This window comes from Pantoea sp. C1E2, assembly GCF_056491465.1.
In genome coordinates this window covers 1,837,226-1,946,103 of record NZ_JBSZHT010000002.1, presented here as the reverse complement: position 1 = coordinate 1,946,103, position 108,878 = coordinate 1,837,226, and the positions used below count along the sequence as shown (strand labels likewise).

Here is a 108,878-nt window from a genome sequence, read left to right as displayed (position 1 = left end):
GCATGCAGGAACAATCGTCCCAGGCCGGTTGACGCCAGCTGACGATCAAAGTCCCGATCGCCATAGCGATCGTCAAAGGCGATCGGATGCCCACCATGCAGCGTGTGCACGCGAATCTGGTGCGTGCGCCCGGTCACCGGACTGGCTTTTACCAGGGTGGCGAAACCAAAACGCTCTTCCACTTTGAATCGGGTTTCAGATGGCTTGCCTTCCGCATTGACGCGAACGACACGCTCACCGCTTTGCAAAATGTTTTTCAGCAGCGGCGCCTGCACCACTTTCAAATGTGAAGGCCAGTCACCGCGCACCAGCGCCAGATAATCCTTCTGCATGCCTTTTTCACGTAACTGCTCGTGCAGCGAACGCAGCGCAGAACGTTTTTTTGCCACCAGCAGAATACCGGAGGTGTCACGGTCAAGACGATGCACCAGCTCGAGGAAACGGGCTTCCGGACGCAGCGCGCGCAAGCCTTCAATCACACCAAAGCTGAGGCCGCTACCACCATGCACCGCCGTGCCCGATGGCTTGTTCAGCACCAGCAGATGATCGTCCTCATAAAGGATGGCATTCGCCAGCGCGGCAACCTTATCGAGTTTCGGTGATACCGTCTGCTCTTCACGCTCGGCCACACGCACCGGTGGAATACGCACTTCATCCCCCGCCTGCAGTTTATATTCCGGCTTCACGCGTCCTTTATTCACGCGCACCTCGCCTTTACGCAAGATGCGATAAATCATACTTTTCGGCACGCCTTTGAGCTGAGTGCGCAAAAAGTTATCAATACGTTGTTCGGCATTTTCAGCCGTAATGGCGACATAAAGTACGCCGGGATTCTCAGTTTTCATGGCGGCGATTCTAAATAGTGTCCCTGGATAGCGCCACCCCTTTTTCTGTGCTTAACTCTCTCTTTGTCGCGCTGGCAAAAGGTCATAATGATGACTTTTTCACCGATGCGATGTTAAGCCCTGCAAATGAACAGGTTAAGGATGCACAAACTTCACAGCTCGGCAAAAGTCGCCTTGCTATATGTGAGTGAGCAATGGAATAATGCAGGTGTTTCTGCCCTGGAAAAATCCAGGCAGGATAAAGAGCGAAATAAGTCATTTTGCCGGATTGAACGGACACGCAGCAATGGCGTAAGACGTAATGTTAAATCAGGCACTTAGCGGGCTGCGGGTTGCAGCCTGGACGACAGACTGGGATGTGTGGATTTCTGAATTTACTATAGCTATTCCACCTTCAGGCGCTGTTTTTCCTTATGAAAAACAGGCCACCGACAAGATTTGCGCCCCTTTAGCCGCCGACAACCGTGAGGTTGACGTCAGTGCATTAAGACACGGGGCCATCGGTTGATTCTCGTCCAGGGTAACGATGCCCGCAGCTACATCACTCATGTGAGAATAACGAGTAAGTCACGATGAAAAGAATGTTAATTAACGCATCTCAGCAGGAAGAGTTGCGCGTTGCCCTTGTTGACGGCCAACGTCTGTACGATCTGGATATCGAAAGCCCAGGACACGAGCAGAAAAAAGCCAATATCTACAAAGGTAAAATCACCCGTGTTGAACCCAGCCTCGAAGCGGCATTTGTCGATTATGGTGCTGAACGTCACGGTTTCCTCCCTCTGAAAGAAATTTCCCGCGAATACTTCCCTGCTAATTACAACGCACACGGCCGTCCAAACATCAAAGAGGTGTTGCGTGAAGGTCAGGAAGTTATCGTTCAAATCGATAAAGAGGAACGCGGAAATAAAGGTGCTGCATTAACCACCTTCATTTCTCTGGCCGGTAGCTACTTAGTCCTGATGCCGAACAACCCGCGTGCGGGTGGCATCTCTCGCCGTATTGAAGGTGACGATCGTACCGAGCTGAAAGAAGCGCTGTCCGCGCTGGAACTGCCAGACGGTATGGGTTTGATCGTGCGTACTGCGGGCGTTGGCAAATCTGCCGAATCCCTGCAGTGGGACCTGAGCTTCCGTTTGAAGCACTGGGAAGCGATCAAAAAAGCCGCTGAAAACCGCCCAGCCCCGTTTCTGATCCATCAGGAAAGTAACGTGATTGTGCGTGCCTTCCGCGACTACCTGCGTCAGGATATCGGTGAGATTCTTATCGATAACCCAAAAGTTCTGGAACTGGCGCGTCAGCATATCGCTGCACTCGGTCGTCCGGACTTCAGCAGCAAAATCAAACTGTACACCGGTGAAATTCCGCTGTTCAGCCACTACCAAATCGAATCGCAAATTGAATCCGCTTTCCAGCGTGAAGTGCGCTTGCCTTCTGGTGGTTCGATTGTTATCGACAGCACAGAAGCACTGACCGCCATCGATATCAACTCCGCCCGTGCAACACGCGGTGGTGACATCGAAGAAACGGCATTTAATACCAACCTCGAAGCGGCTGATGAAATCGCCCGTCAGTTACGCCTGCGTGACCTCGGCGGCCTGATCGTTATCGACTTCATCGACATGACCCCTGTTCGTCACCAGCGCGCGGTAGAAAACCGTCTGCGTGAAGCGGTACGTCAGGATCGTGCACGCATTCAAATCAGCCACATTTCGCGCTTCGGCCTGCTGGAAATGTCGCGTCAGCGTCTTAGCCCGTCATTGGGTGAATCCAGCCATCACGTGTGCCCGCGCTGTAGCGGTACCGGCACCATCCGTGATAACGAATCGCTGTCACTGTCTATCTTGCGTCTGATTGAAGAAGAAGCGCTGAAAGACAACACTAAAGAAGTGCATGCCATTGTGCCTGTGCCCGTCGCCTCTTACCTGCTGAATGAAAAACGTGATGCAGTCAGTGCGATCGAGAAACGCCAGGGTGGCGTGCGTGCCATCATCGTGCCAAACGATCAGATGGAAACGCCGCACTACTCTGTACTGCGCGTGCGCAAAGGCGAAGAAACGCAGACGTTGTCTTACCATCTGCCGAAGCTGCACGAAGCTGAGATGGCGCTGCCTTCTGAAGAAGAGCACGCTGAACGTCGTCGCCCTGAGCAGCCAGCGCTGGCCGCCTTTGTGATGCCAGATGCGCCGCCGGCACCGGTTGAAGTGGAAAAAGAAATCCCTTCTGTGGTTAAAGCTGATGTCAAACCGGCTGCTTCTGCCGCGCCTGCTGTTGCCAGCACCGGCTTCGTCGCTCGTCTGTTAGGTGGTTTGAAGAAACTGTTTGCTGGCGACGCGCCTGCTGCTGCACCGGTTGAAGCGAAGCCAGAAGAGAAAGCCGCTGAAAGTGAGAACAATCAGCAACGTGGTGACCGCCGTAACAACCGCCGTAGCAATAATCGCCGTGATCGCACCCCGCGCAACGGTGAAAATTCTCAGGGACGCGAAGCCCGTGAACCACGTGAATCTCGTGAAGCGCGTGAACCACGCGAATCGCGCGAACCACGTGAAGCCCGCGAGCCACGTGATAATCAGGACAATCGTCGTAACAAGCGTCAGAACGAGCCTCGTGGTGAACGTCCAGCGCTGACCGATGAGCAACTGCAGCAGCGTGATGAGCAGCAACAGCAACGTCGCGAACAGCGTGCAGAACGCCAGCGTCGTCGTCAGGATGAGAAACGTAATCAGCAGCAGGATCAAAAAGTCGCTGAGACCGTAGTTCAGACCGATATCGTTGATGAGAACGTTGCGCAGGAAGAAGAACGTGTGCAGGTTATGCCGCGTCGCAAACCGCGTCAGCTTAACCAGCGTGTCCGCGTAGGGGATACAACTGAATTCGCAGCGGCTATCCCAACGCCAGCAGCGACTGAAGCCGTTGTAGAAAATGCGCAACGCACGGCGTTCAATGAGCAATCTGACGTCGCGCAGGACGAACAGGAAGACAACGAGAACCGTGATAACGCCAATATGCCGCGCCGTTCACGTCGTTCACCACGTCACCTGCGCGTTAGCGGCCAACGTCGTCGTCGCTATCGTGATGAGCGTTACCCAACGCAATCTGCAATGCCACTGGAATCTGCTGCGGCTTCTCCAGAGATGGCTTCAGGCAAAGTCTGGATTACCTACCCGGTTGCCCAGACCCACGATCAGTTCTCCTCACAGGAAGCGCTGAACGAAATGCCTGATTACAGCTATCAACATACCGATGAAGTGACTGCACTGCCGGTTGCGGCAGCAGCAGAGCACGTTGCCCAGCCAGCTGCGCAAGAAGCGGTTCATCAGTCTGAGCCGCAGGCACACACTGAAGTGCCAGTGGTGAATACCGATGATCTGACACCTGTCGCTGCACCGGTTAACGAAGAGCCTGCTGTGATTTCTGCTGCTGTTGAACAGACTGCGCAAGAAACCGCTGCTGAAGCCGTACCGGCTGATGAAGTGACAGCTGCGCCGGCTGAAACCGTAACCTCTACTGCAGTTGCAGATGTTCCGGCTGAATCAGTTCCTGCCGCTACAGATGCACCGGCTCAAGTCGTTCCTGCGGTTGAAGAGGCGTCGGCTAAGGCAGTCCCAGCGGTTGAAGAGGCATCTGCTCCAGCTGTTGCAGAGGCATCGGCTGAAGCGGCACCTGCTGCTGAAGTGACCGAAGCTGCCGCTGAACCTGTCGCGCCACGCGTCAGTGAAGCTATCGAAGCGGCTGAACAGGCACCGGCTGATGTTGCTCCTGTAGTTGAAGCGCAAGTGGAAAACGTTCTGGCTGCACCTGTCGCTGCTGAAGCGCCTGTTGCACCGGTGACCGAACCGCATGCCCCTGTTGCCGCGCGTGATACCGTGGTGAGCAATGCTGAAACTCGCTGGAAGCATCATGCGACTGCGCCGATGACCAAAGCACCGGCCCCGGCATGGGAACCAGAAACCGTTCGTCACAGCGATTGGGTTCGCCCACCGTTTGATTTTGAAGGTCGTGGTTCTGCGGGTGGTCATAGTGCGACCCATCAGGCGACCGCACCGGCAACGCGTCCGGAAAGCGTTTAAGCCTTAGTAGCTATTTAGCGTTAACAAAACCCCGACTGGTTCGGGGTTTTTTATTGCCTGCCATTTGCCCGCTCACCTCTCAGCAAAGTCGCGTAAAGGCTGATGGGCTGATGGGCTGATGGGCTGATGGGCTGATGGGCTGACCTGGCATAGCCATCGAGGATGGCGCGATCAAGAACTTACACCGCTATCGGGCAGGCAAAAAAAATCCCACGGCCCCGAAAGGCGGTGGGAGAAACTAAGCGCGCCCGGTTTAAGCACGCTCAAATTTTCATGTCAGATCTTATGAGTTAAGCTGGAACAGCGACATCTTCGACATGTCAGTGAAGGTCTTATAAGACGCTTGCAGCGCAGTCTGTTGCATGGTGTAGCTGGAGATGGCTTGGGTGTAATCCACTTCGACCAGGTTACTCATCTGCGTAGCCATAATAGTGTCGTTGGTGTCACCTTGTGCATCCAGCGTATCAACTTCATCCATCTTAATACCGACTTCAGAACGCACTGATAACACGTTATTCAGGGAGTTGCTCAGACCACGGTTGGTCTTATCCATCGCATCCTGAAACGTCTGCTTAGTGGCATCATCAGCATCATCTTGCGGCACCTTCAGTGCTGCGATGGCGCTATCCAGCATATCAAACAGGTTAGTTTCACTGGTGCTGCCGTCCGGCTCAGCTTTCGCATTGCTGGTGATCGACATAAACACCGAATCACCGGTATTCCCTACTGTCATCGTACGGCTGTCACTGACTTTCTGGCTGATGGCATCGGTGCCACCCACATAGGTGACGCCCGTTCCCGTATCGCTGAAAGGCTCAGCTTCGGTTTTATAGCCCGCAAAAATGTAGCGACCATTGGCATCCTGGCTGTTCGCCAGTCCCAACAGTTGGTCACGCAGCCCCTGCAATTGTGTCGCCAGAGAGCCACGGTCATCATCACTGAGCGTGCCGGTTGAAGCATTGACGATAGTAGTCTGTGCATCCTGAATGGCTGACGTCACGCCCTTCAGGGTATTTTCTTCTAACGACAAGCTCTGGTTAGCAAAGGTGCGGGCGGTAGCATACTGGCTACTCTTTGCCTGCGACTGCGCCAGGACGACCGAACTTGCCGCAGCAATAGGGTCATCGGAAGGATTATTCACACGCAGGCCGCTCGACAGCTGCTGGCCCACTTTTAACCAGGAAGATTGCGAGCCGGTAATGCCGCGCACCTGCTGGTCGAAAATCATATTGGTACTTAAACGCATGGCTATTTATCCTCTGATGACTTAGCCGCGGATATCCATCAGCGCGTTAAAAATGGTACTTGCCGTCTGCAGTACCTGCGCGTTGGCCATATAAAACTGCTGATATTTGGTCAGGTTGGCATACTCTTCATCGAGGTTGACGCCGGAAACCGATTGCTGACGGTCCGTGAGCTGCGTCACCACATTTTCCTGAGTGGTGCTGGCCGTCTCTAATGAGCTGGTTTTGTTGCCCACGGTGCTGACGATGGTGGCGTAGGCTTGTGCCAGGGTAGCATTGCCGTTAACCAGATTCGCATCCTGCAGCGCCAGCATTTTTTGAGCGTTGGTGTTATCACTCTCGCCGCTGGTCGCAGATGATGCAGCCGCAATCTGCGACTCATCGGTAATCGCGACGGACATCCCGCTGATGACGTTCTGCACGGGTTTCACCAGGAAACTGTCTTTATTATCAGGTGTACCAGTGACGGTTAATTTCAAACCATCAAAGCTTAATGTGCCGTCAGTAGCATCTGGCGTAACGCTAAACTTCACGTTGTCTGACATACGAGTCACAGACCATGTGCTGCTTGCACTGTCATAACTCATCGAGTAATTCGACGCCTTCAGCGCACTGCTGTCCGACCATGCCGCAGTCACTTCCGCGGTACCGGTGTTCTTGGTATTGCTCAATACGGTTGGGCTGCCGATATTGAAGAATTTCGAGCCCAAATCGCCATTACTGTCATAGCCGGTGGTTTGCACGGCGTTGAAGCTGGTGGTGAATGCAGCCGCCAGCTGACCCAGTTGGTTCTGTGCGGTGTCCAGGTCCTGCGTACGGAAAGCCAGTAAGCCACCTAATGAACCCGTGGTCAGCGTCTTCTCCGGAATTTCCACGTTGCCCGCAGTCTTATCGACATAACCCACCGTGGTGCGCGAAGGATCGCTGCTGGATGGCATCGCCACCAGTTGCGTGGTGTTTTTACCGTTCACGAGAGTGGTGCTACCCATGGAAACGATATAGTTGCCATCCTGCTGCGACACGCTAACGCCCACAACGTTGTTCAGGTTATTGACCAGCTGATCACGTTGATCCAGAAGATCATTTGGGGCGCTGCCAGCCGTGGTGAGCTTGGCAATTTGCGTGTTAAGGTCGGCAATCTGACTGGTGTAGGTATTAATCTGATCAACGCTGGATGAGACATCCGTGTTGACGCTGTTTTGCATGTTAGTCAGGTATTGCGCGGTGGTCTGGAACTGATTGACCAGCCCTTGCGCATAACTCAGCATCGACTGACGTGCTGACGGATCGTCTGCATTGCTCACCACGTTCGATACGTTGGTGAAGAAGCTCTGAATCGAGGTCGACAGGCTGGTGGTCGACGTTGACAGCAGGTCATCGATATTAGAAATCTGGTTATATTGCGTGTTTACCGCGCTGTAGTTGGCACTGGAGCCGCGCAACTGTGCAGTGATGAACTCATCATATTCGCGCTGCACGCCCGTAACATTCACGCCGTTACCGTAATAGCTATTGCCCGATAAGGTACTGTTCGCCTGGTTCAGCAAAATGGTCTGACGCGAGTAACCCGCTACCGTGTAGTTGCTGATGTTGTTACTGGTGGTGCTTAATGCGGCCTGTGCGGCGCTCAGCCCACTCATCGCTGAGTTAATTATGCTGGACATCTCGGTTCCTTTATTTCCCGTTAACCGGGCTGGCAGTCATCAGTGCGATTGCGCGGGCTAAAGCGCCCGCAGCTTATGATGGTTATCGGCGTGCTTAAGTGAAACTTGAGGCAAAAAATCAGAACAAATCAGTGATATCCTGGCTGTACGCCTTCACCACTTTTTCGCCCATGTTTTTGAATTGCTGGATCATTCCTACTAACTTCTGCGCATATTTCGGATCGGTCGCATAACCCGCCGCCTGCAAAGCACGTGCGCCCTGCTCCGGTGTCGCGGCATTGGCTACCGCGGCATAGCGCGGGTTATTGGACAGCAGTTTGACGTAGTCGCTGAGGGCTTCCATATAGGAGCCATAAACGCGGAAGGTGGCGCGCACTTTTTTCGCCACACCACCTTCATACTCGGTGGTCATGATGTCGGTGGTTGCCCCTTTCCAGTCTCCACCTGCCTTGATGCCAAACACGTTGAAGCTCGGTTTGCCATCGCGCGTCAGGATCTGGCGCTGACCCCAGCCCGATTCCAGCGCCGCCTGAGCAAGAATCAGGTGATGAGGAATACCACTCTGCTGACTGGCGGCCTGCGCGGGTTGAGACAACTGGGCAATAAAGTCATTGCTATCCGTTGGGAAACTGGACGGCGACACCGGCAGGCGCGGTACGGCCTTGCGCACCATCTGTTCCAACTGGTTGGAGGGCAGATTGCTATAAATGAAGCTGTTATCCAGCTTCATCGGCACGGTGCCAGCGGTTTCATCCGGCTCCTGAGCGGGCTGCATCTGTTTGACGATCAGATCCGCCATCCCCAGCCCGCGTTTACCGATTTCCTGCGCAATTTGCTGATCGTACATCGAGGTGTACATCTTCGTTGAATCGCTGCTGAAGATGCCATCCTGCGGCAGGGCTTCACGCATGCTTTTCAACATCATCTGTACGAACATCCCCTCAACCTGTTTTGCTACCTGCATCGCCTTCCCTTTCGGGTCGGCGGCCGCTTCACGCTTCAGGTTGTTCAACGAGCGGCTGTCATAGGCCGCATTCATCAGCGATTGCGTATCGGTCATCAGATGATTTCCAGTTTGGCGCGCAGGCAGCCTGCAGTTTGCATCGATTGTAAAATCGACATCAGCTCGATTGGCGTGGCGCCCAGAGCATTTAATGCACGCACTACGTTGTTGAGATTGGCGCTGGAGTTAACATGCTGCAAGGCTCCACCGCTCTGGCGTAAATCGATTGACGTCTGCGTGGTAGCGACCGTTTGTCCACCGGCAAAAGGTGTGTTCGGCTGGCTGACGTTCTGCTGCTGATTCACCGTCACCGACAGGTTGCCCTGCGCCACAGCACAAGTGTTCAGTGTGACTTCGCGGTTCATGACCACAGAACCGGTACGTGAGTTGATGATGACCTTGGCATCTTCAATCGGCACGGAAACGTCAATGTTCTGGATTTCGGCCAGCAAGCGCACCTGCGAGCTGTTGTTGGGTGAAACACGAATCTGCACCGTGCGAGCATCCAGCGGTTGCGCGGATCCCACGCCACGGCTGTTAATTGCATCAGCGATACGCTGTGCCATGGTGAAATCTTCATTATTCAGCTGCAGGTTGATGGTGTTCTGGCTGCCAAAGTTACTTTGCAGCTCACGCTCCACCGTCGCACCGTCGGTAATACGACCACCGTTAAGCTGGTTTACCTGCACACTGCTGCCACCGGCTGATGCGCCCGCACCACCGACGAGGATGTTACCCTGCGCCAGCGCGTAAACCTGATTATCGACCCCTTTCATCGGCGTCATCAGCAGCGTACCGCCGCGCAGGCTTTTGGCGTTACCCAGCGAAGAAACCACCACGTCGATGTTTTGACCCTGACGGGCAAAAGTCGGCAATTTGGCGGTGACCATGACCGCAGCCACGTTCTTTAACTGCATATTGGTGCCGGTCGGCACAGTGATGCCAAGCTGTGACAGCATGTTGCTGACGGTCTGCGTGGTAAAAGGCGTTTGCGTGGTCTGGTCACCGGTGCCATCCAGACCGACTACTAAGCCGTAACCGATCAGCTGGTTGTCGCGCACGCCCTGCACGGATGTCAGATCGCGGATGCGATCCGCATGGGCCATCAGACTGACACCGAGTAGCAGGCTCAGGCTCAGACGCAGCAGAGTGTTCATTTTCATCATTACCTCGATTACATCGGCGACACGTTCAGGAAGAAACGCTGGAACCAGCCCATGGTTTGCGCCTCATTGATATACCCGTTTCCGACATACTCAATACGTGCATCGGCCACCTGCGTTGACAACACGGCGTTGCTGGCGCTGATGGTGCGTGGGTTAACCACACCAGAGAAGCGAATAAACTCAGTTCCCTGGTTAATTTCGATCTGTTTCTCACCGACCACGCGCAGGTTGCCGTTTGACAACACCTGATTCACGGTGACGGTGATGGTGCCGGTAAAGGTGTTATTGGCGGTCGCGCCACCTTTGCCAGCGAAGTCATTTTTGCCATTGGCATCCAGACCGGCTTTCTCACCGGCGGCGCCGACCAGACCGCTCAGGCCGGTTGGCACAGTGCTCACGCCAAAGCTGTTGCTGCCATCGCGGCTGGCGTTGGCGGACGAGCTTTTGCTGGCGCTGACGTTTTCTTGCAGCGTAATGGTCAGGGTGTCACCAATGTTACGTGGACGGCGATCCTCAAACAGCGGCTGATAGCCGTAGTTCAAAGGTGCCACACCCTGAAAAATGGAACCGTTCACCACTGGCGGTGCGGATGGCGTTGGCTCTGCCGTTGTTGCGCCCTGCACCAGTGGCGTGCGCGGTACCAGCGCACAACCGTTAAGTGTCAGTAGCAGCGTGGCTACTAACCAATGCCCAGGCTTGAGAATCACTTGCTTCGCCACGGAGTTCTGACCTTTTTTCATGTTCTTAATCAGGCCAGCCCCAAGCTGGCCCAACGATCCCAGATTAAATCTGGGTTAATTTCTGCAGCATCTGATCAGAGGTGGTGATCGCTTTGCTGTTGATCTCGTAAGCACGCTGCGTCTGGATCATCGTCACCAGTTCTTCCGCCACGTTGACGTTCGAGGTTTCGACATAACCCTGATACAGCAAGCCGGCACCGTTCTGGCCAGGCGTACTCTGCGTGGCCGCACCGGATGCCTGCGTTTCCTGATAGAGGTTTTCACCCAGGCTATCGAGACCCGCATCGTTCATAAAGGTACTGATTGTCAGCTGTCCAACCTGTGCCGGGTTGGTCTGACCTTGCTGGGTCACACTGACTACACCGTCACGTGAGATGGTGATGCTGGTGGCGTTTGCCGGGATAGTGATCCCAGGCTGTACCGGATAACCGGCATTGGTCACCAGCTGACCGTTCTGATCCACCTGGAATGAACCGTCGCGGGTATAGGAAGAGGTGCCGTCTGGCATCTGCACTTCGAAATAACCCTGACCGTTGATCGCCACATCTTTTGAGTTGCTGGTCTGCGACAGGTTGCCCTGAGTATGCAGACGTTCAGTGGTCACAGGACGTACACCGGTACCAATCTGCAAACCCGAAGGCAGCGTGGTCTGTTCCGATGACTGAGTACCCGGCTGACGCAGTGTCTGATACATCAGGTCTTCAAACACCGCACGCGAACGTTTAAACCCGTTAGTCGAGACGTTGGCGAGGTTGTTCGAAATGACGTCCATATTGGTTTGCTGGGCGTCAAGGCCGGTTTTAGCGATCCATAAAGAACGAATCATGTTTTTTTCCTTACGCCTTAGCTGCTCATGTTGAGCAGTTGATTAGCTTTTTGTTCGTTTTCATCGACGTTGGTGATGACTTTCATCTGCATCTCAAAACGTCGGGCGTTGGCGATCATATCGACCATGGTTTCCACAGGCTTGACGTTACTGCCTTCCAGCACGCCAGGCATCACGGCAACCGTTGCGTCGGGGGCTAATGCGGCGCCGCGTGTGGCCTGTGTCGCCTGGGTCGGACGGAACATGCCGTCGTCACCACGCTGCAACTCTTTGCCCGTGGCTTTCACCAGCTTCAGCTTGCCAATCTGCACCGTAGCGTTGGGCGCATCACCCGCATTACGCGAGGTGATGGTGCCGTCAGCCGCGATGGTCAGTTCAGAGCCTTGCGGAATGGCGATTGGACCGCCATCGCCCATTACGGGATTGCCTTGAACGGTCAAAATACCGGTCGAGCTGATCTGCATGTTGCCGTTGCGGGTATAAGCCTCAGAACCGTCAGCGGTACGCACCGCCAGCCAGCCATCTTGCTGCACGGCCACATCCAGCGGACGACCGGTGTTGTCCATCGCGCCGGGCGTCATGTCCGCGCCCGGTGTTGAAGCAGCAACCAGGGTGCGCGTTGGCAGCGACCAGCCGTTGACCGGCACCGCGCGCAACGCGTTGAGCTGAGCGCGGAAGCCCGGCGTTGAGGCGTTGGCGAGGTTGCTGGCAGTCACCGATTGTTGTTCCATCGTCTGACTGGCGGCGCTCATTGCGGTATATATTGCGTGATCCATAGTGCAATCCCGTTAGCGAATTAACGTAATTGAATCAGTGTGTTAAGAATCTGATCCTGCGTTTTGATGGTCTGACTGTTGGCCTGATAGTTACGCTGCGCAACGATCATGTTGACCAGCTCTTTACTCAGATCAACGTTAGACGCTTCCAGTGCACCTGAGGTCAATGAACCGTAAGTGCCGGTATTAGCCAGACCGATGGCTGCCTGACCTGAAGAGTTGGTCGCTGACCAGACGTTATCGCCTTCGGACTTCAAACCTTCCGGGTTAGAGAAACTCGCCAGTACAACCTGACCCAGCAACTGAGTTTTCTGGTTAGAGTAAGTACCAGTGATGGTGCCGTCATCGTTGATGGCGTAGCTGGTCAGGTCGCCCGGTGCATAACCATCCTGCGTTGGGTTACCGAATGAAGTGGTGCCGGTGTTCTGCTGAGCACTGCCCAACAAGCTGAGGGTAATCACCTGGTTAGCCGCAGCACCGTTATCAGCAACGGTTCCACCGGCAACAGTTGGCGGGTTAATGGTCAACGCAACGGTGCCATTGGTGTTCACGGTGGCACCACTAGTCACTGAGGTCAATTGACCGTTAGTACTAAACTGCATGGTGAAGGTGCCGACATTGTCACCGGTAGTCGAATCCACCGCATTCACTGTCCAGTTGTTACTTGTGTCTTTAACGTAATAAAGATCCAGTGCGTGGTCATTACCCTGCGAGTCATAAACGGTCACTGTGCTTTTAGCGTTGTAGCTATCCACATTTGAAGAATTAAACGGGGTAACCGTAGGAGTCGCGTCCGTAGAGTTCAGGTTAGAAACCAAGCCTGCGGTAGTCGTCGCACGCGCTGCCATCTGGGTAGTTGGTACGCTCAGAGCCACTGGGTTGGCACCGGTCTGAATGGTTGGTGGTGTACCCGTTGCCGGATAGCCTGTCACGCTCATCCCCTGGGTGTTCACCAGGTTACGGTTTTCATCCAGCGTGAACTGACCGTTACGTGAGTAATACACGCTGCCCGCGGCGTCGGTCATACGGAAGAAGCCGTTACCGCTCAGTGCCACGTCCAAACCACGGCTGGTTGAGGTCGTGGTACCGTCGTTGAAGTTCTGAATAACCGCAGCGACCTTGGTACCCATACCGATATTTGAACCGGCAAACATATCGGCGAATGAGATGGTGCTGGATTTGAAGCCCGCAGTTGCGGAGTTGGCGATGTTGTTACCAATGACATCCAGGTTACTGGAGGCCGCATTCATACCACTTACAGCTTGAGAAAAAGACATAGCGTGTCTCCTGCTAAAAATGAATTAGAGAATCTGACGAACTTCATCAAGAGTGGCGGAGCCCATGGTGCCGAGATCCAGTTTTGAGGTGCTATCCACCGTACTCACGCCATTCACGTAAGCGTAATTAAGCGGTTGTGCCACCAGTTGTGTGCTGCCGTTGCTGGCGGCAATCGATACAGAATATTTTCCGTCTGCGACTGTCGTACCATTCGCATCTTTGCCGTCCCAGGAGAAGGCATGGACACCAGACGTCAATGCGCCCAAATCGACAGTACGCACCACAGTGCCGTTCGAATCTTTGATGGTGGCGGTGGTGGCGGTAGAAGCCGTACTCAACTCCACCCCAAATGGCGTCGTAGTTCCACTGCCAACCAGGATCTGGCTGCCATCGATCATCACACCATGGCCGATCAGCGTGGTGCTCTGCAGCGACTGGCTGGTGGTGAGCTGACCGGAGATGGAGCCCAGTGTGGTGTTCAGCTTCTCAATGCCGCTCAGGGTATTAATCTGCGCCAACTGTGTGGTCAGCTGGCTGTTGTCCATCGGATTGGTAGGATCCTGGTTCTGTAACTGCGTCACCAGCATGGTCAGGAACTGGTTCTGCAAATCCTGTGCACTGTTTCCGGTGCCGGTTGAACTGGAGGAACTCAGTACCGTTGGGTCAAGATTGGCATTAACGCCGACTGCTACGCTCATGTTCGTGCTCCGTTATTGACCCATCGTCAGGGTTTTCATCATCATTGACTTCACCGTGTTCAACACTTCGACGTTGGCCTGATAGCTGCGAGACGCTGACATGGTGTTAACGGTTTCTGATACGACATCGACGTTTGGCATCTTGACGTAACCCTTGTCATCCGCCATCGGATTACCCGGGTCATACACCAATTTGGCCGGGGTAGGATCGTTCACCACGCCCGCGACTTTAACGCCACCGGTGGCCGCACCAGGGGCGGCATCGGTCTGGAAAATCACCTGCTTGGCGACGTACGGCTGACCATCCGGCCCGGTAACGCTGTCGGCGTTGGCCAGGTTACTGGCGCTGACGTTAAGGCGCTGTGACTGCGCGGTCATCGCAGAACCGGCGATATCAAATATATTCAGCAATGCCATGGTTATTGCCCCTGCAGAACGCTCATCATGCCTTTGATCTGGCTACTGATGAGGGTGAGATCGGTTTGGTATTTCAGGCTGTTGTCAGCAAACTGCGTACGTTCGCGATCCATATCCACGGTGTTGCCATCCGCGGCAGGTTGATCGGGAATGCGGTACATCAGGTCCATGGATGGCTGAGAATTGGTTTCAGCGGCGATGTGGCGCGAAGAGGTGACTTTCAGCGACATGCTGCTGCCCTCTGCGCGACCGTTTTCCATCACCTTGCTCAGTTGGCTGGCAAAGTCGATATCCCGCGCCTGGTAGCCCGGGGTATCGGCGTTGGCAATATTTGACGCCAGGATTTCCTGACGCTGAGCTCGTAGGTTTATCGCTTCTGTACCAAATCGCAGCGCGGCATCGAGTTTGTCGAGCATGCTTCCTCCGCGAATGAGAATTTTGAGCTGACAGCTTAAGTGGACAAATGCAAGGGTGATCGTCTGAATAGCAGCAAAAATCACGGCTATTTTTGACATTGAATTTTTCGCGCGAAGAGTAGACTCAGGCCATCTTCTCGACAGGAGGCGTTTATGCGCAGTTCTTCACCTTTGCTGGCCACGCTGTTGTTGGCCTTCGCGCTGCCCGGCCATGCGGCGGATCTGACCGCCCAGTTAACGCAGTTTTTTAAAGCGCGTGATCCGCAACATGCTGCGGGTATGACCGTGGTGGTGCGCACGCCAAAGGAGCAGTGGCCGACTTGCGAGGCACCGGAACTTCAACTGCCAGGCAACAGCCGCCAGTGGGGCAATCTCAGCATTTCCGCTAACTGTGCGCAGAACCGTCGCTTTTTACAGGTACAGGTTCAGGTAACGGGCCAGTATCTGGTTGCCAGTCGTCAGGTGGCGCGAGGTACGGCACTTGATCCCAATGACTTCCGTATGGAAACCGGCCGCCTGGATGAATTACCGCCGCGCGCGCTGTTTGATAACAACAGCGTGACCGATGCGATTGCCCTGCGCGATATCCCGCCAGGACAGCCGGTGACCGCATCAATGCTGCGCCAGCCATGGCGCGTCAAAGCCGGCCAAAATGTGATGGTAGTGGCGAGTGGAAACGGGTTTAATGCCAGCAGCGAAGGACGTGCGCTGAACAACGCCAGCGCGGCACAAATGGTGCGCGTACGCATGGGAAATGGTCAGGTTGTCAGTGGTCGCGTCGACGCGGATGGGAATATTCTGATATCGCTATAAAGCGTTAAAGAACCCTGTTGTTCTGCCGATAGAGATATCAACAAAGACATTACCCTATGCTGACTCAGTTGACTGACCCTCAGCTGACCTTACAGGAGCACGACCATGAGCATCGACAGAACGCAGCCTTTAATCCCGGTGAGCACTGTACAATCCCGCGACACCAACGATAACAACGGCAAGGTGCGCCAAAATGTTACCGCTGCAACCAACGCCAGCACCAGCGAAAGCGGTGCCGAAGTGAAGTTAAGCACGGCTCAGGCGCAGTTGATGCAGCCGGGCAGCAAAGACATCAACACCGCGCGTGTTGAACAATTGAAAACCGCTATTCGTAATGGCGAACTGAAAATGGATACCGGTAAGATCGCCGACGCGCTGATCGCCGATACCAAGGCGTATTTAGAGGGTAACTAATCCCAATGGACAATCTGCTGACCACCTTAGATAAAATGCAGGACGTGCTGGCTTCACTCACCGTGGTGATGGATGAAGAGCAACAGCAGCTTTCTGCCGGCCAGGTTAATGGCAACCTGTTGCAGCGCATATCAGAAGACAAAAGCGCGCTGCTAACGACGTTGAATTATCTGGACGAAATGCGCCGAAATACCGAAAAGTCACTCGGTACGCAGGCGCCCTATGGTGGTCACAGCGACCGTGAACGCCGCTGGCAGAGCATTCAGCAGCATACCCGCCATTTGCGCGATACGAATACTCATAATGGTATTCTGCTGCAGCATCAGATTAACTTCACGAATGATGCGCTCTCGGTACTAAAACCGCACCAGACTCAGGCGTTTTACGGTCCCGATGGATTAGGCAAAGGTCAGTCGACCCTCAGCCGCAAAGGTTAATAAATAAAAATCCCGCCGAGGCGGGATTTTTTTATGCCATCGTGCGGCGGGCAAAATCTCGGGGACGGAAGCCCAACAGACCCAGCATCACAAAGTAGGCACCGCCGCCAATCGCACAGACTGCGGCCAGACGCAGTAATCGCCACCACATCTGCCCTTCTTCCCAGGCAGGCATCACATGCAAAATACCCAGCAGCGCTGCCGCCATCACCACAACCGCAATCAACAGACGCATCAGGAAACTAAACCAACCCGGTTGCGGCTGGAAGATATCCTGTTTGCGCAATTGCCAGTACAGCAGCGCGGCGTTTAAACAAGCCGCTAATCCAATCGACAATGACAATCCGGCGTGTTTGAGTGGGCCGATAAATGCCAGGTTCATCACCTGCGTCATGATCAACGTCACAATGGCAATCTTCACCGGGGTTTTAATGTCCTGACGCGAATAGAAGCCTGGCGCCAGCACTTTCACCACAATCAATCCCATCAAACCGACGGAATAGGCCACCAGCGCACGCTGCGTCATGGCGGCATCAAACGCGGTAAATTTACCGTACTGGAACAGCGCCACGGTCAGCGGACCGGAGAGGATCCCGAGGGCAACGGCACTGGGCAGAGCCAGCAGGAAACAGAGGCGCAGGCCCCAGTCCATTAGACGGGAATACTCATCATGATTACCGCTGGAGAAGCTTTTTGCTAATGACGGCAGGAGAATCGTGCCCAGAGCCACACCCAGCACGCCCGACGGGAACTCCATCAAACGGTCGGCATAATACATCCACGACACCGATCCCGAGACAAGGAACGAGGCAAAAATGGTATTGATAATAAGGGAAATCTGGCTCACCGAGACGCCAAGAATTGCCGGCCCCATTTGACGCATGACGCGCCACACGCCTGCGTCACGCAGGTTGAGACGCGGCAACACCAGCATGCCGATTTTCTTTAGATGCGGTAGCTGATAGAACAACTGCAACACCCCACCGACCACCACCGCCCAGGCCAGCGCCATTACCGGCGGATTGAAGTGAGGGGCAGCAAACACCGCAAAACCAATCATGCTGATGTTTAACAGCGTGGGCGCAAACGCCGGAACGGAGAAGCGATTCCAGGTATTGAGTATTGCACCGGCCAGCGACGCCAAAGAGATCAGCAGAATATAAGGGAAGGTGACGCGCAGCAGTGAACTGGTGAGCGCGAACTTATCGGCGGTATCGGCAAATCCGGGCGCGGTCACCACTATCACCCAAGGCGCGGCAATCATGCCAAGCACCGTCACCACCGCCAGCACCAGCGTCAGTAAACCGGAGACGTAAGCAACAAATACGCGCGTGGCATCTTCGCCCTGCTTACTTTTGTACTCCGCAAGAATAGGCACGAACGCCTGCGAGAAAGCGCCTTCCGCAAAGATACGGCGCAGCAAATTGGGCAGTTTAAAGGCCACGAAGAAGGCATCGGTGGCCATGCCGGCACCGAAAACGCGTGCCACAATGGCATCACGGGCAAAGCCCAGCACGCGGGAAAAAAGGGTCATCGAACTGACCGCAGCCAGCGATTTCAACAAATTCATTTTGAGTGGCGCATCCTGAAAAGTGTCGGATAAATGAGCAACTTAGCGCGGACATCTGCTGATGTCCGGCGATAGTCTACTGCCACGGCGGGAAATGACCAGCATTGAGTGTTACAAGGGGTTATTCCCGTTCGGCATCGCGCCACAGTTTTTCCACCAGACGCTGCGCCGCCAGCGCCTGTTCACCGCTGGTTTCAGGCATCGTCTGATTTTGAACGCACTGAATAAAATGCTGTGCCGCACCGCTGAAACCGCGCTGAGTAAGGTGACTCTGCCAGGAGGGTGATGGATCGGTACGTAATCCGCTGAGGTTCTCCTGCTGCCAGTCACGCATCTCATTAATTTCAATATAATCACCGTCGCAGATAGCGCTGACCACTTCACGCTGCGTACCTGCGCGACGATGCATACTGGTGGTAATTTGCAGCGCGCCCGCTGAGAAGTGATGTTCGGCATACAGCATCGCGCCCTCTTCATTGGTTTCAATAAAGCCCTGCTCACGCGTCAGCTTGCCGCCCGCCAGCCACAGCGCCGTATCCACCACGTGCAGGTAGTCATCCAGTAGGGTAAAACGCAGATCGTGCGGACCCACGCTATCCGCACGATGCTTCTCAATGCGCAGTGAGGCCGCACGCGGCATCTCCGCTTTCAACTGTTGATAGCGTGGCGCAAAGCGACGATTAAACGCCACCATCAGTTTACGTTTGCGCTTCTCCGCCAGTGCCACCAGCGCTTCCGCCTGCTGCAAGGTTTCGGCTAAAGGTTTATCCACGCAAACATCTTTTCCCGCCAGCAGCAGTGCCTGTACCACTTCAAAATGACTGGCGGTGCTGCTATGCACAAATACTGCATCACTGGCTGCCGCCAGCGCGTCCAACTGGTTGAAATAAGGCATGCGATAGCTGTCGCAGATTGGCTGGGCTTTTGCCTGATTCGGCGAAAACGCGCCCGCCAGCTGCCAGTCAGTCGCGTGAGACAATACGGGCAACCAGGCTTTTTGCGCGATGCCACCTAATCCAACAATGCCGATGCGTAGCGTCATGTTATTGCTCCTTCTGCAGCAGTTGTTCCAGTTGGGATTGCAGTTGAGCCACCTGCTGCTCCAGCTGCGCGACCCGGCTCACCAAATCCTCGCTGTCCATCTCATCTGCACTTGCGGCGGGCGCTTCAACAACATCGCCGCCGAACAGATGCATGTAACGACTTTCGCGTTTACCCGGCTCACGTGCCAGACGCACCACCATCGGGCCGTCATCACGGGTGATTAAGCCGCTCAGCGTCTGCTCAACCTCATGCATATCAGTGAACTCATGCAAGCGTCCGCTGCGGGTGCGCAATTCACCCGGCGTCTGTGCGCCGCGTAAGAACAGTAACGTCAGCACCGCCACTTCTGCGCTGTTAAGCTGCAGATTCCCGAATGCGGAGTTACAGAAGCGCTGTTCATACTTACTGACACGTTGACCGAACCCGTTATTGGAGGTGGCCAGATGCTTTTTAACCAGCTCATCTAGCTGAGATTGCACCTCCATTTCACTCAGATTCATCACCGGTTCGCGGTTGGATTTTTGATTACAGGCGGTGACCACGCCGTTGAGGGAAAGCGGATATTGATCCGGAGTGGTGACCTGCTTTTCTAACAGGCAACCAATCACACGCAGCGCCTGCGCGGATAAAGCCATCTTCATGCGTATTTCCTTTTATTGTCCACGACGATCCGCGGTCCACTCCTGCCACGTCAGCGCGGTCAGCACGTGATCCTGCCAGCGTCCATCAATCAGCAGGTAATCTTTGGCATAACCCTCTTTCTCGAATCCGAGACGCGCCAGCAAATCACCGCTGCGCTGATTATGCGGCATATAGTTAGCCATGATGCGGTGAATGCGTTGCTGTCGTTGCATATAGCGAATCGCTGACTGCAGTGCTTCAAACATCATTCCTTGCCCCTGCCACTTTTCTCCCAGCGAGTAACCGAGGTAACAGGCGTGAAATGAACCGCGCAGCACGTTGCTAAAATTGGCGACACCGCGCACTTCATGCTCTTCCGGGTCCATCAGCACGAAATAGTAGGCTGAGCCCTGTTTATGCATATCCGCGATCAGTCCTAGGCGCGCCTGCCAGCCCGAGGGATAGCAGTGGCTCTCGTCGCGCACCGGCTCCCAGGGTTTAAGGAAGACGCGGTTCTCCGCATAATAATCTGCCAATCGCCAGGCATCGCGCTCGTGAACTAAACGGACCACCAAACGATCGGTAGTCAGGCGCACGCGGGGTCCAGCAGAACGATAGCCAAACATCATGACTCCTGAAATCCATAACTTTAAGAAAGATGTACGCCTGAGGCGATACTTCTCACTATAACCGTGACCTGAGCTACGGTAAAACCCTCGACAGCATGCCAAGCCATTCATCCTTATCCAGGATTAATTTTTCTGCGGATTCGATGAAAAAATATCATCCTGGATACGCTGTCTTTCCCGTTAGCGCAGGCGGAAAATAGACCAACTGGTCCCTTTTCATCTCTCTTGCTCAGGATTAAGCATGTCTCGGGTTGCGCGGGCACGACGCCTCGGTAAAACATTCCTTTTAGTCGATAACATGTTGGTAGTGTTAGGCTTTTTCGTGGTATTCCCGCTGATTTCCATCCATTTCGTTGAACAGCTTGACTGGGCGGCGTTAATGGTGGGCATTGCGCTGGGTTTGCGTCAGTTCGTGCAGCAGGGGCTGGGGATTTTTGGCGGTGCGGTGGCCGACCGTTTTGGTGCCCGCCCGCTGATCATGACGGGCATGCTGATGCGCGCCGCCGGATTTGCCTGCATGGCGCTGGCTCACCAACCGTGGATGCTGTGGCTGGCTTGCTTACTCTCCGGACTTGGCGGCACTTTATTTGATCCTCCCCGCAGCGCCATGGTAGTGAAATTGGTGCGTGCACGCGAGCGCGGTCGCTTCTTCTCGCTGCTGATGATGCAGGACAGCGCGGGGGCGGTGCTGGGTGCGTTGATTGGCAGTTGGCTGCTGGCGTGGGATTTCCGCCTGGTATGCTGGGTGGGTGCGGCGGTGTTTGTCGTCGCGGCGATATTTAACGCCGTGTGGCTACCGGCGTGGCGCATTTCAACCGAACGTATTGCCATGCGCGAAGGTATGCAGCGCGTCTGGCAGGATAAACGCTTCCGCCTCTATGTGCTGACGTTGACCGGCTACTACATTCTGGCCGTGCAGGTGATGCTAATGTTGCCGGTGATGGTTAATCAGGTGGCTGGCGCGCCCGCCGCTGTGAAATGGATGTACGCCATCGAAGCCATGCTGTCACTCAGCCTGCTCTATCCGCTTGCACGCTGGAGCGAAAAGCGCTTCCGGCTGGAAACCCGCCTGATGGCCGGTTTATTCCTGATGACCTTTAGCCTGTTGCCCGTCGGGATGACCCAATCTCTGCCTTCGCTGTTCCTGTTAATCGGCGTGTTTTACCTCGGTTCCATCATCGCCGAACCGGCGCGTGAAACCCTCAGCGCGTCGCTGGCCAGTTCACGCGCGCGTGGCAGCTATATGGGTTTCAGCCGACTGGGGCTCGCCATCGGCGGTTTAATTGGCTACTCCGGCGGCGGCTGGATGTTCGACGTCGGGCAGCAGATGGCGCTACCGGAACTGCCGTGGATGCTGCTAAGCAGCGTGGGCATGGTTACGCTCATGGCATTATGGTGGCAGTTCCAGCCACGTTCCGTGGCACCGGCTATCTTCAGCAGCTAGTTTGCCCCTTCGGGTGATATCTTCCATACTTCCCGCACGTCCGAAAAAAGGGTGACCTTCGTCACCCTTAGATTTACACAGGAGAAACGGGATGAAACTCTACATCTACGATCACTGCCCTTTCTGCGTGAAAGCACGCATGATTTTTGGCTTAAAGAACCTGCCGGTTGAACTGATCGTTATGCTGAATGACGATGAGCAGGTGCCTAAAAAACTCATAGGGCAGAAGATGGCGCCGATTCTGCAAAAAGCCGATGGCAGTGCGATGCCGGAAAGTATGGACATTGTCCGCCTGGTGGATAAGCAGGATCGCGAGCCACTGCTGAACGGCAAAAACAACCCCGCCATCAGCGAATGGCTGCGTCGCGTTAACGGCTACATTAACAAACTGCTGATTCCGCGTATCGCTGATGCCTCGTTTGCGGAATTTGCCACGCCGGAAGCGCGTAGCTACTTCCGTGAGAAAAAACAGGCCAGCATTGGCGATTTCACGGAACTGCGCAAACATGCACCGGGATTGATCAAAAACATCAGTGATGACCTGCGTCAGCTCGATAAGCTCATCGTCAAACCCAATGCTGTGAACGGTGAACTGTCAGAAGACGATATTAATCTGTTCCCGCTGCTACGTTCTTTGACCCTCGTAGCGGGCATTGATTGGCCAAGCCGCGTTGCGGATTACCGCGACAATATGGCGAAGCAAACCCAGATTAATCTGCTCTCTTCCATCGCGGCTTAGCCCCGTCTGATGAGAAACGCTGCGGCGTTTCTCATCCCTCACCTGGTGACACCTGGCCCGGTTTCAGGCAGGCTATGGCTGTTTTGCCGTATCGTTCAGGATGAGGAACTATGAAAAAGGCGATGTCTGGGCTGCTGGCCCTGTTTTTAGCCGTGCTATTGAGCGGCTGTAACCAATTGACGCAATACACCATCAGCGAACAGGAAGTGAATCAGGCGCTGCAGAAGCGTAATAACTTCGAAAAAGACATCGGCGTGTCCGGGTTGGTCAATGCACATATTGTGCTGAGCGATCTCAACAGCCAGATTGGTCGTGAGGAACCCGGCAAGATTACTCTGTCCGGCAAAGCGAACATTAATGTCAGTTCGCTGTTTGGCCCGCAGCAGGCGGAAATGCAGCTGAAGATGAAAGCGCAGCCGATTTTCAATGCTCAGGAAGGCGCGATTTATCTGCATGATATTGAAATTGTCGATGCGCAGGTTCAGCCAGAAAAGATGGCGTCCATCATGAAAACGCTGACGCCTTATCTGAATGAATCACTCAAACGCTACTTCAATGAGAAGCCCGCCTATGTGCTGAGCGAAGATCGCAGCAAAGGCGAAGCGCTGGCGAAGAAATTTGCTAAAGGCATTGAAGTGAAGCCGGGTCAATTGGTGATTCCGTTTACGGATTAACCGCCATCACCGCACCTTCGGGTGCGGTTTTTGTTTGCCGCAATAAAATCCCGTGCAAACGGTTGCTCGCACCCTTATGATTACTCCCCGGCCTAAACGTGCCCATTCGTTTTTTCACAGCCGGAGCCTTTTTGAATGACAGCCCAACCCCAGCAAATCACGATTCGCCGCCCTGACGATTGGCATATCCATCTGCGCGATGGCGCAATGCTCAATGCAGTTCTGCCTTATACCAGTGCGGTCAATGGTCGTGCGATTGTCATGCCAAACCTGGTTCCACCGGTGACCAGCGTCGAGGCCGCCATTGCCTATCGCGAGCGCATTATGGCTGCGCTGCCCGCTGAACACGCTTTTACGCCACTGATGACCTGCTACCTCACCGATTCATTAGCTGCGGATGAAATTGAGCGTGGATTCCGCGACGGGACCTTCACGGCAGCAAAACTCTATCCCGCGCATGCCACCACCAACTCCAGCCACGGCGTCACCAATATTGACTCCATTGCCAGCGTGCTGGATCGTATGCAGCAGATCGGCATGCCGATGCTGGTACACGGTGAAGTCACGGATTCGCACATCGATATCTTTGACCGTGAAGCACGCTTTATCGAAACCGTGCTGGAACCGCTGCGTCAGCGCTTCCCTGCCCTAAAAGTGGTAATGGAACACATCACCACTAAAGAAGCGGCAGAATATCTGGCTGCGGGCAACGACCTGTTGGGTGCCACCATTACACCACAGCATTTGATGTTTAACCGTAACCACATGCTGGTGGGCGGCGTTCGTCCTCATCTCTATTGCCTGCCCATCCTGAAACGCAATATTCATCAGGAAGCGCTGCGCGCCCTGGTGGCGAGCGGCAATCGTCGCGTGTTCCTCGGCACGGACACGGCACCGCATCTGCGTCATCTCAAAGAAGCAAGCTGCGGGTGTGCTGGCGTGTTTAACGCACCGACCTCGCTGCCCGCCTATGCCACGGTATTCGAAGAGTTGAATGCGCTGGAACATTTTGAAGCGTTCTGTTCAGAAAACGGCCCTACCTTCTACGGCCTGCCACTGAATGAAGGCACGCTGACGCTGATTCGCGAGTCATGGACAGTACAGGACACCATTAATGTGGCCGATGACACGCTGGTTCCGTTCCTTGCCGGCGAGACTCTGAACTGGCGTATTCAAGAATAATATTACCCGGCTTGCCTTTGGGATAATTATACTGTACAAATAACCAGTATATTATCCCGGAGGCTTTTATGCGTGTTGAAATTACCGTAGCGAAAACTCAGCCCCTTCCCGCAGGTGCACTGGATGCACTGAGTGCCGAACTCACCCGTCGTATTTCCCGTGATTTTCCCGAAGATAATCACCATGTCAAAGTCCGTTATGCGGGCGGTAATCAATTGAGCGTATTTGGTGGCTGCAAAGAGTCACGCGAACGCATTAGCGATATTTTACAAGAAACGTGGGAAAGCGCAGACGACTGGTTTATTACTGATTAACTGCCACTGTGCCGTTTTTGCCGGGTTTCGCCACCCGGTTTTTTTGTTTTTATTTCTCTCTCGCCAGATAAAGTCGCTGCATCTAGACTCATGTTTAACGATCCCCTATTCTTGCCTCGTCATGCTGACAGGAGGTGTTTTACATGACTACTGAAAAACCAGAAGAGGCGATGACCTTCGGTGAATTGCTGGCATTGATTGCTGAACAGCAGCGACGTTTAACGGTAATTGAGAATGCCTTTGCCAGTTTGACGTTCTGTCTTGACGATCGCGCCAGTCAGTTACTGGTGCATAATCTGTTCCTCGAAGCGCAAAACCAGAACCATGACATACAGTTACAGCAGCATTTTACCCGGCTGGCGGAAGAGATTCAGCGGCGTAATGGTCAGGTTCCTCCGGAAGCACAGGCCTGAAGCTTGCCCTTTTTTATCGATCGCGGCGGCGTAAAGTTTTCTCTTAACGCCGCCGATAACTAAGGTGTATCCGCTGTCACGATTATCGAATAAATGCCCGAAGCTGCGGGCACTTTATTATTCGACATAAGTCGCATTCTGAAGGCATTTATTACCGTTCTCTTTTTAATCGCCACACGTTTTAACTATTGTACCGCCTGTTTCATGTTATAATTGTTCCGCTAGTGCAAGAAAAGCCGCATTGAACCTCAAGAAGCACTTCGTTTAACGGGTAATATGGAGGTTATAATGGACAGAAATAAAGACGTCATTCAGACTCATCCGCTGGTTGGATGGGATATCAGTACTGTAGACAGTTATGACGCCATGATGATCCGCCTGCACTCGCTCTCATCGCAGGATCAGAAAGAAGAAGAAGCTGACGTGGGTCCCACCTACTGGCTGACTACCGATGTAGCCAGACAGTTCATCTCCATACTCGAAGCTGGCATTGCAAAGATTGAATCCACAGAGCAATACCTACGCGATAATCAAAAGCACTAATTTCTTATCTTCGCGTGAAAGGGCACCCAATAGGGTGCCTTTTTCATGAGCGCGCTCTTTTGGTATGCTGTTGAAAAATTTCGTCGTTTGGCAGGAGTGATGTGGTTATGGTTTATGATCTGATTGTGGTGGGCAGCGGTTCGGTCGGTGCCGCCGCCGGGTTTTACGCAACCCAGGCTGGCTTATCAGTATTGATGATTGATAGTGCGCATCCTCCGCACAGCCATGGTACTCATCACGGTGAAACCCGCCTGATCCGCCATGCCTACGGCGAGGGTGAACGCTATGTCCCGCTGGTGCTGCGCGCACAAACCTTGTGGGATGAACTGGAACGTCAGGGCGGTGAACGCATCATGCATCGAAGCGGCATACTCAACCTCGCCCCACTCACCTCCTCATTCATCCAGAATGTTATCGATAGCGCCAAAGCTTACCAGCTGGACGTCAAAATCCTGCAGGCAGATGAAGTGCGTAAGCGCTGGCCGCAGATCTCCGTGCCCGACGGCTACATTGGCGTATTCGAGCCACACTCCGGCTTCCTCAAATGTGAGCAAGCGGTACGCAGTTGGATACAGCTGGCTGAACAGGCGGGCTGCGCGCAATTGTTTAATTGCCCGGTTACTGAGATTGCGCGCGATGGCGACTTGCAGCAGGTTACCACGCATGATGGCGTGTTCCGCGCGCGCAAATTATTGGTCAGCGCCGGCACCTGGGTGAGTGAACTGGTCAAAGATTTGCCGGTACAACCGGTGCGTAAAGTCTTCGCCTGGTATCAGGCGGACGGACGTTACAGCGAGAACAACCAATTTCCGGGTTTCACGGTGGAGATGCCTGATGGCAGCCACTTTTATGGTTTTCCCGCGGACAACAATGCTTTGAAAGTCGGACGTCATGATGGCGGGCAACTGATGCACAAACCCGAAGATCGTAAACCTTTCGGCAGTATCGCTGCGGATGGTAGTGAAGCCTTCAGTTTCCTGCGTCAGTTCTTACCGGGTGTGGGCGTTTGCTTACACGGTGAGGCCTGCAGCTATGACAACACACCTGACGAAGACTTCATTATTGATACCCTGCCTGGCGAACCCAATCGCTTGATCATTACGGGTTTGAGTGGCCACGGATTTAAGTTTGCCAGCGTATTAGGCGAACTCGCCAGTGAATTTGCCCAGGATAAACCCTTCTCCTTCGACCTTAAGCCATTTTCACTTTCGCGATTTGCTTAATGTGATCACGCTGGCGCACTCAGTGTGCCAGCGATATTGACTCAAGCTGACAATAATCGTTATTTCCTGACGTTGAATGCTGAAGATTGCCGCATTAGGTGTAGCAATATTCAATCTAATTTTATTTCCCTCCATTCAGCTCCTTCATGGTCAATATTATTGACTTAATTGCCGATATAAACGCACGATTTCCGAATATCTTTTTTAACTTTATAGAAAGGTAAGCTCGATTGCTTTTATATTTCAAAATATGGATGATTATTGCCACCTATTTCAAGATATTGGCTCATTCTTATGTGGCGTAATTCCAAACAACATTTCGGGCTACTGACCATTATGTTGCACTGGCTGATGGCGCTGGCTATTTACGGCATGTTCGCACTGGGTTTGTGGATGGTCGGGTTGGGATATTACGATGGCTGGTATCACAGCGCGCCTGAAATCCATAAAGGCATTGGCATCCTGCTATTTGCCACCTTACTGCTGCGTCTGGGCTGGCGTGTCATCTCTCCCCCACCGGCTCCTTTGTCTAATTACTCACCTTTGATCCGCCGTTCCGCCACCGTTGCACATGGGCTGTTGTATGGCGTGTTACTCCTGCTCCTGATTAGCGGCTACCTGATTTCCACCGCCGATGGCAAAGCTATCTCTGTTTTTGGTTGGTTCGAAGTACCAGCCCTGGTGAGTGGAGCCGGTGAACAGGCCGATTTGGCCGGCGATCTGCATTTGTGGCTCGCCTGGGGATTGGTGTTGTTTTCCGCTCTGCACGGACTGGCAGCACTGAAACACCATTTTGTTGATCGAGACGTGACACTAAAAAGGATGTTGGGTTACCGCATCCCGTTAACCTCTGAAAAGGAAAAATAATATGCTAAAGAAGACGTTACTGACACTGAGCGCCGCCAGCCTGTTAGGCACCAGTTTGCTGGCCAGCGCTGCAGACTACAAATTTGATAAAGAAGGCCAGCACGCCTTTGTACAGTTTCGCATTCAGCACCTCGGTTATAGCTGGCTGTACGGGACGTTCAAAGACTTTGACGGCACTTTTACTTTTGACGAAGCGAACCCAGCAGCTGATAAGGTTAACGTGACCCTGAACACTGCCAGCCTCGATACCAATCATGCCGAACGTGACAAGCATATTCGCAGTGCGGATTTCCTTAACACCGCCAAGTTCCCACAAGCCACTTTTGCCTCAACCGCAGTCAAAAAAGAGGGCAAAGAGTACAAGATTACGGGTGACCTGACGCTCAATGGCGTGACTAAACCCATCACGCTGGATGCACGACTGCTGGGCGAAGGCAAGGATCCCTGGGGCGGTTATCGTGCCGGATTTGAAGCTAACGGTGAGATCGTGTTGAAGGAGTTCAATATCACTAAAGATCTTGGACCGGCATCGCAGAAAGCTGAGCTGATTATTTCAGTGGAAGGCGTGCGGCAGTAAGGCAAAACCAGCCTGAGGTCATGCGGCCTCAGGCTGGATGCGGTTTACTTCTTCTCTGGCGCGGGGATCGCCATGGTCATATTGAGTAAACCGCGCGACTTGTTGAACACCTTATTACCGTTTTCACGGCCTGCGCGGCGTGAACGCTGCTCTTCCGGTGTTAACGTCGCCTCTTCCATACACAGCGGGCTGCAGCAGTTTTGATATTTCTCCGCACAGCTTGGGCACTGAATGAACAGCAGATGGCAACCGTCATTGACGCAGTTGGTGTGACTGTCGCACGGCACGCCGCACTGATGGCAGCTGGAGAGAATATCGTCAGAGATACGCTCGCCCATACGTTCATCAAAGACAAAGTTTTTGCCTTTAAAACGCACCGGTAAACCCTGCTCACGCGCACGTCGGGTGTACTCAATGATGCCGCCTTCAATGTGATAAACATCATTGAAGCCTTTGTGTTTCATCCAGGCGCTGGCTTTTTCACAGCGAATCCCACCGGTGCAGTACATGACAATCTTTTTGTCTTTATGCTCCTGCAGCATATCCACCGCCATCGGCAGCTGATCGCGGAAGGTATCGGCGGGGACTTCCATCGCCTGATCGAAATGGCCCACTTCGAATTCGTAATGGTTACGCATGTCGACAAACACCGCATCGGGATCGTCGAGCATCGCATTGACGTCTGCAGCTTTCAAATACGCACCGACATCGCTGGCATCAAAGCTTTCATCTTCAATGCCATCCGCCACGATACGCTCGCGGACTTTCAAACGCAGTACCCAGAATGATTTGCCATCATCATCCAGCGCAATGTTCATACGCAGATGATTTAACGCCGGATCAAACGCATACAGCGCGGTTTTCATGGCTTCGTATTGACTGGCAGGGACGCTGATTTGCGCATTGATCCCCTCTTTAGCCACGTAAACGCGTCCAAATACCTTGAGCTTTGTTAGCGCAACGTAGAGGGCATCACGGAAGGCTTTCGGGTCGGCAATCTGGAAGTACTTATAAAAAGAGACTGTGGTACGCGGCTCGCTTTCAGCCAGCATGCGATCTTTCAGCTCTTTATTGGAAACAAGGTTATGTAACACTGGCATGGTGTTCGATCCTGTTAGCAATCAGAGAAATTTAGCGCGCACATGATACCTGAATTCAGCTCGATGCAAAGCCCCTGGTCGGATAATCCTGAACGTCGTGATTACAGGCGCAATTCTCCGCCACAATTGTAGATAAATGCGCAAACCCACTGCCCGAGACGCAGCGGCAGGCTATGCTTGATTTCAGTCAGCTCGAAAAAATGGCATAATCACGGCAAATAACAGAAACCGGACTCTCTGGCATAAGACGCAGGATACTGACATTTCAATGACTCAACTTCCCCAATTTTCCCGTGAACTTCTTCATCCTCGCTACTGGCTAACCTGGATGGGTATTGGATTTCTTTATCTGCTGGTGCTGCTTCCTTACCCGGTGTTGCATGCAGTTGGCTGTGGATTGGGCCGCATAGCGATGCGTTTCCTGAAACGTCGTGTGGAAGTGGCACAGCGTAACCTGGAACTCTGTTTTCCAGATATGCCCACCAGCGAACGTGAAGCCATGGTGAAGCACAACTTTGAATCGGTTGGCATGGGGTTGATTGAAACCGGTATGGCGTGGTTTTGGCCTGACTGGCGCATTCAGAAATGGGTTGCGACTTCCGGGCTCGAGCATGTCAGCCATGCGCTGGCGGAAAAACGCGGTATTCTTCTGATTGGCATGCATTTTCTAACGCTAGAGTTGGGCGCTCGCGTATTTGGCATGCATAATCCCGGCATTGGTGTTTACCGCCCGAATGACAATAAACTCATCGACTGGCTGCAAACCTGGGGGCGGATGCGCTCAAATAAGAGCATGCTGGATCGTAAAGATCTTAAGGGCATGATTCGCGCCATGAAGAACAACGATATCATCTGGTACGCGCCCGATCATGACTACGGCCCACGCAGCAGTGTGTTTGCCCCCTTCTTTGCCGTACAGGATGCCGCGACCACCACGGGCACGCATATGCTGATTCGTTTGGGCAATCCCAGCGTGATCCCCTTTCTCGCACGCCGCCTGCCCAACGGACGTGGCTATGAGCTCAAAATGATGCCTGACATTCGCCATAAGTTCTCGCTCGAGAATGAAATGGATACCGCTATCGTGATGAATAAAGTGGTAGAAGAGACCGTCCTGCTGGCACCAGAGCAGTACATGTGGTTGCACCGCCGATTTAAAACCCGCCCTGAAGGTCAACCATCACTGTATTAATGTGATGTGGAGCACAGTACGTGCTCCACCCTTTCCTGAGTTAATTTGTGTTATTTCACGATGTTACTCTGTCAATTTTAGTAAATTCGGACCAGTCTGAATTCATGCTGATATCATTAACCGGTCCAGGTTAAGCTTTATCCGCAAGGTAGAATAACCTGTAGAAATGCAGAATCTTAATCTTTGTTAACGAAATGTGAACACTAAACTGCGCATCTTATTGAATTTACGTTCAACCGTATAAAAAAGCTTTATCCATGGAAACATCCCCTCACGGATCTAATTCCCACGCATTCCAGGCCTTTTCCTATTTAATTTTGCTGAATGCTTTGGCTTCGCTTATCAATCCAGTAAAATTAACTTACTTAACAAGGTTTTGTCTGAGTCCGCCCCCCGCATATTCTGTTTCTATAGAAGAAGTACTATCCTTATTCCTTTCTGGAATTTGTTAGCGAAATCGATTCCAGTTAATTTCAACCGTGACAGTTAGCCAATTAACTGCCCTTCTAAAAATATAAAAAGATTACACACAGCAAATATATCGCAGGAACCTATAATATGAATAAAGGCATCTATTACTACGTGACAATCAGTACCGATCAAGAGGGATATCACCTCTTGCATCGGAAAGAGTGTAAACGCCTACCCGTTAAGGAGGATATGGTTTTTATCGGTACGCTCTATAATTTAAATCAGGCTTTATCTACTGCTCGTATTAATTTCAAAAAGGTGAAACCCTGTATTAAATGCTGCATTCGTTACTCTGCTCCTATTATTCGCGAGTCAGTACGTCCTGTACTACATTTCCCGCAAAAGATGATTTAAACGGTTTGGGCGGTTGAATTTTATTCATCCGCCCGCCGTTATTCCCTTCCCGTCCTGCACACTCTCATTTTTCGTCTATTCTTCTGAGAAATCCATTTTCAACAGACAAGGAGTTCATCATGAGCTTGTACAGCACCCTTGAAGAAGCCATCGACGCCGCTCGCGAAGAGTTTCTGGCCAGTCAGCCCGATCTGCATGAAGACGATGCCAGTGTCAGCCAGTTTTCGCTGCAAAAGTACGTGATGCAGGATGGCGATATTATGTGGCAGGCAGAGTTCTTTGCCGGTGAAGATGAGCAAGGTGAATGCCTGCCGATCTGCAGTGGTGAAGCTGCTCAGGCGGTATTTGACGGTGATTTTGATGAGGTCGAGCTGCGTCAGGAGTGGCAGTCAGAGAACACGCTGCACGAATGGGATGAAGGTGAATTCCAGCTGGAGCCACCGCGCGACCTCGAAGAGGGTGAAGCTGCTGCAGAGGAATGGGAAGATGACGATAGCCCATCGGACAAATGGGCGTAAGCGTTATTCGTAAGGGCCGTGACTGGCATCGACGGGCAGCAACAGCGTATCCATTACCAGCGAGAGTGGCAGATCAAGGATGGTCAGCACACGCCAGGGGCCGTCACGAACATCCCATTGCACGCCAGGGTAATACTGGCTGCCATGTCCCTGCCCAGGAATGGTGCGACTGATAATGCTGCCGCAGCCACTCAGCGCTAGCGTGGCGGCGCAAAGCACGGTTAATTTTAGAAAATAATTCACAACATTTACTCACAATGAACTGGTGTTAGTTTAACCGGGCAACGGGTGGAATAACTACTCCTGCGCGCGTAAAGATTGTGTTAGTCAGAATGTTGGCAAAAAAAAAAGCGGCATCGCTGCCGCTTTTAGATTTTCAATGTTAGCGCTGTGGAAGCGCTTCAGGATTGAGTTTCAATTTCTGATAACTCTCCACCCATTGATGATATTTCTCTGCACTTTCCCACAGGCGTGAGTGCACGCGCGCCAGCACCACGGGATCGCTAATCAACTGCAAACGCTGTTCGCGGTTCAGTTTCTCAGGCGCATCGCTCAGTGCCTGGTCGACCCGGCGATCGCGAGCATGATCAAGCAACGCACTCTGCTTATGGCGCGAGGTTGCCATAGCAGTCGCCAGCGCGTTAAACGCAGGGTTGAACAAGGCATGCATAAAGCCATTCTTCAACGCACGCTCGCGGTTCAACTGCAGGTAGTGATCGGTATCAACCAGCTCTTTCGGCGGTTCATACTCTTCCGGGATCAGGAACAGCTTCGCATTCTTACTCTTCTGCCCCACCGTTGCACGGCTCGACATCACCGACACAAATGGCGACAGGATCAGTGAGAACACAATCGGTGACAGCCACCACAGGAAGTTCAGATCGAGCAGACCCATACCGCCCGCCCAAACGATACCTAACAGCATCTGAGAACCATGACGACGGAAGGCTTCACTCCACGGTGTCGCATCATCATCACGCTGCGGTGAATTCCACACCACTTCCCAGCCCAGGAAGGCACTGACCACGAACACGGTGTGGAAAAGCATACGCACCGGTGCGAGCAGCACCGAGAACAGCATTTCCAGAATTAGTGAGCAGAACAGGCGAATAGCACCGCCGTATGGCTTCGCACCTTTAAACCAGATCAACACCACACTGAGCAGCTTAGGCAGGAACAGCAGCACCAACGTGGTAGAGAACAGCGCAATCGCCAGGTCCGGACGCCACTGCGGCCACACCGGGAAGAGCTGGCGTGGTTGCAGGAAGTAGGTCGGTTCCATCAGCGTATGCACCACCTGCAACGCCGTGGACAAGGCAAGGAACATAAACCACAACGGCGCTGACAGATAAGACATCACGCCGGTCAGGAACACCGCACGGTGAACCGGGTGCATGCCTTTCACCAGGAACAGGCGGAAGTTCATCAGGTTCCCGTGGCACCAGCGACGGTCACGCTTCAGTTCATCCAGCAGGTTCGGCGGCAGTTCTTCATAGGAGCCCGGCAGATCATAGGCGATCCACACACCCCAACCGGCGCGGCGCATCAATGCGGCTTCAACGAAGTCATGCGACAGAATCGAACCAGCAAAAGAGCCCTCGCCTGGCAGCGGAGCTAACGCACAGTGCTCGATGAAGGGCTGAACACGAATGATGGCGTTATGGCCCCAGTAGTGCGATTCACCCAACTGCCAGAAGTGCAGACCGGCGGTAAACAACGGGCCGTAGACGCGGGTAGCGAACTGCTGGCAACGTGCATACAGCGTGTCCATGCCTGATGCTTTTGGCGAAGACTGGATGATACCGGCGTTCGGATTGGCTTCCATCATGCGCACCAGACCGGTAAGACACTCACCGCTCATCACGCTATCGGCATCCAGCACTACCATGTAGCTGTAATTACTACCCCAGCGACGGCAGAAGTCATCGATGTTACCGCTTTTACGCTTCACACGACGGCGACGGCGACGATAGAAGATCTTGCCTGCTCCTCCGACATCACGTACCAGCTCCATCCAGGCTTTCTGCTCGGCGATGGCGATATCGGCATCGTAGCTGTCGCTCAGGATATAGACATCGAAATGCTCCGCGTTACCAGTGCGCTGCACCGATTCCCAGGTCGCACGCAGACCGGCGAATACGCGTTCAACGTCTTCGTTACAGATCGGCATGATCAACGCGGTACGGTGTTCCGGGTTAAGCGGTTCATCGCCGGTGGTCGAATACGAAATGCTGTATTTGTCGCGACCAATCAGCAACTGCAGGAAGCCCATCAACGCGGTCCAGAAGCCTGCGGACACCCAACAGAACAGAATCGCAAACAGGAATAGAATTCCGGTTTGCAAAATGTACGGCAGGACCAGCTCCACCGACTGCAGCCAGTTCTGGTTAAACAACTCGATTGGATCGAGCAGTGTCCATCCCTGATACGGCAGAATGGTTTTCATGTACCAGGTCGCCACCACCGTCTGCAAAATCGTCAGAATCAGCAGCACATAACGACGCATGGAACCGACATGACGCCACTTGTCTTCGGTCTTTTGCTCTTCCGCTGTGGCATAGCGCGGCGTGGATTTTTTTCCACGCACGGAATCCCATGCACGCGCGATAGGGTTGGTGCGCCAGATCTCAGGGAACATCAACGATCGCTTCACTTTAGGCATCGCCTTCAGCGTGGTGCGATCGAGGTAGTCTTTACTGAGTTGTTGACCATCAGCCAGTGAATCCGGCCAGGCCATCTGCACACGTGATGACACCGATTTTAACGGTGCATCATCCGGGCGATCGCTGGCGGCAACATCTTGCCCCAGCGCCGTATGAATAGCGTGGAACGCCTGTGCATTCTGTAACGAATCACTCAGACGAGCGCGCCCCGCCGCATCAAGCGGCAGGGCCTCCACGTAAGATTGAGGTAAATAAGTCGAATTATTCATTGGCAGGTAGCTGATAGCTCCAGGTTTCCGTCAATGTCTTGTCGCCGCTTACCAGCGCCGCACGCATTTCGGTCGGCTGCTTGTTATCTTTCACGCGCAGACGCAGTACCAGACGCCAGCCTTTGGTCACCGGGTTGTAGCGTACACTCTGCTCAACCACGTCGGCATTGTTGCCCACACTGACCTGTGGCGCGACCTGAGTATTGTCCGGCAATTTGCTCATCGCTTTACCGACGAAGTCGATGGTAAAGGCAATGGAGCCATCCGGCTGACGTACCAGGTTAGACTGCTTCACATCACCCGCAGAACGCAGCGTGTTTTTCACCCATGCCACATCGTCCTGATGCAGTTGGTTTTCATCACGCGTGAAGTGCAGACGATACTGGAAGTTCATCTCTTTGCCCGGCTCAGGCAATGACTCTGGCGTCCAGAAGGCGACGATGTTGTCGTTGGTTTCATCCGCTGTCGGGATTTCGACCAGTTCGACACGACCTTTACCCCAGTCGCCCTGTGGCTCAACCCAACCGCTTGGACGTAGGTCGTAGCGATCGTCGAGATCCTGATAATGGCTGAAATCACGGCCACGCTGCAGCAAACCGAACCCTTTAGGGTTTTCCACGGTGAACGTGCTCACCGCCAGATGTTTCGGGTTGTTCAGCGGACGCCAGATCCATTCACCGTTGCCAGCATGAATCGACAATCCGTTTGAGTCGTGCAGCTCATTACGGAAATTAGTCACCGGTGAAGGCTGGTTAGCCCCAAACAGGAACATGCTGGTCAGTGGCGCCACACCCAGTTTGCCGACGTTATCACGCAGGTAAACCTTGGACTGCACATCCACCGTCGACTCTTTGCCCGGCTTGATAATGAAGCGATAAGCACCGGACGCACGTGGTGAATCCAGCAGTGCGTAGATCACCAGCTGCTTGTCCTGAGGTTTTGGACGTTCAATCCAGAACTCTTTAAAGCGCGGGAACTCTTCACCTGATGGCAGTGCGGTATCAATCGCTAACCCACGAGCTGACAGACCATAAACCTGGCCTTCGCCAATTACGCGGAAATAGCTGGCACCCAGGAAGCTGGAGATTTCGTCGTCTTTACCCTTTTTATTTAAAGGATACAGTACTTTGAATCCGGCAAACCCGAGGTTTTTGACGGAATCAGCATCGTGTTTCACGTTGCCGAAGTTGAAATAGTCAGGGTTATATTTGATTTCACGTACCGACGAGGCGGTGACTTCATTAATTTTCACCGGCGTATCGAAATACATGCCCTGATGATAGAACTCGAGCTTAAACGGCGTACGCAGTTTGCCCCAGTAAGCTTTATCGTGGTTAAACTGGATCTGCTGATAATCCGCAAATTTCATATCACGAAACTGAGAGGGTAAATTGCTCTTCGGCGCTTCGTAACCTTTCCCTGCCAGCGCCTTGGCTTGTTTTGCAACATCATCAATGTTGAACGCCCAGCTATTGTTGGCGTACAACGCCAGCAGAACTGCCGCGCCTACCCAGCGCATTTTTACCAGTCCTACTTTTTTATTCACTTTATTTAGCACATCCCCCCCTTTCGTGTGCACAGATCAAACCCGTTTATCTTAAAGGATTATTCGGTATTCCGACAGCTTATGCACAAGATTGTTGCGCTGATTTGTAAGCTGAAAGTGTGCTTTTCAGATAATTAAACCCTTCAGGTTAAGATACAGAATCACCTGATAGTATACGCTGTTTACAGGCGGTAGAATTTTAAACCAGCATAATCCGGTTTCAGGGCGAAACCGGCAAGTAAACTGACAAATTGGAAGCTTATGAGTTCAGCAAAACCCGAACGCGAATATTTTCTCGACTCCATTCGAGCGTATTTAATGTTATTAGGCGTGCCTTTTCACGTCTCGTTGATCTACTCCACGCAGCGTTGGGCCGTGAATAGCCACGATGCCTCGATGTGGTTAACCGTTTTGAATGACTTCATCCACGCCTTCCGCATGCAGGTGTTCTTTGTCATTTCCGGTTATTTTTCCTACATGCTTTACCTGCGCTATCAACCACAGCGCTGGCTGAAGGTCCGCATGGAGCGCGTGGGAATCCCGCTGTTGACGGCGATTCCGCTCATTACCCTGCCGCAGTTTTTTATGCTAAAAAATCTGACCGACAAAGTGGGTAATTGGGACAGCTTTTCTCTGTATGAAAAGTACAATACGCTGGCGTGGGAACTGATTTCTCACCTGTGGTTTTTACTGGTTTTAGTGATTCTGACCGCACTCGGCATGCTGACTTTCCGCTGGCTGCGCACCCAGAAGCGGAAAATTGATTATCAGCAAGTTGGCTGGGGAAAACTGACGCTGGCGTTTCTGGCTTATGCATTGGTCTGGTGCCTGTTCCGCCGCGCGCTGTTTTATGCCGTGCCGAATGTGTTCGCCGATGGTCTGTTTAGCGTGGCCGTGATGCAAACCCTGACGTTCCTGCCGTTCTTTATGCTCGGTGCGCTGGCATGGAAACATCAGGCGCTGAAAGCCTTGTTTGTGCGCTTCAACCCGGTGATGTGCTTTGGTGCCATTGCGGTGTTTATCGCTTACAGCCTGAATCAGCGTTACAGCAGCGGCGATGGCTGGTTGTATGAAATTGATGAGGTGATTTCAACCTTAATGGGGCTGTGTATGCTGAATGTCTGCTTTAGCTTTGGCCACAAGCTGCTGAACAGCCATTCACCGCGCATCATGTACTTAGTGAATGCCTCACTGTTTATCTACCTGGTGCACCATCCGCTGACCATTCTGTATGGCATTTACGTCACCCCGCACATTAGCAGCAACACGCTGGGCTTCTTTGTGGGTCTGCTAATGGTGTTTGGTATCGCCTTTGCTCTGTACGAAATCCATCTGCGCATTCCGCTACTGCGTTTCCTGTTCTCAGGTAAGCCACAACGTCAAACGCCGCAAAAGGCGTAAAGTGTGCACTGTCGCGGCGTGAGTTTGTGCGTCGCGACAGTGAATCAGGATAAATTGCGGCTACAGTAACCACTCCACCGGTAAGCGCCACACCAATCGCACCAGCAGTCTTTGTATCCAGGTACACTGCGGCTCATGCTTGTGTACCACTTCACCTGACTCCCCGGCATATTCGACCCAGTTTACACGCCCCCAATTGTCCAGTCGCAGTGTCCAGGCGTGATCGCGCATCCCGGCAATAAAACGCTGATGAGTTTGCTGCGCCAGGGTTTCACTCTCAATCACCAGTCCCATTTCGGTGTTAAGCACCGCAGAGCGTGGATCAAAATTGAAGGAGCCGATAAACACTTTCCGGTTGTCCACGGTAAAGGTTTTGGCATGTAAACTTGAACCTGAATTACCGGTTAAGCCTCGGTCGTGTGGCGCATCTTTAGCATTGTCCTGTGGTTTCATCTCATACAGCGCAATACCATGACGCAGCAGCTTTTTGCGCCAGCGTGCGTAGCCTGCGTGCACCACTGATACATCGTTGGCCGCCAGTGAATTGGTGAGTATCGCGATTTTTACCCCCCGCCGCTTGAGCGCCACCAGCTGGGCCACCCCGGCGCGCGTGGGCACGAAATACGCCGAGATGATATCGAACTGCTGTTGGGGCGTGCCGATCACCTCCAGCATACGCTGCGGCAGCAGGCTGGAACGTTTTGCTTTACCCAATCCCTTACGCGGATCGTCACTCAACAGACGCGATTCGGCCCACGTCATCTGCATCGATCCCTGCTCCATTTGACTGACAAAGGATGAGTGTTCCAGCCGTGCCAGATAGCGCTGAACGGCTTCACTCTGCTGCCACTCAGCCGGTAAACGCACCGCCTGATGGGCATCGCCTGAGCGATCCACCACCGCGCGTAGAGGCGATACTGCCTTGCTGTGCCAGTAGCGCTCAAAATCGTGCGCCACTTGTTGCACCACGGGTCCAATGGCTAGCACATCCAAATCGGTGAACAGCGGCTCATCACCCGTTCCGAAATATTCGTCGCCGATATTGCGCCCGCCAACCAGCGTCACCGCCTCATCCACCGTCAGGCTCTTGTTGTGCATACGTCGATTAAGGCGAGCGAAATCAGTCAGGTATCCGAGTGCGCGCAGGGTGCGAAAGGAAAAAGGATTGAATAAACGCACCGCAATATTGGGATGGCGATCGAGTTCGGCCAGCGTGTCATCCAGGCCCGGCGTATTGTTGTCATCCAGCAGCAAGCGAACTTTGACGCCCCGTTCGGCGGCATCCAGCAGTGCGCTGAACAACAAACGGCCAGACATGTCGTTGTGCCAGATGTAGTACTGCACATCAATGGTGTGTTGCGCCATGCCCATCAGCAGATAGCGCGCGGCAAAGGCGTCCAAACCATCGTTGAGGGGATGGATACCACTCATCTCGGGATGCTGCGCACAACGTGCATCAACAATCTCTCGTAACCCTTCGCCCGTTGGCGGCTGCTGAACGGATGCTGCTTCACTCATACCGAATCCCTGAATTCACTGGATCTATTATTGTTGGTCTTACCGCATCGAATGGCAATCAGAGACATCTGCTACCGCTCGCTAACGCGTCTTTAGTTTACAGTCTAGACTTAGGCGTGCGTTCTGCACCCGACGTTTACCGTGAGGAGAGGATGATGACTCAGCAATCCCCGCGCCATCACCCGCAGCTTTTCCGCAGTTTCTTCCAGGGTAGCTTCCCCTGCTCTACCGCCTGTCGCAGCGGCGGTCGTCGTATGGATATGGTGATCAGTAGCGGTCACGACATGTTACTGGAGAAAGATTACGCCGCACTGGCGCGGGAAGGGTTACACACTGCCCGGGACGGCGCACGCTGGCATCTTATCGAAGCCAGGCCAGACGAATATGACTGGCGCAGCTTTTTACCGATGATTCATGCCGCCGCGCGCCACGATATGCAGATCATCTGGGAATTAGCGCATTTTGGCTATCCGGAACATCTCGATATCTGGCGCAGCGCCTTTGTCGATCATTTTGAGCGTTTCGCACGTGCCATGGCGCAACTGATGCGTGATGAAGGCGTCGAACACCCTTTTTTCACTCCGATAAACCAAATCTCGTTCTGGTCATGGGCGGGAGCGGATGTTTCCTGGCTCGATCCCTATGCCAGCGAGCGCGGTCGCGAGCTAAAACGTCAGTTAGTGCGCGCTTCCCTGGCGGCGATGCATGCGATTCGTGAGGTGTATCCTGATGCGCGCTTTGTGCTCACCGATCCGCTGGTGCAAATCGCCACCGATCCTGACAATCCCGACAGCAAGCCCTATGCTGATGCGCAGCATCAGGCACAGTTTGAAGCCTGGGACTGGATTGCCGGGCGTGATGCGCCAGAACTGGGCGGACGTGAAGATTTCCTCGATATCCTCGGCTTAAATTACTATCCCGATAACCACTGGTTCTTTTCCGGCGACACCATCCCTGCTGAACACGCGACTTATCAACCGCTGCATCGCCTGATGCTGCAATGCTGGCAGCGCTATCAACGTCCATTACTGCTGGCAGAGACCGGTGCGGAGGGTGACGCTCGCGCATCCTGGTTACGGCATGTCACGGAAGAAGCCATATTGGCATTAGACGAAGGGGTGGCGCTGGAAGGGATTTCGCTCTATCCGGTGGTGGAATATCCGGCCTGGGCAGACGATCGGCGTTCACCCGGCGCGCTTTTTGGCCTGGGCGATCCCAATGGCAATCGTACGCTGCATGAAGCGCTGGCGTTAGAGCTGCGCAGTCAGCAAATTAAATGGCATAACCGGGAAAAGCAGAGTTAAGAGTGTTGTGTCGGATGAACTTTTGGCGGACAGGTTTGAACATCAAGCGCGGGATCGACGGGATGGCGCACATCGGTCAGCCATGTCATGGTGAACAGGAACACCACGCCGATTAAACAGGCGGAGAGCAGGCCAATTATGGCGATCAGTTTGTCATCTCGGGCTTCCATCGACATCTCCTTGCAGGCTTCCATGAACTGTTGCTGACCTTAGCTCATCCATAACGTCACCATCAGGACGAAGATTATAAGGGTAACAGAGGTCACTGCAAGTACCACAATAGCGAAGTGCGCATCATCCAGAGATTGTCGTAAAGGCTCATCGTGATCGTCAGGTGGCGCGGGTGAACTCATGTTGACTCAATAACAAAGGACTTTTATGCGCGGGATTGCCGCACTGAGTGTAATGGAATGCGTGGCAAGGTACAGAATTATTTCAGTATAAAATGACAACAGGGACGCGATGGCGTCCCTGTTAAGCGCGGATTAGAAATCGTAGCTCATGGAGACTTTCAAGGTGCGAGGATCGCCCTGCGCCAGATAGGTGCCGGTGCCATCAACGTTGGCCCAGTACTTCTCATTGGTCACGTTATCCACACCCACGCGCCAGACCAGATCGTTCTGGCTGACCTTCATGCGGTAACGCACACCCAAGTCCAGCGTGGTGTAGCTATCCAGCTTCAAGGTATTCGCGGAGTTAGCGTACTGCGAGCCCGTATGATTCAACATCGCGGTGGCGGTCAGACCATCAATCGGTTTGATGTCATACTCTGCACCCAGCACATAATTGTAACGAGGCACACCAATCGCCTGTTTGTCATCATAGGTGCCGCCGGAGGTTTTGGTCATCACTGGATCGATCCAGGTTGCACTGGCATTCAGACGCAGACCCAGAACCGGCTCACCAAAGACATTGGCTTCCAGCCCACGGTGACGCTGCTCGCCATCCATCACATAAGCACCATCGCTGTTTAACAGGCCTGATGGTTTCTTAATTTCAAACAGACCTAACGATCCACCCACGCGGCCAAAGTCGGTTTTGACACCGATTTCGTTTTGCTTAGAGTGGGCAACACCGGTCACGCTGCCGTAGTTGGTCGCGGTGTTAGGTGCCACGCTGCCTGGCTGCAAGGCTTCAGTATGGTTCGCGTAGAAGGAAACTTCTTTCCATGGTTTATAAACCACGCCATACGTTGGCATCCAGCGATCGTTGGTATAGCGAGACGCAACATCTTCCGCGCCAGTGCCGTAAGCATAATTACGCACTACCACTTTCTGATGGCGCGCACCCACGGTGAACAGCAGCGTATCGTCAAACACGCCTAACGTGTCACTCAGCAGATAACCTTGCGTACGTGTGCGAGCTGTCGTCAGCGGATCTGAGAATTTACCACCGGCGAAGGTTGCTGCCGGCTCTGCGACATCGCCGCTGTTGTAAATGTTGAACGGCGTGCCGACCAGCGACATGTTGTAGGCGTTTTTGGCATTAGTGGTTAATGCTGAATAGCCCACATTGACTTTATGACTGACGAAACCGGTGTGGAAATCACCGCGCAGACCCACCATACCGCTCATGTTGTCCTGAATGCGGTTGGAGTAGAAGCTGCTGATAGTGCCATCACCATTGGTGTCGGTAACCGTTGGCGAACCATAGTTACCGGTTTCATGGGCGTGCTGTGCACCCAGTCCGGCATAGGCCGTCCAGCTATCGGTGATATCGTATTCCGCTTTCGCCATTCCGAATTCGGATTCCATATCGCTATACACCCATTTCTGGCTGTAGTTATGCGAATTGGAGGGAACTTCTGGAATGAAGTCGCCGAATTTCACGCCCTGCAGCGCATCATGATAGGTCTTTTTCTGATAGCCCACGTCCAGTGAGGTGCGCAGACGATCGCCACGATAATCCAGGCCCAATGATGCTGCCGTGGTGCGTTTCTTTTCGCCATCGACGCCAGTCTCACCTTCGCGATGGACTGCATTGAAACGTACGCCAAACTGGTTGTTATCACCGAAACGACGACCTACATCCAGCGTTCCGCCGACCTGAGAAGAAGAGGTGTAATCCACGCCAACGCGGGTGATCGGCGTATCTTCCGCGTGCTTCGGCTCAAGGTTGATCATGCCACCAACGCCAGATGACGCCGCGCCGTTGACCAGGCTGTTAGCGCCTTTGAAAATTTCGACACGATCAATCAGGGAAGCGTCCATCACCTGACGCGGCACCACGCCTGCCAGGCCACCGTATGTCATATCATCGCCATCCAGCTCGAAGCCACGGATGCGATAAGCCTCGGCAAAGTTACCGTAGCCTTTAACATTCTGAACGCCTGCGTCATTACGCACAACGTCAGCGATGGTTTTTGCCTGCTGGTCCTGAATCATCTTCGAGGTGAAGCCGATGACGTTAAACGGCACGTCCATGGCATTCTGCTCACCCAGCATGCCGAGGCGGCCGCCGTGGGCGATTTGCCCGTCAAGGAACGCAGGGACTAAATCGTTGCCGCCGGATTTAAAATCAGCTTGTGGCGTCGCGGTCACGGTCAGCGTCTGCTGCTCGTTTTTGGCCGCGGTTGAAGACGTTGTGGTGTTGGTGGTAGCAGCCATCACTGGCAAACAACCGGCACTGACCAGAACAGCAAGCAGCGTCGGTTTCAGTCCGGGATTGAAAGGCGAAGTACGCATGGATATCCCCTGATACGAAATATATTGATAATCATTTTTATTACGGTTTGCGATTATGCGGAGTGCTAATCCGAAAGCAAGCAAAATCGCTGAACTTTCTCAACTAAGCGTGGTCTGGAGCGCTTATTTGTTAAGAAAGCGAAAACACCGGGCGCTAATTGTACTTACCACTGTAATTTCGCTGAGGAAGTGTGGGGATTTAAGGCCGGAGAAAATGAGAGTGCAGCGGCTTCGTTGATTGAAACCGCTGGTAGTCGGGGAATTTGGGCGTCGCGGCTTCACTTATTGAAACCATTGACTGTTGGGGGATTCAGGCGTCGCGCCAGCGTTTAAACACCAGCGAGGTGTTGATACCCCCGAAGGCAAAGTTGTTAGATTGAATATAATCGGTATCGATCGGGCGTGATTCGCCGATGATATAGTCCAGATCGCCGCACTCTGCTGCGGGCTGCGTCAGATTCAGTGTGGGCGCAAACCACCCTTCTCGCATCATCTCAATGCTCATCCAGGCTTCCAACGCGCCGCAGGCACCGAGCGTGTGGCCAAAGTAGCTTTTCAGCGATGAAATGGGCGTGTTATTGCCAAATATCGCTGCCGTGGCCTGACTCTCTGCGATATCGCCGCGATCGGTCGCCGTTCCATGGGCGTTGATATAACCAATCTGTTCCGGCGTGACGCCCGCCATTTTCAGTGCGCGTTCGATGCAAATCTGCATGGTTTCACGCTGCGGCTGGGTAATATGCGCCGCATCGCAGTTGGTGTGGAAACCCACCAGCTCGGCGTAAATGGTCGCGCCGCGTGCCTGGGCATGCTCCAGCGATTCGAGGATTAATGTTCCCGCGCCTTCGCCAATAACCAACCCATCGCGCTGTTGGTCAAACGGTGAAGGTGATGAATGCGGTGCATCGTTGCGTTGGCTGGTGGCAAACAGCGTATCAAACACTGCCGCTTCAGAAGGACACAACTCCTCCGCACCGCCTGCCACCATCACAGTTTGATAACCATGGCGGATCGCTTCCCACGCATAGCCAATTGCCTGACTGCCCGAAGTACAGGCGCTGGAGGTGGGGATCACCCGGCCACGCAGGCCAAAGAACAGCCCGGCGTTCACCGCTGTGGTGTGCGGCATCATCTGCACATAGGTGGTGCCGGTGATGTTATTGGTGTGCTTTTCCGTCAGCATGGTGGCGAATTCGCTGACCGGGCCAGTACTGCCGGTGGATGAACCATAGGCAATGCCGGTTTCACCGCTGGTCAACACCGGATGATCGATCAAGCCCGCCTGTTCCAGCGCCAGCTCGGTGGCGCGCGTCGCCATTAACGACACACGACCCATCGAACGAATGCGTTTGCGCGTATAGTGCGCGGGCAGTTCGAAGTTATCGACCGGGGCACCGAGCAAGGTATGCAAGCCGTCGTAAATCTGCCATTCCGGCATTTTACGCACCGCATTTTGCCCCTGTTTGATGCGCGCAGCCACCGCTGGCCAGTTTTCGCCAAAGGCGGTGACGCCTCCCATTCCGGTTACCACGACCCGCTGCATCACAGCATACCTCCATTGATTGAAATCACCTGACGTGTCACGTAGCCCGCAATATCCGACATCAGATAGCTGGCGAGTCCGGCGACTTCCTCAGCCGCTCCCATGCGCTTCATAGGAATGATCTTCAACGCTTCGTCGATCACCATCGGCTCCAGATCCGTCATACCTGTATCGATTAAGCCCGGTGCTATGCAGTTCACCGTGATTTTGCGTTTCGCTAACTCGATGGCCAGCGCTTTGGTGGCACCGATAATCCCGGCTTTTGCCGCGCTGTAGTTGACCTGGCCACGGTTGCCCATGATACCGGACACCGAGGATAAGGTGATGATACGGCCGCCTTTGCGCAGACCAATCATCGGCATCACACAGGGATGAATCACATTGTAGAAGCTGTCGAGGTTAGTGTGGATCACGCTGTCCCACTCGTCCTCGGTCAGGGCCGGAAATGCACCGTCACGGGTAATACCGGCATTGTTCACCACGCCGTAATAGGCGCCGTGCTCCGCGATGTCATTTTCAATCGCATTGCGCGTGACCTCACGTTCGGCCACGTCAAACTGCAGGATGCGCCCCATGCCACCCGCGCCACTGATGTCCGCCAGCGTCTGTTGTGCGCCCGCCGCATCACGGTGGTAATGCACCACCACGTTGAAACCGTCCTGCGCCAGACGAAGCGCGATGGCGCGGCCAATCCCTTTACTGGCGCCGGTCACTAATACGCTGCGTGTCATGGCTGCATCCCTTGTTGTAATTGATTAAGTTCCTGTTCATCCGGCTGATAGGTATTCAGCCGACCGCTGGCAAGGACCCTGTCCTGGCTGCGGATCTCGCCTTCGAAGCTGCCGAGCTTGTCGTCACGCATTAACAGATGCATCTCCACCCGCAGCGTGATGTCTGCGGCAAAGGTGGCGGCTGTGGCACGATAGCCGCGCCCGCCTAATAACATACCGGGCCGGATATCCCGATCGCCGCGCTGGCGGGCATGAAACCCAGACCAAACGCCGACGGTCTGCGCCATGATCTCGACGCCAAACCACGCGGGCAGTTCGCCCTGTGCATTGAGAAACGGAGCGAGTGCGCCATGGTGGTTGATCGTCACTTCACACACTACGCGCTCGTCGCTGACCTGAATCACGCGATCCAGCAGCAGCATCGGTGCACGGTGTGGCAGATAATCGCCCACCGGCAGAAAATCAGTCATGAGGCTTTCCTACAATCAGGCAGGTGTTATTCCCGCCAAAAGCAAAAGAGTTTGAAGCAATGATCGGACGCGCCAGCGGCTGTGGCGAGGTCAGCAGCCCACAGGCGGGCAGCGTGCTATCCAATGTGGTAGCGCTAAAATCCTGCGCCGGTAACGCCAGATTTTGTTGCACGATAAGCGCTGCCAGCGCCGCCTCGGTCGCACCTGCCGCGCCGAGCGTGTGGCCGGTCAGATGTTTGGTTGAGCTGCACGGCACGCTATCGCCAAACAGGCGATGAATCACGCCTGATTCGACCTGATCGTTGAGCGGCGTCGCGGTGCCGTGCAGATTAATGTAGCCAATATCCTGCGGCTCTAATTCGGCCTGCTTTAGCGCCATCTTCATCGCCTGCTCAGCGCCAATGCCTTCAGGATGCGGAGCCGACATATGCCAGGCATCCGAAGATTCACCCGCGCCAAGCAACGCCAGCGGCTGTGGTTCACGCGTCAGCAACAGCAGCGCCCCTGCCTCGCCAATCGAGATACCGTCACGCTCTGCGCTGAACGGCGCACACTGGCGCTCGGATAACGAATCCAGGCTGGCAAAGCCGTTAATTGGCATGCGGCTCAGCGAATCCGCGCCACCCACCAGCGCCACATCCACCAGACCAGCCTCAATCAGGCGCTGTCCGCTGATCAACGCGCGAGCGCTGGAGGAACAGGCGGTGGAAATGGTGTACGCAGGGCCATCCAGCTCAAGGTAGTGCGCCAGAAAACGCGACGGGTCGCCCAACTCCTGCATGCAGTAATCGTAACCCGGCAAGCCACCGTCGACCTGACGATCGCCCTCGTCCACGCCCGAGGTGCTGGTGCCCAGCACAACCGCGACACGTTCACGGCCAAAGCGGGCAATCGCGTCATCGACAGCCGGGCGGATCTGCGCCAGTGCCGCCAACAGCAGCTGATTATTGCGAGTGTCATGCGCGGCAAGGGCGGCGGGCACTGGCGGCAGTTCGCCCGGCACCTCGCCCAGCCAGCAGGTTTTACTTTGCTGCAACCAGCCTTCGCGCGGCTGCATACCAGGAGCCTGGCCTGACGTCAGCTGCGCGGCAATCTGCTCTAGCGAGTTGCCGAGCGCATTCACCATGCCAAACGCCGAAATGTAGATCATGAAGATGCGTCCAGATGCTGGATTTGAATTTGATAACCGAAGGCGCGCTGGTCAATGCTGATCGGTTCACGCACGGTTCCCCGTTGCAGATAGCGAATCAGCGTCACCACTTTACCGGCTGGATCGCGCAACTCACGACGATCGCCCTCGTCGACCAGCTGCCAGCCCGGCGGCAACTGCGGCTGCCATGCACTGAGCGGCCAGTGGCTCAGCATCACATCCGCCAGCACCTGGCTGGCTGGCGGCATTTCAGGCAGCGCCATCATCTGCTGAGTATGAATACCGTTTTTATCATAGGTCACGCGGAACAAGCGAATGCCCAGCGAGGACAAACCCGCCAGGCTAACTTGCTGTGAATCGGCGCTCAGCAGCACCAGCAGTGACTGGGTTTTGCCTTTGGCGTGGCCGGTCAGCAGTTGCTGCTGCTGAAACGCGGGTGAGATGCCCGGCGCAGGCAAAGTCACGCGCACGCCCGGTTTCAGCCACGCGGTGGGTCGTTCGGATGGGCTGTCATGCTTTGCACAACCGCTCAATAGCAGGCTCAGCATTAATAACAAAGCACCTGTTTTCATCGTTGCTTCCTTTTTCCAGGGGCCAGTGCCAGTGGAGCCAGCAAGAATGCACAAAAGATTCCGCTGCATAATACTGTGCCAAAACCACTGATTGCCGCCGTGCTGCTGAACACCAGCATGCCCAGCGTCAGGAGTGTGGTCATCATCGCCAGCGTAACCGCCAGCATTGAGGTGAGCGGCGTACCGCGTGGATTACTGAAGAACAGCGTGTAATTGATGCCGATACCCAGTACCAGAATCAGTGCCAGTAAGGCGAATAAGTTCAGGCTCGCGCCGATCCAGCCTAACGTCGCCAGCGCCGCTGCCAGCGACAACCAGGATGGCAAGGCGCTTCGTAAACCTGCCTGCAAACCAAGTCGTACGATGTAACTCACGGTGATCAGCAGCAGCGCCAGCCCCAACAGGCCACTCAGCAGCGTGCGCCAGAAACGGAACAGTTCATCGTAGCTGGCTTTGCGATCGACCCAGCTCACGCCCGCCTGCTGCGTTGCTAAGTCCAGTAACGCCGCACTGTTTTTCACGCCATTGACCGGCACCAGCACGCTGCTACGTCCATCCGGCAGCGACAGCCACAGCAAACGCCAGCCCTCGCTGAGCGGACTCGCCAGCCAGTCATCGGCATTAACTGGCATCGCCGCCAGATCGGCATTGGCTAAAGTGATGCCCGCCTGCTTTAACCGCGTCAGGATGTTTGGCGCGGCCTGCTGCAGCAGTTGAAGATCCTGCTGTTGCTGGTCCAGCGAATTAAGGGGCAAGATACGATAACCCGCCATCCAGCCTTGCTGCTGCGCCAGTTGCAACTTTGGCGTCAGGGCGCTGAGACGCTGTAATGCCTGCTGTTCATTATCGCCCCACACCACAAACCAGGTTTGATCGGCTTGCTGTCCCGTCAACTGTGCCAGTTGGCGATCCTGTGCCAGCAATTTAGCCGGAGCGCTCTGCAGATGGGCAATATCGTCATCGACGTGCAGCTGAATCATGCCGCTCAATGCATAAACGGCCACCAGCAGCGGCAATCCAACTTTCAACAGTTTGTTGCGACGCCATGCCGCTAACCAGCGCGCCAGCCACACCATGCCGGGAATCGGTCGCACTGGCAGGCCGCGCACCAGCCATGGATAAAAACAGATCACCGTCAGGCAAGACGCACTTAACCCGCTGGCGGCGAACACCGCCAGTTGGCGCAAACCGGGGAATGGCGCCAGCAACATCAGCAGCCAGGCAATCGCCGTGGTGCCCAGTGCCAGTAATAAGGTGGCGCGCACCTTATGCAGGCTTTGCCACGGCGTGGATTGCTCGCCGTGCACCATGCGTTCGGTCAGGTAATACAGGGTGTAATCGGCCGAGATGCCGACAATGCTGAGGCTCATCACCAGGGTCGTGAGATGCAGCTCACCAAAACAGATTAAGGTCAGCACCGTGCCGGCCATCGCGCCTATCGCCACCGAAAGCGCACACAGCGCCAGCGGCCGCAACGAGCGGAACACCAGCCACACCAGCAGCAACAAGCCTGCCAGCGTCACGCTGCCGAGCGTTTCAACATCATGCTGTGCGCGCTGGCTGGCATCATCGCTGAACAGCACCGTGCCGCGCGTTAACAGCTGCGCATCCGGCCAACGCGTTTTTAACTGCTGTTCAAGCTGGTTGAGGGCGGTCACCAACTGATGGCTCTGCTGAATACTGAAGGCATTGCTGGCCAGTTCACCGTGCAGGAAGTACCAGCGACGCTGTTGGGCATCATTCACGGTTAGCCAGCCGTTATGCAGCACCATTTTGCTGGCGTTCTGCTGCAATGCCAGCTGCGCGCCACGCACCAGCATTAACGGATCGTTTTGGATCTCTTTACTGCCGACACCAGCAAACGCTGAGAACAGCTGCGCCAGAATCCAGTCGGCTTGTGCTGTGCCACCGTTTTGCAAACGCGCTCGCGTCAACGGATCGATCAGGCCATTGCGATGCTGGAAAGCGTAGGTGCCCCAACGCTGCATCTGATCCTCATCCAACGCACCGCTGACCTGTTTCAGCATCGGCAGCGCCTGCAGATGCGCTTGCCACCACTCTGCCACTTCATCGCCATGTGCATCATCGGCGCTCACCAGCCACACCAGTTGGCGATCCAGCCGCTGCATAAAGCCTTGCTGAATCTCTGCCGGCGCCTGCCCGAGATTTTGTTGCGGCAGTAAAGCCAGCACGCTGCTATTTAGCTGGCTGCGCGGCAACAGAATGGCAAGGGCCACTGCCAGCAACAGACATACCGTCAGCCACATCAGCGCAGCGGTTTTCTCACTGCGCTGGGGCAAAACGCGCTCGCTCTTCATCAGTCAGTTGTTTTGGCTCGGTGCGGGTATCACTCAGGGTGATGGCGGTTTTATCGCCCTGCTTATCATCCAGCGTAATGCGGTTGAGGAAGGCCGCGCCCTGCAGATCAATGCGGTTAAAGATTTTATTCAGCGGCGCCGCTTTCGGTGTCAGGCTCAACTGCCATTGATCATTGCCTTGATCGCGGAAATCGAGTTCGAAATTCTCGCGCAGCACCTTTTCGTCGGCCTGGAACAAGGCGCGCAGCAGATGATTGAACTGAAACATCTGCGGATTGCTGTCGGCGGTGATCACCTGCGGCGGCTGACCACTCATGCTCTGCACCATACGCTTATCATCGAGAATCAAGGTCATGACAAACGGCGTGGCCTGATGCCACCACAAACCTTGCTGTTGGGCGATCAACAACTGGCCGCGCGACACCAGCGGCTGCGACATACCAGAAATGGTGCGCACCTGCTCGAAATTGGCACGGATCACTGGCTGGCTGGCAAAACGCTGCTGCAACTGCTCCAGCGTCACGGCATGCGCGCTGGCACAGATGAGTGTTAACAGTAAGCAAATTAGTCTGATCACGGTTTAACTCCCAGGCGCTCAAACAAAATGTCCGGCGAAACGAAATTCATCTCCTGACTCACCGCATCCACCGCCACCTGCAAGGTATGCGCTTTGGTGGTGATCTGGCCCGCGGCATTGCGGATCACATAATCGATACGCAGGCGGTTCTCGTATTCTGTAATACTGGCTTCGACGCGGATCACCTCTTCGCAGCGCAGCGGCTGGCGGTATTTAACGCGCGTATCCACCACTGGCCAGACAAAACCGCTGGCGGTCATCTCACCGTAGCTGTAGTTGATGCTGCGCAACAGCGCTTCACGCGCCACTTCAAAAAAACGGAAATAGTTGCCGTGCCATACCACGCCCATCGGGTCGCAGTCGTGGAACGACACGGTTAATTCAACCTCAGCGCGCCAGATACGTTCACTCATCGCGGCTCTTCTCCTCTGGTAATGTCCAGAAATCGTAAAAATTAAACCAGTCCAGCGGCGCCATCAGCGCATGCTGTTGCAGTCGTTCGGCGTAGCGATCCACCGTGGCCTGCAGCGCCGCCTGTCGTTGGGCGCGCGGTAGCAGGATCGGATCGGCGAAGGGTTCACAGTGCACGCGCAGTCGGCCCTGTTCACGCAGGGCAAACATCAACAGCACCGGACATCGCAACGCAGCGGCCAGCACAAAAGGCCCCTGCGGAAACGGCGCCGGACGGCCCATAAATTCACTCCACACCACGCGGCGTTCGCCCCCGCGCTGGCGATGCACGGCGGTGCGATCGCCAACAATCGCCACCCATTCACCGGCATCCAGTTTTTGCTGCAGCAGGATGGCGGTATCCGGGCCGATATCAGTGACCGGCATCAGATTCACCCCGGCCTGCGGTGCAATGCTCTCCAACACCTCGCGAAAGCGCTGGGCGTTGTCGGTAAACACCAGCGCGTTAATCACCAGCCCGCTGACCTGCTTTGCCATGGCGCGGCAGGCCTCGATATCACCTAAATGCGACGCGAGGATCAAATGTCCTTTGCCATCTGCTGCACGGATAACCGCTTCGGCACCCGGCGCAAAATCAATATCGCGCCCCCACTGCACATCTCCGCGCCAGCTGGCCACTTTGTCCAGCATGCTGTAACCAAAGCGCAGAAAGTGGCGATAGCTATTGATCGGCGTTGGCAGCGCAATCTGCTGTTTGCTGGCTTCGGCCTGTACCCGCGTCAGCCACTGCTGAGAAGCGGCACGCGCTTGACGTCCGCTCAGCCAGTAAACCGCCACCACCGGCCACAGCAACAGCACAAACGGCAGCCGCCCCGCGCGACGATACAGCCACAGCATAAATCGCAATCCGCTCTGGCCACGGCGTTCTGGCGTGGCGGACCAGTGCTGTGCTGTTTTACGACGGCTCAGTAGCTGTGGAATGCGCGGCAACATGCCAAAGAACAGGCGCGTGTGCATCCATGAGATACGCAGGTTGTCGTACAGCGCATCAAAATGCGACAGGCCACTTTCCGGATAGGTGACGCGCGTACTGATAAAGCGGCTCGGCGTGCCCTGCCAGTACAAACGCACCATGATTTCGGTGTCGAAATCCATGCGCTGGCCAATCGGGCGACGGTCACACAGTCGCAGTGACGGTTGCAGCGGATAGACGCGGAATCCGCACATGCTGTCTTTCAGCGAGAATGACAGCGTTTCGATCCACACCCAAAAATGAGTGATGTAACGGCCGTATAAGCGGGATTTAGGAATGGAATCATCGTAAACAGGCTGGCCGGAGATCAGGCAATCGGGATGGTTTTCCGCTTCCGCCAGCATGCGCGGCGTGTCTTCCACCTGATGCTGACCATCTGCGTCGAGTTGCAGCGCGTGGCTATACCCTGCCGCGGCGGCTCTGCGCATCCCAGCGATCACCGCCGCGCCTTTGCCTTGATTCACCGGTAAAGTGAGGATATCCAGCTGCGGGGCATCGAGCGCGGCAATTTGCTGCTGAGTCTGCGCATCGCTGCCGTCATCGACAATAATCACCGGCAAATTAAAGGGAGCCAGGCGCGCCAGTACCGAGGCCAGCATGGCACCGTGGTTGTAGCAGGGAATCAGAACACAGGGTTTGAAAGACGCACTCAGCACAGGCGAATCTTCCCGCTGCTGGCAATCTCAGCGCTGTCCGCGCGAATCAGGCTGTAGCTGAAGCTCAGCAATGATTTTTCTTCCTGCCAGTTCAGCTGTAGCTCCAGCTCCGCATCTGGCGGCACTGGCTGCTGAAATTTGATGTTCTCGATAGAACAAAAGTGTTTACCGATGGCCAGACGCGACAGGCCATAATGCAGCGCCCAATCGAGCTGCGCGACGCCGGGTAAAATCGGTAACGTCGGGAAGTGGCCGCGGAACCAAAACAGATCGGCGGCAGCATGCAGGCGCAACGTCAGCGTCGCGCCCTGCTGCTGGGCGTTGAGTTCAACCGGCAACATCAAACAGTTCCTCAATTTGGGGCCAGGCGCGCTTGCTTTGCGCCGTAACCGGAATCGCGTTGACCACTCGCCAGTATCGCGGCATGGCGACCGGCTCCAGCCAGGGTTGCAGCGCAAGTTTCCATTGTTTCTTACGTTGGGTCAGCGTTGCGGCATCCAGCGTGTCCGGCAAGGCCAGCACCACGCCAATCGCCTGACGGCCGTGGCGCTGAATCGCCAGAGCGGCCGCATCTTCTACGCCGGGCAAGGCTAGCAGACGCCGTTCAATCTCGCTCAGTGAGACGCGCTTATCTTCAATCTTCACCACCCGATCCTGACGTCCCGCCAGCTGAAAGGCGCCGGAGGGCTGTTGCACAATACGATCGTCGAGTGGCCAACCTTCGGTGGTTTCCAGCAGAGCCGAAAACACCCGCCAGCCGGCTTCCTGCTGTACCAGCTTAACCTGTGGGAAACAGTGCCATGAGGCGTTTTCCGCCTGCGCACAGCGCCAGCCAATCACGCCGGTTTCGGTGCTGCCGTAGATCTCATCCACCGCACACTTAAAGGCACGCTGTGCGTGCTGCGCATCGGCCCAGGGCAATGCACCCCCTGCGGAAACAATCAGCGCACATGACGGTGCCTCCAGGGCAGGATCGAGGCGGCGTAAAAAGGCCGGGCTGCTGATAAAAGCGTAGCGACGATCGCGGCGCTGATCGGCCAGTTGTTCACAGTAAAAAATTTGCTGCGCGGCAAGCGGCAAACTCAGTGCCATCGGCAACACAATGCGAAACGTCAGGCCATACAGATGTTGATGGCTCACCGAGGCAATCACGTGGCATTGCTGCAGTCGATCGGCCCATAACTCCGCCAGCCACTGCGCTTCAAGATCGAGTGCACGCAGTGATTTCACCACGCGGCGGGGCGTGCCGGTGGAACCGGAGGTGAACAGCACCAGCGTGGCATCTCCGGCGATGGCAGGCAGTTCGCCCAGCGCCAGTGCGCCGTCCCAGCGCAACTGCGGCAGGGAAACCGCCAGTGGCATATCACTGATCACACCATCCAGCTGATCGGCCATCTCTTCCAGCTGCGCGGCGCGACAATGTCCGGGGATCACCGGTGTTTTACCGGCGTGCCATAGCGCCAGCAGCGCCGCCGTGAAGTGGTAACTGTTATCGAAGCACAACGCCCAGTGCTGGCCCGGCAGCCGTTGCAGTGTTTCAACTAACGCCAGCACCTGCTGACGCATCTCCGATAACCAATGCTGTTGCTGCCCTTGCCAGGCCACCACACGATCCGGCGCAGCCAGCCAGTCGCGGATACTCACCACCTTCATGCCTTGTTCCTCATACGCTGACGCAGCAACCATTCGCCGCCCATCAGCGCGCCCATCAGCAGATAGCTGATGCACCCATTCCAGAGTGTCCACAGCGAGAGATCATTGAGCAGACAAGTGACCAACGCCACGCTGCCATTAATAATGAAAAACCCACACCATACCTGTGTCACGCGGCGCGTATAACGCACGGCCCGCGCGGGCAAATCCGGTTCACGCAGCCGCGCTAAACGCTCGACCAGCGGCATGGGGCTCCACAAAGATGTGCCAAACAGCAGCAGCATCAGCCCATTCACGACTACCGGATACCACAGCAACAAATGCTGACTGCGCAACATCATGCTGGCGAGGCACAGTAACGTGCCCACCAGTGCCAGCAACAGCATTACCCGTCCCATCGCACCCTGCGCGTGTCGTAACTGCCAGATGCGCCAGCCAAACAGCAGGGCTAACAGAGCAATCACGCCGCGCCATTGCGGATGGGTGACGGCGAGCCACACCAGAAACGGCCAGGCCAGCAGGGCCAGACCATTTAACAGGCGCAGAAATGCTGGCATGCCGGGGATCAGGCTTCGTCGCGCATCAGTTGATCGACAGCGTCCACCACATCCTGCACGGTGCGAACGGCACGGAAGGCTTCGGGTTTGATTTTACGGCCGGTACGTTTTTGCAGGTGCACCACCATATCGACCGCATCGATGCTGTCGAGTTCGAGGTCTTCGTACAGGCGGGCATCCGGGCGGATATCATCGGCTTCAATTTCAAACAGCGAGGTGAGCAGCGAGGCCACTTCCTGGTAAATTTCGTCTTTATTCATCATCTTGACTGTTCTCAGGCTTGCTGTTGTTCTACAAACGCGGCCAGCGTGGCCACGGAAAAAAAGTGCGCGCGTAAGGTTTCGCTTTCTGCGGAAAGCTGTACGCCGAAGCGATTTTTCACCGCCAGTCCCAGCTCAAGGGCATCGATAGAATCGAGTCCCAGCCCTTCACCAAACAAAGGCGCGTCGGTTTCTATATCGTCCGGGCTGATATCTTCCAGATTCAGCGTGTCGATAATCATCAGTTTGATGTCGTCAATCAGTGCTTGCATAACTTACTTTGTCTCTTCAGGGACCAGTGCCTGTTGCAGGTGACGCGTCAGCCGACGCGCAGCGAGCGGCTGTGCATCTTCATCGGCTTCACTGAAGGCCTGGCTATCAATACGCGATTGTACGCGTACAGTAAAAAGTGGTTTAACCAGCGGAATCTGATACCAGCGACTTTGCTTATCGAGCATACGCTGGGTGCAGCTAATATGTACCACGCGCAGATCGCATCCGGCACGCACCGCAATATTGGCGGCACCACGTTGCAGCTTCAGCGGTTCACCGTAACGGGTGCGCGTGCCTTCAGGAAAAATCAGGATGGTATCGCCGCGCGCAAGGCGTTGCTGGCTATCCGGCAGCAAGGTATCAGCCTCGCTGTTAATCAGATAATCGGCAGATTTGATGACGCCATTAAAAAAAATATTGTGCTGCAGTTCGGCCTTCACCAGACAATCCATTTCCGGCAGTACCGAGGCAATCATCACGTAATCAATTAACGAAGGATGATTAGCGACGATCAGACAGCCGCGATCCTGGCGCAGCAACTCGGCACCAATAATCTGATAATCGTAGACACCGACAAAGCGACAGAAACGCAGGAAACAGCGGAAGCTCCACGCAATGCTGCTGCGCGCAATCTGACGACGACGCAGGCCATCGCGCTGAATCAAAAGTAGCAGGTTAAACCACGTCACAGATAGCAGCAGACCGCCCACGCTGAACAGCGTAAAGCTCACGGCGGTCATCACCAGTCGCCAGTAAAAGTTACAGCCAGCACGCCAGCGCAGGGCAAGCGAATTATCCGCCATCATGGCGCTCCCATTGCCACAGGTGACGTTCACCGGCAATCGTCATTCGCGCGTCATCCCGCAGCATTGCCCGCAGGAATTGCAGACTTTGCGGTAACGCTTCAGGCTCAGGCCGTGCAGATTCTGCTGTACAGCGCCACTCATCGCCGGATTGCAGCAACAGTGCCACCGCGTAAGGCGCATTGAAGCGATCAATTTCGGGTAGCCAGGGCTGATAATAGGCGGGCACGACGCCATCGAAATCCACCAGCAGCACCTGCGCATAACCCGCCTGATGCAGAGCCGTGACTTCAAGTAACCCCTGTTGAAAACTGTCCATTCCCGCTGAAATCGATGAAGAGACCAGCGGTTGTTTCGCCGCTATGGTTAAACTGCCCACCGCAGAGTTATGCACCGACATGGCGAAATCGGTCGGCGACAGCGCCTGTTGATCTTTTAACGCCGTCAGTATGCGCAGATTACGCTCCAGCTCACCGTGGCGGCTGGTGAACACAATGGCATCCACCGATTGACGCGCGAGAAGCGTTAGTCCGCACTCCACAGCTGCACGGCTGCCCGCACTCAGGCGACGCGCAGTCATCATCGGCAAAAATTGGGGTTTGGCGATCGGTAAGGTGGCGTCCAGCGCAGGCAGTTGCCTGGCCCAGTGCTGCCACTCATCGGCAGTGCTGTGACCCGGTGCAATCGCGTGCCAGTCAACCAGAGTGTAAGCGAGTTTCATACCTGTATTCTTTCTTCAGCCTCAGGGATGGTCAGACTTTCGCTGTGCGGCATCCCTTCCCTGCTTGCGTTCGAGTCCGTCATCCGTCTCATGCGGATGTCGCCGATTAATAAGGCGGGCACATGGCCCGCCTGTTTTCTCTTTCGGCAGTATTAGCGCTTTCTTTAAAACATTATGTCAGCGATGACACCTGGCGCTTATTTTACGGCCTGAACCGCAAGACGCGTCTGGATACCCTGGTTCAGATTCTGAATCCAGCGGTTGTAATTACGATGGATCTGACCGCTGCCCGCTTTCAGATTGGTACTGCTCACGTAATCAATGCGGTAGCTATTCGCGGTGTAGGTAATGCGAATATCGGCCGTATGACCGCGCTCGGACAGTTGGCCGTTCATCACGCCTGGGCCTGCTGGAGAAATCACCCAGTGGTTGGCCGCACCGGCTTCAACAATAGCACGCTGCATTTGACTGTCCGTGTAGCTTTGCCCTACGGTCTGGCTCACGTTCTGAATCGGCGCGGTGCGCGGTGCGCAACCGGTCATTAATGCCGCTGTCACGATTAAGGCAAGCGCCGCTTTTTTATTCATCATTTCCTTTGTTTCCCCTGTCGTAGCCAATCACCACAAATGGTGACCGTGTGCGTGATTAAACTTGCACTGATCCGTTCAGACTTTGTAAAGCGCGCGAATAATACCACTATATGTAAAGACAAGTAAAAAAAAGCACGAATGACTTAAGAACCGCCCCACTTCGTGGCAAAAGCAGAATTTGCCGGGTTTACAGCGAAAAATCTGCCGCAAAATCGATTTGCGGCATGATGTTTACCCCTGCCAGCCGCCACCCAGCGATCGGTAAAGATCGATTTGTGCGAGCAGCAGAGTGTTTTTCACTGAAACGATGTTGAGCTGAGTGCTAAACAGAGTGCGCTGAGCGTCCAGCTCATCCAGATACGAGGCGTAACCGTTCTGATAACGATTACGTGCGATGCGGTACGCTTCTGTCACATAGCCTTCCTGCTTCTGCAATTCCGTTAGCTGTTCCTGGCTGCGACGAATGGCATCCAGCGCGTTGTCCACATCCGAAAAGGCACTGCGTACCACCTTTTCATAGCCATATAGCGCCTGGTTGCGGGCGGCCATCGCCACATCCACCTGCGCTGTCAGTGCCTCACGGTTCAACAACGGTGCGAGAATACTGCCGCCGATACTCCACAGGCGGAACGGATTATCCAGCAGCTGATGCAGCTGGTAACTTTCCAGCGTGCCGGTCGCCGTCAGATTGAGCGACGGCAATAAATCCGCCTGCGCTGAGGCCAGCGAAGCATCCGCTGCAATCAGCTGGCGCTGCGCCTGCACAATATCCGGACGACGGTTAAGCAGTTGAGACGGCAACAACGATGGCAGCGTTTGCGGTTTGATGTGGTCGAAGTTGCGGGTACGCGCAATCTCTCGCGGATTCATCCCTACCAGCACGCTCAGCGCATTTTCCTGCTGCTCAATTTGATGCTGTAACTGCGGCACCTGCGCTTTGGCGGTCTGATATTCTGATGCCGCCTGCATCCACTCCAGGCGCGAGGTATAGCCGGTTTCGAACTGGCGCTGCGCCAGATTCAGCGAGTTTTCGCGCGTAGCCAGCGTGGCTTCGGTGACGCGCAATTGCTCGTCCAGTGCACACAGGCTGAGGTAGCCGGAGGCCACCGAGCTGGCGACGGTCAATTCCGCCGCCGAAGCCGCGGCACGCTGAGCATCCAGTGACGCTTGCGAGGCTCGAATGCTGTTGCTGCGGCTACCCCACAGATCCACCTCATAGTTAGCCTGCAACAGCCCCTGGAATACCGCGTTTTCATACGGCTGCCCGGTTACAGCTGACAACGCGCGCTGATGCGTGGCGGCAACGCCCGCCGAAAGCGTGGGGAAATTATCGCCTTGCGCGGCACGCAATTGCGCACGGTACTGATCGACCCGTGAGCGGGCAATCAGGATATCGCTGTTGTGTTGCAACGCCTGATTGACTAACTGGTTAAGGTTATCGTCGCCAAAACGTTGCCACCACTGCGCTTCCGGTGCTGCCGAAGGGCCCACCTGCTGGCGCCAGCTATCCGGAATCGGTAAGGAGGTCGGGGCTTTTTCCACTTCTGTAGCACAGCCGCTGACCATCAGCGCCATCAGTGAGGCGAGGAATAATCGCTTCATGGCGCATCCTTGTGCGGCTCTGCTGCGGTATCAATGTTGACTTCAACCGACATACCGGGACGCAATCCTTCCGTGTCATCCAGAATACGGATGCGCACCGGAATGCGCTGGGCGATTTTGACAAAGTTACCGGTGGCATTATCTGGTGAAATGGCACTGAATTCAGAACCCGCGGCAGGTGAAATAAACTCCACCCGGCCGTTAAAACGCTTGCCATCCAGCGCATCAACCCGAATGGTCACCGGCAAGCCCGGACGCACCCGTGCCAGCTGTGTCTCTTTCAGATTGGCGATCACCCACTTGTTGTCCGGCACCACAGAAGTCAGCCGCGTGCCCGCCGTGACATAAGTGCCTTTACGCACCGACAATTGCCCCAGCTGCCCGCTGTCGGGCGCGATGATACGCGTGTTGGCCAGGTCGATATTGGCCAGGTCCAGCGCCGCCTTGGCACTTGCCACATCCCCTTCCAGTGAACCGCGATTCACAATCACCGTTTGTAAACTCTGCTGCGACACCGCAACCTGCGCATCGGCCTGACGCAGTTGCGCCTGAGCCTGCGCATTGGCCGCGCGCGATGCATCACGCTCGCGCACTGATAGCGATCCATCTGCTGCCAGGTTCTCTACACGCTTGAGGTCCAGACTGCTTTTCAGCGCCTGCGCTTTAGCATTCTCCAGCGCAGCTTTATTGCTGAGAATATTCGCCTCGGCACTGCGACGCTGCTGCTGGTTGTTATTTTGTGCCGCGATTTTCATGTCCAGTTGCGCCTGCGCCTGATGCACACGCTGGCGATAGATACGATCGTCAATGGTCATCAGCAACTGCCCTTTAGTCACAGGCTGCAAATCCACCACGTTGACATCGGTCAGATAGCCGCTCACCTGTGGGCTGATAAAGGTGACCTGACCGCGCACATAGGCGTTTTCCGTAGACTGAATAGTGCTGGTAAACGGCCACAGCTGCCAGGCGTATAAAATCACCAGTACGCCAACAATCACAATGCCGCTGCCGAAAGCGATGGAAAGAATGCGTCGGCGGTTGGCGCGTTCGCGTTCCGCAGCCTGAATATCGTCCTGTTGGCTCATGAATTCTCCGTCGGGTTTGAAACTTGTTGACGCTGTTCCGTCAAAGTACGGCGTGCCTGACGCCAGTTGATGTAACGCAGCCGCGTCAGTCGCCACAACACCCACATCAGGGTGATCAGCGCCAACGCGGCGGTCAGTAGATAGGTATCGTTGTAAGCCAATACGTTAGCCTGCAGCGTGGCCACGATTTGCAACTGGCTGCTACTTTGCGCACTGAGCAGCACGTTATCGGGCAACTGGCTGCTGAACAGTGAACTGTATTGGCTGAGGCGCTCGGTGACATTGGGATCGAGTTGTGACAGCTGATCGCCCAGCAGGCTGGAGTGGTACTTCTCGCGCCAGGTCTGGAAGGTACCCAGAATGGCCGAGCCAATCAGCCCGCCGAGATTCTGGCTCATGCCAAATAGCACCACAAAACTCACCAGATTTTTCGGTTGCGTCACCACACCGCCAATCCCTAACAGCATCGCGGGCCCGAGGAAAAAAGCGCTGCTGAAACCGAGCAGAAATTGACTGACATACAGATTGTCGCCGCGCGTCAGCGGGCTGGATTGTGCATCCATATACGAGGCGATGATCATCACCACCAGCGAGGTGACAATCGGCCAACTGAGATGTGTGGGTTTAATGGTAAGCGCACTGGCGATCATGCCAAAAATCACCCCGGCGATGATCGCTAACGCCAGCCCGCGCATCTGGTCATTCAGCAGCCCGAGCTGTTGCAGGAAGCCCACCGCACCGGTGTTCTGCTCGGCCAGCACGATACGCATCATGATCATCACAATGCCCAGCCGCACAATCATGCCGTTGCTCAGCCATCGCGTGTTGATCAACGGATTCGCGCGGTTATGTTCTACTACCACCGCCGCGACAATCAGCACCAGCGAGATGGCCAATGAAATGCCCAACCACGGCGTGGTAAACCACCATTCAATGCGGCCCAGCGACAACACACCACACAGCAATGCCATGCCCGGCGCCAGCAGGATAAAGGTGACAAAATCCATTTTTTCAAAGGCTTTGATACGATCGCCGGGCGGCAACTTCACCACCAAAACACAGCCGAGCGCTATCATTGCCAGCCCAAGCTCAAACAGATACAGGCCGCGCCACTCTTCCAGCTGCAACAATTCTGTTGAGAACAAGCGAGCCAGCGGGATCGCCAATTGCGAAGCGGTAATGCCGATCACCAGTGCCTTCAATCGGTGTTTCGCCGGCCAGGCCTGAATTTGGTAATAGATACCGAGCGAGCTGAGAGCCGCGCCGACCATCCCATGTGCAGTACGCACAATAATGGCCGAGCTGAGGTCGTTAGCCAGGATATGGAAGAACGCCACAATGACGTAAAGCACCAGGAAGGCTTCGGTAAACAGCCGCAGGCCAAACTGTTGGCGGAATTTGACCAGCAACAGGTTGATGGAGATATTGCCCATCACATAGACCGCCGGCAGCCAGGCAATCTCATTGCTATAAGCACCAAAAGTGCCCTGAAGGTTGGTCAGATTGGCGGTGACCAGCGCATTGCTCAGCGCGCCGGTAATGGAGATAAGCAGTCCGATAATGCCAAACGCCACACGCTTCGAGGGCGAGTGGATCGGAGTGGAAGGTGAACCCGGCAGCATCGGTTTTTCATGCGGCAGCCATTCGCGTTGTGCATAGGGATTGCGTTTTGCCACGATCACATACTTCCTAATCGCGCCAATAACTGTTGCAGCACCTTCTCGGTCACCGCCAGCGCTTCGGGGTCGATATCAGCCAGCAGCTGCGCGCGCAAGCTGTCTGCCTGGGTTTTCACTTCGGCAAACGCCACGCTCCCCTGCTCGGTGAGAACCAGCAGACGTTTGCGGCGATCCTCTTTCGGCTGAACACGCGCCAGCAACTGCTGTTTCACCAGACGATCCACCAGTGGCACCACGCTCGCTTCTTCTAATCCCAAAAGCTGGGCCAGGGCTTTCTGCGTCGGCGGCTCCGCAGCCGTTGCCACTGTCGCGATAGCCATCCAGCTGCTCATACTTAAGCCACTTTCTTTAAGGCGGCGATCGACCGCCAGCCGCCATGCATGTGCCGTAAGATGTAATAAACGCGAAAAAGGTTGTGGATAGTCACTCAAAACGTAGTAGCCTAATGGTTAGATAGCTAACTAAACAATTGCGTTATTATAAACAAAGCGCAGGCCTGAAGAAAAGTTTGCTTACATAAGCAATTTAGTTGGTGCTTTGCAGCCTTACCACTTTTCCCTCGAAACGATACAACCCGTCCTAAAACTCACCCCTGTACAGTTATTTTGTATAAGTTTACCTTAAGCTGATTCAATTAAGCCATTGATAAACAAAGATAAGCACAAATTCCTTAAAAAAATCATTGTACAAGTTAACTCTCATTGTATAAGTTTACTTCCCGTGAGCTGGCTAACGGCTCCGTAACGAATGATGCACTTTGCGTCGCCTCTGAAGGTGTTTTTGGATTTCCACCTTCAGAGGTGTCTTTTTTGCGTTGGTTGATGAGTTAGGGTCTTACGCGCCTGTCCGCGCGTATGTTTTTTCATCATGGAACTGAAGGCCAGGTTGCCATCAGACCGATCTGAAGGGCTTCATACATGCAAAACGCCGCCACCAGCAGTGTCGCTATCGCTGACTACTTCAAACTCGCAGGTAACAGCGACAGTACCGAGATGGAAGTTTTCGGGCAGATCATTGCTGAAATCCTGCAAGCCGGCATGCCGGTCACCAATAAAGCCATTATCGCTTCGCTGATTAATCGCCTTGAAATGGAAAGCGATGTGATTCAGCTGGATATTTATCGTCATCTGCTCGAACTGGTGGTTAATAAAACGCCTGACGATCTCTCGGTGTAATACCGGATTCCATGGACGGAATCGCTCTCTTCTACACTCTCCCGCTAGCTTCATCTCTCAATGCCCGCTAACATCATCCGCGTTTAGTGTCCAACTGGTTACTGCCGTGCCGTGACGGCATGCGCAAAATAATAAAAGAGCCTGCACATCTATGAGCCAATCTTCAGAACACGCCCCTGCGGCGAACGATATTACTGTGGGCAGCGTATTACGCTCGCCTGCGCTGCTTACCCGTGAGTGTCTGGCGGGGGTGATTACCGCCCTGGCGCTGATTCCAGAAGTGATCTCCTTCTCTGTTATTGCGGGTGTCGATCCCAAAGTGAGTCTGGTCGCTTCGGTGGTGCTGTGCCTGACCTTGTCGATCTTAGGTGGCCGCCCCGCCATGGTCACGGCAGCCGCAGGATCGGTGGCGCTGGTGATTGGACCGATGGTGCACGCGCACGGCGTGGAATACATTCTTCCTGCGGTGATCCTAGGCGGTATTATTCAGATTATTTTTGGCCTTGCCGGGCTGTCCCGCATGATGCGCTACATTCCACGTTCGGTGATGCTGGGCTTTGTGAATGCGCTGGGCATCCTGATTTTCTTCGCGCAGGTTCCACACGTCTGGGGACAATCTGGGTTGGTGTGGGTGCTGTTCGCCGTAACCCTGGCCATTGTGCTGCTGTTACCCAAAATCCTGAAAAGCGTTCCGTCACCGCTGGTGGCCATTGTCGCCGTCACCGGTGTGGCATTGTTGCTGGGTTATCGCGTGCCTAACGTGGGCGATGAGGGGCCAATGAGTTCCGGTTTGCCTGGATTCACCACGCTGCTTGTGCCGTTCAATTTGCAGACGTTGCAGATTGTCTGGCCAACCGCCCTGAGTATCGCCTTTGTAGGTTTGATGGAATCTCTGCTTACCGCCAAATTGGTGGACGATATCACTGACACGCCTTCCGGTAAGCGCCGCGAGTCCTGGGCTCTGGGCGTCGGTAATATTTTGGCAGGCTTTTATGGCGGCATCGCTGGCTGCGCCATGATCGGTCAGACCATCGTTAACGTTGAGCTGGGCAAAGCACGCACGCGCATCTCCACCATTGCGGCGGGTATTGTGCTGCTGTTGCTGGTCACCGGGCTGAGTCAGATCATGGCGCAGATTCCGATGGTGGTGCTCGCCGCAATCATGATGGTGGTGGCAGTGAAAACCGTTAACTGGCACAGCCTGCAACCCGCCACGCTGAAGCGCATGCCATGGTCAGAAACCTCGGTGATGGTGCTAACGGTGGTGGTCACCGTTTGGACCGGCAACCTGGCGCTGGGCGTACTGATTGGCGTGATCCTCGCCATGATGCTGTTTGCGCGTCGTATTGCTCATGTTATCCATGCTGAACGCAAGCTAAGCGATGATGGCGAACAGGTCTATTACACGGTGCGTGGCCCGCTGTTCTTTGGCAGCAGTAACGATTTATTCGAGCATTTCGATTACGGACACGATCCGAAAACCGTCACCATTGACCTGACCCATGCACAAATCTGGGATGCATCCAGCGTTGCGGCACTGGATGCCATTGAATACCGCTATCAACGGCATGGTGCGACGGTCACGGTTATCGGGTTGGATAACCGCAGCAGCGATTTCCGCGACCGCCTGAGCGGTAATCTGGGGTGATGATTTTAATGAAGTGAGTTTGAGTCACTTCGTCCAGATTGATTTTTCTCTAAGCTGCCATCTTCAACGAGATGGCAGCTTTTTTTATGGGCTTTCGTCAGCGATATATCAACTACGCTTAGGAAGCAACGCTCGGTTGCCCAAATAAAGGACGTGATTAATGAAGAGTTTATTCGGTGGAATGCTGATTATCACTTGTCTGGCAACGTTAACAGGCTGCCAGCAATCCGAAAGGCCAATTGGGCCAGATGGACGTCCCAATGTGCCCACTGAGCAGCCTATTCCGGGCGGGCCGATGAGCAAAGGGCCTGTTGGGCAACCGCAAGCCTGATGCTGATTGAGCCGTTGAGCCGTTGAGCCGTTGAGCCGTTGAGCCGTTGAGCCGTTGAGCAATGGTAACGAGCATCTGATATTGAGGATTGATATCTGGAATTGAAATCAGGCGCGATGTAACAGGCACAAAAAAACCGCCCTTGGGCGGTCACGACATTACTGCATATTGCTTTTATTTGGTTTTAGCGACGACTAAATATGGTGCCCGGGGCGGGACTTGAACCCGCACAGCCATAAGCCGAGGGATTTTAAATCAGCGGTGAATGACTTAGAATACAGAAGGATACGTTTTAATTTCATAATTTATTGCTATAATATTTCTAATATTTTCATAGACTTAATGTGAAGAATTCGCTCATATTATGAATATTTTCAAAACGAGGATATCACAAACATAATGCTATTTATTATGAGGTTTGTTATTGCAACCACATAAATTGACAGCAATAGTTTTGAAACATTGTCCGCCTGTTGATGAAGCTGTGAGCTCTTAACTTCCAAGTCATCCATGTTTACATCTTTAAGTTCGAATTTGATATCATTGAATAGAGCATCAAATTCAATTCGAGTAACAGACACCATTTTCATCTGAAAAATAACTAAGTAATGAGTTCCCATCGTTGAAAACACAACGAGCATCAAAGCGGCAAGATTTGGTAACATAGCCTTATAACTGTCACCACTATTCATTGTAACAAATCCGATTAATCCAGTAATAGGTATCGCCAGCGCACGCGTTAATGACTCGTAAATCATGCCATTCATCTTTGAGAGATATTCGCGAAACTTTTCTACATACTCCTTACGAACACTATCGAAGCTAAACCCAACAGTAAAAGCTCGGTAATTCTCTTCAAAGGCTTTAACAAAAAGAGTAAACCTTTTTAATAATACTTTAAGGCAGTCGAGTTTATCCTCTTTCCATAGAAATGAATATAAGGTGTTTTGCATTATATTTCTTCTAGCATCTGCATGACTATCCTCTTTATTTATTTCCATCAACCTAGAAATGCCATCAAATTCAGTTGATAAATCGTCAAAAGAATAGTTTAACTTTATTACTATTTTTTGCTTATACAGAAAAGTAATCTCACTATCTTTTGCATCGTCAGAAAAAGAAGTAAGAAGACCCCAGAATTCTTTCAATTGAAAATATCTGAGAATTTCATTTTTATTATAGTCAGTTGGACAAATAGTACATTTATCTGAATTGAGGGACAGCTTTATAAGCATGAAGTATTCAGGAGCCATCGGACAAAGTTCCACAAGCTCTCGTTCATCCTGATACACATGTATACGCTCCTGTCTCAATTGCTTTAAATTAAACTGAACATATATGGATCTAAGATTTAGTGCTTTTATTGGTGCAGGGATTTCATCCCACTTACAAAGAGTTCTATCGTGCGATCTTCCATTATGAACAAATGAATATAACTCCTCAGTTAATCCATTAGCTGATGCGTTCACTGCGATTTCAAATGAAACAGGCGAAAAGTCAAGTTCAAGTTCAACTAAGCCATCTTGCTTAATGGTTTGCCTAGTCGAATTGTCTATCACTCTCTTGAGACTCAATAGTTTCGCCATTTCATCCATTAAAGCACCCTCATTTATTATCTAAACTATCTCTTAGAGATTTTGGTATTTTGTTGAAAGTTAACACACCAGTTTTACCATCATATTCTACCACCTTTGAAGATAAAAGGTCAGCATCAAAACTAATTGTCATGTTCTTATCTTGCCCCCGATAACGAACTAGTGCTCTAAGCCCATTGTTATCAATACTTACTCTTTCACTTAATCTATATTCGTCGCTCTGGCAAACTTCCAATAAAAGATCATCATCATCAGGGAAAAGATGTTTACCTAACGAGATAATATCAATTTTCCCGTCATGGTCTTTGTTGGTTTTGCAAAATTTTTCAGCTAACTCAAGTGTTCCAATAATTCTATCCGGATCATTTTCATAAACTTTGTTGCAGCAGTATTTGATAGCATCAACTAAGTTTTTGGTTTCTATTTTAGCCTCAGTAAATTCTTCACAACCTACAAACCCTTTGAAATAGTCACGCATTTCACTATTTCTGCCAATTCTAAACGAAATATAACGATCTTCGATTTCTTCTTCCCAATCATCTAGTCTAATCCTTGCTGCTAAATGAAGTTTATCCATATCTAATCGCTCGATATGCTTAAATGAAAGATTTCTCAAAGTAAACCCTTTAGTCTCAAGTAGGGTGATAACTGTTAGGTAGCTTTTTGAATCCACTGAGTGATGATAAAAGACCACATAACATGGATTTGCATTTTTACCCGCTCCAACATTCATTTTCCCTTCTAGTATGCGGGCAAGATCAATTGTCATTTGCCGAAAATTTGTGAACTCGAAAAAAGCATCCTTTCTACCGCAATGTTTAATTAAGGATTGTTCAAACTTCGGTTTACCACTATCTTGCCCAAAAGATCCAGTTTGCAATCCGGTCTTGCTGAATAGATTTAGAAGGTTACTGCCGACTTCATTAGTCATGTCGTCTAGCTGATTTTCACTACCCCTTGGCTTGAGAATGGCGTATTTGTTACTGTCCCTAATTATTTGGTGGACAATGAAATTGTGAAATTTTGCAGTACTCATTAAAACATCCTATGTGTTTATAAGTAAAAGGGCAGCTTATCCTTAGCAGCTCTACAAGATCAAGATTAATCCCATTGAAATGCATTATGTTACTTAATGCTTTTCAGCTTCAAATTGGTTAGCCATCCTGCTCATGAATAGCTGTTACATCATGCGTCACCACTCTCACCACAGTCACATCCTCAAGCAGATCGTCTTCCAGCGTCAGACCGTCATCGGTAATGATCCGGCTAGGGTGCAGATTAGCGTGCCCCCATTCATACATGCCCGATAAATCCCGCAAAACAGTATCGCCGTTCTGTTTCCGCATCTTCTCATCAAAGATAGAACTCCGCCCATTCTACTTAACCAGGTAACTGGTTGTGCTGATTGCCAAGAATTTTTGAGCCGGGAGTTTCATCTCCCCAGTGACAGGTCCCAAAATCAAGTGGTGTATGACGGTGACAGCATGTCCCGCTTCGCTAGCTTTTCCGTAGCGCCACTCTAATATCTAATTGTCACTTCGATTCCCTGTGATGTTGATCACTAGCTCATTGGAAATGTTTGGCATAGGATTGTGCCAGCCCGGCCTGCCACCAGTACCGGGCTTTTATTTTTCAAATCGTCGGCCTCCACTTCTCATCCAGCGTAAGCACCTCCACCGTAATCGCACCCAGCACTATCACCCCTTCCAGTTGCTCACCCTCTATCACACCGTCTTCAGTCATCAGGTGCTTCGGGTACCACTTGCCAAGCATGGGATTCCCCTCCCACTGGAACGCGACAGTATCACCAGGTCGAACCTTTGCGGCGCCATCTACCAGCATGAAGCCGGTAGCGGTTTCGATGCGGAACGTGTTTACCGGATTGGGTACGAATATCCGGTTGAGGTTAATGCGCTCTTCAACGTAATCAGTTGCCGGGGAAGGGAATCCCATTAGACCACCCTCCCCATATTGCGTAACGCGTAAGTTCGATCGGTTGAATCGCCTTCAGTGATGTCCATGAAGAACGTCTGCTCGCGTGTTATCCATTCGTTGCATCGCTGTAGAGACCAGTCGTGATTTAGCTTGTGCAGTTCACTTTGGAACACTGAAGTTTTCACAACCTGCATACCTCTAGCGTTGAGTATGACGGCTAGCGTGAAAGCGTATGGGATGTCGTATTCGCGGGGCATGGTCATTTTCTCCTTAAAATCACTGTATATGTGCACAGTATTATTTGTCAGGAGAAATCGTTCAAGATGCCGGGACGGGGTTTTTGTAAAGTCGTTGGTGGGTATGGGAATTTTGTTGGAGGGGATCGGCTTGAGCGACTAACCTTTAGTCACCCACCCCGGAGTCTGCAAAAAGATAGTCGCGGTACATTTCTGCCCCTTCGCCAGGGCTTTTTTGTGTATTCGGGAAGGAATTGGCGAGAAAGGGAATTTAGTTCGCAAAATCGACCCCGTATCCAGGGTCTTTGGAGGTTTGTTATTTAACTTCACGTAAGAAGGAAGGTTTCCCATTCATTTACTTCATGTCTGTTCAATCTTACATTTCCCGTATGATTGGCACTGAAGTACATACCTCGGTGAGTGAGACAATATTGACAATCATTCAATTCATGCATCTTTATCAATCTTTCTTTATCAATGGTTTCATTGTCACTTGCAACAACAACAGAGCACTCATCTGCATACAGGAAATGTAATTTACCATTTATTGATACTGAACAAAACTTTTCCCCATCCATTAAATCAACAAAGATATCCTTCAAAATGTCGCTTTTAGGTTTATCACCAATGTTACAATCACCTTTTATACTTAAAGATAACGGGTCATAACATAAATTATAGCCATGGTGTGAAGCTATTTTCTTTCCAGCGACCTTTAGTTTTAACTCTTCTAAGAAATTGGAATATAACTCATGCTTATATGATGATTTTAAAATGCCAACAACCTTAATGAGATCTTCAACCTTATCTTTATCTAATAAATCATCAAATATATTCTGAAGAGCGTCTATAGCACCTTCGGTGCGAATATTTAAATTATTTATTATTTTGGCTGTAAGTATTGGGTGCTTTACCGATGAAGCCCTCAATAGATTATCCTGCCTTACGATACTTTTTCTTCTTATCTGGCATACAATCCTGCGCATAAGTGAAGGGTCTCGCATCCGAACTGCATTAACCATGGCGGACATATTTTTACTACCTGCTATCACAGATGTTGCATGATGCCTAACAAAGGGTGCATGCACTGCCATGATGCCCTTTTTTAACTTTTTAAACCTTGAATAGTGAAAGGAGTCAACCTGATGTCGTGGGTCGTAGATAACGTAAATGTCCCCAGCTAAATCATCAACTTTAACACCCATCCCTTTCATTTCCGGCTTAAAATACTTCTCATACCCATTCCTTTTCCCCCCACATTCTTCAGGGTCTATTGACCATTGGGGGCAGCAAGTTATTACCTGATTAGCCTTCAGTAATCTAGAATATTTAATTGCTGCATATCCACCCATGGACCCACCATAAACAATCCTTGAATTGAAACTATCTATTATGTTCCTACATTTATGGATTGAATCTTCTAAAGATTTATTCGGATACCAGTTTCTTTCCTTTGCCATAAAGCCAAGCAAAGAATAATTCAGTTTTTTCGCCACGCTTTCAGCATAAATATTTAACCCAGATGCTAAAGAAACAGAATCACCAAACGTCACAAATAGGAAATCACTTTTTCCTTTCATAAAAATCACAACTAAATTTTCATCTTCAAATATTTTTATTTTTCTATGATTCTCTGCTTCAACTTCCATATTGAACCCATCGGCAGCAAGATTAAGTATCGTAAGTATATTGTAATTAAGCATGTAGAAATAATGCAATACCCTCACACAATCTTAACGTTATTTATGGTAATATACAAAAATAATCAATATAAATCAGATACTTATTAATACTCGGCATTCCTTTGCCATAATTCATTTGGCCTCTAAGGCTTCGATTCTGCTCTCTAAATCATCTAATTTTGAGTATAAAGCTCGCATGCACCACCATGTGAGCTCCTCTTTTCGAAACGAATACAATGAACCAGCCGCAAGGGTTAGTTCTTTCTCTCCGGTATCATATTCTTCTTCATACTCAACAAGTTGAACAGCATTAGAAACTGATTGTTCATCATCATAAACCTTTACTGATACCTCCTTGTTTGCCTTTCTTGTGGCAAAAACAGGAGTGAATTGATCTTCCCACTCGTCATAGCAAAAAGCACCGTATTGCTCCCAGTCCAAGCCATTAGCTTGCATAATAGCTATAGCAGCCTGTACAGTTGGACCAGAGTGAAGTCTCGCTCTTTCCCCTTCTTCTTCATATTTATCAAGCCATTGCCAAACTCCCGGGAGTTTTAAGATCGTCGCAAATGCCACGATTTCTGCATTTGTTATTTCTCTAGGCTCAGTTTTGCGAGTGGCATCTGAGGTGCTGATTGAGCTATTACCTGCATACAACTGTGATGGCCTAAGAGCGGCCGTACCAAATGTATATACGTTACCGGATTGTGGAATGCTTAAATTTCCCACGCCAATGCATAGCAGCATGCTGGTGCGAAACACTTCCGGATCATCAGCATCAAATCGGGAAATCGGCTGAACAACATAATCGGGATAGACACGATATTTGCCGAACACCTCGCGGATTGGGTCACCCAGGCTGACGTTGTTAGCTTTCGCCGGATTCAGGTCGAGAGAATCGCCAGTGGCCTGGCTGGAGCTGCCAGTGTCCAGCGTGCTCACCATGTAGATAGAGTAAGCCGCCGCTGCCGCTGCGATCGCCACAGCCGCCCATGCAATCAGGGTTGCAGCTGATACGCCCTCGCCCGGCACCGGATAGATGCAGACATTACTGTCTGGGGTAATCACGAACTTTCCCCAGCGCTCCGGCGCAAGGCCAATCCCGTCAACATCAATCGTTATCGGCTGGGCAATATCGGTTCGGAAGCCGGTCACGTTTTTGTACAGCCAGCCCTCTAACGTGATTTGACCATGCTCATGCGTTTCAAGCGGTTCACCCGGTAGCCGGGAAGGATAAATGCGGATCGTCACTGGTAATACTCCACTCGCGCGTATTGTCGCTCAAAGCGCCGTAATGGCAGGATGGTCACGTTTTTCTTTGGGTTTGACTCAATGACGTGAAGCAGCCCGTTCAGTCGCACAACGATGCCAAGGTGAATAATCATTTTCCCTCTGTAGCACGCGGCCACCGCCCCTTCCGTTGCCTCACACTGAGTTACGTTCCTTCGAAAACCGGTGCAGGCAGCATGCATTTCATCGCCTTCCTTGATGACCCCTTCAAAGGCCGGCCAGTCCGAAAGCCCTAAATCGCGCCGCACCTCATGAACAAGTCCGTAGCAGTCGAGAATTGGGAATACGCGCCCGCCCATCTGCCAGATGACAGGTAAGTATTTGTCGATGTTGAGCATTGATAAACCTCAGGCGATGTAGCGAAGGCCGGGGAAGAAATTAAGCGTGTAACGGTAACGTGGCCACGCCGTATCGAGGACGTTCATGTAGCCCGCGGTTATTTGCACCTGCGTAGAGGTCCAGTATCCCGACTTGATGATGAGAGAGAACGGCCGTTCAGCGGGAGCACCAAGGTCATTGGATGTGAAACAGCGATATGTCAGCTGCGAGCTTTCAATAACCGGCAAAGCCTGCCTGATGGCAGTTGAGACAACCCCGGTAATGTTGCTTATGGCGAATTTCAGATCCTGAGTGCCGTCGGCGTTCCTGGCCGGTAGAGCGAGGTCGATGCCGCAGGCAATGAAGGTAACTGTGCTGCCATCCTCTAAAGTGGCGGTAATGTCATCGAAACCCTTTGTCAGCCAGAACGTCTTGTCGCCAACGTCTATCTGCAGCGTATCAATGATTACCTCTTCACCGGATGAAGCATAAAGCCGGTTAAGTACGGTCATATTTTGCCCAATAAAAAAGGCCACCCGAAGGTGACCTAAAAAATTGGTGTCGAATGTGGGTGTTTTCTACCGGCAGGATCGCTATTCCGCGCTTTCTTTCACTCCCCGGCTACGGGAAGGCATAGAGACTTTCCCACACATCGACACGGATTATTTTAAAGCGAAAACTACATCATTCAAGCCTCTGGCCACTCCCTGTTCATCGCCAGATCAATAATGCTCTGGTTAATCACAAGGTCAGGAAAATCACCCCAGCCATGAGGAAGAATTGGGCGCTCCCACAGTTCCAGAGTTGCTGAATATTGCCAATAGTTACCACTCTGAAGTGTTGGACCTTCATAGATATCGACAAATCTGCACACATAAACTTCGATTCCCAGAGGAGTACGCAACTTCATATTGAACCAAGCCGCGCCATCAGCAATAACATCGCGGTACCACACCTCATAGAGTTGGCACTGAGCATCGTTATCAAACATCCAGACTACTTTGGCCTGAGTAGGCACTGATGTGTACTGGCGTCTTTGTCTGGGTCTGCCGGAAGATAACTGAGTTCTCAGCAATGGGCTTATTGGCTGGAAGCCATATCCATCCTGAAGCGGTAAGCTCAGATATTCATGCGGATAACTCAAGTCAGTTTGCTTGGGCATTACCTTACCTTCCTTCCCGCATTAGTTTTTGTCATCAAAGCTTTGTGAAGATTGCCTTGACCAGAAGCGACTGAATTAACGGCCATTTGATAACCCCGCTTGGCTCCTTCGTCAGCAGCCTTTCTTACTAGCTCAATTGTTGAATCAGACGGATTGCCATTAATCGGAATGCTTATCTGGGGACTGTAAATACTTTGGCCGGTTGACTGGCTGGAAACTCGATCCAACGTTGCATCCAGTTTCGCGCTAGTTTGTGCCGTAGTTACACGTTCACCTTTCTGCAAGAGCCATGTTCCTGTTTCGGGAACTGCATCCAAACCATCGTGCGCCATGCCCAGTAGAGACGAAGCTGACACGGCTGCCACCAGCGGTTCTGTAACAGCTGCAGCTGTAGCCATTGCTGCTGGAGCTAATGCGGGTCCAATGATAGGAATGGCAGCAGTCGAAGCGAACGCGCTTATTTGTGCCATTAACGACATAGCCTGAGCATTAGCAGTCATCATTCCAGCCGCTGATGCTTGCCCTGTCTTGCCAACCACCAACTGAACAGCCTGATATACAAGCCACTGAGCGGCCATTTTCACCAGCGTTTCAATAACGGTCTTACCTAAGTCGGAAAATACGTTTTTGAACACATCTCCCAGTGACTCTGTGCCATAAATCAAACCTTCAAGGTTTTCAGAAATTGAGTCCGTGGCACCGCCAAGGATCGAAGTCATGGCATCACCAGCTTGCTGGTAATAATTTGATGACTCATCTACGAAGTTAGCCAGCGAGTTACTAATCCCAGCGGACCAATCATCACGCTGCTCGTCAGATGATTTGTAGAAATCTTTCTGAATTTCTAATCTCTGGTCTAATGCTTTTTGAAGCGCTTCAGTCTCTTGGTCATAGAGTGATTTAGAAATGTCTCCTGACTGGTACTGGTTTTGAAGATCGCGCTGTTTATCCAGAAACTCTTTCTGGATGCTAAGCATTTCTTTCAGCCGTTCCCTCTGGGTGTCACCAAGTCCGGAGCCCTGCGTTTCAACATTTAAATCAGAACGAGCGTTATCATTACCAGCCTTAAGGTTGGCAACGAACGTAGCAACTTTAGCGTTTTCCTCATTGGCTTTCTTAAGTGCATTGAGGCGGTCTATTTCAGTAGCTAGGGATTCAAGTCGCTTTTTCTGAGTCTCGTTAAGCCCTTCTAATTTCCCGTCTGCAATATCAAACTGAAGTTTCTGCTGCTCAGTCACCACATTTACTTTCTTTCCAGTGGTGTCAATCAGTTCAATCTGGCGCATATAGCTGCGCTCAGTTGCTTTAAACGCAGATTCAAGCTTGGCCGCTGCTGTGTCTTTTTTTTGCTTAGTGGGCTTCCCGTTTGTCTCTCCGGGGGAAAGTCCAAAATCAAGCAGAGATGAGGCTGTGCCAGAGTTTACGGTATCTGGAACTTCTAAAGCCTTTTTCGATTTGTTCAACTCATCTAAACGAGCTGTTAATGATGCTATTTCATTACTTTTAGCTTTTAAGCTGTCATCATATCCTGTTATCCATCCTAGGAATGTTTGTCCCGAGTCATACATTCCATTAGAACGACCTTGCATGGTTTGTTTAAGCCAGTCGATCCTTGCCTGAATCTGGTCAGGGTTATCCATATCGACATTGTTGCCAAGCGCTGCCATTCTGTTGCTGGAAGCTGATGCAAGCTTACCAGCTCCGGCTGCTGCTTTAATCAACCACCCTGCAAGTTGTGCTATTTCACTTACAAGTCCAGCTATGCCCTGCAATACTTCTGGATCGGTAAGGATGTCATGAATATCTGAAAGAGAGTTGTTTAGTGGCGTAAGGTCAACATGGGCCAGCCCTGCCGCAATCTCCATTTTCAGGCCTTTAACCTGAGCCTCCATATCCTGGAAGAGATCGTTGACCTTAATTAAATCGTTAATAGACTCTGGATCTGGTGCTACACCATAGTCTTTTGCCAGTTGGATAAACTGAGTTAATTTTGCATTATTGTTATCGAATAGAGGCAATAGTTTTGAAAGGTCATTACCCAGGCTTTCAAGTATTGTCACCTTTCCGGCGTTGGTGCTTATTTTCCCCAGTGCCTCGCCGATGGCTAACATCTGCTTATCAGGCGAAACCTTCGATAATTTCTCTGCGGATAATCCAAGAGAATTAAGTGCATCAACCGCTTCGCCAGACTTATTCAGTACGGCGTCACCAATTTTATCGCTGAGGTCCTTAAAGATGTCAGCCATATTGTCACCGGCCACACCTGCTTTTTCAGCGGCGAACTGCCATGCAAGAAGCTCTTGCGTGGACATCTTAAGCGATTTAGCCCACTGGTCTGTTGCATTAATCTGTTCTGAAGTTGATTTCAGCAACGCAAATCCAGCAGTGCCAGCAGTAATTGCAAGTGTCTGCACTGCTGCACCAGCTGCAAGGATACCAGCAGCGCTTGCAGCTGCATCTTTTTGAACCTGCTTAGCCCAGTTAGATGAAGCGCGCTGAGCTTTATCCATCCCTGATACGAATCCGCCCACTTTGGCGATCAAATCAATAGTCAGTGTACCGAGTGACTTGCTGGCCATAAAAACTCCGGGCAATAAAAAACCCCGCCGTGGCGAGGTTTAGTGAGTTAATCAGTTCGTAGTGGGCGGCGGCGTATAGGCCTTTATGCCCTGCTGATAAATTTTCTGGGTGTTTTCCATGATGTCATCTGAAAGAGTCTGCTTACCCCATTTAGTGACCTTACCTCCAACAAATGTGACCACCAGCCTATCTTTGGGCTAATTGCTCATTATCGACTGGAGTGAAACCAACCATTACAGGATTCCAGTAAATCCAGCGCTCACGATCCTGGTTAACATCAGTTCTGCGCGGCTGCCCCATCACCGACTGCACTTCTTGCTTGGACATACCCAAAGATAGGCTGAGTGACTTTTGGTTATAGTCAATCCTGTTAGCACAACCAGAAAGCATGAAAAGAGATACCAAAACAAAAAATAATTTCTTCATATTAAGTCCCTATTAAATGATCAGAGGAATCTTAAATTATTTTTCTGATTTTAAAACCTTTACGCCCAACTTTTCATCGCTTCATCCAATGTGATCGGCTCGTTTGCAGCTGGTTTCTCAATGTGATGAGGCGTGAAGTCTGTAACGTTAAACGGAGGGGTGTTTTTAGCTCTGTTAACGTTTGCAATGGTGCTGGCAACTAAACCCGCCGACCACTCAGTGCGCATCATGGGATTAAAGCTACCAACGCTGTTACGGTAGCGAGCCCACATCTGGAACTCCCGATAGCTCAGGTTTTCTCTTGCCTCAGCTATCGTTCGGCCTCCGATGCCATTCAAGACTAACTCGCACCAGAATTCGTCTTCGTCACTGAGTTCGAACTCTTTCCCAAATCGTTAACCTGTTGGATGGCTATCAACAAAGCAACAGTTAGTGCACCATCAAGCGCGCCGCGCTCAGGATCGGACTCACCAGTAATATCTGCCGGGGTAAATACTGGCTTGCCATCTTCATCGCAGATTGATGCAGCGATGCGCCCGGCGACGCCATCCACCTTTCCGCCAATCGCTAAAACATCTGAGGTGGCGGCGTGATATCCCATTGGACGAACAAAGACAGTGGCTGACAATTCGTCATCTCCCTGCTTCCAGGTAATTTCTTTCTCGACCGGACGGCCTGTAAATGCACCACTTTTTTTCAAATTATCGAGGGTTAAACGCATATTTTCACCAATGACTAATGGGGCTGTTCAGCCCCAATTTAATTATGAGCCCGATTCAACCTTCTTAACCCAAACACCACGGCCAGTACGCTGCATAGTTGCAGCTGTGGCTACAACGGCGTTTGCTTGGTGGTCAAACGGGAAATCACTTACATAAGCAGCGAAGGTATACCAGGTGCGATCAGGTGGCAGTGAGAATTCACCATCGACTACAGTTGGTACTGATTCACCGTCCGACCAGCCAACAGCCCACTGAGGTATTTCATTGGCATATTCATCAAGCTCGGCCAACTGCCACAGAAGATAGTGGGATTCATTCTGTGGGTCGGAGTTAATGCCAACCGAAGCTTGCCCTGGTGTGCGAAGTCCCTTTTTATAGGATCGCGTGTTCTTCTCACTTAGGCAGGTATCTTCAATCTGATCTGCTGGGTTTGTGCCGGGGTTGAAACTGGTGATGCATTCAATTTCATACACCTGACCACGGATAAGGCCGTAAAGCTGAGTGCCTTGCGAAAGTACAGACATGGTTATCTCCGGACGTAAAAAAACCGGCTATAAGCCGGTTGGTTAGTTGGTGAGGTGATTAACGAAGGACTATCCAGTCCACATCAAATGAGTAGCGGTATCGCTTGGTTTCGCTGTCGCGGGTCTGATCACCCCAGCGCGTAATGTGTGCGTGAGGCTCAATTGCATCGCGCAGCGCAGCGGCCACTGCAATCGCCTGATCCGGCGTGTCGGCATAAACATCAACCTGCAGCGTGTAAGAATCCGCGTCAGGTCGCTGGCCAAGGTAGTTCTCTGGTTCACCGCTGATGTTTTGCCATACCGCATAGGGATAAGTGACATTGTCATCCTGAAGCCCGAAGGGATAAAGGCGCAGAACATAACCACCTATCAGCGCGTTTACAGCAGCGCTTGCGGCGCACACCGGGAAAATTGGCGCGATCATTACGGAGCCCTCTTTTTCTGTGCTCTGGCAATGGCCCGATCAATAGCTTTTGGATATTCACTGGTGAAAGTGTTGATTACTGCATCAACGGTGTTCTCAGCCGCAGGGCGTAGAATAGGTTGTGCCTTCATCTTCTCAGTACCGAACTCCAGCAAGCGCCAGTGTGGTGTTGGCGCATTAACCGCTTTGTCTGGATGGTTTTTTAAAACCGCGCCATGCAAAACGCCAATGCGAAAAGCGAGGTTTCCCGTCTGCCTGAAAACCCTTCCATTCCAGCGCTGGGCGATATTGTCTGCGATGCTGCGCCCGGTGTGTGGATCATCAACGCGGCGGGCGTTGGATTTGGCTCGCTCTACAATGACATTGCCTGCTTTGCGCAGTGCAGCACGGCCCCCTTTTTTCTTTAGATCGTCGCTGATGGAATCCAGCCTGCCCAGTAACTCATCAAGACCCGTTAAAGAGTACTGTACTCCATCAGCCATCGTTGACCCCCTCAGAGCAGGGAAGCGTCAGATAATCCAGACCGCTTACTGGGTCGGGCAAGACGCCTTCAATGTTGTAGATTTTACCGCGATACAGAATGCGGTGTTTACTGGTGATGTCAGCACGGTAACGTATGGTTATGCGGGTGGTTATTTCACTCTGCACTGCCATGGCCGCTGTAAACTCTCGCGCTGAAGATGCTGCAACCTCTGCCCATACATCGCCAATGCCCTGCCAGGTATCAATCACACCTCCAGTTAACCTTTTCACGGCTTCCCTGAATGTAGTCGTACACCGATGCGCTGGCAGAGTAGATTTTCAGTTTCAGGTCTTGGTCACCCGCATCTGTATCAACTCTGAGGTGGTCCTTAGCTTCGTCAAGCGTGACAAACTCAAGCATCACTTAGCCCTCGCATCGCGACCGCGCTTAACAGCCAGTTTCCAGCCTTTAGAGCCATCTTCACCCGGCTTATCGCCAGTCTCTTCATGGCAGTACCAGACCGAACCGCCCCACGTAACGTTGTCGCCGGGATAATACTTCTTACATTCACTGAAAATATCGCGGTAGATCATCACTGGAACGCTGAAAGTCTTCTCTGACTTCTCACCACTGGACTTAATTGCAGTGACCGTGAAATGTCGCTCTTCATTCTGCGTGATTGAAATATCGCTGATGCCATCAACCACACACTCCCAGCCGTTCATACCGGTGGTCTTCTGGTGTGAACGCCATAAGCCACCAAGATGAAGCGCGTAAGTCCCACGAATGTAGGATTTTTCAGTGTCGATGCCGGGCAAAATTTCAATCTGAAGCGCATCACGACCATCTTCGCCGGGATCGCCATCTTTAGCGGCCGGAATGGCTTTCACAGCCTCACTAACCATTTTACCTATATCAGGCAAAGGCTCTGGCTGCGGTAGTTCAATTGCATTAACAGCATCACGAACCATTGCGCCGATATCGGGTAATTGAGGTGGCTCAGGCGCTTCAGGCAAAGTGATTTCGGAAACAGCATCCTTCACCATCTTCCCGATATCAGGAAGTTCAGGCGCGGCGGGGATTGTAATTTTACGCAGCACCGTTTTGACAATTTCGTCAGTATCCGGTGCAGATAACTGAAGTTCTTTAATCAAAGCTTTCAGTTGATTTATTTCCTCTGATTGCGCTTTGATTGCGGATAAATACTTTTCCTGAATTGCTGAAAGCTGCTCTTTTACTGCTTCGCTCACAGCCTTCAGCAGTGACATGTCACGCTCATTCATGGGTAAGCAGTCCTTTCAGCATTGCCTTAACCATGAAATGCTCATGATCAGACAGCGCCTTGCTGTTTTCATCTTCAGGGAGTTGATTTGGCTCCGGTGCGGTTCCCTGTTGAGGAGTGGTGCCAAACGGGTTATCTCTGCCATCCCTTTTAGCCAGGGCGGCAAGAGCGAAGTTCTGTTGTTGAAGGTAAGGCGTGTCGCCGCCCTCAACCGGAAGCATGTTTTCATTCCTGCGCGCCTGATTTGGCGCAAGCCAGCCAGCACCTATCGCCTCGCTATAGGTCTTATAGCGCCCCTCGGTATCCATGCGAATCAGCGTGTTCAGGTCCATCTCAATGCCCGTCTTCTCGTCGAGTTCAAAGGACTCATCAAGCAGCAATTCGATGGCTTCGATATGCGTCTGAAGGCACTGGGAGTAATAGCCCTGATCCAGCGCTTCAATATTGTTATATGAAGGTGTGGCCGCCGAGTTAACCTTGTAAATCGGCACATGAAAAGTTGCGCAGATAATCTCTGCAGTCAGTTTCAGCTGCTCAACCATCTGCGCATCCACTGCTGTCATCGCTATGCTGGCAAAAGATGCACCGTCCGCAAGTAAACCTGTTTTACCTGCGTTAGCACCTGAATAACCTTCATCCCAACTCTGCTTTATTTCCCGCGCTTTGTCCTGGTCAACCGCACCCGGAACGGTAATAACACCGCCGGGTTTCCCTCCATTTTTGAAATGGTTAGCAGAATTGGTCAGGATGGCGTCACCCTGCATTGCGGTGAGTCCGCACGCATAAATCGGAGACAGGCCGCACAACGGATGAAAGAAACAGTTAAAACGATCGTGGATGATTTCGCGCGCCGGAACCATCACCTGTTTCTCAAGACCGTGGACATTATCAGGCCGAACCTGATAGAAAATTTCACCGTCGTCTGTCACATATGGCGTAACTTTGTTGAAGTCCAGCACGCGCAGTTGTTTAACCCTCCCGTTTTCATCCCTTAACTTCAGAACGTAAGTATTTCCGTCTGAAAGTTTTGAATTCATCCAGTTTTCAAAAAACTGCATGCGGGTCTGGAAGCTGTTCGGCTTCCTCAATAGGGGTGAAATGCTGCTATCGCTGTGATCGGCCCAAATGCCATTACTCAGCTTCTTTTTGAGAAGCAGCGGCATCTTGGCTATATCCGCTGAAATCAGTGAAATGCACGAGAATACGGCGTGATAAGCAAGAACAGTAGTGGCATCAACTTCAATGTTTCTCTGCCACGCGCCCGTAAACGACTCAAAAATTTTGCGCCAGCCGCCACTATTCGCAGCCTGAAGCGCCTTTTCAACCTTAGGCTTTTTGCGGAAACCGAACATTGGCTGCCTCTCCTGAGCGTCAATTCTTTTTCTGGTTCTTAGCCTTCTTCTCGACGATAACCGTTATCCCTTGTCTGAGGATTCGAAGCCTGGCAGGCCAATAAAAATTTTGCTGATGGAGTTATATTTGAATCTTCTTAATTATTAGGGGTTTCAAATGTCTCCAACAGAACTTCAGATTGCAGCAACTGCTGTGGGTCTTTTCGGTACATTATTGATGTTTTTCAACAGCCACTCGCTGATGCCTTACGAGTCAGCGATGTTTGGGAGCGATGAAATCATTGAACACGACCGTCTTATCGAACAAAAAAACAAGAAGATGCTATTAAAACAAAGGATCGGCGTTGGCCTTCTAACGTTCAGCTTCATGCTCCAGTTAGTGTCATACGCTCTTTGATTCTTAACATTATCGGGCGCTCTTACAAATGCGCCCTATCATGATCACTTCTGACACTGCTCTTTGATGTACTGTTGCAATGCGGCTATTTGCTTTCCAGTCTTCGGACAGCCGCCCTGTCGATGTTGCACTGCTCAACCACGCCATACAGCACCACGTTCAACTCAACCGAATCGCCATAGCTCATTGCGCTAGCGGGTTCCGGTGCCGTTATCGGGCTAGTCAGTTCCGCTGGCAGGTTTAACCGGGGCTGTTTTATGGTCCTGTACTCCACTGGCTGACTTCGCGGCGTCTCGCAACCGCTTAACAGCATCAGCAGGAACAGGAGCGGCAGCGTTTTTATCAGCCGCAAGGTATTGCTTGATTTCATACTGGAGTTTCCGGTTCTGCTCTGCTGTTACCGCTCGCTGGTCTGCTACCTGGCTCATTACCTCGTTTTGCTGCTTTACTGCTGTAACGAGGTCATTGACGCTGGCTGCTAAGTCATCGTTCTTGGAGCGCAGATCGTTTATCTGGTCATCTTTGCTGTTTGCCAGCTTTTCAAGCCGTTCATTTGTTGCGGTCAGCTGTGAGTTGCGCGCATTAAGGCCCCACAGACAAACGCAGATAAGGCCAATGACGATGATGTGTGAATAGTTTCGGAAAAAGCCGATTACGTTGAGCATAGAATCCCCTTAGCTTTGATTAAGCGGGATTTCCTGTCTTCCAGACCGTTTGTGCCACCGTTAATGACTCTGGTGATGCGGGTAACATCATCAGTATCAGCCAGCTCGTTTAATCCGTGATTCTTCCACCATGCCGCCGCTGACATCGCGGCCTGCATCGGTTCTTTCAGTAAATCTGGATTCGCCACAACGTCAGCGCTTAACTGTCCGTTCAGTGCGGCATAGTTCGCCTTGCCCGTAATCTGAATCAGGCCACGACCGCGATAGCGGTATCCATCGCCAGAAGCGACATCACCATTTCCATTGCGGTTGGCGTAAATGATATTGGCAATCATCTTCTGATTGGCGGGATGTGCCTCGTTGCGACCGTAGGCTTTTGCCTGTACGCCAGTGATGCGCTTACCAAACATCGCTGTGAGCGCGTTCTCGCTGTAGTTAAGCCCTTCCTCGGTTTTGGTGAACCCCGCCGATTCATGACCTACCTGAGCCAGGAAATGCGCCTGACGCAATGCTGTGGTGATACCGAATGCCGCCATGCTGGCCGAGATACGTGGGAACCACATATCACGCTGCGCATCAGATACGCCAGTTGCCTTCTGAAAACTACTGGGTGTCAGCATTGCTATCCCCTATGCGCTTATCAATGAACCGGCGCAGTTTTGTTGAAAGCCAGTCAACGCCGAGGAAGCCAAGAAATACTGCAACTATCTGCGTTGTGCCTGTGCTGATGTCCCAGTTGAGAACCGAACCGGCAATTTGTAGCGTTGGTTGCAGAAAAAACGCAAAGACGCTGCACATGGCAGCATCCAGAAATCGACGCGGCCACGTATCTTTGCCGTAATAGGTACCACGCAGAATTGCCATCACCCCGGCAAGACCTGCGTAGCCAGATTCGTTTTTGTGGGCATACAGCCAGGCAAGTAGGCTTGCCCAGAAGCCTGGGTCTCTTTCTGGCATACGTTTCATCCTCACCTCCTAATGGAATAGGTCGGTGCCGTCGGTAGTCTCTGAATAAAAATGCGCACCGCCACAGCGTGAAAGGGTGAGAGTCGAAGTGATTGGCGGGCGCAAAAACGAAAGAAGGCCGCTCTATGGCGACCCTCTGTAAATAAAAACCCTGACGCATTACGCGATAGTTTCTTGCCCCGTCGAGCACAGGGTTAAGCTGATCTCACGCAATCGCAAAACTGCGCAATTTTGAAGTTTGGCGCGCCATCGGGGATTCGAACCCCGAACCAGCGGATTAGAACTCCGATGCTCTATCCGTTGAGCTAATGGCACAAATAAAAACGCCCGATAGCTGGTAAGGCTTCGGGCGCTTGAGTCACTCACATGTTATGCAACTGAATCTTGATAGTAAGCAGTACATCGTAGTACCGAGGCTTATCACATTATCAGTATTTTTACGTACGTAAACATTTTTCAAGCAGTGGCTTTGAAATCTTCTATCCGAACATAACGGTCCATCTGGAGAGGAATATCCAGCATCATCAGCATGCCATCAACCACCCCCTCAGCCTTCTGAAGCTTTTTGCCAATATGCCCGTCTGAACACTTATGCATACGTGCCAGTTCCATGAAGGTTTTACCGAAAACGTAATAATCGAAAAGCAGGTCGTGAAGGTCTTCGTTATTTTTTCGCAGTTTAGCGATGCAGCTGCACAGCACCATGGCGTCATCATCACAGCATGACTGGCGGGACTTTACTTTTGATGGGATTAGACCACTGAATCCAGCCGCAACTGAATACCAGTAAACTTCTTCTTTGTTGCTGGATACCCAAGCGCCCCAGCGCTCAAGTACAACCTGAATATCACGCATATTAATTCCTCCACGCTTTAATTTTACCCGACCACGCCGACTGCAATCGAGTGATCGAGGAACCTGACCAGCAGCTCTAACTGACTGCCGTGTTTTTCTTCAAATGCCCTCATGTCCCGGTGCAGTTCATCGTGATGCGCCCTGCAAAGCGGTATCACAAATAAATCATGCGCCTTCGTTCCCATTCCCCCTTGTCCATGCCCTATGATGTGGTGCGGATCGTCTGATGGCTTACGGCAACAGGCGCATGGCTGCGCTTTGACCCACCGAGTGTACTTCTCGTTGCTCCAGCGCAGGCGCTTTGGTCGCGCCATGTATGACTGTGGTGATTCCGGGTCGATGCCGATGGTCAGCACCTGCTTAACCACCTCTGCCGCTTCCTGAATCATTTGCTGAGCCGATGGTGTCGGGTCTATCCACGCTTCAGGCATTGGCCCTGTTGCAACCACTGGCTTTGGCATGCGCAGAACGCGGCGGGCATGTGATTCCGGTATCAGGTCGATAACGTCATTCAGGCAGGCCCACCAGCACAGCTCTGGCAGCGTCATCTGATGGTCTGAACCTAACCCCATCTGGATGCATGCTGACTCGATAATCCACTGAGACAGATTGCCCACTGCTACTGATTCCAGGATACCAGGTACACCGTTCAAACGACAGTGATTGTCACAGGAATAACACAGGCAAAGTGAACCTGAATCGGTCCGCAAGGTAGTGTAATCGTGGTGATGAAAAGAATCTTTTTCCCGGTACTGGCAGGACCTGATTTTTTGCACCCACGCATCATGAAGTTCCCATCCACCAGCGGCTTTGATCACTCTGTCGTCAGCGAAGAGAGTTTTCAGGCTGGCATCGTCCAGCAGTGGCTGGCTGCTCGAATTAACCAGTCCTGTAGGTAGGTGTGACATGTCACGTGGGATTGTGCAGATAAGCACGCGCTCACGGAACATCGGTATCAGATCGCTACCAGGCTTGAGCAGTACGATGCCGGTTTTGTTGGCAACGTCAGGTGTGAGTATCGCCCTCATGCCGCCACCGCCTGATACTCAGTGATCGTAATCTCGGTCTTGCCCTTTTTGGTTATTGGGCCCCACTCCACGAAGACGCGTTTAATCTGTTTATCGTCCAGCCACACGCCAGCATGTGTCAGGCTGTCGAATGCTGCTTTCAGGTAGTTATCCAAATCACGCGAGCGCTTGTCTGGCGGGTAAAGTATCACTGTAACAGCCACGCTAACGGTAATCGGTTGAGGTCTGCGTTTCAGTTGCTCATACACCGCGCCAATAGCGTTGGATCGGAAAGAGCGCCCGGAGGCGCTGATTAATACTCCCTTCCTGGTATTTCTCCAGTAGGTGTTTACGGATGGAGGGAATGGCAGTGTTAATTTCATCGGTTCTCCTAGACCGCCAATGGCAGTTGAATGCTGAACCGGTCACGTTGCTCGCAGTAATCGAGAGAGCCGGGGCTGTTGTGTGATTCGATACGCTCAACCATCAGGGCGGCGCGGGTCTCTTTTGAGGCTGGCGCATAAGCACCTTTCCACGCTTTGTCGATACCGATGTTTCTGGCAACGTTGGTGCTGTCGGCGCTGGCAAGGGGGAGATTCGTGAAAATTTCCGGATTGAGCATGCGAAGTCCATGCAGTTTCGCAATAGGCTGACCATTGCCGTCGGTGACATGGCGAATCAGGTCTTTCATACGGGTCACGGAGCGAATCGGCGTTCTCACGTCATATTCACCACAACTCCCAATTGCAACGCGTGGGTATTCATTGCATAGACGGATAAAGCGCTCGTCACTCTCGTTCATGTGCCATACAGGAACGCCGTAGAAATCGCCGTGTGGCCATTCATCAAGCAGAGCCTCATTCTCTGCCTCACCGCCGTCGATAACGTCAGGGATGATTGCGAAATCAAAGCCAGGGTGATTCTTCCAGCGCGCTACGAAGTCGTAATAGTCAGCCCAGTCGATTTTGTTCCGGCCGGCTGCTTTCCACGCTGTGAACGCGCCATTGTCCAAAGCAAACGACTGACAGTACTCAGCGGCGAGATTAATCTGGCTCGCGTGGGCAAAAGAGATAAACGCGTGACGGGCTTTCCATGCGCGAATGGCGCACGTATCAGGTGTGATTGGGCCACCATGGTAATGGATCATTTCTTCACTCCCTTCAGCAGCCAGCTCCAGATTGCGCCACCAGCGGTTTTGCATATGAACTGCGCAGCGACAATAACCGGCAGGAACGCGCCAAACGCAATCAGTGGGAAGATGACAGAATCAACGGCAGCGGCGGCTACGTTCCCGGCGTTGGACTTCTTCAGCCATGGCTTATCAATCAGCCACTGATAGACCAGCGCGTTTACCAGTGCAGCTGCAACGAAGGCGATCATTGATGCGATGGCGATGATCCCCGATGTCGGGTTAATCGCGTAGCTGATGACACCTGCGAGTGCTGAAAGGAACAGTGAGCGCGCCAGACCATAGCGTTCGTGCAATATGTCGCGCAGGACCATATCCAAACCAACCAGGAAGAAAGCGTTGATCGGCGTTACAGATGGCCCGAAGTGGGCCACCAGCAAATTGGCTGCGCAAATAGCCGCAACATAGACAAATGGAATCATGCCACCCTCCCGGCGATCAGTTGCACGCTGCTGTCACACTGGTTGCCCCAGCAATCCCAGCCCTCGGCGGCGGTTCGCGCAAACAGCTCAATGCGGGACACGTCACCATAAAGTTGCTCAAGACGGTTTCTCACTTCCCACGGCTTCGCGCTGTGCTCTCCAAGGCAGGAGTAAACAACCTGCTTAACCGATGCGCTGGCGCGTTCCAGTCCTGTTCCGCGTGTCGCTATCAGCACATCCTCAGTGTTGCTGCGGGTGTGGTTGCCGCCGTTCATGCGGGTCTCTGCGTTAAGCATGTCCAGCAGGTCGGTGAAGTCGTGAATGGTCTGGTTCTCCAGCGCGCGGTTTACGCGCTGCTCTGCCAGCTGGTTCAGCTTCACCCAGGTAAAGCCCTTCATGGTGCGGACGCGATAGCCCCATGCTTCAGCCAGTTCGCGTGCCTCCTGGTTGTGTGTTCCGGTGTACCACATAGCCAGTACCGAATTTTCAGTACCCAAATCCCATACTGGCAGGCGCTTAAGGTCTGCCATGGTCATGGTCTGATAGTGGTCAGTGGCAGCACCATTGCTGATGCTGTTGTTATATGTCCATGGAGGATCGGCGTAGATGAGTTGGTATTGCATTACGCGCCCTCCCCGTTCAGATAATGGTCTTTGGCTTCTTTGATAATTGCCATGGCTTCCAGCGCCTGAAGGCCTGTTTCGAAGTCGAGGGTGATGGCGAAAGTCTCTTCTGCCAACTCTGCTTCACAGTTCTTGGCGATCAACTCCAGCAGTTTGCGCATTTTAGTCGCGCTGAATTGCGGCATTGCGGCGGTGCGGGTCAGTCTCTTCTTGCCGCTGGCCTTGGCCTTTGCCAGTCCCTCTGCAGCAATGGTTCCGGCTTTGGCTCCATGCTCGCGGGATAGTGCAACGGCTGTGGTTGCGGCGACTTCGTTACGCTTCACCATGCCAATCAACTCATCACCGCTAGCCAGCAATGCGAGGTGCTGATCGACGTCTGCAACGGATCGCTTCACTTTCTTCGCGATTTCCGCTGGCTCCCATCCCTGATTGCTCATGCGCTGGTAAGCTGCTGCGCGTTCCAGTGGCTCCAGCGCTCGGCCCTGACTGCTGGTCACCATGAAGGCGATGCGTTCGCCCTCGTTGCCAACGAAATCTTTGCACTCCAGGCGAATGTCATGGCCTGCTTCCTGCGCCAGCTTCGCGCCATGCCAGCGGTGGTGGCCGTCGATAATCTTCACGCCCTGCTCTGTCACCTGAACGGTCAGCGGCGGGATGTGCTCACCGGAAATGAACGCATCGCGAAATTCTTCGACGTGGGTCTGGTCGATGTCCCGGACGTTGTAGCCCGGTTCGATGTACAGCTCATCAACGCCCAGCAGGTAGGTTTTACGTACCGTGATGTTGGTGTTGCTGTCTTCTTTGTTTTTGTAGACCTGAAGTAAATTGCTCATGCTCTGTGAAACTCCCACGCCAGATAAATAGTCAAACTGATGGTTGCCAGAATCGAAACTCGTGCGCCGATGTAAAACTCTGCGTTGCGCTTGAAGTGCGCTTTGATGGAGGTGATCATGATGCTTTCCCCCTCACGCAGAACGGGTCAGGCGATGGCTTTGGGTCTTTGAGACGTGCCATTTCGACACAAACATTTCCCTTGATGCGGGCCTTCTCTCGAAGTCCTGGCTTTTCTGTACAGTGCTGCGCTTCTTGCCAGACGTTAGCGGCCCGGTTCCAAAGGTTTCGCTCCTGCAGGCTGTAAGCCACATCGCAAAGTGACAGATACTGCTCATCACCATTGCCCGCCGCCTCAGCTGTGTAGTACTGCGCCTCGGCATCGCGCCAGATATCACCAACAGCGACCATTGCAGGCAGCGCGGTTTTCACTGTGCTGGGTGTGCGGCCTATCGCTGCAGCGATTTGTGCCGGGGTGTGTCCGGGATGGTTCATCAGGTGAATGATGATCAGGGTCTCTGTATTCATGGTTAAGCCCCCTTCCAGCCGTCAGGAATTTCATAGTCAGTGCTTGCCGTATCGTTGACGTTGCGCTGCCCACCAGCAGGGCTGAGCTTGATTGAGAGTTCATCCCACTTCTCACGCAGCTTTGATGGGCTCAAAACGTTACGGCACCAGAAGGGGTCGCGCTGCACTCTGCTGAACAACTCGCAAATCTGACGATGAGTACGGCCATCACGGCTGCACATCAGGCGAACTTCGTTTGCCCAGTCAGCCCAGTTCGGCTCTTTAGGCTTACTGACTTCGCCATCAGTTTCAGCGGCCTTCTCGTACATGCTGGAGATGCGTGACCAAATCCACTTGGCGCAGGTCAGGTCTTCTTCCGATCCCCACTGGCGCTTAGAAGTGTTTTTAACTGCCGCATCTGGATAAGGATCACTCGACTCGTCTGGTTTCGCAGAAACCGGACTAAGAGGTTTAATAGTCTGTAAGTTACAGTCTGTATTACAGTCTGTATAAAGATAGGATTCCGTGACTTCGCGGTTTCCAAGATTACGCGGCTTCGCGGTTTCCATTCCGTGAAAGTGCGGTTTCGATTCCGCATCTTCACGGTTTCCATTCCGCGATTTGATAGTCTTTTTCTTTTCAGGGAAAACTGCCGAAATCAATTTTTCGCCATTGATACGATAGTGCTTGGTTGGCGTGCCATTGACCTTACGAGAGCAAGTTTCAATTGCGTCAGGAAGATATTTGGTGATGATCTTTTTAACCAAACGTTCGGTCTGATCCTCACTCAACTCGCCTGCCTCATCGCCCAGCTCATTGTGGCTTTTATAAAACCATCCATCCGCATCACCATGCGCAGACCAAAAAACGAGATTACTCAACACAGCTGAAAGCGCATGTGCCTGCTGATCGCCACTGAAAAACTTCAGGTACGGCCGTGGCAGTACGATCACGTTCTTTTGTCCTGACATTGCTTGCACAACATCAAATGTTTTACTCATGAGGTGCCTCTACTTCCCTAAAGTCGCGCTTGAACTGATGCAGAGGGCAGAAGCACTCGCCATGTTCGTAATTTTTGCGAAGGTAGATAACGCGGTTTGATTCAGGCTCCCAGCGGATAACGCGCACTGGTATGCCTCTTCCATCAGTGAACCAGCGGTCAATGATTCGCATTGCTTGGCCTCCGGTTTACGGTAAAAGTCATTCCACGCCGTTTGCACTACCATCGGCTCAGCTGGCTGGTAGTTGTTCGCTCCACCAGCCACAGGTATGATCTGCTCATACCGAATGCCGCTACCCTCCACGCGACACCGGAATTGCAAGACTGGTCTTGTATGCTTTATGCTTGACATATCGTTGTTTCTCCACGCTGGACGATTTGACGATGCCGAACGCTCTGGTCTGCAAACCGGGGCGTTCAACTTTTCTGCTGTACTCAATTCACACCTCACCCGACTGAACCTGCATGCCCGCCACTTCCACCTTGCGGGTTGCCATGAACATATCCACGTTGTGTTCTGTGACGCTTGCGCCATACAGCGCTAGGAAGCCAAAGAAGCCGTGCATCTGGTGACGAATCTTTTGTTGGAATAAACCGGAGAGCTGTTTCAGCTCTTGCTTGTCGATCACGCCATCAGCTGCAGCTTCTTGCTTAGCAATCGCCAGTTGGCCAGCAGCTGCGTGAGAGCGCATTTCGATGTCGAACAGATCGACTTTGTCCACGCTCTGTACTGAAGCGATGTCCACCAGCGTTAAGCCGCGGCGATTAGCGAAGTACTCAGCCAGATGGTTGCTTTTGGACAGGTCTTCCATCTGCTGCAACTCATCCAGGGTGAAGAAGCGGCTACCACACTTGCGGTACAGGTGGTTATGGAACTGATCGATAGTCATTCCCATGTCTGAAGCCATACCCAGGCGACCGTAAGGGTGTGCTTTACACATCAGGCGTATTGCTATGTTGATGGTGTCTACCATTTTGTTTTCCCTAAGGTAGTTATGGTGGTTGTTAAACTTGCTTAAGATCTGCCATGCCATCAGATGGGCTTGGGTAGATGTCTGGCCTTAATTCATGAGGTGTTACCCCAGTAACCTGAAAGATGCTGATTACTCGCTCTGCTGGAACCATCCCCGCAGAACGGCTTTGCCAGTAACTTACGGTCATTGGAGAAACGCCAAGCTTTAAAGCCAATGCGCGGGCTGAGCCTGCAGCTTCAATAGCTTTGGTTAATGCTTCCATCGTTCATCTCCGGTTTATATTCGACACAGACATTAAACAATAAGTTTATATGTCCGTCAACTTTTGGTTTATAGATTCGTATAAACATAACGTTTACAATCTGGGCTGGTAAATGAACGGTGCGATGATGTTTATGAGCAAGGCAAATAGACTGGATGAACTTCTCCAGGTGACAGGTTTTAGCAAGGCGCATCTCGCAAGGATTGCAGAGGTTTCCCCACAGGCGGTGAACAACTGGTTCAAGCGCGGTGAGATGGGTAAAGATTCTGCTATTAAAATTTCTGCCGCCACGCAGCTGCCTCTCTCTTGGTTGCTTGGCGAGGATGAAGAATTAGCCGTTATGCCACCCGACTACAATCCAGATGAAGTGAGCACCTCGTCTCTAATACCTTCTGAGGCTGATGTGGTCGGAGAGATGCGTGACGGACTTATCCCTGTGATAGGAGATGCCGTTTTGGGAATGGACGGTTTGATAGACATGATGGAGTTTCATGCGGGCTGGCTGAGAATTTACAGCGACGACAAGTCAGCTTACGGCGTGAGAGTTCGCGGCGATAGCATGTGGCCACGCATTCAGTCTGGCGAGTTCGTTGTTATCGAGCCAGGAACAAAAGTGGCTCCGGGCGATGAGGTGTTCATTAGAACTAAAGATGGTCACAACATGATAAAAATCCTGAATTTCAACAGAACGGGCGATTATCAGTTCACCAGCATCAACAATGACCACAAGCCATTCACGCTTACAGCTGATCAGGTAGATAAGATTCATTTCGTATCAGGGATAATCAAAGCAACGCGCTTCATCTCTGCTGATGATGTAGCTAAAGAGTAAAACCACCTCTAAAAAATTTAGCCGGCAAAAGCCGGTTTTTTTTGTGCCTGAAATCCGGCAAGGTAAAAATCATTCGCTATAAACAAAATATTTATCAACCTTTGGTTGACGTGTTTATAAACATATAGTTTAATCAAGTCATCGGATGGATGCCGACTGATGTAGAAAGCTGTGTTGTGTAGAGATATTGATCCAGTTAGGCGGTTGCTCCGGGGCTTTCACCCTTATCAGGAGAGTGAAGATAATGTTCGACCGGAGTAACCACTCCTTTTTCACAACGTTGAGAGCATTTGGCGGGCGTAAATGGTCGCGCCACAGAGGCGCTATGCGCTCGCGGAGAACTGATACCAACTTTCATGCGGTCAGTTGGTGCTTCAAGTCTAAGTCACCTCTCTGGACCTTGTCAGTTCGCCCAGAGCACCGGGAGGCACCCGGCACCGCAATACCTTTCATAGCGTGGAGTTAACCGGCTGCAGGTTTTGCAGAACCTGCCAGCCAATTTTATGAATCCCTCAGTGATTTATTGCCATCAACGGCAAGGGATTCGTGCAAACAAAAAACAGCGTGGAGGTCATTTAATGACTTGGATTTGCACCAACAGCCAGAAGCACTTCAGCTTCGTTGATCCGGTTCGTGAAGCTATCTGCATTGAAGATATCGCATGTGCATTGTCGAACATCTGCCGTTTCACTGGTCACCTCGATCAGTTCTACAGCGTTGCTCAGCACTCAGTGCTTTGCAGCAAGCTGGTTCCGGCTAAATTCGCCTTCGAAGCACTCATGCACGATGCAGCTGAGGCTTACATCAACGATATCGCTGCTCCACTTAAGGCGATGCTTCCCGACTACAAAGCGATTGAACACCGGGTTGAGATGGCAGTTCGCCACAACTTCAATATCCCGGTCCGTATGTCCGAATGCGTTAAGCACGCTGACATGGTGATGTTGGCTACCGAGCGCCGTGACTTCGACCTGGACGACGGCACCGTGTGGCCTTGCCTGGAAGGTATCACCCCCGCTGAGTTTGTCATCTTCCCACTGACGCCAAAGCAGGCGCGTGCGGAGTTCCTCAACCGTTTTGATGAGCTGTGGAGAGAGCACAATGAAACATCCGCGTGATCACATCGTAGTGGGCATCATCACCCTGCCCTACAGCATCATTTTGGCGGGTTGGATCATGCCTGACGGCTCTGTAATCCATAACCCTGTTGCAGCGCAGAACGCAGCTGAGCGTCTCAATAGCGCTCACCGTACAGTTCACTGAGGCCACCAGCATGACTAACCAACAATCAAACAAAGAGCTGGTGAAAGCAGGTCACGCATTCGCAGCTGCTATGAGCATGGATACTCCAATCATCGTGATCGCAAAGATGGTGACCGAACTGGCTAACCGTCTTGATGTGTCCAATGCCCGCGCAAATGTGATGGCTGCTGAAGTGCTGCGTATTAACAGCGTGCTGCCAGACGCCATTACTGCGCTGCAGAAAGCTGGCTCTGATGTCGACCTGATCGACGAAATCAATGTTGCCCTGGCTACTCCCGCAAGTGATCAGTGGATTCGTGTAATGCGCGGTGAAGCACTGGCAGAAGCACGCCGGATGTTAACCGTGCAAGGCAACCATAAGCAGCCTGGTATCTCTCACGCCATCAACATTATCTCTCAGATGGAAATGGATTTGCTCCGCTCACGTACTCATTTGCAGGTGGTGAACAATGCCTAATAAAAAGATGATCGCAGCCAGCGCCCTAACTGGAACAATTTATCAAGGCACTGTTAATCCTGATCGTGGCGTTTGGGTAGGCAATAAAACGGATGTGACTGACCAAGTTGTTCGCGCCATGGCAGATCACATGAACACCCTAGGCAAAGATTATTGCTTTGAAACTCGTGACGGGAAGTTCGCCGTTATCAGATTCACTATGCATAACGAAATGCCTGAAGATTTCGCGGCGAATGCAGCTAAGGATGGCGAGCAATGAAAATCTCTGAAATCGAAATGCAGGGCCTACTCAGCGGCAAGTGCATTCCCGGTGACATGAAGGTTAACGAGAGCCTTCCAGCCTATCTGGTTCGCAAGTTCTCTGAATTGCACCTGCAGCAGGAAGCCACCGAAGCACTGATGCTGGCTATGCGTGATGATTCGCGTGAGTCGCGTTCGAAGCTGGAGTTGGTGGTGGCGGAGAACGTGGCACTGAAAGAGAGTCGCAAGCGGTTGGGAGAATTCATCCTTGAAGAGATCGATGCTGACTACCCTCTAAATATGGATGTAAAAACCCCAGCTACTGATGCCATGGTCAATGAGATTCGCGCTGAAGGTGTCGAGTTGTTTGCTGATGACTTGCGGCGCCAACAAGCATTTACTCACTCTGAACATCACCATACTCGATTAGGCCGTGAAGCTGTCGCCGCTGAGAAGTTCGCCAACCAACTCCGCGCCGATGCAACTAAGGATGGTGAGTGATGGCTACCAAAAATGAACGCCTGGAACATGCCAACCAACTCATTCAGGTTATCTCAGCACACGGGCGGCGGTTCTTCTATAACGACAGCACCGAGATGACTTCTAAGCTGCTTGTCGATAAGCGCGGTCGTGTTTGGTTCCTTGATGATTACACGCTGAAGTGGGTTTTCACGCACAAAACCACCTGGACTAACAAATGGCGTGGTTTCTCTCACGGTGGAACCCTTCGCGGGCTAGTTGAAATGATGCGGGACTACATCATCCACGGCACCCAAATCCATCCCTACTATCTGGGTATGGAGCGCCGCAACGTCTATGACGGCAATATCTGGGGCTACTCAGACGATGCAATCAAAGCAGTTCGTGAACAGGCATCACTTTTGCCAATAATTGCAGAGGTGAAAAGCCATGCGTGAACGTCCAATCATCTTTAACAGCGAAATGGTTCGTGCAGTTATGGAAGGCAGGAAGGTGCAGACGCGCCGGATCATGAAGGTGCAGCCGGAATCAAATCAGTACGGCTTATTGCGCATCACTGATTCAACTAAACGCAGCGATATCGGCAAATACCATTGGGGTGAGTCGAATGCCTGCGGGAACCACGTCCGTTCTAAGTTGTTCTCTTGCCCGTTCGGTGCAGTAGGTGATCGCCTGTGGGTGCGTGAGAACTTCTTCGAGCATGGTCACTGGCAAGGTGGCGGTTATGACCCTGAAGATTCTTATTTCGTTAGCGACAAACAGGTGCTTTATCCAGCTGATGGCGTCAAGCGTCCTGCACAGCGCACACGGGAAGACTTCTGGCGCTCTCGTCCATCCATCCACATGCCGCGCTGGGCTTCCCGCATAACGCTGGAGATTACCAATGTTGGATTGCAGCGCCTCCAGTCCATCAGTCAGAACGATGCAGTTCGCGAAGGGTTGGTAACCCTTCCAGCCAGTGGCCGCTACTGCATTAATCAGGGCGATCAGCATTTCGGCGGTGCAAGCCATGATGCACGCGAGGTGTTTTCCTGGTTGTGGTCATCCATCTACGGAGAGGAAAGCTGGCAGGCTAACCCATTCGTATGGGTGATCGAGTTTAAGCGCGTGGAGGGTGAGTGAATGGAAGATTTTGAAAGTTTACTTGAAGCCAGATTGGCAGATGCCACTCACAACTTCCACCAGCAACTCATGGCGGCTGAGAAACGAAATGGCGCTAGGCTTTTGGCGGCAGAGAACGCTCTGCATGTTGCATTAAAGAGCAAGCCATTCACTGAATGGCGGGATGGTATCTACCGCATCACCGAAATATCCCCAATGGTAAAGCGATATGAGTGGGCCAATTTCAAATCCGGAAAGTGTGGTAGCGGTGAAATCCGGGAGAAGCATGGATTAAAGGCCTTTCGTGAGTGTCACTTAAATCTCGACCCGGCACACTACAAAAAGGAGCCAACCAATGAACAGTAACCAGCTGCTGACTAAAGCTGAAATCCACCAGCGCTTAGATGATCTGGTTGGTGATGCGCATAAGTTCGCTTGCTCACTCGACCTTGGTGATGACCGTATAGAAGCGTTTGAGTTGTATGAAGCGCTGCGCCGACTTCAACGCCGTGGCGCTGCCAGCCAGATGCTGGCGGCTACCAACCCGCTTTTAGCCTTCGGTGGTAATGACGAAGAGGAGGATGACGACTGGGACGAGGACGACGACTAATGGCAATGTCGCCCACCGAACGCAAAGCAGCGCAGCGGGCACGTCAGGCCGCTGCCGGTGAAACAAAGGTTGAACTGGTACTTGATGCCGAAGAGCTGCAAATGCTCGATTACGATTGCTCTCAACGCCGTCCAGGTCGTGAGCCATACAGCCGGGAAGAGCTGGTGTCGCTCATGATTCGCAAGTATCACGCAGAGCTACTGGCTACGCAGGAAGAATTGAGCAAGCGCAACTGCGACAGGTGTGGTGATCAACTGCCGGTGCAGGATTGCTGCCTTAAAACTGAAGATGCCTGTTGGTGCCGCCTTGGGTGGCACGAAACCAAAATAACCCTGTGACATGTCACAGCAATTAACGCCTGTTGCAGCAGGCAAAGCGTGGAGATGGCTATGCAGAACGACATAATTTCCGATGCTGACATCGAAAAATTAACCGGCTACAAGATTCCTTCGAAACAGTGCAATTGCCTAAAGCAGGCTGGCATCTTCTTCGTTGTGAGACGTGATGGCCGTCCAAGAACAACCTGGCAGCACTTTAACGATCCGATCACTCATCGCAAAGTGGCTGAGCAGGAAACCCATGAACCAAACTTTGGCGCGCTTGATTAATGGCAAGAACAAGAAAAAACACTGAAGACGCATGGATGCCGCCGCGAGTTTATCGCGGACGTTCAGCTTACGAGTTCCACCCTAAGAATGGCGGCGCTATTCGCCTATGCAGCCTTGATGCCGTGCAGTCAAAGGTTTGGGCCGCGTATGAAGCGTTGATCAACGAAATTCCCGACGACAAGCTTTTAGCATCGCTTGCTGACCGTTTCTTTAAGTCGGCAGATTTCTTTGAGTTGGCGCGGGAAACACAGAAGGACTACCTCAAGTATTCCAAAAACGTTTTATCAGTCTTTGGTGCCATGCCTTCTGATGCGATCAAGCCTGAGCACGTCAGGAAGTACATGGACAAGCGCGGATTGAAAAGCCGTGTCCAGGCTAATCGTGAGAAGGCATTTATGTCCCGTATGTATCGTTGGGGATATGAGCGCGGCATGGTGAAGGGGAATCCTACAAAGGGCGTGAAGAAGTTCAAAGAGGAGTCTCGTGACCGCTACGTCACAGATGCGGAATATCAGGCACTGTATTCGTGTGCGCCGGATATCGTAAAGATCGCAATGGAGCTGGCTTATTTGTGCTGTGCCAGACAGGCGGACGTGCTTTCCATGAAAAAAAGCCAAATCATGGAAGAAGGTATTTTGATAAAGCAGAGCAAAACAAGCGTAGCGCAAATTAAAGGCTGGTCCCCTCGCCTAACTGCTGTAATTAACATGGCGGGAGAGCTAAACCTCAAGCCTGGCATGAGCAGTATATTCATCATCCATCAGCCTAATGGTTCGGGATATACGCGCGATGGTTTTAACAGCCGCTGGAGTGCAGCGCGTGAAGAGGCTCGTATTAAATTCCCAGAACTACTTTTTGATTTCACCTTCCACGATCTGAAAGCAAAAGGTGTGTCCGACCTTGAAGGTGATCTTTATGAGAAGAGAGCCATTACCGGGCATAAGAACGTCGAACAAACCGCAGCATACGACCGCAAGATTGTTGTTGTTCCGGTAGTCGGTGGTCAGAAAAAGAGCTTCTGATATTAGGAAGTGATATTAGGAAATAAATTGTGGGCAACAAAAAACCGCCCTTGGGCGGTCACGACATTGCTTATATTGCTTTGTTTTAATTCGTTTTTATTTACTACTGAATATGGTGCCCGGGGCGGGACTTGAACCCGCACAGCCATAAGCCGAGGGATTTTAAATCCCTTGTGTCTACCGATTTCACCACCCGGGCAGGGTATAAATTGGAGGCGCGTCCCGGAGTCGAACCGAGGTAGACGGATTTGCAATCCGTTGCATGGCCACTCTGCCAACGCGCCTTTATTCTGATATGTCATCCGTTAAGAACGGATGACTAAATTTGGAGCGGGAAACGAGACTCGAACTCGCGACCCCGACCTTGGCAAGGTCGTGCTCTACCAACTGAGCTATTCCCGCATAATCTTCGTCTTTCAATTTACTTCTGCGTTAGCTTACTTCACTCACACAGGTCACTTACTGAAGTAAGATCTCTGTGATTCGCTCAGTTGCCGCCTTGCTGCAAACTGAAATACTCGATTCTTTAACTGACCGAACTCGCTGATTTTATTCAGCTTCTTGCAGATTCGCTGCCGTTCGATGCGATGCATTCTACTTATCTGACGCAATGAGTCAATAGAATTATCCACACACTGCGTCCGTTTGCTGCTTTTTAAATCGTATCGATCAGCTATCGAGCAAATCACCGCGTGCGGCGCTCAGATACTGGAACATAGACCAGAAGGTCAGCACCGCGGCGATATACAGCGCCACCACGCCCACGCCAACCACAGTGGCATCTGGACGCCACAGCAAGGCGAACAGTGAGAACATCTGCGCCGTGGTCTTCACTTTGCCAATCCATGAAACAGCCACGCTGCTGCGCTTGCCAATCTCCGCCATCCACTCACGCAAGGCAGAGATAATAATTTCGCGCGCAATCATGGTGGCTGCCGGTAAGGTAATCCACCAGGCGTGGAAATACTCGGCGACCAGCACCAGTGCAATCGCAACCATGACTTTGTCAGCCACGGGATCAAGGAAGGCGCCAAAACGTGTGGTTTGCTTCCAGCGGCGGGCAAGAAAACCATCAAACCAGTCAGTTACGGCGGCAACCACAAAGATCAATGCGGTGGCAAAAGGTGCCCAGTAAAAGGGCAGATAAAATGCCAGCACAAAGAATGGAATCAGTACAACTCGGAACAGGGTAAGACACGTCGGAATGTTAAATTGCATATGCCAGTAACTGTCTGGTGTGAGTAGAATTTAACGTATGTTCCTACATTGCCCCCCCTGTTTCAATGCTAGTGTTTCAGCGAGTAGTAGATTTTTTCCGCCAGCGCGAAGGAAATCCCCGGCACTTTAGCAATCTCGTCCACGCTGGCATTCATCAGAGGTTGCAGGCCCCCCATATACTTAAGCAGCTGTTGACGCCGTTTTGGCCCTACCCCTTCAATGCTTTCCAGCGCGCTGGTGTTCTTCACTTTCGCGCGTTTTTTCCTGTGACCCGAAATTGCATGATTGTGAGAGTCATCACGAATATGTTGAATCACATGCAGCGCAGGCGAGTCCGGCGGCAACGAAACGCCCTCGCCCTCCGCTTCAAAGAACAGCGTTTCCAGCCCCGCTTTACGGTCAGTGCCTTTCGCCACGCCCAACAAGATGGGACGGTCTTTATCCCAGGGCACATCCAGCTCCGCGAACACCTGTTTCGCCTGCGCCAGCTGACCTTTGCCGCCATCGATGATGATCACATCAGGAATTTTGTCTTCTTCCAGCGCTTTACCATAGCGACGGCGTAACACCTGATTCATCGCGGCGTAATCATCGCCTGGCGTGATGCCTTCAATGTTGTAGCGACGATAATCGGAACGCAGCGGACCATCGCGATTGAACACCACACATGAGGCAATCGTCTGCTCACCCATGGTGTGACTGATGTCGAAGCACTCCATGCGTTTGATGATATCGAGTTCGAGAAACACCGCCAGCGCCGCCAGGCGTTGCTGAATGGTGGAGTGCTGAGACAGTTTCGTGGTCAAGGCGCTGGCAGCATTGGTGCGCGCCAGTTTAAGGTAACGCGCACGGTCGCCACGCGGCTTGCTTTGAATATTCACCTTGCGCCCGGCGAGTTCACTCAATGAATCTGCCAGTAACTCACGTTCGGGAAGGCTGAAGTCCAGCAGAATATCGGCCGGCAAGGTGCGTGCTTCGCTGCCCTGCAGGTAAAACTGGCCGACGAAGGTTTGCACCACTTCGGTAAGATCGGTATCGGCAGGTACTTTCGGAAAGTAGCTGCGGCTGCCCAGCACTTTGCCCTGTCGAATAAACAGCACATGCAGACAGGCCATACCGGCATCGAATGCCACGCCCATCACATCAAGATCATCGCCCTGATTGGAAACAAACTGCTTCTCGGTGACGCGTCGCACCGCCTGAATCTGATCGCGCAGACGCGCCGCCTCTTCGAAGCGCAATCCATAACTGGCTTCTTCCATGCGTTTGACCAGTTGAGTGATCACTTGATCATCTTTACCGGCGAGAAACAGCCGCACGTAATCCGTCTGCTGTGCATACTCTTCTTCGCTGACCAGACCTGCAACGCACGGCCCAAGGCAACGGCCAATCTGATACTGTAAACAGGGACGAGAACGGTTGCGATAAACACTGTTTTCACATTGTCGAATCGGGAAAACTTTCTGCAACAGCGCCAGGGTTTCACGCACCGCATAGCCATTGGGGAAAGGACCAAAGTACTCCCCTTTCGCGTGTTTGGCACCACGATGCATCGCCAGTCGCGGATGTGTATCCGCACTCAGGAAAATATAAGGGTAGGATTTATCATCGCGTAACAGCACGTTGTAGCGAGGCTGATAGAGCTTGATGTAATTGTGCTCAAGCAACAAAGCTTCAGTTTCGGTGTGGGTCACCGTCACGTCGATGTTTTGGATGTTACTGACCAGGACTTCGGTTTTGCGGCTGCCCACCTGTGTACGGAAGTAGCTGGTCAGGCGCTTTTTAAGGTCTTTCGCTTTGCCCACATAGATCACTGTGCCTGTCGCGTCATACATACGGTAGACGCCGGGCTGACTGGTCACGGTGCTGAGAAAGGCTTTAGAATTGAAAACGTCACTCACTACTGATTAACGGCTCCGCATTATACAGACCATGTCGAATGGCCAGGTGCGTTAACTCTACGTCGCCACTGATATTCAGCTTACTGAACATGCGATAGCGATAGCTGTTAACGGTTTTCGGGCTGAGATTAAGCTGCTCGGAAATTTCCGTCACCTTTTGCCCTCGGGTGATCATCAGCATAATCTGCAATTCCCTTTCCGACAAACAGCTAAACGGTGATTCGGCTTTTTGCGGCTCGATTTGGCTGAGAGCCATTTGTTGGGCGATATCGGATGCGATATAGCGCTGCCCAGAGTGCACCGAACGAATCGCACTGACCACTTCCTGCGGGGCCGCACCTTTACTCAGATAACCCGCCGCACCGGCTTGCATCACTTTTGCTGGCAGCGGATTTTCGGTATGGATGGTCAGCATAATGATGCGGATGTCAGGATTGAAGCGCACAATTTTGCGCGTCGCTTCCAGTCCACCGATGCCAGGCATATTCATGTCCATCAGCACTACGTCAACCGGATTGCTGCGGCACCATTTCACCGCATCTTCACCACAAGCCACTTCCCCGGCAATTACCAATCCCTTCATATCTTCCAGTATGCGGCGAATACCGGCGCGTACCAGTTCATGGTCATCAACAAGAAGCAGACTGATCAACGGGACATACTCCGCAGGTTAGTGAGGGGAAAAATATATTTCAGGAGGGCCATCTTACCGGGTTTACCGGGGAAAAAACATCTGGTTACGCAGATAAATCCCAAATGAAATGACGCATATCAAATAGAGGTCAATCCCAGATATTTTTTGAGTAAAATGCATTACCATGCAAGAATTAAAATGTGAAATTGTGACTAATATCATTATGTTATAATTTATAATCTTTTTATCGATCGTCAGGCGCTCGGTAATAAAAATAACGTCATCACCTGTTTTTTCCTGCCTGTAAATAGCGCAAACATCCCTTTAATGTTGGTTTAATCTTCACCGCTTCGCCTGGGATAAATTCATCCGCCAACCATATGATATACTCTGTTTTTTACACACAGGTATTGTGTCAACATTCAGTAACACCACCAAGGAGTCAATGATGAGTGATGAAGACTTTTCAACATCGCAGGATACCCAGGCGCTGGCCGACGAAGTGGCTTGCCTGAAAATGATGGTGACGCTGATTCTGAAAGGAATGGGTCAGGCGGATGCCGGTAAGGTGATCATTAACATGGAGCGCTATGTGCAGAGCGCGTTAGTGGATAAACCGCAGGCGGAAGTGTTCAGTAACACGATTCGTCAGATTAAAACCGCCTACCGTCAGTAAGCGGCCAAGCCCCGCGCAGCGCGCGGGGTGATCAACTGTGCGACTGCCAGTTCACAGAAACACCCAGTGATGGCAGCACCTCTTCCGGACTGAAGCGACGTGTACCGCGATACTTATCTGCCAATGCCGGCTGGTGAACCGGAATACGAATGGCAAACAGGTTGTCCTCAGATTGAATTAAACCCGGTGACAAAGGTTCGTACACCACGCCATGCTGCTCAAACATTTTTTCCAGCATCGGTGTCGCCGAACTGATCAAATACTCCATACCGCTGAGTTCTGCCAACTGCACCGAATGCCATAAAATCGTCAGCGGCAGTTCTGCATCCACTTCAAGACGTGCCGAAAAGCGCGACATTTCCCAGACTTTATCCTGATCGAACGGCAGCACCATCCCTTCAGGCACTTCTGGTTCATGCCAGGGCAACAAACGTGCACAGCCGCAAATCCCCTGACGCGCATTCCACGCGATGATCCAGGTGACGTCGGAGCGATCAAAGCGATCGTACTCCTGTCCGGGCGTACTTAAGCGCGGCGGGATTGACCATCCTTCACCCCGCGCAAAAACGCTGTAGCGATAGGTTCCCAATTCTGCCAACAGAGAGGACGGCATATCCTTAAGCTGTGTTTGAATTACTTTCATCATGCGCCCCTGACATCCCCATGTTTGCAATGATTTCTTTGCGCCAGCCTGGCAAAGTTCCGGCGCAGGGTAGACAACTGACTAAAGAGTGGGAACTACTAAAATTAGTAGTTGCCTTTTTGCTATATCAGGCCAATTGCCGCCGCATAACACGCAATCTGCGTTTTATTGGAAACATTAAAACGCTTTTGCATATTCTTTTGGTGAAAATTCACCGTATGTTCTGAAATCGCTAAAATCAGAGAAATTTCCGCAGAAGTTTTTCCTTCTGCCGTCCATTTCAATATTTCCAGTTCGCGTTGGCTAAAATCGTTAGATAAAACTGCCATTGAACTATCATTGAGCCGCTCTAGCACGCGCAAACTCAGTTCCGCCAGAAAGTGCAGTTTCACCTCTAGCTGAACGCGTAAGTGTTGAGTCTGACTGTGAAGCGATGATGCTATAGATAATATACCAATGGCACGATTTGGCGCCATGGCTGAACAAGAAAAGCCGCTGTTAAGGCCTGCCGCATTCGCTTCAGCCCATAAATTGCCGGCGCCGGTGAAGAGATCCCTCGTCCATTCCACGCCACGTCCCGCCCGCTGACAAAGTAACAGCACTGGGTCGACTGCATAATAATTTTCGCTTTCGTAGCGCTTAACCCAACTTTCCGGGTAAGTACTGAACAAAAACACGCGCGGCCGGGTAAATGGTACGGGATGTTGAACCAGGAAAGCGAATGAATCGAAACCCATCGCTTCAATGTGTTTTTGTAATAGCGTTTTTACTTGAATCACTTCCGTCAGCGCCTGAAATTCATTTTCAGTTTCGCCACGCCAGACGAAATAATTATCGGTAGTCATTATTGCCTCAGCGTTGTTTCACGCTTTAACTTGTTATTCGTTCTGATTAACACAAAAAATAAATTAACTAGAGAAAAAATATTGATTGAAATGAGAGCAGCCCGCGGGGTAACAATCATAACTATCCTGTTGTCAATGCGTTACCATTATGTGGGGAACTGAAAGCAGAGACATTTTGCCAACTGCTTCACAACTTTAATCCTCTTTCCTGATTAGAATAGGATTTTTCCGAAGGAGTTTCAATCACCCTATTCATCGAAAATTATCATTAGATTGATAAATTTTTAGCATCGTCATTAACTAAAATCACTCACTCTTAAAGCGGATACTGAGGGTAATAGAGGTATTTGTGGGACGAATGGCATTCGGTTCATTCTTAATCCCAGCCATTTCTGTGGTGAGCTGTATGGCGTGATTTCCGTCACCCTCTTTTCCAGCTACGCTTAGAGGATGTGCGGGGGATCACGCCGAGGATTTTTCCAGGGGAAGACGTTACGCCCTCACCCATAATGGCGCATCGTCATGCGTATTCGAGCATCATAACGGGGCTGACTATGATGAACCAACTGGCATTACCTTTCCTTGTTCTGGGCGGTTGCACAGCGCTGATGATTTTAAAAGATCTTTTCCGCCACCCGCATCCGGTGGCCATCATGAATATCATCTGGCCACTAACCGGCCTCTATATGCCCTTCATCGGATGGTTAGCCTGGTGGTATCTGGGGCGAAAACCTTCACGTCAGGTAAAACTCGCGCTGCTGGTTCCGCAAAAAATTCAGAGTAACGCCAGCTGGCAAACAATATTTATTTCTACCTCATTATCCGCTGCAGCCTGTATATTTGGCGACATAATGACCCTACCAATAATCACCATACTAAACCAATTCGCCATTATGCCCACGCTCTGGATGCAGGCGATTATTTGCGTGATAGTTTCATTGGTGGTGGGTTTATTTTTCCAATTCCTGGCCATTCGCCAACGTGAAAAACGTTCATTTGGCCGGGCGTTATTATTAGCATTTAAAACGGAAACTTTTCCGTTACTGATTTATCAATTAGGTATTTTTATCTTTATGGCGCTGGCACTAAAATTTGTTCTTAATCAGCAAATCAATCCATTGCTGGTGGCTTTCTGGTTTATGCTACAGCTGGCCATGATCATCGGTTTCCTATTCTCCTGGCCTGCTAATCATTTCCTGATAAAACGTGGGCTTAATCCCGCCGTCTAGTTAACGACAGTATCCTGCACCGCGCATGCCCAGGTGAAAATGTCCGGCATGCGCGGCGTTATAATCCGGTCCTAATGCATTGCCAAAGGTCGCACAACCGTTACGCCACAATGCGTGAAGCCCTGCCGCCGCATCGTCGGGTTGCTGCCAGTTTTTACTTACCTGCAACCAGCGCCCATTAGCCAGTTGAAATCCTGTCACATCCCATGCATCTGCTGTCGCATGCTCGCTTAAGCGCCCCTGCTGACGATGATAGATATTACGACAGGCGTAACTGCCGACGTGGCTAATGCGCCGTAATGGGCTGTTGATGCCTGCCTGCTGCAATGCGGTGCTGCTGTTGACGACAAACATTGTGCTACTTACCGCCATGGGACAACTGGCAAGAAAACTGCTGCTTAAGGTGACTTCGCCAAATCCACTCACGCGCATAGGTTGTTCTAAAGGACAATCACCTTGCATCGCAGGCACGGTACGAAATTGTACCCACCCCTGCTGGCTGGCACGCTGCATCACTGCCAGACAGGCCGCAGGATCGTGACTGAGCCGCTGCAATTTGTAGCGCATCATCCATCCTGGTGGGTCAGTCACCGACAATGGCGTAAACGGATTCCACTGCGGCGGTAAATGAGTTTTCAACCAAGGTAGACTCCACCAGCCACATAAAGCCAATAGGGCAATCGCTAATAATGCGCGCACTACACCTCACGTTTACTCATTAAAGGAAGACGTAAGTGTAGGTGGCAAAACGAGGAAATGACGCAGAAAAGGCTTAATTGCTGAAGATTTACGCAAACTCACCGTGGATTATGCCATGTAAATATTTACTGACAGACGAAACCCCGTAAAAGGTCACAATTGTAAAAAAACAATTACCGAGAGTTGCAAGCTTTCCACTATCTTATGCCACTTGCCCTATTAAACGGCACGCTATCTAACAGCCAGTAGAGCTGACACAACATCAAAACAGGAAAGATATATTTATGGTTGATCAATCCAAAGAGGCGCTTGTTGAGGCCGAACAGCCGGATAAGCTCCAGCGTAATCTTCATAACCGCCATATCCAACTGATTGCCATCGGTGGCGCGATCGGCACCGGGTTGTTTATGGGCTCAGGTAAAACAATCAGTCTGGCCGGCCCCTCGATCATTTTCGTTTATATGATCATCGGCTTTATGCTGTTCTTCGTGATGCGCGCCATGGGCGAATTGCTGCTCTCAAATCTCGAATATAAATCCTTCAGCGATTTTGCCGCCGATTTACTCGGCCCCTGGGCAGGCTATTTTACCGGCTGGACTTACTGGTTCTGTTGGGTAGTGACCGGTATTGCCGATGTGGTGGCCATCAGTGCCTATTTCCAGCTCTGGTTCCCCGACTTTTCCATCTGGATGAGTGCACTGCTCTGCATAGTTGTTTTCCTTGCACTGAATATCGCGACAGTGAAGTTGTTTGGCGAAATGGAGTTCTGGTTCGCGATTATTAAAATCGTGGCGATTGTTGCCCTGATCGTGACCGGCATCGTGCTGGTGAGCATGCATTACCCTTCACCCAGTGGCAGCGCAGCAGCTCTGAGCAATATCTGGGATCACGGTGGTATGTTCCCGAAAGGATTAAGCGGCTTCTTTGCTGGCTTCCAGATTGCGGTGTTTGCCTTCGTCGGTATTGAGTTAGTCGGAACAGCAGCAGCGGAAACGAAAGATCCGCACAAGGTGCTGCCACGCGCGATTAATGCCATTCCGCTACGTATCATTATGTTTTACGTTCTGGCGTTGCTGGTGATCATGGCGGTGACGCCGTGGAATCAGGTTATGCCTGACCGCAGCCCGTTCGTTGAGATGTTTGTGCTGATTGGTTTACCTGCAGCTGCCAGCATCGTGAACTTCGTGGTGCTGACTTCTGCCGCGTCATCCGCCAACAGTGGTATTTTCTCCACCAGCCGTATGCTGTACGGCCTGGCAGAACAGGGTGTGGCGCACAAAGCGTTTGGTCGTCTGTCGGCTCGAGCGGTTCCCACTACCGGACTGTTCTTCTCCTGCTTCTGCCTGCTGTGTGGCGTTGCACTGATTTACCTGATCCCCGATGTGATGACGGTATTCACCATGGTCACCACGGTATCGGCGATTCTGTTTATGTTCGTCTGGACCATCATCCTGTGCAGCTACCTGGCTTACCGCAAACAGCATCCGCAGCGTCACGCTGAGTCGAAGTTCAAAATGCCGCTGGGCAAGCTGATGTGCTGGGTGTGCATGGCGTTCTTCGCCTTTGTGATTGTCCTGCTGACCTTGCAGGACGACACCCGCCAGGCGCTGATGGTCACGCCGCTGTGGTTCGTCATCCTTACCATGGGCTGGTTATTACGTCGTCGTAAAGCCTGATAACCCTGCTGAAAAAAAGCCCCGAATTTTCGGGGCTTTTTTTATAACCTTTCGCGTAATTTATGCCATGCCTGCGCCAATGATGGTCGCACCGAAGGCTCTCTTTCCGGTGCCGGTTCCGGGGAATGTGCCGATCCCAGATTGAAGGTGAAGGTGTAATTTGGCGCTTCCCCCATCCTCAAATCCGATATCAAAGTATCTTCACCCTGTAGACGCATGGCGTAAAAACCGTGGCTGAACCACGCCACTCGCTCGGCATACCAGTCGCCTTTAAACGCATCGAACAATTGCGGGTTGCGCGGATGCCAATGAATTTCCAGCGCCCGATCGGGTGACAGCATTGACCAGTAAGCTTCTCCGTAGCGATCGGGGGTCATAATTACGGTTCGCCACACCAGGGTATTAAACGCGGTTGGCGTCACCAGCACTTGCTGTGGCTGGATGGATTGCTGGGTTAAGTCACGATTAATATGCTGCGTCGCGATACCCTGCACCACCATACTCCAGCCGAGATATAGGGTACTGATCAGCAAACCCGCCTGATTCCAGCGCAATCCCACCCCGTCACGCCGCCATAACGCCACCAACAGCGCGATCAGCAACGGCAAAGTATACAGCGGGTCGATAATGTACATGCTGCCGATTGCGTAGGGGAAATTGGTAAACGGCAAACCCAGCTGTGTGCCATATACCGTTGTCAGGTCGAGTAAAGGGTGAGTAATCAGGGCCAGCCAAATCGCCAGGCACCAGCCGCGCCAGTGTGGGCGACTGCGCGACACAACCGCAACCAGCCAGACCAACAGGGGCGCAATCAACGTCAGCCACAACAGCGCATGGCTCTCGGTGCGGTGCAGCGTCATATTGCGAATCGCATCGCCGTGATCGATAAACACATCAAGATCGGGTAAGGTACCGACAATCGCACCCACCAGCGCCGATTGCCATAGCGGCACGCGCTTGCCCATCACCGCGACGGTGACCGCCGCGCCCAACGTCAGTTGTGATAGCGAATCCATGCACTCTCCTGGCTAAAGCGGGATCAACGCACGCGGATCCCTTCAATAATCATGCGCTGAACATTCTCCAGCGTTTGCTCGAAAAATTCCGGGTCACTCAGGGTCTGGCCGGTGATCGCTTCAACCTGTGAAGCAAAATCCGCGTAATGTTGCGTGGTGGCCCACAGCAGGAAAAACAGATGCTGCGGCTGCACCCCGGCTAAACGCCCTTCCACAATCCACTGTTCGATGATTGCTGCTTTCTCATCCACCAGCGCTTTTAAATCCCCGGCCAGTTCGCCTTTGAGTAACGGAGCACCCTGGAGCATCTCCAGACAGAACAAGCGCGAGGCCTGTGGGTGATCGCGCGACACTTCCAACTTAAGACGAATATATTTCCGGATGGCGGTCAGTGGATCCTGATCGTGGCGCAGCGCGCGCAATGGTGCCAGCCAGACATCAAGGATCTCTTTCAGCACCGCGATATACAGCACTTCTTTTGAGGGATAGTAGTAGAGCAAATTGGTCTTTGAGACGTCGGCACGCTCCGCCACTTTA

Annotated in this window: 130 protein-coding genes and 4 tRNA genes (2 of these 134 running past the window's edge); 40 read left to right on the top strand and 94 right to left on the bottom strand. The window is 52.3% G+C overall.

Translation table 11 applies throughout. The features are described from left to right. Positions 1-845, bottom strand: partial view of a 23S rRNA pseudouridine(955/2504/2580) synthase RluC gene (rluC, locus tag ACXI0A_RS09495; RefSeq protein ID WP_224929236.1) — the 5' portion only. Its footprint begins 112 nt before the window's first position; 845 of the gene's 957 nt are visible here — the first part of the coding sequence; its start codon is at positions 843-845; its stop codon lies off the left edge, out of view. Between the two features lie 301 nt (positions 846-1,146). Here rluC and ACXI0A_RS09490 point away from each other — a divergent pair, with 301 nt between their 5' ends. Beyond that, the gene (locus ACXI0A_RS09490) at positions 1,147-1,353 is read left to right on the top strand and encodes a hypothetical protein (RefSeq protein ID WP_224929239.1); all 207 of its coding nucleotides are present in this window, start codon (positions 1,147-1,149) and stop codon (positions 1,351-1,353) included. A gap of 64 nt (positions 1,354-1,417) precedes the next feature. Continuing rightward, the gene (gene rne / locus ACXI0A_RS09485) at positions 1,418-4,912 is read left to right on the top strand and encodes a ribonuclease E (RefSeq protein ID WP_476149198.1); all 3,495 of its coding nucleotides are present in this window, start codon (positions 1,418-1,420) and stop codon (positions 4,910-4,912) included. Between the two features lie 283 nt (positions 4,913-5,195). On the opposite strand, the gene flgL is transcribed toward rne, so the two are convergent. The 11 genes from flgL to flgB form a co-directional block, all read right to left on the bottom strand. After that, positions 5,196-6,158: a flagellar hook-associated protein FlgL gene (flgL, locus tag ACXI0A_RS09480; protein WP_224929245.1), complete on the bottom strand. Its 963-nt coding sequence runs from the start codon at positions 6,156-6,158 to the stop codon at positions 5,196-5,198. Positions 6,159-6,179: 21 nt separating this feature from the next. Beyond that, positions 6,180-7,820, bottom strand: a complete 1,641-nt coding sequence (gene flgK, locus ACXI0A_RS09475; protein ID WP_476149200.1) for a flagellar hook-associated protein FlgK — start codon at positions 7,818-7,820, stop codon at positions 6,180-6,182. Positions 7,821-7,938: 118 nt separating this feature from the next. Beyond that, complete coding sequence (gene flgJ, locus ACXI0A_RS09470; RefSeq protein ID WP_224929250.1) at positions 7,939-8,880, bottom strand: flagellar assembly peptidoglycan hydrolase FlgJ; 942 nt, start codon at positions 8,878-8,880, stop codon at positions 7,939-7,941. After that, positions 8,880-9,986, bottom strand: coding sequence for a flagellar basal body P-ring protein FlgI (locus ACXI0A_RS09465; protein WP_476151095.1), 1,107 nt, complete (start codon positions 9,984-9,986; stop codon positions 8,880-8,882). The genes flgJ and ACXI0A_RS09465 overlap by 1 nt, the downstream gene beginning before the upstream one ends. Positions 9,987-9,997: 11 nt before the next feature. Then, positions 9,998-10,729 carry a flagellar basal body L-ring protein FlgH gene (locus tag ACXI0A_RS09460; RefSeq protein ID WP_234472966.1) on the bottom strand — a complete coding sequence of 244 codons (732 nt, stop codon included), beginning with the start codon at positions 10,727-10,729 and terminating at the stop codon, positions 9,998-10,000. A gap of 43 nt (positions 10,730-10,772) precedes the next feature. Then, a complete protein-coding gene (flgG, locus tag ACXI0A_RS09455; protein ID WP_084935295.1) occupies positions 10,773-11,555 on the bottom strand; it encodes a flagellar basal-body rod protein FlgG in 783 nt (260 codons plus the stop codon). A 17-nt stretch (positions 11,556-11,572) separates the two neighbouring features. Then, complete coding sequence (locus ACXI0A_RS09450) at positions 11,573-12,331, bottom strand: flagellar basal body rod protein FlgF (protein WP_224929256.1); 759 nt, start codon at positions 12,329-12,331, stop codon at positions 11,573-11,575. Between the two features lie 20 nt (positions 12,332-12,351). Continuing rightward, complete coding sequence (flgE, locus tag ACXI0A_RS09445) at positions 12,352-13,608, bottom strand: flagellar hook protein FlgE (protein ID WP_476149203.1); 1,257 nt, start codon at positions 13,606-13,608, stop codon at positions 12,352-12,354. Between the two features lie 24 nt (positions 13,609-13,632). Continuing rightward, on the bottom strand, positions 13,633-14,307 hold the full coding sequence (flgD, locus tag ACXI0A_RS09440) for a flagellar hook assembly protein FlgD (RefSeq protein WP_200571266.1): 675 nt from the start codon (positions 14,305-14,307) through the stop codon (positions 13,633-13,635). 12 nt (positions 14,308-14,319) lie between these two features. Further along, positions 14,320-14,724 carry a flagellar basal body rod protein FlgC gene (gene flgC, locus ACXI0A_RS09435; protein ID WP_200571263.1) on the bottom strand — a complete coding sequence of 135 codons (405 nt, stop codon included), beginning with the start codon at positions 14,722-14,724 and terminating at the stop codon, positions 14,320-14,322. Positions 14,725-14,726: 2 nt separating this feature from the next. Continuing rightward, on the bottom strand, positions 14,727-15,140 hold the full coding sequence (gene flgB / locus ACXI0A_RS09430) for a flagellar basal body rod protein FlgB (RefSeq protein WP_200571260.1): 414 nt from the start codon (positions 15,138-15,140) through the stop codon (positions 14,727-14,729). A 153-nt stretch (positions 15,141-15,293) separates the two neighbouring features. On the opposite strand from flgB, the gene flgA reads away from it, so the two are divergent. The 3 genes from flgA (at position 15,294) to flgN (ending at position 16,804) form a co-directional block, all read left to right on the top strand. Beyond that, entirely contained in the window at positions 15,294-15,953 is a 660-nt protein-coding gene (flgA, locus tag ACXI0A_RS09425) for a flagellar basal body P-ring formation chaperone FlgA (protein WP_476149207.1), read from the top strand. 105 nt (positions 15,954-16,058) lie between these two features. Further along, the gene (gene flgM / locus ACXI0A_RS09420) at positions 16,059-16,367 is read left to right on the top strand and encodes a flagellar biosynthesis anti-sigma factor FlgM (RefSeq protein WP_476149209.1); all 309 of its coding nucleotides are present in this window, start codon (positions 16,059-16,061) and stop codon (positions 16,365-16,367) included. Positions 16,368-16,372: 5 nt separating this feature from the next. After that, positions 16,373-16,804, top strand: coding sequence for a flagellar export chaperone FlgN (flgN, locus tag ACXI0A_RS09415; RefSeq protein WP_476149211.1), 432 nt, complete (start codon positions 16,373-16,375; stop codon positions 16,802-16,804). A gap of 31 nt (positions 16,805-16,835) precedes the next feature. On the opposite strand, the gene murJ is transcribed toward flgN, so the two are convergent. The 4 genes from murJ to rimJ all read right to left on the bottom strand — a co-directional run bounded on the left by murJ (position 16,836) and on the right by rimJ (position 20,665). After that, positions 16,836-18,374, bottom strand: a complete 1,539-nt coding sequence (gene murJ, locus ACXI0A_RS09410; RefSeq protein WP_476149212.1) for a murein biosynthesis integral membrane protein MurJ — start codon at positions 18,372-18,374, stop codon at positions 16,836-16,838. A 121-nt stretch (positions 18,375-18,495) separates the two neighbouring features. After that, positions 18,496-19,416 (bottom strand): Gfo/Idh/MocA family oxidoreductase, encoded by a 921-nt coding sequence (locus tag ACXI0A_RS09405; protein ID WP_476149214.1) that lies wholly within the window; start codon positions 19,414-19,416, stop codon positions 18,496-18,498. A gap of 1 nt (position 19,417) precedes the next feature. Beyond that, positions 19,418-20,059 carry a DUF480 domain-containing protein gene (locus tag ACXI0A_RS09400; RefSeq protein WP_476149216.1) on the bottom strand — a complete coding sequence of 214 codons (642 nt, stop codon included), beginning with the start codon at positions 20,057-20,059 and terminating at the stop codon, positions 19,418-19,420. A 12-nt stretch (positions 20,060-20,071) separates the two neighbouring features. Further along, positions 20,072-20,665, bottom strand: a complete 594-nt coding sequence (gene rimJ / locus ACXI0A_RS09395) for a ribosomal protein S5-alanine N-acetyltransferase (RefSeq protein WP_034820126.1) — start codon at positions 20,663-20,665, stop codon at positions 20,072-20,074. A 244-nt stretch (positions 20,666-20,909) separates the two neighbouring features. On the opposite strand from rimJ, the gene mdtH reads away from it, so the two are divergent. From mdtH to ACXI0A_RS09345, 10 genes are all read left to right on the top strand, one after another. Further along, positions 20,910-22,112: a multidrug efflux MFS transporter MdtH gene (gene mdtH / locus ACXI0A_RS09390; RefSeq protein WP_476149218.1), complete on the top strand. Its 1,203-nt coding sequence runs from the start codon at positions 20,910-20,912 to the stop codon at positions 22,110-22,112. Between the two features lie 91 nt (positions 22,113-22,203). Further along, positions 22,204-22,851: a glutaredoxin 2 gene (gene grxB, locus ACXI0A_RS09385; RefSeq protein ID WP_476149220.1), complete on the top strand. Its 648-nt coding sequence runs from the start codon at positions 22,204-22,206 to the stop codon at positions 22,849-22,851. A 110-nt stretch (positions 22,852-22,961) separates the two neighbouring features. Beyond that, positions 22,962-23,525, top strand: coding sequence for a lipoprotein (locus ACXI0A_RS09380; RefSeq protein ID WP_034820132.1), 564 nt, complete (start codon positions 22,962-22,964; stop codon positions 23,523-23,525). Between the two features lie 135 nt (positions 23,526-23,660). Beyond that, on the top strand, positions 23,661-24,707 hold the full coding sequence (gene pyrC, locus ACXI0A_RS09375) for a dihydroorotase (protein ID WP_476149222.1): 1,047 nt from the start codon (positions 23,661-23,663) through the stop codon (positions 24,705-24,707). Between the two features lie 68 nt (positions 24,708-24,775). After that, complete coding sequence (dinI, locus tag ACXI0A_RS09370; RefSeq protein ID WP_200571235.1) at positions 24,776-25,021, top strand: DNA damage-inducible protein I; 246 nt, start codon at positions 24,776-24,778, stop codon at positions 25,019-25,021. Between the two features lie 143 nt (positions 25,022-25,164). Continuing rightward, positions 25,165-25,434, top strand: a complete 270-nt coding sequence (locus tag ACXI0A_RS09365) for a hypothetical protein (protein WP_476149225.1) — start codon at positions 25,165-25,167, stop codon at positions 25,432-25,434. A 288-nt stretch (positions 25,435-25,722) separates the two neighbouring features. Next, entirely contained in the window at positions 25,723-25,977 is a 255-nt protein-coding gene (bssS, locus tag ACXI0A_RS09360) for a biofilm formation regulator BssS (protein ID WP_013508627.1), read from the top strand. Between the two features lie 107 nt (positions 25,978-26,084). After that, positions 26,085-27,200: an N-methyl-L-tryptophan oxidase gene (gene solA, locus ACXI0A_RS09355; protein ID WP_476149227.1), complete on the top strand. Its 1,116-nt coding sequence runs from the start codon at positions 26,085-26,087 to the stop codon at positions 27,198-27,200. Positions 27,201-27,494: 294 nt separating this feature from the next. Next, a complete protein-coding gene (locus tag ACXI0A_RS09350; protein WP_476149229.1) occupies positions 27,495-28,067 on the top strand; it encodes a cytochrome b/b6 domain-containing protein in 573 nt (190 codons plus the stop codon). A 1-nt stretch (position 28,068) separates the two neighbouring features. Then, a complete protein-coding gene (locus ACXI0A_RS09345; protein ID WP_337023201.1) occupies positions 28,069-28,644 on the top strand; it encodes a YceI family protein in 576 nt (191 codons plus the stop codon). A gap of 44 nt (positions 28,645-28,688) precedes the next feature. Here ACXI0A_RS09345 and trhO read toward each other — a convergent pair whose 3' ends face one another. Then, entirely contained in the window at positions 28,689-29,744 is a 1,056-nt protein-coding gene (gene trhO / locus ACXI0A_RS09340; protein WP_224929299.1) for an oxygen-dependent tRNA uridine(34) hydroxylase TrhO, read from the bottom strand. A gap of 268 nt (positions 29,745-30,012) precedes the next feature. Between trhO and ACXI0A_RS09335 the strand changes: the two genes are divergently transcribed. The 3 genes from ACXI0A_RS09335 to ACXI0A_RS09325 all read left to right on the top strand — a co-directional run bounded on the left by ACXI0A_RS09335 (position 30,013) and on the right by ACXI0A_RS09325 (position 32,279). Then, positions 30,013-30,936 (top strand): Kdo(2)-lipid IV(A) acyltransferase, encoded by a 924-nt coding sequence (locus ACXI0A_RS09335; RefSeq protein WP_224929302.1) that lies wholly within the window; start codon positions 30,013-30,015, stop codon positions 30,934-30,936. Positions 30,937-31,494: 558 nt separating this feature from the next. Further along, on the top strand, positions 31,495-31,761 hold the full coding sequence (locus ACXI0A_RS09330; protein WP_034820172.1) for a hypothetical protein: 267 nt from the start codon (positions 31,495-31,497) through the stop codon (positions 31,759-31,761). 119 nt (positions 31,762-31,880) lie between these two features. Continuing rightward, entirely contained in the window at positions 31,881-32,279 is a 399-nt protein-coding gene (locus ACXI0A_RS09325; protein WP_200571221.1) for a MysB family protein, read from the top strand. 3 nt (positions 32,280-32,282) lie between these two features. Here ACXI0A_RS09325 and ACXI0A_RS09320 read toward each other — a convergent pair whose 3' ends face one another. The 3 genes from ACXI0A_RS09320 to ACXI0A_RS09310 all read right to left on the bottom strand — a co-directional run bounded on the left by ACXI0A_RS09320 (position 32,283) and on the right by ACXI0A_RS09310 (position 36,739). Beyond that, the gene (locus ACXI0A_RS09320) at positions 32,283-32,522 is read right to left on the bottom strand and encodes a YceK/YidQ family lipoprotein (RefSeq protein ID WP_476149233.1); all 240 of its coding nucleotides are present in this window, start codon (positions 32,520-32,522) and stop codon (positions 32,283-32,285) included. Positions 32,523-32,661: 139 nt separating this feature from the next. Further along, entirely contained in the window at positions 32,662-35,211 is a 2,550-nt protein-coding gene (mdoH, locus tag ACXI0A_RS09315; protein ID WP_476149234.1) for a glucans biosynthesis glucosyltransferase MdoH, read from the bottom strand. Continuing rightward, the gene (locus ACXI0A_RS09310) at positions 35,204-36,739 is read right to left on the bottom strand and encodes a glucan biosynthesis protein G (RefSeq protein WP_224930296.1); all 1,536 of its coding nucleotides are present in this window, start codon (positions 36,737-36,739) and stop codon (positions 35,204-35,206) included. Before ACXI0A_RS09310 ends, mdoH begins: the two co-directional genes overlap by 8 nt. A 279-nt stretch (positions 36,740-37,018) precedes the next feature. Here ACXI0A_RS09310 and mdoC point away from each other — a divergent pair, with 279 nt between their 5' ends. Next, on the top strand, positions 37,019-38,158 hold the full coding sequence (mdoC, locus tag ACXI0A_RS09305; protein WP_476149236.1) for a glucans biosynthesis protein MdoC: 1,140 nt from the start codon (positions 37,019-37,021) through the stop codon (positions 38,156-38,158). Between the two features lie 60 nt (positions 38,159-38,218). On the opposite strand, the gene ACXI0A_RS09300 is transcribed toward mdoC, so the two are convergent. After that, entirely contained in the window at positions 38,219-39,676 is a 1,458-nt protein-coding gene (locus tag ACXI0A_RS09300) for a phospholipase D-like domain-containing protein (protein WP_476149238.1), read from the bottom strand. A 155-nt stretch (positions 39,677-39,831) separates the two neighbouring features. Here ACXI0A_RS09300 and ACXI0A_RS09295 point away from each other — a divergent pair, with 155 nt between their 5' ends. Continuing rightward, complete coding sequence (locus ACXI0A_RS09295) at positions 39,832-40,980, top strand: glycoside hydrolase family protein (protein WP_476151097.1); 1,149 nt, start codon at positions 39,832-39,834, stop codon at positions 40,978-40,980. Here the strand turns inward: ACXI0A_RS09295 and ACXI0A_RS09290 are convergent. The 24 genes from ACXI0A_RS09290 to ACXI0A_RS09175 form a co-directional block, all read right to left on the bottom strand. Then, on the bottom strand, positions 40,977-41,150 hold the full coding sequence (locus ACXI0A_RS09290; RefSeq protein WP_224929315.1) for a hypothetical protein: 174 nt from the start codon (positions 41,148-41,150) through the stop codon (positions 40,977-40,979). The two genes, ACXI0A_RS09295 and ACXI0A_RS09290, sit on opposite strands and share 4 nt — an antisense overlap. A 39-nt stretch (positions 41,151-41,189) precedes the next feature. Continuing rightward, entirely contained in the window at positions 41,190-41,333 is a 144-nt protein-coding gene (locus tag ACXI0A_RS09285) for a hypothetical protein (protein WP_166931877.1), read from the bottom strand. Positions 41,334-41,465: 132 nt separating this feature from the next. Then, positions 41,466-43,664 (bottom strand): TonB-dependent siderophore receptor, encoded by a 2,199-nt coding sequence (locus ACXI0A_RS09280; protein ID WP_476149240.1) that lies wholly within the window; start codon positions 43,662-43,664, stop codon positions 41,466-41,468. A gap of 310 nt (positions 43,665-43,974) precedes the next feature. Next, a complete protein-coding gene (locus ACXI0A_RS09275; protein WP_476151099.1) occupies positions 43,975-45,207 on the bottom strand; it encodes a beta-ketoacyl-ACP synthase in 1,233 nt (410 codons plus the stop codon). Beyond that, the gene (locus tag ACXI0A_RS09270; RefSeq protein WP_476149242.1) at positions 45,207-45,938 is read right to left on the bottom strand and encodes a 3-ketoacyl-ACP reductase FabG2; all 732 of its coding nucleotides are present in this window, start codon (positions 45,936-45,938) and stop codon (positions 45,207-45,209) included. Before ACXI0A_RS09270 ends, ACXI0A_RS09275 begins: the two co-directional genes overlap by 1 nt. Further along, entirely contained in the window at positions 45,935-46,408 is a 474-nt protein-coding gene (locus tag ACXI0A_RS09265) for an ApeP family dehydratase (protein WP_476149244.1), read from the bottom strand. Before ACXI0A_RS09265 ends, ACXI0A_RS09270 begins: the two co-directional genes overlap by 4 nt. Beyond that, positions 46,401-47,558, bottom strand: a complete 1,158-nt coding sequence (locus ACXI0A_RS09260) for a beta-ketoacyl-ACP synthase (RefSeq protein WP_476149246.1) — start codon at positions 47,556-47,558, stop codon at positions 46,401-46,403. Before ACXI0A_RS09260 ends, ACXI0A_RS09265 begins: the two co-directional genes overlap by 8 nt. Then, on the bottom strand, positions 47,555-48,130 hold the full coding sequence (locus tag ACXI0A_RS09255; RefSeq protein ID WP_476149247.1) for a DUF3261 domain-containing protein: 576 nt from the start codon (positions 48,128-48,130) through the stop codon (positions 47,555-47,557). The genes ACXI0A_RS09260 and ACXI0A_RS09255 overlap by 4 nt, the downstream gene beginning before the upstream one ends. After that, positions 48,127-50,448, bottom strand: coding sequence for an MMPL family transporter (locus tag ACXI0A_RS09250; RefSeq protein WP_476149248.1), 2,322 nt, complete (start codon positions 50,446-50,448; stop codon positions 48,127-48,129). The genes ACXI0A_RS09255 and ACXI0A_RS09250 overlap by 4 nt, the downstream gene beginning before the upstream one ends. Further along, positions 50,414-51,025 (bottom strand): LolA-related protein, encoded by a 612-nt coding sequence (locus tag ACXI0A_RS09245; protein WP_476151100.1) that lies wholly within the window; start codon positions 51,023-51,025, stop codon positions 50,414-50,416. Before ACXI0A_RS09245 ends, ACXI0A_RS09250 begins: the two co-directional genes overlap by 35 nt. Then, a complete protein-coding gene (locus tag ACXI0A_RS09240) occupies positions 51,022-51,438 on the bottom strand; it encodes an acyl-CoA thioesterase (RefSeq protein WP_224929330.1) in 417 nt (138 codons plus the stop codon). Before ACXI0A_RS09240 ends, ACXI0A_RS09245 begins: the two co-directional genes overlap by 4 nt. Continuing rightward, entirely contained in the window at positions 51,431-53,125 is a 1,695-nt protein-coding gene (locus tag ACXI0A_RS09235) for a glycosyltransferase (protein WP_476149250.1), read from the bottom strand. The genes ACXI0A_RS09240 and ACXI0A_RS09235 overlap by 8 nt, the downstream gene beginning before the upstream one ends. Next, on the bottom strand, positions 53,119-53,466 hold the full coding sequence (locus ACXI0A_RS09230; protein WP_476149252.1) for an ApeI family dehydratase: 348 nt from the start codon (positions 53,464-53,466) through the stop codon (positions 53,119-53,121). Before ACXI0A_RS09230 ends, ACXI0A_RS09235 begins: the two co-directional genes overlap by 7 nt. Beyond that, positions 53,453-54,778: an AMP-binding protein gene (locus tag ACXI0A_RS09225; protein ID WP_476149253.1), complete on the bottom strand. Its 1,326-nt coding sequence runs from the start codon at positions 54,776-54,778 to the stop codon at positions 53,453-53,455. Before ACXI0A_RS09225 ends, ACXI0A_RS09230 begins: the two co-directional genes overlap by 14 nt. Next, on the bottom strand, positions 54,775-55,335 hold the full coding sequence (locus ACXI0A_RS09220; RefSeq protein ID WP_476149255.1) for a COG4648 family protein: 561 nt from the start codon (positions 55,333-55,335) through the stop codon (positions 54,775-54,777). Before ACXI0A_RS09220 ends, ACXI0A_RS09225 begins: the two co-directional genes overlap by 4 nt. An 8-nt stretch (positions 55,336-55,343) precedes the next feature. Then, the gene (locus ACXI0A_RS09215; protein WP_100702745.1) at positions 55,344-55,598 is read right to left on the bottom strand and encodes an acyl carrier protein; all 255 of its coding nucleotides are present in this window, start codon (positions 55,596-55,598) and stop codon (positions 55,344-55,346) included. An 11-nt stretch (positions 55,599-55,609) separates the two neighbouring features. Then, positions 55,610-55,867 (bottom strand): phosphopantetheine-binding protein, encoded by a 258-nt coding sequence (locus ACXI0A_RS09210; protein WP_034820252.1) that lies wholly within the window; start codon positions 55,865-55,867, stop codon positions 55,610-55,612. Positions 55,868-55,870: 3 nt separating this feature from the next. Next, positions 55,871-56,671: a 1-acyl-sn-glycerol-3-phosphate acyltransferase gene (locus ACXI0A_RS09205; RefSeq protein ID WP_476151101.1), complete on the bottom strand. Its 801-nt coding sequence runs from the start codon at positions 56,669-56,671 to the stop codon at positions 55,871-55,873. Further along, positions 56,661-57,392, bottom strand: coding sequence for a beta-ketoacyl synthase chain length factor (locus tag ACXI0A_RS09200; RefSeq protein ID WP_224929348.1), 732 nt, complete (start codon positions 57,390-57,392; stop codon positions 56,661-56,663). The genes ACXI0A_RS09205 and ACXI0A_RS09200 overlap by 11 nt, the downstream gene beginning before the upstream one ends. 197 nt (positions 57,393-57,589) lie before the next feature. Beyond that, positions 57,590-57,982, bottom strand: a complete 393-nt coding sequence (locus ACXI0A_RS09195) for a hypothetical protein (RefSeq protein ID WP_476149256.1) — start codon at positions 57,980-57,982, stop codon at positions 57,590-57,592. 231 nt (positions 57,983-58,213) lie between these two features. Then, on the bottom strand, positions 58,214-59,584 hold the full coding sequence (locus tag ACXI0A_RS09190; RefSeq protein WP_476149258.1) for an efflux transporter outer membrane subunit: 1,371 nt from the start codon (positions 59,582-59,584) through the stop codon (positions 58,214-58,216). Then, complete coding sequence (locus tag ACXI0A_RS09185) at positions 59,581-60,669, bottom strand: HlyD family secretion protein (protein WP_476149260.1); 1,089 nt, start codon at positions 60,667-60,669, stop codon at positions 59,581-59,583. Before ACXI0A_RS09185 ends, ACXI0A_RS09190 begins: the two co-directional genes overlap by 4 nt. Then, positions 60,666-62,345, bottom strand: a complete 1,680-nt coding sequence (locus tag ACXI0A_RS09180) for an MFS transporter (RefSeq protein ID WP_476149262.1) — start codon at positions 62,343-62,345, stop codon at positions 60,666-60,668. Before ACXI0A_RS09180 ends, ACXI0A_RS09185 begins: the two co-directional genes overlap by 4 nt. Positions 62,346-62,347: 2 nt before the next feature. After that, positions 62,348-62,779 carry a MarR family transcriptional regulator gene (locus tag ACXI0A_RS09175; protein ID WP_476149263.1) on the bottom strand — a complete coding sequence of 144 codons (432 nt, stop codon included), beginning with the start codon at positions 62,777-62,779 and terminating at the stop codon, positions 62,348-62,350. Positions 62,780-63,265: 486 nt separating this feature from the next. Here ACXI0A_RS09175 and ACXI0A_RS09170 point away from each other — a divergent pair, with 486 nt between their 5' ends. The 3 genes from ACXI0A_RS09170 (at position 63,266) to ACXI0A_RS09160 (ending at position 65,502) form a co-directional block, all read left to right on the top strand. Beyond that, a complete protein-coding gene (locus tag ACXI0A_RS09170) occupies positions 63,266-63,523 on the top strand; it encodes a biofilm development regulator YmgB/AriR family protein (protein WP_476149265.1) in 258 nt (85 codons plus the stop codon). 151 nt (positions 63,524-63,674) lie between these two features. Next, positions 63,675-65,171, top strand: coding sequence for a SulP family inorganic anion transporter (locus ACXI0A_RS09165; RefSeq protein ID WP_476149267.1), 1,497 nt, complete (start codon positions 63,675-63,677; stop codon positions 65,169-65,171). 160 nt (positions 65,172-65,331) lie between these two features. Further along, positions 65,332-65,502: a hypothetical protein gene (locus ACXI0A_RS09160; protein WP_476149268.1), complete on the top strand. Its 171-nt coding sequence runs from the start codon at positions 65,332-65,334 to the stop codon at positions 65,500-65,502. Positions 65,503-65,876: 374 nt separating this feature from the next. On the opposite strand, the gene ACXI0A_RS09155 is transcribed toward ACXI0A_RS09160, so the two are convergent. The 20 genes from ACXI0A_RS09155 to ACXI0A_RS09060 all read right to left on the bottom strand — a co-directional run bounded on the left by ACXI0A_RS09155 (position 65,877) and on the right by ACXI0A_RS09060 (position 81,493). Continuing rightward, on the bottom strand, positions 65,877-67,097 hold the full coding sequence (locus ACXI0A_RS09155) for a hypothetical protein (protein WP_479485251.1): 1,221 nt from the start codon (positions 67,095-67,097) through the stop codon (positions 65,877-65,879). A gap of 10 nt (positions 67,098-67,107) precedes the next feature. Then, positions 67,108-68,133, bottom strand: coding sequence for a nucleoid-associated protein (locus ACXI0A_RS09150; protein WP_479485250.1), 1,026 nt, complete (start codon positions 68,131-68,133; stop codon positions 67,108-67,110). 118 nt (positions 68,134-68,251) lie between these two features. Further along, positions 68,252-68,443 carry a hypothetical protein gene (locus ACXI0A_RS09145; RefSeq protein ID WP_479485249.1) on the bottom strand — a complete coding sequence of 64 codons (192 nt, stop codon included), beginning with the start codon at positions 68,441-68,443 and terminating at the stop codon, positions 68,252-68,254. A gap of 286 nt (positions 68,444-68,729) precedes the next feature. Further along, on the bottom strand, positions 68,730-69,050 hold the full coding sequence (locus ACXI0A_RS09140) for a S24/S26 family peptidase (protein ID WP_479485248.1): 321 nt from the start codon (positions 69,048-69,050) through the stop codon (positions 68,730-68,732). Positions 69,051-69,594: 544 nt separating this feature from the next. Further along, positions 69,595-70,917 carry a hypothetical protein gene (locus ACXI0A_RS09135; protein WP_479485247.1) on the bottom strand — a complete coding sequence of 441 codons (1,323 nt, stop codon included), beginning with the start codon at positions 70,915-70,917 and terminating at the stop codon, positions 69,595-69,597. Positions 70,918-71,082: 165 nt separating this feature from the next. Then, positions 71,083-72,201 (bottom strand): tail fiber domain-containing protein, encoded by a 1,119-nt coding sequence (locus tag ACXI0A_RS09130; RefSeq protein ID WP_479485246.1) that lies wholly within the window; start codon positions 72,199-72,201, stop codon positions 71,083-71,085. Beyond that, positions 72,198-72,578, bottom strand: a complete 381-nt coding sequence (locus ACXI0A_RS09125) for a nitrite transporter (protein WP_476149277.1) — start codon at positions 72,576-72,578, stop codon at positions 72,198-72,200. Before ACXI0A_RS09125 ends, ACXI0A_RS09130 begins: the two co-directional genes overlap by 4 nt. A gap of 9 nt (positions 72,579-72,587) precedes the next feature. Next, positions 72,588-73,070, bottom strand: coding sequence for a DUF1833 family protein (locus ACXI0A_RS09120; protein WP_479485245.1), 483 nt, complete (start codon positions 73,068-73,070; stop codon positions 72,588-72,590). A 176-nt stretch (positions 73,071-73,246) separates the two neighbouring features. Continuing rightward, positions 73,247-73,720: a hypothetical protein gene (locus ACXI0A_RS09115; protein ID WP_479485244.1), complete on the bottom strand. Its 474-nt coding sequence runs from the start codon at positions 73,718-73,720 to the stop codon at positions 73,247-73,249. Further along, complete coding sequence (locus ACXI0A_RS09110) at positions 73,720-76,299, bottom strand: phage tail tape measure protein (protein WP_479485243.1); 2,580 nt, start codon at positions 76,297-76,299, stop codon at positions 73,720-73,722. Before ACXI0A_RS09110 ends, ACXI0A_RS09115 begins: the two co-directional genes overlap by 1 nt. A gap of 187 nt (positions 76,300-76,486) precedes the next feature. After that, positions 76,487-76,726 carry an outer membrane protein assembly factor BamE domain-containing protein gene (gene bamE / locus ACXI0A_RS09105; RefSeq protein WP_479485242.1) on the bottom strand — a complete coding sequence of 80 codons (240 nt, stop codon included), beginning with the start codon at positions 76,724-76,726 and terminating at the stop codon, positions 76,487-76,489. A gap of 59 nt (positions 76,727-76,785) precedes the next feature. Continuing rightward, a complete protein-coding gene (locus ACXI0A_RS09100) occupies positions 76,786-77,064 on the bottom strand; it encodes a phage tail assembly protein T (RefSeq protein WP_476149284.1) in 279 nt (92 codons plus the stop codon). Positions 77,065-77,066: 2 nt separating this feature from the next. Then, entirely contained in the window at positions 77,067-77,447 is a 381-nt protein-coding gene (locus ACXI0A_RS09095; protein WP_479485241.1) for a phage tail assembly chaperone family protein, TAC, read from the bottom strand. 42 nt (positions 77,448-77,489) lie between these two features. Beyond that, entirely contained in the window at positions 77,490-77,972 is a 483-nt protein-coding gene (locus ACXI0A_RS09090; protein WP_479485240.1) for a phage tail tube protein, read from the bottom strand. Positions 77,973-78,030: 58 nt separating this feature from the next. After that, positions 78,031-78,396 (bottom strand): DUF3168 domain-containing protein, encoded by a 366-nt coding sequence (locus ACXI0A_RS09085; protein WP_479485239.1) that lies wholly within the window; start codon positions 78,394-78,396, stop codon positions 78,031-78,033. Continuing rightward, positions 78,396-78,878, bottom strand: a complete 483-nt coding sequence (locus ACXI0A_RS09080; RefSeq protein ID WP_479485238.1) for an HK97-gp10 family putative phage morphogenesis protein — start codon at positions 78,876-78,878, stop codon at positions 78,396-78,398. Before ACXI0A_RS09080 ends, ACXI0A_RS09085 begins: the two co-directional genes overlap by 1 nt. Further along, positions 78,871-79,149 carry a phage head closure protein gene (locus tag ACXI0A_RS09075; RefSeq protein ID WP_479485237.1) on the bottom strand — a complete coding sequence of 93 codons (279 nt, stop codon included), beginning with the start codon at positions 79,147-79,149 and terminating at the stop codon, positions 78,871-78,873. Before ACXI0A_RS09075 ends, ACXI0A_RS09080 begins: the two co-directional genes overlap by 8 nt. Then, a complete protein-coding gene (locus tag ACXI0A_RS09070; RefSeq protein WP_479485236.1) occupies positions 79,121-79,279 on the bottom strand; it encodes a head-tail connector protein in 159 nt (52 codons plus the stop codon). Before ACXI0A_RS09070 ends, ACXI0A_RS09075 begins: the two co-directional genes overlap by 29 nt. Next, a complete protein-coding gene (locus tag ACXI0A_RS09065; protein WP_479485235.1) occupies positions 79,279-80,142 on the bottom strand; it encodes a hypothetical protein in 864 nt (287 codons plus the stop codon). The genes ACXI0A_RS09070 and ACXI0A_RS09065 overlap by 1 nt, the downstream gene beginning before the upstream one ends. After that, positions 80,135-81,493 carry a phage portal protein gene (locus ACXI0A_RS09060; protein WP_479485234.1) on the bottom strand — a complete coding sequence of 453 codons (1,359 nt, stop codon included), beginning with the start codon at positions 81,491-81,493 and terminating at the stop codon, positions 80,135-80,137. Before ACXI0A_RS09060 ends, ACXI0A_RS09065 begins: the two co-directional genes overlap by 8 nt. 157 nt (positions 81,494-81,650) lie before the next feature. Between ACXI0A_RS09060 and ACXI0A_RS09055 the strand changes: the two genes are divergently transcribed. Beyond that, complete coding sequence (locus ACXI0A_RS09055; protein WP_479485233.1) at positions 81,651-81,890, top strand: hypothetical protein; 240 nt, start codon at positions 81,651-81,653, stop codon at positions 81,888-81,890. Between the two features lie 85 nt (positions 81,891-81,975). Here the strand turns inward: ACXI0A_RS09055 and lysC are convergent, their stop codons facing one another. The 18 genes from lysC to ACXI0A_RS08965 all read right to left on the bottom strand — a co-directional run bounded on the left by lysC (position 81,976) and on the right by ACXI0A_RS08965 (position 91,191). Beyond that, a complete protein-coding gene (lysC, locus tag ACXI0A_RS09050) occupies positions 81,976-82,203 on the bottom strand; it encodes an Rz1-like lysis system protein LysC (protein WP_479485232.1) in 228 nt (75 codons plus the stop codon). Further along, entirely contained in the window at positions 82,109-82,555 is a 447-nt protein-coding gene (locus ACXI0A_RS09045) for an Rz lytic protein (RefSeq protein WP_479485231.1), read from the bottom strand. The genes lysC and ACXI0A_RS09045 overlap by 95 nt, the downstream gene beginning before the upstream one ends. Further along, positions 82,543-83,175: a glycoside hydrolase family 19 protein gene (locus ACXI0A_RS09040; protein WP_479485230.1), complete on the bottom strand. Its 633-nt coding sequence runs from the start codon at positions 83,173-83,175 to the stop codon at positions 82,543-82,545. The genes ACXI0A_RS09045 and ACXI0A_RS09040 overlap by 13 nt, the downstream gene beginning before the upstream one ends. Next, positions 83,159-83,521 (bottom strand): phage holin, lambda family, encoded by a 363-nt coding sequence (locus ACXI0A_RS09035; RefSeq protein WP_479485229.1) that lies wholly within the window; start codon positions 83,519-83,521, stop codon positions 83,159-83,161. The genes ACXI0A_RS09040 and ACXI0A_RS09035 overlap by 17 nt, the downstream gene beginning before the upstream one ends. Before the next feature lie 239 nt (positions 83,522-83,760). Continuing rightward, positions 83,761-83,836: transfer RNA gene (locus tag ACXI0A_RS09030), tRNA-Arg, on the bottom strand. A 141-nt stretch (positions 83,837-83,977) separates the two neighbouring features. Further along, positions 83,978-84,376, bottom strand: a complete 399-nt coding sequence (locus ACXI0A_RS09025; protein WP_479485228.1) for an antiterminator Q family protein — start codon at positions 84,374-84,376, stop codon at positions 83,978-83,980. 23 nt (positions 84,377-84,399) lie between these two features. Next, on the bottom strand, positions 84,400-85,404 hold the full coding sequence (locus tag ACXI0A_RS09020) for a DUF968 domain-containing protein (protein WP_479485227.1): 1,005 nt from the start codon (positions 85,402-85,404) through the stop codon (positions 84,400-84,402). Then, a complete protein-coding gene (locus ACXI0A_RS09015) occupies positions 85,401-85,766 on the bottom strand; it encodes a RusA family crossover junction endodeoxyribonuclease (protein WP_479485226.1) in 366 nt (121 codons plus the stop codon). The genes ACXI0A_RS09020 and ACXI0A_RS09015 overlap by 4 nt, the downstream gene beginning before the upstream one ends. A gap of 8 nt (positions 85,767-85,774) precedes the next feature. After that, positions 85,775-86,530 carry a hypothetical protein gene (locus ACXI0A_RS09010; RefSeq protein ID WP_479485288.1) on the bottom strand — a complete coding sequence of 252 codons (756 nt, stop codon included), beginning with the start codon at positions 86,528-86,530 and terminating at the stop codon, positions 85,775-85,777. After that, positions 86,527-86,994 carry a VUT family protein gene (locus tag ACXI0A_RS09005; protein ID WP_479485225.1) on the bottom strand — a complete coding sequence of 156 codons (468 nt, stop codon included), beginning with the start codon at positions 86,992-86,994 and terminating at the stop codon, positions 86,527-86,529. Before ACXI0A_RS09005 ends, ACXI0A_RS09010 begins: the two co-directional genes overlap by 4 nt. Continuing rightward, complete coding sequence (locus ACXI0A_RS09000) at positions 86,991-87,617, bottom strand: MT-A70 family methyltransferase (protein ID WP_479485224.1); 627 nt, start codon at positions 87,615-87,617, stop codon at positions 86,991-86,993. Before ACXI0A_RS09000 ends, ACXI0A_RS09005 begins: the two co-directional genes overlap by 4 nt. Next, on the bottom strand, positions 87,617-88,450 hold the full coding sequence (locus ACXI0A_RS08995) for a ParB/RepB/Spo0J family partition protein (protein WP_479485223.1): 834 nt from the start codon (positions 88,448-88,450) through the stop codon (positions 87,617-87,619). Before ACXI0A_RS08995 ends, ACXI0A_RS09000 begins: the two co-directional genes overlap by 1 nt. After that, complete coding sequence (locus tag ACXI0A_RS08990; protein ID WP_479485222.1) at positions 88,447-88,569, bottom strand: hypothetical protein; 123 nt, start codon at positions 88,567-88,569, stop codon at positions 88,447-88,449. The genes ACXI0A_RS08995 and ACXI0A_RS08990 overlap by 4 nt, the downstream gene beginning before the upstream one ends. After that, complete coding sequence (locus tag ACXI0A_RS08985) at positions 88,566-88,976, bottom strand: MarR family transcriptional regulator (RefSeq protein WP_479485221.1); 411 nt, start codon at positions 88,974-88,976, stop codon at positions 88,566-88,568. Before ACXI0A_RS08985 ends, ACXI0A_RS08990 begins: the two co-directional genes overlap by 4 nt. A gap of 2 nt (positions 88,977-88,978) precedes the next feature. Next, positions 88,979-89,956 (bottom strand): hypothetical protein, encoded by a 978-nt coding sequence (locus tag ACXI0A_RS08980; RefSeq protein WP_479485220.1) that lies wholly within the window; start codon positions 89,954-89,956, stop codon positions 88,979-88,981. Next, positions 89,949-90,128 (bottom strand): DUF4222 domain-containing protein, encoded by a 180-nt coding sequence (locus tag ACXI0A_RS08975; protein ID WP_479485219.1) that lies wholly within the window; start codon positions 90,126-90,128, stop codon positions 89,949-89,951. The genes ACXI0A_RS08980 and ACXI0A_RS08975 overlap by 8 nt, the downstream gene beginning before the upstream one ends. A 267-nt stretch (positions 90,129-90,395) precedes the next feature. Beyond that, a complete protein-coding gene (locus ACXI0A_RS08970) occupies positions 90,396-90,929 on the bottom strand; it encodes a YmfL family putative regulatory protein (protein WP_479485218.1) in 534 nt (177 codons plus the stop codon). 31 nt (positions 90,930-90,960) lie between these two features. Beyond that, positions 90,961-91,191 (bottom strand): transcriptional regulator, encoded by a 231-nt coding sequence (locus ACXI0A_RS08965; RefSeq protein ID WP_134160974.1) that lies wholly within the window; start codon positions 91,189-91,191, stop codon positions 90,961-90,963. A gap of 112 nt (positions 91,192-91,303) precedes the next feature. On the opposite strand from ACXI0A_RS08965, the gene ACXI0A_RS08960 reads away from it, so the two are divergent. The 13 genes from ACXI0A_RS08960 (at position 91,304) to ACXI0A_RS08900 (ending at position 97,804) form a co-directional block, all read left to right on the top strand. After that, a complete protein-coding gene (locus tag ACXI0A_RS08960) occupies positions 91,304-92,023 on the top strand; it encodes a LexA family transcriptional regulator (protein WP_479485217.1) in 720 nt (239 codons plus the stop codon). Positions 92,024-92,601: 578 nt separating this feature from the next. Then, the gene (locus ACXI0A_RS08955; protein ID WP_479485216.1) at positions 92,602-93,141 is read left to right on the top strand and encodes an HD family hydrolase; all 540 of its coding nucleotides are present in this window, start codon (positions 92,602-92,604) and stop codon (positions 93,139-93,141) included. Beyond that, positions 93,104-93,286 (top strand): DUF1317 family protein, encoded by a 183-nt coding sequence (locus ACXI0A_RS08950; RefSeq protein ID WP_479485287.1) that lies wholly within the window; start codon positions 93,104-93,106, stop codon positions 93,284-93,286. Before ACXI0A_RS08955 ends, ACXI0A_RS08950 begins: the two co-directional genes overlap by 38 nt. A 10-nt stretch (positions 93,287-93,296) precedes the next feature. After that, on the top strand, positions 93,297-93,743 hold the full coding sequence (locus ACXI0A_RS08945; RefSeq protein WP_479485215.1) for a hypothetical protein: 447 nt from the start codon (positions 93,297-93,299) through the stop codon (positions 93,741-93,743). After that, positions 93,736-94,002 carry a DUF7446 family protein gene (locus tag ACXI0A_RS08940; RefSeq protein ID WP_479485214.1) on the top strand — a complete coding sequence of 89 codons (267 nt, stop codon included), beginning with the start codon at positions 93,736-93,738 and terminating at the stop codon, positions 94,000-94,002. The genes ACXI0A_RS08945 and ACXI0A_RS08940 overlap by 8 nt, the downstream gene beginning before the upstream one ends. Next, positions 93,999-94,484, top strand: a complete 486-nt coding sequence (locus ACXI0A_RS08935) for a hypothetical protein (RefSeq protein ID WP_479485213.1) — start codon at positions 93,999-94,001, stop codon at positions 94,482-94,484. Before ACXI0A_RS08940 ends, ACXI0A_RS08935 begins: the two co-directional genes overlap by 4 nt. Beyond that, on the top strand, positions 94,484-94,900 hold the full coding sequence (locus ACXI0A_RS08930) for a hypothetical protein (protein ID WP_479485212.1): 417 nt from the start codon (positions 94,484-94,486) through the stop codon (positions 94,898-94,900). The genes ACXI0A_RS08935 and ACXI0A_RS08930 overlap by 1 nt, the downstream gene beginning before the upstream one ends. Next, positions 94,893-95,585 (top strand): ASCH domain-containing protein, encoded by a 693-nt coding sequence (locus ACXI0A_RS08925; protein ID WP_479485211.1) that lies wholly within the window; start codon positions 94,893-94,895, stop codon positions 95,583-95,585. The genes ACXI0A_RS08930 and ACXI0A_RS08925 overlap by 8 nt, the downstream gene beginning before the upstream one ends. Further along, positions 95,586-95,930: a hypothetical protein gene (locus tag ACXI0A_RS08920; RefSeq protein ID WP_479485210.1), complete on the top strand. Its 345-nt coding sequence runs from the start codon at positions 95,586-95,588 to the stop codon at positions 95,928-95,930. After that, positions 95,920-96,174 carry a hypothetical protein gene (locus ACXI0A_RS08915; protein ID WP_479485209.1) on the top strand — a complete coding sequence of 85 codons (255 nt, stop codon included), beginning with the start codon at positions 95,920-95,922 and terminating at the stop codon, positions 96,172-96,174. The genes ACXI0A_RS08920 and ACXI0A_RS08915 overlap by 11 nt, the downstream gene beginning before the upstream one ends. Beyond that, the gene (locus ACXI0A_RS08910; RefSeq protein ID WP_479485208.1) at positions 96,174-96,512 is read left to right on the top strand and encodes a hypothetical protein; all 339 of its coding nucleotides are present in this window, start codon (positions 96,174-96,176) and stop codon (positions 96,510-96,512) included. The genes ACXI0A_RS08915 and ACXI0A_RS08910 overlap by 1 nt, the downstream gene beginning before the upstream one ends. 45 nt (positions 96,513-96,557) lie before the next feature. Then, the gene (locus ACXI0A_RS08905; RefSeq protein ID WP_100702660.1) at positions 96,558-96,782 is read left to right on the top strand and encodes a DUF4224 domain-containing protein; all 225 of its coding nucleotides are present in this window, start codon (positions 96,558-96,560) and stop codon (positions 96,780-96,782) included. After that, on the top strand, positions 96,782-97,804 hold the full coding sequence (locus ACXI0A_RS08900) for a tyrosine-type recombinase/integrase (RefSeq protein WP_479485207.1): 1,023 nt from the start codon (positions 96,782-96,784) through the stop codon (positions 97,802-97,804). Before ACXI0A_RS08905 ends, ACXI0A_RS08900 begins: the two co-directional genes overlap by 1 nt. A gap of 113 nt (positions 97,805-97,917) precedes the next feature. On the opposite strand, the gene ACXI0A_RS08895 is transcribed toward ACXI0A_RS08900, so the two are convergent. The 6 genes from ACXI0A_RS08895 to uvrY all read right to left on the bottom strand — a co-directional run bounded on the left by ACXI0A_RS08895 (position 97,918) and on the right by uvrY (position 101,575). Beyond that, positions 97,918-98,003 (bottom strand) — tRNA-Leu (locus ACXI0A_RS08895). An 11-nt stretch (positions 98,004-98,014) separates the two neighbouring features. Continuing rightward, positions 98,015-98,088: transfer RNA gene (locus ACXI0A_RS08890), tRNA-Cys, on the bottom strand. Positions 98,089-98,130: 42 nt separating this feature from the next. Beyond that, positions 98,131-98,206 (bottom strand) — tRNA-Gly (locus ACXI0A_RS08885). 267 nt (positions 98,207-98,473) lie between these two features. Beyond that, a complete protein-coding gene (gene pgsA, locus ACXI0A_RS08880; RefSeq protein WP_160868253.1) occupies positions 98,474-99,022 on the bottom strand; it encodes a CDP-diacylglycerol--glycerol-3-phosphate 3-phosphatidyltransferase in 549 nt (182 codons plus the stop codon). A 68-nt stretch (positions 99,023-99,090) separates the two neighbouring features. Next, a complete protein-coding gene (uvrC, locus tag ACXI0A_RS08875) occupies positions 99,091-100,923 on the bottom strand; it encodes an excinuclease ABC subunit UvrC (protein WP_476149305.1) in 1,833 nt (610 codons plus the stop codon). Further along, on the bottom strand, positions 100,916-101,575 hold the full coding sequence (gene uvrY, locus ACXI0A_RS08870; RefSeq protein ID WP_034820300.1) for a UvrY/SirA/GacA family response regulator transcription factor: 660 nt from the start codon (positions 101,573-101,575) through the stop codon (positions 100,916-100,918). Before uvrY ends, uvrC begins: the two co-directional genes overlap by 8 nt. Before the next feature lie 430 nt (positions 101,576-102,005). On the opposite strand from uvrY, the gene ACXI0A_RS08865 reads away from it, so the two are divergent. Continuing rightward, a complete protein-coding gene (locus ACXI0A_RS08865) occupies positions 102,006-102,233 on the top strand; it encodes a DUF2594 family protein (RefSeq protein ID WP_200571684.1) in 228 nt (75 codons plus the stop codon). A 31-nt stretch (positions 102,234-102,264) separates the two neighbouring features. Here the strand turns inward: ACXI0A_RS08865 and ACXI0A_RS08860 are convergent, their stop codons facing one another. Together ACXI0A_RS08860 and sdiA are read right to left on the bottom strand one after the other, a co-directional pair. Then, on the bottom strand, positions 102,265-102,876 hold the full coding sequence (locus ACXI0A_RS08860) for an acyl-homoserine-lactone synthase (RefSeq protein WP_476151104.1): 612 nt from the start codon (positions 102,874-102,876) through the stop codon (positions 102,265-102,267). Between the two features lie 122 nt (positions 102,877-102,998). Beyond that, the gene (gene sdiA / locus ACXI0A_RS08855; RefSeq protein ID WP_224929380.1) at positions 102,999-103,721 is read right to left on the bottom strand and encodes an autoinducer binding domain-containing protein; all 723 of its coding nucleotides are present in this window, start codon (positions 103,719-103,721) and stop codon (positions 102,999-103,001) included. A 554-nt stretch (positions 103,722-104,275) separates the two neighbouring features. Here sdiA and ACXI0A_RS08850 point away from each other — a divergent pair. Continuing rightward, positions 104,276-104,950, top strand: a complete 675-nt coding sequence (locus ACXI0A_RS08850) for a DUF4396 domain-containing protein (protein ID WP_476149307.1) — start codon at positions 104,276-104,278, stop codon at positions 104,948-104,950. Here ACXI0A_RS08850 and ACXI0A_RS08845 read toward each other — a convergent pair whose 3' ends face one another. Then, entirely contained in the window at positions 104,951-105,649 is a 699-nt protein-coding gene (locus tag ACXI0A_RS08845) for an extensin-like domain-containing protein (RefSeq protein ID WP_224929385.1), read from the bottom strand. It abuts the gene before it with no gap. Between the two features lie 284 nt (positions 105,650-105,933). Between ACXI0A_RS08845 and cycA the strand changes: the two genes are divergently transcribed. Then, positions 105,934-107,325, top strand: coding sequence for a D-serine/D-alanine/glycine transporter (gene cycA / locus ACXI0A_RS08840; protein ID WP_224929387.1), 1,392 nt, complete (start codon positions 105,934-105,936; stop codon positions 107,323-107,325). Between the two features lie 41 nt (positions 107,326-107,366). Here cycA and ACXI0A_RS08835 read toward each other — a convergent pair whose 3' ends face one another. Together ACXI0A_RS08835 and rutR are read right to left on the bottom strand one after the other, a co-directional pair. Further along, on the bottom strand, positions 107,367-108,341 hold the full coding sequence (locus tag ACXI0A_RS08835; protein WP_476149309.1) for a metal-dependent hydrolase: 975 nt from the start codon (positions 108,339-108,341) through the stop codon (positions 107,367-107,369). A 23-nt stretch (positions 108,342-108,364) separates the two neighbouring features. Further along, positions 108,365-108,878 carry the 3' portion of an HTH-type transcriptional regulator RutR gene (rutR, locus tag ACXI0A_RS08830; RefSeq protein WP_224929394.1) on the bottom strand. 122 nt of this gene lie beyond the right edge of the window, so the window shows 514 of its 636 coding nt (coding positions 123-636); its start codon lies off the right edge, out of view — the gene reads right to left on this strand; it ends in the stop codon at positions 108,365-108,367.

Excerpts from the sequence above, each read along its gene's own strand:
- flgJ (WP_224929250.1), bottom strand. The coding sequence starts at position 8,880 with ATGACCGATACGCAATCGCTGATGAATGCGGCCTATGACAGCCGCTCG.
- rne (WP_476149198.1), top strand. The coding sequence starts at position 1,418 with ATGAAAAGAATGTTAATTAACGCATCTCAGCAGGAAGAGTTGCGCGTT.
- ACXI0A_RS08990 (WP_479485222.1), bottom strand. The coding sequence starts at position 88,569 with ATGATCACCTCCATCAAAGCGCACTTCAAGCGCAACGCAGAGTTTTAC.
- ACXI0A_RS09095 (WP_479485241.1), bottom strand. The coding sequence starts at position 77,447 with ATGCGTTTAACCCTCGATAATTTGAAAAAAAGTGGTGCATTTACAGGC.
- ACXI0A_RS09145 (WP_479485249.1), bottom strand. The coding sequence starts at position 68,443 with ATGCGGAAACAGAACGGCGATACTGTTTTGCGGGATTTATCGGGCATG.
- flgL (WP_224929245.1), bottom strand. The coding sequence starts at position 6,158 with ATGCGTTTAAGTACCAATATGATTTTCGACCAGCAGGTGCGCGGCATT.
- ACXI0A_RS09140 (WP_479485248.1), bottom strand. The coding sequence starts at position 69,050 with ATGGGATTCCCTTCCCCGGCAACTGATTACGTTGAAGAGCGCATTAAC.
- ACXI0A_RS09085 (WP_479485239.1), bottom strand. The coding sequence starts at position 78,396 with ATGATCGCGCCAATTTTCCCGGTGTGCGCCGCAAGCGCTGCTGTAAAC.
- cycA (WP_224929387.1), top strand. The coding sequence starts at position 105,934 with ATGGTTGATCAATCCAAAGAGGCGCTTGTTGAGGCCGAACAGCCGGAT.
- ACXI0A_RS09335 (WP_224929302.1), top strand. The coding sequence starts at position 30,013 with ATGACTCAACTTCCCCAATTTTCCCGTGAACTTCTTCATCCTCGCTAC.
- flgM (WP_476149209.1), top strand. The coding sequence starts at position 16,059 with ATGAGCATCGACAGAACGCAGCCTTTAATCCCGGTGAGCACTGTACAA.
- ACXI0A_RS08980 (WP_479485220.1), bottom strand. The coding sequence starts at position 89,956 with ATGAGTAAAACATTTGATGTTGTGCAAGCAATGTCAGGACAAAAGAAC.
- ACXI0A_RS09120 (WP_479485245.1), bottom strand. The coding sequence starts at position 73,070 with ATGACCGTACTTAACCGGCTTTATGCTTCATCCGGTGAAGAGGTAATC.
- flgK (WP_476149200.1), bottom strand. The coding sequence starts at position 7,820 with ATGTCCAGCATAATTAACTCAGCGATGAGTGGGCTGAGCGCCGCACAG.
- ACXI0A_RS09065 (WP_479485235.1), bottom strand. The coding sequence starts at position 80,142 with ATGAATGAGCGTGACATGTCACTGCTGAAGGCTGTGAGCGAAGCAGTA.
- mdoH (WP_476149234.1), bottom strand. The coding sequence starts at position 35,211 with ATGAATAATTCGACTTATTTACCTCAATCTTACGTGGAGGCCCTGCCG.
- ACXI0A_RS09265 (WP_476149244.1), bottom strand. The coding sequence starts at position 46,408 with ATGACTGATTTTCTGCCGGTGGGCGATTATCTGCCACACCGTGCACCG.
- ACXI0A_RS09230 (WP_476149252.1), bottom strand. The coding sequence starts at position 53,466 with ATGTTGCCGGTTGAACTCAACGCCCAGCAGCAGGGCGCGACGCTGACG.
- ACXI0A_RS08935 (WP_479485213.1), top strand. The coding sequence starts at position 93,999 with ATGAAAATCTCTGAAATCGAAATGCAGGGCCTACTCAGCGGCAAGTGC.
- ACXI0A_RS09270 (WP_476149242.1), bottom strand. The coding sequence starts at position 45,938 with ATGACACGCAGCGTATTAGTGACCGGCGCCAGTAAAGGGATTGGCCGC.
- ACXI0A_RS08995 (WP_479485223.1), bottom strand. The coding sequence starts at position 88,450 with ATGAGCAATTTACTTCAGGTCTACAAAAACAAAGAAGACAGCAACACC.
- solA (WP_476149227.1), top strand. The coding sequence starts at position 26,085 with ATGGTTTATGATCTGATTGTGGTGGGCAGCGGTTCGGTCGGTGCCGCC.
- ACXI0A_RS09125 (WP_476149277.1), bottom strand. The coding sequence starts at position 72,578 with ATGCTCAACATCGACAAATACTTACCTGTCATCTGGCAGATGGGCGGG.
- ACXI0A_RS09225 (WP_476149253.1), bottom strand. The coding sequence starts at position 54,778 with ATGAAGGTGGTGAGTATCCGCGACTGGCTGGCTGCGCCGGATCGTGTG.
- ACXI0A_RS09195 (WP_476149256.1), bottom strand. The coding sequence starts at position 57,982 with ATGATGAATAAAAAAGCGGCGCTTGCCTTAATCGTGACAGCGGCATTA.
- ACXI0A_RS09115 (WP_479485244.1), bottom strand. The coding sequence starts at position 73,720 with ATGCCCAAGCAAACTGACTTGAGTTATCCGCATGAATATCTGAGCTTA.
- ACXI0A_RS09190 (WP_476149258.1), bottom strand. The coding sequence starts at position 59,584 with ATGAAGCGATTATTCCTCGCCTCACTGATGGCGCTGATGGTCAGCGGC.
- flgC (WP_200571263.1), bottom strand. The coding sequence starts at position 14,724 with ATGGCATTGCTGAATATATTTGATATCGCCGGTTCTGCGATGACCGCG.
- lysC (WP_479485232.1), bottom strand. The coding sequence starts at position 82,203 with ATGCTGTTAAGCGGTTGCGAGACGCCGCGAAGTCAGCCAGTGGAGTAC.
- ACXI0A_RS09000 (WP_479485224.1), bottom strand. The coding sequence starts at position 87,617 with ATGCAATACCAACTCATCTACGCCGATCCTCCATGGACATATAACAAC.
- ACXI0A_RS08955 (WP_479485216.1), top strand. The coding sequence starts at position 92,602 with ATGACTTGGATTTGCACCAACAGCCAGAAGCACTTCAGCTTCGTTGAT.
- ACXI0A_RS08905 (WP_100702660.1), top strand. The coding sequence starts at position 96,558 with ATGGCTATGCAGAACGACATAATTTCCGATGCTGACATCGAAAAATTA.
- pyrC (WP_476149222.1), top strand. The coding sequence starts at position 23,661 with ATGACAGCCCAACCCCAGCAAATCACGATTCGCCGCCCTGACGATTGG.
- ACXI0A_RS09060 (WP_479485234.1), bottom strand. The coding sequence starts at position 81,493 with ATGTTCGGTTTCCGCAAAAAGCCTAAGGTTGAAAAGGCGCTTCAGGCT.
- flgN (WP_476149211.1), top strand. The coding sequence starts at position 16,373 with ATGGACAATCTGCTGACCACCTTAGATAAAATGCAGGACGTGCTGGCT.
- ACXI0A_RS09300 (WP_476149238.1), bottom strand. The coding sequence starts at position 39,676 with ATGAGTGAAGCAGCATCCGTTCAGCAGCCGCCAACGGGCGAAGGGTTA.
- ACXI0A_RS08975 (WP_479485219.1), bottom strand. The coding sequence starts at position 90,128 with ATGCGAATCATTGACCGCTGGTTCACTGATGGAAGAGGCATACCAGTG.
- grxB (WP_476149220.1), top strand. The coding sequence starts at position 22,204 with ATGAAACTCTACATCTACGATCACTGCCCTTTCTGCGTGAAAGCACGC.
- ACXI0A_RS08930 (WP_479485212.1), top strand. The coding sequence starts at position 94,484 with ATGGCTACCAAAAATGAACGCCTGGAACATGCCAACCAACTCATTCAG.
- ACXI0A_RS09090 (WP_479485240.1), bottom strand. The coding sequence starts at position 77,972 with ATGTCTGTACTTTCGCAAGGCACTCAGCTTTACGGCCTTATCCGTGGT.
- ACXI0A_RS09005 (WP_479485225.1), bottom strand. The coding sequence starts at position 86,994 with ATGATTCCATTTGTCTATGTTGCGGCTATTTGCGCAGCCAATTTGCTG.
- ACXI0A_RS08865 (WP_200571684.1), top strand. The coding sequence starts at position 102,006 with ATGAGTGATGAAGACTTTTCAACATCGCAGGATACCCAGGCGCTGGCC.
- ACXI0A_RS09015 (WP_479485226.1), bottom strand. The coding sequence starts at position 85,766 with ATGAAATTAACACTGCCATTCCCTCCATCCGTAAACACCTACTGGAGA.
- ACXI0A_RS09055 (WP_479485233.1), top strand. The coding sequence starts at position 81,651 with ATGTCTCCAACAGAACTTCAGATTGCAGCAACTGCTGTGGGTCTTTTC.
- ACXI0A_RS08835 (WP_476149309.1), bottom strand. The coding sequence starts at position 108,341 with ATGGATTCGCTATCACAACTGACGTTGGGCGCGGCGGTCACCGTCGCG.
- trhO (WP_224929299.1), bottom strand. The coding sequence starts at position 29,744 with ATGCCAGTGTTACATAACCTTGTTTCCAATAAAGAGCTGAAAGATCGC.
- ACXI0A_RS08850 (WP_476149307.1), top strand. The coding sequence starts at position 104,276 with ATGATGAACCAACTGGCATTACCTTTCCTTGTTCTGGGCGGTTGCACA.
- ACXI0A_RS08920 (WP_479485210.1), top strand. The coding sequence starts at position 95,586 with ATGGAAGATTTTGAAAGTTTACTTGAAGCCAGATTGGCAGATGCCACT.
- ACXI0A_RS09110 (WP_479485243.1), bottom strand. The coding sequence starts at position 76,299 with ATGGCCAGCAAGTCACTCGGTACACTGACTATTGATTTGATCGCCAAA.
- ACXI0A_RS08940 (WP_479485214.1), top strand. The coding sequence starts at position 93,736 with ATGCCTAATAAAAAGATGATCGCAGCCAGCGCCCTAACTGGAACAATT.
- ACXI0A_RS09350 (WP_476149229.1), top strand. The coding sequence starts at position 27,495 with ATGTGGCGTAATTCCAAACAACATTTCGGGCTACTGACCATTATGTTG.
- rimJ (WP_034820126.1), bottom strand. The coding sequence starts at position 20,665 with ATGTTTGGCTATCGTTCTGCTGGACCCCGCGTGCGCCTGACTACCGAT.
- ACXI0A_RS09450 (WP_224929256.1), bottom strand. The coding sequence starts at position 12,331 with ATGGATCACGCAATATATACCGCAATGAGCGCCGCCAGTCAGACGATG.
- pgsA (WP_160868253.1), bottom strand. The coding sequence starts at position 99,022 with ATGCAATTTAACATTCCGACGTGTCTTACCCTGTTCCGAGTTGTACTG.
- ACXI0A_RS09080 (WP_479485238.1), bottom strand. The coding sequence starts at position 78,878 with ATGGCTGATGGAGTACAGTACTCTTTAACGGGTCTTGATGAGTTACTG.
- ACXI0A_RS09150 (WP_479485250.1), bottom strand. The coding sequence starts at position 68,133 with ATGAGTACTGCAAAATTTCACAATTTCATTGTCCACCAAATAATTAGG.
- ACXI0A_RS08915 (WP_479485209.1), top strand. The coding sequence starts at position 95,920 with ATGAACAGTAACCAGCTGCTGACTAAAGCTGAAATCCACCAGCGCTTA.
- ACXI0A_RS09020 (WP_479485227.1), bottom strand. The coding sequence starts at position 85,404 with ATGAGGGCGATACTCACACCTGACGTTGCCAACAAAACCGGCATCGTA.
- ACXI0A_RS08925 (WP_479485211.1), top strand. The coding sequence starts at position 94,893 with ATGCGTGAACGTCCAATCATCTTTAACAGCGAAATGGTTCGTGCAGTT.
- ACXI0A_RS09275 (WP_476151099.1), bottom strand. The coding sequence starts at position 45,207 with ATGCAGCGGGTCGTGGTAACCGGAATGGGAGGCGTCACCGCCTTTGGC.
- sdiA (WP_224929380.1), bottom strand. The coding sequence starts at position 103,721 with ATGACTACCGATAATTATTTCGTCTGGCGTGGCGAAACTGAAAATGAA.
- ACXI0A_RS09465 (WP_476151095.1), bottom strand. The coding sequence starts at position 9,986 with ATGAAAATGAACACTCTGCTGCGTCTGAGCCTGAGCCTGCTACTCGGT.
- ACXI0A_RS09330 (WP_034820172.1), top strand. The coding sequence starts at position 31,495 with ATGAATAAAGGCATCTATTACTACGTGACAATCAGTACCGATCAAGAG.
- ACXI0A_RS09345 (WP_337023201.1), top strand. The coding sequence starts at position 28,069 with ATGCTAAAGAAGACGTTACTGACACTGAGCGCCGCCAGCCTGTTAGGC.
- ACXI0A_RS09045 (WP_479485231.1), bottom strand. The coding sequence starts at position 82,555 with ATGCTCAACGTAATCGGCTTTTTCCGAAACTATTCACACATCATCGTC.
- ACXI0A_RS08965 (WP_134160974.1), bottom strand. The coding sequence starts at position 91,191 with ATGGAAGCATTAACCAAAGCTATTGAAGCTGCAGGCTCAGCCCGCGCA.
- ACXI0A_RS09250 (WP_476149248.1), bottom strand. The coding sequence starts at position 50,448 with ATGAAGAGCGAGCGCGTTTTGCCCCAGCGCAGTGAGAAAACCGCTGCG.
- flgG (WP_084935295.1), bottom strand. The coding sequence starts at position 11,555 with ATGATTCGTTCTTTATGGATCGCTAAAACCGGCCTTGACGCCCAGCAA.
- ACXI0A_RS09280 (WP_476149240.1), bottom strand. The coding sequence starts at position 43,664 with ATGCGTACTTCGCCTTTCAATCCCGGACTGAAACCGACGCTGCTTGCT.
- ACXI0A_RS09010 (WP_479485288.1), bottom strand. The coding sequence starts at position 86,530 with ATGATCCATTACCATGGTGGCCCAATCACACCTGATACGTGCGCCATT.
- mdoC (WP_476149236.1), top strand. The coding sequence starts at position 37,019 with ATGAGTTCAGCAAAACCCGAACGCGAATATTTTCTCGACTCCATTCGA.
- ACXI0A_RS09325 (WP_200571221.1), top strand. The coding sequence starts at position 31,881 with ATGAGCTTGTACAGCACCCTTGAAGAAGCCATCGACGCCGCTCGCGAA.
- ACXI0A_RS09200 (WP_224929348.1), bottom strand. The coding sequence starts at position 57,392 with ATGAAACTCGCTTACACTCTGGTTGACTGGCACGCGATTGCACCGGGT.
- bssS (WP_013508627.1), top strand. The coding sequence starts at position 25,723 with ATGGACAGAAATAAAGACGTCATTCAGACTCATCCGCTGGTTGGATGG.
- ACXI0A_RS09165 (WP_476149267.1), top strand. The coding sequence starts at position 63,675 with ATGAGCCAATCTTCAGAACACGCCCCTGCGGCGAACGATATTACTGTG.
- ACXI0A_RS09220 (WP_476149255.1), bottom strand. The coding sequence starts at position 55,335 with ATGCCAGCATTTCTGCGCCTGTTAAATGGTCTGGCCCTGCTGGCCTGG.
- ACXI0A_RS09205 (WP_476151101.1), bottom strand. The coding sequence starts at position 56,671 with ATGGCGGATAATTCGCTTGCCCTGCGCTGGCGTGCTGGCTGTAACTTT.
- flgE (WP_476149203.1), bottom strand. The coding sequence starts at position 13,608 with ATGTCTTTTTCTCAAGCTGTAAGTGGTATGAATGCGGCCTCCAGTAAC.
- ACXI0A_RS08950 (WP_479485287.1), top strand. The coding sequence starts at position 93,104 with ATGAGCTGTGGAGAGAGCACAATGAAACATCCGCGTGATCACATCGTA.
- ACXI0A_RS09400 (WP_476149216.1), bottom strand. The coding sequence starts at position 20,059 with ATGAAGATGGCTTTATCCGCGCAGGCGCTGCGTGTGATTGGTTGCCTG.
- bamE (WP_479485242.1), bottom strand. The coding sequence starts at position 76,726 with ATGAAGAAATTATTTTTTGTTTTGGTATCTCTTTTCATGCTTTCTGGT.
- ACXI0A_RS09160 (WP_476149268.1), top strand. The coding sequence starts at position 65,332 with ATGAAGAGTTTATTCGGTGGAATGCTGATTATCACTTGTCTGGCAACG.
- ACXI0A_RS08900 (WP_479485207.1), top strand. The coding sequence starts at position 96,782 with ATGGCAAGAACAAGAAAAAACACTGAAGACGCATGGATGCCGCCGCGA.
- ACXI0A_RS09035 (WP_479485229.1), bottom strand. The coding sequence starts at position 83,521 with ATGAAACGTATGCCAGAAAGAGACCCAGGCTTCTGGGCAAGCCTACTT.
- ACXI0A_RS08860 (WP_476151104.1), bottom strand. The coding sequence starts at position 102,876 with ATGAAAGTAATTCAAACACAGCTTAAGGATATGCCGTCCTCTCTGTTG.
- ACXI0A_RS09185 (WP_476149260.1), bottom strand. The coding sequence starts at position 60,669 with ATGAGCCAACAGGACGATATTCAGGCTGCGGAACGCGAACGCGCCAAC.
- ACXI0A_RS09170 (WP_476149265.1), top strand. The coding sequence starts at position 63,266 with ATGCAAAACGCCGCCACCAGCAGTGTCGCTATCGCTGACTACTTCAAA.
- ACXI0A_RS09040 (WP_479485230.1), bottom strand. The coding sequence starts at position 83,175 with ATGCTGACACCCAGTAGTTTTCAGAAGGCAACTGGCGTATCTGATGCG.
- ACXI0A_RS09135 (WP_479485247.1), bottom strand. The coding sequence starts at position 70,917 with ATGGAAGTTGAAGCAGAGAATCATAGAAAAATAAAAATATTTGAAGAT.
- ACXI0A_RS08985 (WP_479485221.1), bottom strand. The coding sequence starts at position 88,976 with ATGAATACAGAGACCCTGATCATCATTCACCTGATGAACCATCCCGGA.
- ACXI0A_RS09490 (WP_224929239.1), top strand. The coding sequence starts at position 1,147 with ATGTTAAATCAGGCACTTAGCGGGCTGCGGGTTGCAGCCTGGACGACA.
- ACXI0A_RS09210 (WP_034820252.1), bottom strand. The coding sequence starts at position 55,867 with ATGCAAGCACTGATTGACGACATCAAACTGATGATTATCGACACGCTG.
- flgA (WP_476149207.1), top strand. The coding sequence starts at position 15,294 with ATGCGCAGTTCTTCACCTTTGCTGGCCACGCTGTTGTTGGCCTTCGCG.
- ACXI0A_RS09215 (WP_100702745.1), bottom strand. The coding sequence starts at position 55,598 with ATGATGAATAAAGACGAAATTTACCAGGAAGTGGCCTCGCTGCTCACC.
- ACXI0A_RS09260 (WP_476149246.1), bottom strand. The coding sequence starts at position 47,558 with ATGATCTACATTTCGGCGTTTGGCATGGTGAATGCGCTCGGCAACTCG.
- ACXI0A_RS09290 (WP_224929315.1), bottom strand. The coding sequence starts at position 41,150 with ATGGAAGCCCGAGATGACAAACTGATCGCCATAATTGGCCTGCTCTCC.
- ACXI0A_RS09380 (WP_034820132.1), top strand. The coding sequence starts at position 22,962 with ATGAAAAAGGCGATGTCTGGGCTGCTGGCCCTGTTTTTAGCCGTGCTA.
- ACXI0A_RS09155 (WP_479485251.1), bottom strand. The coding sequence starts at position 67,097 with ATGGATGAAATGGCGAAACTATTGAGTCTCAAGAGAGTGATAGACAAT.
- ACXI0A_RS09295 (WP_476151097.1), top strand. The coding sequence starts at position 39,832 with ATGACTCAGCAATCCCCGCGCCATCACCCGCAGCTTTTCCGCAGTTTC.
- flgB (WP_200571260.1), bottom strand. The coding sequence starts at position 15,140 with ATGCTCGACAAACTCGATGCCGCGCTGCGATTTGGTACAGAAGCGATA.
- ACXI0A_RS09255 (WP_476149247.1), bottom strand. The coding sequence starts at position 48,130 with ATGAAAACAGGTGCTTTGTTATTAATGCTGAGCCTGCTATTGAGCGGT.
- ACXI0A_RS09285 (WP_166931877.1), bottom strand. The coding sequence starts at position 41,333 with ATGAGTTCACCCGCGCCACCTGACGATCACGATGAGCCTTTACGACAA.
- mdtH (WP_476149218.1), top strand. The coding sequence starts at position 20,910 with ATGTCTCGGGTTGCGCGGGCACGACGCCTCGGTAAAACATTCCTTTTA.
- ACXI0A_RS08970 (WP_479485218.1), bottom strand. The coding sequence starts at position 90,929 with ATGGTAGACACCATCAACATAGCAATACGCCTGATGTGTAAAGCACAC.
- ACXI0A_RS09405 (WP_476149214.1), bottom strand. The coding sequence starts at position 19,416 with ATGACGCTACGCATCGGCATTGTTGGATTAGGTGGCATCGCGCAAAAA.
- ACXI0A_RS09365 (WP_476149225.1), top strand. The coding sequence starts at position 25,165 with ATGACTACTGAAAAACCAGAAGAGGCGATGACCTTCGGTGAATTGCTG.
- ACXI0A_RS09025 (WP_479485228.1), bottom strand. The coding sequence starts at position 84,376 with ATGCGTGATATTCAGGTTGTACTTGAGCGCTGGGGCGCTTGGGTATCC.
- ACXI0A_RS09070 (WP_479485236.1), bottom strand. The coding sequence starts at position 79,279 with ATGCTTGAGTTTGTCACGCTTGACGAAGCTAAGGACCACCTCAGAGTT.
- murJ (WP_476149212.1), bottom strand. The coding sequence starts at position 18,374 with ATGAATTTGTTGAAATCGCTGGCTGCGGTCAGTTCGATGACCCTTTTT.
- flgD (WP_200571266.1), bottom strand. The coding sequence starts at position 14,307 with ATGAGCGTAGCAGTCGGCGTTAATGCCAATCTTGACCCAACGGTACTG.
- ACXI0A_RS09460 (WP_234472966.1), bottom strand. The coding sequence starts at position 10,729 with ATGAAAAAAGGTCAGAACTCCGTGGCGAAGCAAGTGATTCTCAAGCCT.
- ACXI0A_RS08910 (WP_479485208.1), top strand. The coding sequence starts at position 96,174 with ATGGCAATGTCGCCCACCGAACGCAAAGCAGCGCAGCGGGCACGTCAG.
- dinI (WP_200571235.1), top strand. The coding sequence starts at position 24,776 with ATGCGTGTTGAAATTACCGTAGCGAAAACTCAGCCCCTTCCCGCAGGT.
- ACXI0A_RS08960 (WP_479485217.1), top strand. The coding sequence starts at position 91,304 with ATGAACGGTGCGATGATGTTTATGAGCAAGGCAAATAGACTGGATGAA.
- ACXI0A_RS08945 (WP_479485215.1), top strand. The coding sequence starts at position 93,297 with ATGACTAACCAACAATCAAACAAAGAGCTGGTGAAAGCAGGTCACGCA.
- ACXI0A_RS09240 (WP_224929330.1), bottom strand. The coding sequence starts at position 51,438 with ATGAGTGAACGTATCTGGCGCGCTGAGGTTGAATTAACCGTGTCGTTC.